At 72.3% G+C, this 115,343-nt stretch carries 92 protein-coding genes and 1 tRNA gene (3 of these 93 running past the window's edge); 33 read left to right on the top strand and 60 right to left on the bottom strand.

Going from position 1 to position 115,343, the window contains the following annotated elements:
- Window positions 1–742: the 5' portion of a tryptophan 2,3-dioxygenase gene (locus ACQEVZ_RS32165; RefSeq protein ID WP_344501599.1), read on the bottom strand. It extends 80 nt beyond the left edge of the window; the window shows 742 of its 822 coding nt (coding positions 1–742); it begins with the start codon at window positions 740–742; its stop codon lies beyond the left edge, outside the window.
- 26 nt (window positions 743–768) lie between these two features.
- Here ACQEVZ_RS32165 and ACQEVZ_RS32160 point away from each other — a divergent pair, with 26 nt between their 5' ends.
- The gene (locus tag ACQEVZ_RS32160) at window positions 769–2,367 is read left to right on the top strand and encodes a hypothetical protein (protein ID WP_344501600.1); all 1,599 of its coding nucleotides are present in this window, start codon (window positions 769–771) and stop codon (window positions 2,365–2,367) included.
- On the opposite strand, the gene pruA is transcribed toward ACQEVZ_RS32160, so the two are convergent.
- Entirely contained in the window at window positions 2,364–3,983 is a 1,620-nt protein-coding gene (gene pruA, locus ACQEVZ_RS32155) for an L-glutamate gamma-semialdehyde dehydrogenase (protein ID WP_344501601.1), read from the bottom strand. The genes ACQEVZ_RS32160 and pruA overlap by 4 nt on opposite strands.
- A 106-nt stretch (window positions 3,984–4,089) precedes the next feature.
- Between pruA and ACQEVZ_RS32150 the strand changes: the two genes are divergently transcribed.
- The gene (locus tag ACQEVZ_RS32150) at window positions 4,090–4,941 is read left to right on the top strand and encodes a hypothetical protein (RefSeq protein WP_433373424.1); all 852 of its coding nucleotides are present in this window, start codon (window positions 4,090–4,092) and stop codon (window positions 4,939–4,941) included.
- A gap of 19 nt (window positions 4,942–4,960) precedes the next feature.
- Here the strand turns inward: ACQEVZ_RS32150 and ACQEVZ_RS32145 are convergent, their stop codons facing one another.
- Window positions 4,961–5,467, bottom strand: a complete 507-nt coding sequence (locus tag ACQEVZ_RS32145) for a DUF6912 family protein (RefSeq protein WP_344501603.1) — start codon at window positions 5,465–5,467, stop codon at window positions 4,961–4,963.
- A gap of 115 nt (window positions 5,468–5,582) precedes the next feature.
- Here ACQEVZ_RS32145 and ACQEVZ_RS32140 point away from each other — a divergent pair, with 115 nt between their 5' ends.
- Window positions 5,583–5,816, top strand: coding sequence for a helix-turn-helix domain-containing protein (locus ACQEVZ_RS32140; protein WP_344501604.1), 234 nt, complete (start codon window positions 5,583–5,585; stop codon window positions 5,814–5,816).
- Window positions 5,817–5,980: 164 nt separating this feature from the next.
- Window positions 5,981–6,742 carry an Rv3235 family protein gene (locus tag ACQEVZ_RS32135; RefSeq protein ID WP_433373419.1) on the top strand — a complete coding sequence of 254 codons (762 nt, stop codon included), beginning with the start codon at window positions 5,981–5,983 and terminating at the stop codon, window positions 6,740–6,742.
- Window positions 6,743–7,860: 1,118 nt separating this feature from the next.
- Here the strand turns inward: ACQEVZ_RS32135 and secA are convergent.
- A complete protein-coding gene (gene secA / locus ACQEVZ_RS32130) occupies window positions 7,861–10,767 on the bottom strand; it encodes a preprotein translocase subunit SecA (protein ID WP_433373416.1) in 2,907 nt (968 codons plus the stop codon).
- A 172-nt stretch (window positions 10,768–10,939) separates the two neighbouring features.
- Here secA and ACQEVZ_RS32125 point away from each other — a divergent pair, with 172 nt between their 5' ends.
- Genes ACQEVZ_RS32125 through ACQEVZ_RS32115 form a run of 3 tightly spaced genes read left to right on the top strand, consistent with a single transcriptional unit; the run spans window position 10,940 to window position 14,263 of the window.
- Complete coding sequence (locus ACQEVZ_RS32125) at window positions 10,940–12,088, top strand: GNAT family N-acetyltransferase (RefSeq protein WP_354890932.1); 1,149 nt, start codon at window positions 10,940–10,942, stop codon at window positions 12,086–12,088.
- Window positions 12,085–13,137: a GNAT family N-acetyltransferase gene (locus ACQEVZ_RS32120; protein ID WP_433373412.1), complete on the top strand. Its 1,053-nt coding sequence runs from the start codon at window positions 12,085–12,087 to the stop codon at window positions 13,135–13,137. The genes ACQEVZ_RS32125 and ACQEVZ_RS32120 overlap by 4 nt, the downstream gene beginning before the upstream one ends.
- Window positions 13,138–13,177: 40 nt before the next feature.
- Entirely contained in the window at window positions 13,178–14,263 is a 1,086-nt protein-coding gene (locus ACQEVZ_RS32115) for a glycerophosphodiester phosphodiesterase (protein ID WP_344501609.1), read from the top strand.
- A gap of 48 nt (window positions 14,264–14,311) precedes the next feature.
- On the opposite strand, the gene hpf is transcribed toward ACQEVZ_RS32115, so the two are convergent.
- The 5 genes from hpf to mtrA all read right to left on the bottom strand — a co-directional run bounded on the left by hpf (window position 14,312) and on the right by mtrA (window position 20,192).
- Window positions 14,312–14,935: a ribosome hibernation-promoting factor, HPF/YfiA family gene (gene hpf / locus ACQEVZ_RS32110; protein WP_360559541.1), complete on the bottom strand. Its 624-nt coding sequence runs from the start codon at window positions 14,933–14,935 to the stop codon at window positions 14,312–14,314.
- A gap of 329 nt (window positions 14,936–15,264) precedes the next feature.
- Window positions 15,265–15,939 (bottom strand): ComF family protein, encoded by a 675-nt coding sequence (locus ACQEVZ_RS32105; protein WP_433373407.1) that lies wholly within the window; start codon window positions 15,937–15,939, stop codon window positions 15,265–15,267.
- An 8-nt stretch (window positions 15,940–15,947) separates the two neighbouring features.
- On the bottom strand, window positions 15,948–17,819 hold the full coding sequence (locus tag ACQEVZ_RS32100; RefSeq protein ID WP_433373404.1) for an LpqB family beta-propeller domain-containing protein: 1,872 nt from the start codon (window positions 17,817–17,819) through the stop codon (window positions 15,948–15,950).
- Entirely contained in the window at window positions 17,816–19,474 is a 1,659-nt protein-coding gene (gene mtrB / locus ACQEVZ_RS32095) for an MtrAB system histidine kinase MtrB (protein WP_433377115.1), read from the bottom strand. Before mtrB ends, ACQEVZ_RS32100 begins: the two co-directional genes overlap by 4 nt.
- 28 nt (window positions 19,475–19,502) lie before the next feature.
- Window positions 19,503–20,192, bottom strand: coding sequence for an MtrAB system response regulator MtrA (gene mtrA, locus ACQEVZ_RS32090; RefSeq protein WP_033364613.1), 690 nt, complete (start codon window positions 20,190–20,192; stop codon window positions 19,503–19,505).
- A 120-nt stretch (window positions 20,193–20,312) separates the two neighbouring features.
- On the opposite strand from mtrA, the gene ACQEVZ_RS32085 reads away from it, so the two are divergent.
- The 5 genes from ACQEVZ_RS32085 to ACQEVZ_RS32065 all read left to right on the top strand — a co-directional run bounded on the left by ACQEVZ_RS32085 (window position 20,313) and on the right by ACQEVZ_RS32065 (window position 25,496).
- Window positions 20,313–21,161: a hypothetical protein gene (locus ACQEVZ_RS32085; RefSeq protein WP_433373400.1), complete on the top strand. Its 849-nt coding sequence runs from the start codon at window positions 20,313–20,315 to the stop codon at window positions 21,159–21,161.
- Window positions 21,158–21,718, top strand: coding sequence for a DUF4129 domain-containing protein (locus tag ACQEVZ_RS32080; protein WP_344501614.1), 561 nt, complete (start codon window positions 21,158–21,160; stop codon window positions 21,716–21,718). The genes ACQEVZ_RS32085 and ACQEVZ_RS32080 overlap by 4 nt, the downstream gene beginning before the upstream one ends.
- Window positions 21,715–23,058: a DUF4350 domain-containing protein gene (locus ACQEVZ_RS32075; protein ID WP_433373397.1), complete on the top strand. Its 1,344-nt coding sequence runs from the start codon at window positions 21,715–21,717 to the stop codon at window positions 23,056–23,058. The genes ACQEVZ_RS32080 and ACQEVZ_RS32075 overlap by 4 nt, the downstream gene beginning before the upstream one ends.
- A 17-nt stretch (window positions 23,059–23,075) precedes the next feature.
- Window positions 23,076–24,071: an AAA family ATPase gene (locus ACQEVZ_RS32070; protein WP_433377112.1), complete on the top strand. Its 996-nt coding sequence runs from the start codon at window positions 23,076–23,078 to the stop codon at window positions 24,069–24,071.
- Between the two features lie 78 nt (window positions 24,072–24,149).
- Window positions 24,150–25,496: a DUF58 domain-containing protein gene (locus tag ACQEVZ_RS32065; RefSeq protein ID WP_433373394.1), complete on the top strand. Its 1,347-nt coding sequence runs from the start codon at window positions 24,150–24,152 to the stop codon at window positions 25,494–25,496.
- Here the strand turns inward: ACQEVZ_RS32065 and ACQEVZ_RS32060 are convergent.
- A complete protein-coding gene (locus tag ACQEVZ_RS32060; protein ID WP_433373391.1) occupies window positions 25,493–26,488 on the bottom strand; it encodes a stage II sporulation protein M in 996 nt (331 codons plus the stop codon). The genes ACQEVZ_RS32065 and ACQEVZ_RS32060 overlap by 4 nt on opposite strands.
- A 99-nt stretch (window positions 26,489–26,587) precedes the next feature.
- On the opposite strand from ACQEVZ_RS32060, the gene ACQEVZ_RS32055 reads away from it, so the two are divergent.
- Window positions 26,588–27,514: an RDD family protein gene (locus ACQEVZ_RS32055; protein WP_433373388.1), complete on the top strand. Its 927-nt coding sequence runs from the start codon at window positions 26,588–26,590 to the stop codon at window positions 27,512–27,514.
- 799 nt (window positions 27,515–28,313) lie between these two features.
- On the opposite strand, the gene ACQEVZ_RS32050 is transcribed toward ACQEVZ_RS32055, so the two are convergent.
- From ACQEVZ_RS32050 to ACQEVZ_RS31985, 14 genes are all read right to left on the bottom strand, one after another.
- The gene (locus tag ACQEVZ_RS32050) at window positions 28,314–29,354 is read right to left on the bottom strand and encodes an ABC transporter ATP-binding protein (protein WP_354890922.1); all 1,041 of its coding nucleotides are present in this window, start codon (window positions 29,352–29,354) and stop codon (window positions 28,314–28,316) included.
- Window positions 29,351–30,472, bottom strand: a complete 1,122-nt coding sequence (locus ACQEVZ_RS32045; protein WP_344501620.1) for an ABC transporter ATP-binding protein — start codon at window positions 30,470–30,472, stop codon at window positions 29,351–29,353. The genes ACQEVZ_RS32050 and ACQEVZ_RS32045 overlap by 4 nt, the downstream gene beginning before the upstream one ends.
- A complete protein-coding gene (locus tag ACQEVZ_RS32040; protein WP_344501621.1) occupies window positions 30,469–31,380 on the bottom strand; it encodes an ABC transporter permease in 912 nt (303 codons plus the stop codon). The genes ACQEVZ_RS32045 and ACQEVZ_RS32040 overlap by 4 nt, the downstream gene beginning before the upstream one ends.
- Window positions 31,373–32,359 carry an ABC transporter permease gene (locus ACQEVZ_RS32035; protein WP_433373383.1) on the bottom strand — a complete coding sequence of 329 codons (987 nt, stop codon included), beginning with the start codon at window positions 32,357–32,359 and terminating at the stop codon, window positions 31,373–31,375. Before ACQEVZ_RS32035 ends, ACQEVZ_RS32040 begins: the two co-directional genes overlap by 8 nt.
- Window positions 32,360–32,437: 78 nt before the next feature.
- Complete coding sequence (locus ACQEVZ_RS32030) at window positions 32,438–34,195, bottom strand: ABC transporter family substrate-binding protein (protein WP_433373380.1); 1,758 nt, start codon at window positions 34,193–34,195, stop codon at window positions 32,438–32,440.
- Window positions 34,196–34,480: 285 nt separating this feature from the next.
- Complete coding sequence (efeB, locus tag ACQEVZ_RS32025) at window positions 34,481–35,740, bottom strand: iron uptake transporter deferrochelatase/peroxidase subunit (RefSeq protein ID WP_344501624.1); 1,260 nt, start codon at window positions 35,738–35,740, stop codon at window positions 34,481–34,483.
- 46 nt (window positions 35,741–35,786) lie between these two features.
- Entirely contained in the window at window positions 35,787–36,929 is a 1,143-nt protein-coding gene (gene efeO / locus ACQEVZ_RS32020; RefSeq protein WP_344501625.1) for an iron uptake system protein EfeO, read from the bottom strand.
- A gap of 31 nt (window positions 36,930–36,960) precedes the next feature.
- Entirely contained in the window at window positions 36,961–37,803 is an 843-nt protein-coding gene (gene efeU / locus ACQEVZ_RS32015; RefSeq protein ID WP_433373375.1) for an iron uptake transporter permease EfeU, read from the bottom strand.
- A 164-nt stretch (window positions 37,804–37,967) separates the two neighbouring features.
- Window positions 37,968–39,458 carry an adenosylhomocysteinase gene (gene ahcY, locus ACQEVZ_RS32010; protein WP_344501627.1) on the bottom strand — a complete coding sequence of 497 codons (1,491 nt, stop codon included), beginning with the start codon at window positions 39,456–39,458 and terminating at the stop codon, window positions 37,968–37,970.
- A gap of 311 nt (window positions 39,459–39,769) precedes the next feature.
- Window positions 39,770–40,903: a mannose-6-phosphate isomerase, class I gene (gene manA, locus ACQEVZ_RS32005; protein WP_344501628.1), complete on the bottom strand. Its 1,134-nt coding sequence runs from the start codon at window positions 40,901–40,903 to the stop codon at window positions 39,770–39,772.
- 1 nt (window position 40,904) lies between these two features.
- Window positions 40,905–41,876: a cation diffusion facilitator family transporter gene (locus tag ACQEVZ_RS32000; protein WP_433373370.1), complete on the bottom strand. Its 972-nt coding sequence runs from the start codon at window positions 41,874–41,876 to the stop codon at window positions 40,905–40,907.
- Entirely contained in the window at window positions 41,873–43,072 is a 1,200-nt protein-coding gene (locus ACQEVZ_RS31995; protein WP_344501907.1) for an SIS domain-containing protein, read from the bottom strand. The genes ACQEVZ_RS32000 and ACQEVZ_RS31995 overlap by 4 nt, the downstream gene beginning before the upstream one ends.
- A 5-nt stretch (window positions 43,073–43,077) precedes the next feature.
- Window positions 43,078–43,332, bottom strand: a complete 255-nt coding sequence (locus ACQEVZ_RS31990) for a Trm112 family protein (RefSeq protein WP_425552171.1) — start codon at window positions 43,330–43,332, stop codon at window positions 43,078–43,080.
- Window positions 43,333–43,362: 30 nt separating this feature from the next.
- On the bottom strand, window positions 43,363–44,733 hold the full coding sequence (locus ACQEVZ_RS31985) for a phosphomannomutase/phosphoglucomutase (RefSeq protein ID WP_354890918.1): 1,371 nt from the start codon (window positions 44,731–44,733) through the stop codon (window positions 43,363–43,365).
- Between the two features lie 123 nt (window positions 44,734–44,856).
- Here ACQEVZ_RS31985 and ACQEVZ_RS31980 point away from each other — a divergent pair, with 123 nt between their 5' ends.
- Complete coding sequence (locus ACQEVZ_RS31980) at window positions 44,857–45,834, top strand: cation diffusion facilitator family transporter (protein ID WP_433373366.1); 978 nt, start codon at window positions 44,857–44,859, stop codon at window positions 45,832–45,834.
- Here ACQEVZ_RS31980 and ACQEVZ_RS31975 read toward each other — a convergent pair.
- Complete coding sequence (locus ACQEVZ_RS31975) at window positions 45,806–47,230, bottom strand: aldehyde dehydrogenase family protein (protein ID WP_433373363.1); 1,425 nt, start codon at window positions 47,228–47,230, stop codon at window positions 45,806–45,808. The genes ACQEVZ_RS31980 and ACQEVZ_RS31975 overlap by 29 nt on opposite strands.
- Window positions 47,231–47,334: 104 nt before the next feature.
- Between ACQEVZ_RS31975 and ACQEVZ_RS31970 the strand changes: the two genes are divergently transcribed.
- On the top strand, window positions 47,335–48,765 hold the full coding sequence (locus ACQEVZ_RS31970; RefSeq protein WP_425552172.1) for a gamma-aminobutyraldehyde dehydrogenase: 1,431 nt from the start codon (window positions 47,335–47,337) through the stop codon (window positions 48,763–48,765).
- Complete coding sequence (gene gabT / locus ACQEVZ_RS31965; protein WP_433373360.1) at window positions 48,765–50,045, top strand: 4-aminobutyrate--2-oxoglutarate transaminase; 1,281 nt, start codon at window positions 48,765–48,767, stop codon at window positions 50,043–50,045. Before ACQEVZ_RS31970 ends, gabT begins: the two co-directional genes overlap by 1 nt.
- Window positions 50,046–50,067: 22 nt before the next feature.
- Here gabT and ACQEVZ_RS31960 read toward each other — a convergent pair whose 3' ends face one another.
- From ACQEVZ_RS31960 to ACQEVZ_RS31930, 7 genes are all read right to left on the bottom strand, one after another.
- Window positions 50,068–50,622 carry a Uma2 family endonuclease gene (locus ACQEVZ_RS31960; RefSeq protein ID WP_433373358.1) on the bottom strand — a complete coding sequence of 185 codons (555 nt, stop codon included), beginning with the start codon at window positions 50,620–50,622 and terminating at the stop codon, window positions 50,068–50,070.
- A gap of 14 nt (window positions 50,623–50,636) precedes the next feature.
- Window positions 50,637–51,632 carry an agmatinase gene (gene speB, locus ACQEVZ_RS31955; protein ID WP_433373355.1) on the bottom strand — a complete coding sequence of 332 codons (996 nt, stop codon included), beginning with the start codon at window positions 51,630–51,632 and terminating at the stop codon, window positions 50,637–50,639.
- Window positions 51,629–52,825: a saccharopine dehydrogenase family protein gene (locus tag ACQEVZ_RS31950; protein ID WP_433373352.1), complete on the bottom strand. Its 1,197-nt coding sequence runs from the start codon at window positions 52,823–52,825 to the stop codon at window positions 51,629–51,631. The genes speB and ACQEVZ_RS31950 overlap by 4 nt, the downstream gene beginning before the upstream one ends.
- A gap of 3 nt (window positions 52,826–52,828) precedes the next feature.
- Complete coding sequence (locus ACQEVZ_RS31945) at window positions 52,829–53,641, bottom strand: ABC transporter permease (RefSeq protein ID WP_433373349.1); 813 nt, start codon at window positions 53,639–53,641, stop codon at window positions 52,829–52,831.
- Window positions 53,641–54,546, bottom strand: coding sequence for an ABC transporter permease (locus ACQEVZ_RS31940; RefSeq protein WP_433373346.1), 906 nt, complete (start codon window positions 54,544–54,546; stop codon window positions 53,641–53,643). The genes ACQEVZ_RS31945 and ACQEVZ_RS31940 overlap by 1 nt, the downstream gene beginning before the upstream one ends.
- A gap of 82 nt (window positions 54,547–54,628) precedes the next feature.
- Complete coding sequence (locus ACQEVZ_RS31935; RefSeq protein WP_433373343.1) at window positions 54,629–55,768, bottom strand: ABC transporter ATP-binding protein; 1,140 nt, start codon at window positions 55,766–55,768, stop codon at window positions 54,629–54,631.
- Window positions 55,769–55,771: 3 nt separating this feature from the next.
- Window positions 55,772–57,007: a polyamine ABC transporter substrate-binding protein gene (locus tag ACQEVZ_RS31930; RefSeq protein ID WP_344501640.1), complete on the bottom strand. Its 1,236-nt coding sequence runs from the start codon at window positions 57,005–57,007 to the stop codon at window positions 55,772–55,774.
- A gap of 230 nt (window positions 57,008–57,237) precedes the next feature.
- Between ACQEVZ_RS31930 and ACQEVZ_RS31925 the strand changes: the two genes are divergently transcribed.
- From ACQEVZ_RS31925 to ACQEVZ_RS31910, 4 genes are read left to right on the top strand one after another with little or no spacing between them, the layout of a single operon-like run.
- Entirely contained in the window at window positions 57,238–57,738 is a 501-nt protein-coding gene (locus tag ACQEVZ_RS31925; protein ID WP_203845385.1) for an Lrp/AsnC family transcriptional regulator, read from the top strand.
- On the top strand, window positions 57,735–59,114 hold the full coding sequence (locus tag ACQEVZ_RS31920; RefSeq protein WP_344501908.1) for an aspartate aminotransferase family protein: 1,380 nt from the start codon (window positions 57,735–57,737) through the stop codon (window positions 59,112–59,114). The genes ACQEVZ_RS31925 and ACQEVZ_RS31920 overlap by 4 nt, the downstream gene beginning before the upstream one ends.
- A 50-nt stretch (window positions 59,115–59,164) precedes the next feature.
- Window positions 59,165–59,695: a pyridoxamine 5'-phosphate oxidase family protein gene (locus tag ACQEVZ_RS31915; RefSeq protein ID WP_433373338.1), complete on the top strand. Its 531-nt coding sequence runs from the start codon at window positions 59,165–59,167 to the stop codon at window positions 59,693–59,695.
- Window positions 59,696–59,703: 8 nt separating this feature from the next.
- On the top strand, window positions 59,704–61,038 hold the full coding sequence (locus tag ACQEVZ_RS31910) for an NAD(P)/FAD-dependent oxidoreductase (protein WP_344501642.1): 1,335 nt from the start codon (window positions 59,704–59,706) through the stop codon (window positions 61,036–61,038).
- 4 nt (window positions 61,039–61,042) lie between these two features.
- Here ACQEVZ_RS31910 and ACQEVZ_RS31905 read toward each other — a convergent pair whose 3' ends face one another.
- Window positions 61,043–61,492, bottom strand: coding sequence for a metallopeptidase family protein (locus tag ACQEVZ_RS31905; protein ID WP_033364641.1), 450 nt, complete (start codon window positions 61,490–61,492; stop codon window positions 61,043–61,045).
- A 173-nt stretch (window positions 61,493–61,665) separates the two neighbouring features.
- On the opposite strand from ACQEVZ_RS31905, the gene ACQEVZ_RS31900 reads away from it, so the two are divergent.
- A complete protein-coding gene (locus ACQEVZ_RS31900; protein ID WP_033364642.1) occupies window positions 61,666–62,022 on the top strand; it encodes a DUF3499 domain-containing protein in 357 nt (118 codons plus the stop codon).
- Window positions 62,023–62,070: 48 nt separating this feature from the next.
- On the opposite strand, the gene ACQEVZ_RS31895 is transcribed toward ACQEVZ_RS31900, so the two are convergent.
- Window positions 62,071–62,328, bottom strand: a complete 258-nt coding sequence (locus ACQEVZ_RS31895; RefSeq protein ID WP_033364663.1) for a WhiB family transcriptional regulator — start codon at window positions 62,326–62,328, stop codon at window positions 62,071–62,073.
- A 315-nt stretch (window positions 62,329–62,643) separates the two neighbouring features.
- Here ACQEVZ_RS31895 and ACQEVZ_RS31890 point away from each other — a divergent pair, with 315 nt between their 5' ends.
- Complete coding sequence (locus ACQEVZ_RS31890; protein ID WP_433373333.1) at window positions 62,644–63,222, top strand: signal peptidase I; 579 nt, start codon at window positions 62,644–62,646, stop codon at window positions 63,220–63,222.
- On the opposite strand, the gene ACQEVZ_RS31885 is transcribed toward ACQEVZ_RS31890, so the two are convergent.
- Together ACQEVZ_RS31885 and ACQEVZ_RS31880 are read right to left on the bottom strand one after the other, a co-directional pair.
- On the bottom strand, window positions 63,219–65,699 hold the full coding sequence (locus tag ACQEVZ_RS31885) for a bifunctional FO biosynthesis protein CofGH (protein ID WP_433377107.1): 2,481 nt from the start codon (window positions 65,697–65,699) through the stop codon (window positions 63,219–63,221). The two genes, ACQEVZ_RS31890 and ACQEVZ_RS31885, sit on opposite strands and share 4 nt — an antisense overlap.
- Before the next feature lie 169 nt (window positions 65,700–65,868).
- Complete coding sequence (locus tag ACQEVZ_RS31880) at window positions 65,869–67,551, bottom strand: hypothetical protein (RefSeq protein ID WP_433373330.1); 1,683 nt, start codon at window positions 67,549–67,551, stop codon at window positions 65,869–65,871.
- A 133-nt stretch (window positions 67,552–67,684) separates the two neighbouring features.
- Between ACQEVZ_RS31880 and cofD the strand changes: the two genes are divergently transcribed.
- Genes cofD through ACQEVZ_RS31865 form a run of 3 tightly spaced genes read left to right on the top strand, consistent with a single transcriptional unit; the run spans window position 67,685 to window position 70,235 of the window.
- Window positions 67,685–68,641, top strand: coding sequence for a 2-phospho-L-lactate transferase (gene cofD / locus ACQEVZ_RS31875; protein WP_344501646.1), 957 nt, complete (start codon window positions 67,685–67,687; stop codon window positions 68,639–68,641).
- Window positions 68,638–69,690: a coenzyme F420-0:L-glutamate ligase gene (locus ACQEVZ_RS31870; RefSeq protein WP_344501647.1), complete on the top strand. Its 1,053-nt coding sequence runs from the start codon at window positions 68,638–68,640 to the stop codon at window positions 69,688–69,690. The genes cofD and ACQEVZ_RS31870 overlap by 4 nt, the downstream gene beginning before the upstream one ends.
- Window positions 69,687–70,235 (top strand): NUDIX hydrolase, encoded by a 549-nt coding sequence (locus tag ACQEVZ_RS31865; RefSeq protein WP_433373325.1) that lies wholly within the window; start codon window positions 69,687–69,689, stop codon window positions 70,233–70,235. The genes ACQEVZ_RS31870 and ACQEVZ_RS31865 overlap by 4 nt, the downstream gene beginning before the upstream one ends.
- Window positions 70,236–71,394: 1,159 nt before the next feature.
- Here the strand turns inward: ACQEVZ_RS31865 and ACQEVZ_RS31860 are convergent.
- The 3 genes from ACQEVZ_RS31860 to ACQEVZ_RS31850 form a co-directional block, all read right to left on the bottom strand.
- Window positions 71,395–72,492, bottom strand: coding sequence for a mannose-1-phosphate guanylyltransferase (locus ACQEVZ_RS31860; protein WP_344501649.1), 1,098 nt, complete (start codon window positions 72,490–72,492; stop codon window positions 71,395–71,397).
- A 101-nt stretch (window positions 72,493–72,593) separates the two neighbouring features.
- The gene (locus ACQEVZ_RS31855) at window positions 72,594–73,739 is read right to left on the bottom strand and encodes a glycosyltransferase family 4 protein (protein ID WP_433373321.1); all 1,146 of its coding nucleotides are present in this window, start codon (window positions 73,737–73,739) and stop codon (window positions 72,594–72,596) included.
- A gap of 128 nt (window positions 73,740–73,867) precedes the next feature.
- Window positions 73,868–75,880, bottom strand: coding sequence for an N-acetylmuramoyl-L-alanine amidase (locus ACQEVZ_RS31850; RefSeq protein WP_433373318.1), 2,013 nt, complete (start codon window positions 75,878–75,880; stop codon window positions 73,868–73,870).
- Between the two features lie 71 nt (window positions 75,881–75,951).
- On the opposite strand from ACQEVZ_RS31850, the gene ACQEVZ_RS31845 reads away from it, so the two are divergent.
- Window positions 75,952–76,692 carry a TIGR03089 family protein gene (locus ACQEVZ_RS31845; protein ID WP_433373315.1) on the top strand — a complete coding sequence of 247 codons (741 nt, stop codon included), beginning with the start codon at window positions 75,952–75,954 and terminating at the stop codon, window positions 76,690–76,692.
- Here ACQEVZ_RS31845 and ACQEVZ_RS31840 read toward each other — a convergent pair.
- The 4 genes from ACQEVZ_RS31840 to ACQEVZ_RS31825 all read right to left on the bottom strand — a co-directional run bounded on the left by ACQEVZ_RS31840 (window position 76,682) and on the right by ACQEVZ_RS31825 (window position 80,952).
- Window positions 76,682–78,616, bottom strand: coding sequence for an acetoacetate--CoA ligase (locus tag ACQEVZ_RS31840; protein ID WP_433373312.1), 1,935 nt, complete (start codon window positions 78,614–78,616; stop codon window positions 76,682–76,684). The two genes, ACQEVZ_RS31845 and ACQEVZ_RS31840, sit on opposite strands and share 11 nt — an antisense overlap.
- A 159-nt stretch (window positions 78,617–78,775) precedes the next feature.
- Window positions 78,776–79,882 carry a hypothetical protein gene (locus tag ACQEVZ_RS31835; protein WP_433373309.1) on the bottom strand — a complete coding sequence of 369 codons (1,107 nt, stop codon included), beginning with the start codon at window positions 79,880–79,882 and terminating at the stop codon, window positions 78,776–78,778.
- A complete protein-coding gene (locus tag ACQEVZ_RS31830) occupies window positions 79,879–80,385 on the bottom strand; it encodes an RNA polymerase sigma factor (protein ID WP_433373306.1) in 507 nt (168 codons plus the stop codon). Before ACQEVZ_RS31830 ends, ACQEVZ_RS31835 begins: the two co-directional genes overlap by 4 nt.
- A 57-nt stretch (window positions 80,386–80,442) precedes the next feature.
- On the bottom strand, window positions 80,443–80,952 hold the full coding sequence (locus ACQEVZ_RS31825; protein WP_344501657.1) for an acyl-CoA thioesterase: 510 nt from the start codon (window positions 80,950–80,952) through the stop codon (window positions 80,443–80,445).
- Window positions 80,953–80,976: 24 nt separating this feature from the next.
- Here ACQEVZ_RS31825 and ACQEVZ_RS31820 point away from each other — a divergent pair, with 24 nt between their 5' ends.
- Complete coding sequence (locus ACQEVZ_RS31820; RefSeq protein WP_433373303.1) at window positions 80,977–84,303, top strand: hypothetical protein; 3,327 nt, start codon at window positions 80,977–80,979, stop codon at window positions 84,301–84,303.
- 228 nt (window positions 84,304–84,531) lie between these two features.
- A complete protein-coding gene (locus tag ACQEVZ_RS31815; protein ID WP_433373300.1) occupies window positions 84,532–86,127 on the top strand; it encodes an ABC-F family ATP-binding cassette domain-containing protein in 1,596 nt (531 codons plus the stop codon).
- Here ACQEVZ_RS31815 and ACQEVZ_RS31810 read toward each other — a convergent pair.
- The 6 genes from ACQEVZ_RS31810 to ACQEVZ_RS31785 form a co-directional block, all read right to left on the bottom strand.
- Window positions 86,099–86,749, bottom strand: a complete 651-nt coding sequence (locus ACQEVZ_RS31810) for a hypothetical protein (protein ID WP_433373297.1) — start codon at window positions 86,747–86,749, stop codon at window positions 86,099–86,101. The two genes, ACQEVZ_RS31815 and ACQEVZ_RS31810, sit on opposite strands and share 29 nt — an antisense overlap.
- 292 nt (window positions 86,750–87,041) lie before the next feature.
- Entirely contained in the window at window positions 87,042–88,625 is a 1,584-nt protein-coding gene (locus tag ACQEVZ_RS31805) for a hypothetical protein (RefSeq protein ID WP_433373294.1), read from the bottom strand.
- Entirely contained in the window at window positions 88,622–89,512 is an 891-nt protein-coding gene (locus tag ACQEVZ_RS31800; protein WP_433373291.1) for an ABC transporter ATP-binding protein, read from the bottom strand. Before ACQEVZ_RS31800 ends, ACQEVZ_RS31805 begins: the two co-directional genes overlap by 4 nt.
- Complete coding sequence (locus ACQEVZ_RS31795) at window positions 89,509–90,318, bottom strand: hypothetical protein (RefSeq protein WP_433373288.1); 810 nt, start codon at window positions 90,316–90,318, stop codon at window positions 89,509–89,511. Before ACQEVZ_RS31795 ends, ACQEVZ_RS31800 begins: the two co-directional genes overlap by 4 nt.
- 290 nt (window positions 90,319–90,608) lie before the next feature.
- Window positions 90,609–91,157 carry an RNA polymerase sigma factor gene (locus ACQEVZ_RS31790; protein WP_344501664.1) on the bottom strand — a complete coding sequence of 183 codons (549 nt, stop codon included), beginning with the start codon at window positions 91,155–91,157 and terminating at the stop codon, window positions 90,609–90,611.
- A gap of 51 nt (window positions 91,158–91,208) precedes the next feature.
- Entirely contained in the window at window positions 91,209–92,591 is a 1,383-nt protein-coding gene (locus ACQEVZ_RS31785; RefSeq protein WP_433373284.1) for a glycoside hydrolase family 76 protein, read from the bottom strand.
- A gap of 191 nt (window positions 92,592–92,782) precedes the next feature.
- On the opposite strand from ACQEVZ_RS31785, the gene ACQEVZ_RS31780 reads away from it, so the two are divergent.
- The gene (locus ACQEVZ_RS31780; RefSeq protein WP_433373281.1) at window positions 92,783–94,447 is read left to right on the top strand and encodes a GDSL-type esterase/lipase family protein; all 1,665 of its coding nucleotides are present in this window, start codon (window positions 92,783–92,785) and stop codon (window positions 94,445–94,447) included.
- Window positions 94,448–94,454: 7 nt separating this feature from the next.
- Here the strand turns inward: ACQEVZ_RS31780 and ACQEVZ_RS31775 are convergent, their stop codons facing one another.
- The 3 genes from ACQEVZ_RS31775 to ACQEVZ_RS31765 all read right to left on the bottom strand — a co-directional run bounded on the left by ACQEVZ_RS31775 (window position 94,455) and on the right by ACQEVZ_RS31765 (window position 101,687).
- Complete coding sequence (locus ACQEVZ_RS31775; RefSeq protein ID WP_433373278.1) at window positions 94,455–94,838, bottom strand: hypothetical protein; 384 nt, start codon at window positions 94,836–94,838, stop codon at window positions 94,455–94,457.
- 27 nt (window positions 94,839–94,865) lie between these two features.
- On the bottom strand, window positions 94,866–100,130 hold the full coding sequence (locus tag ACQEVZ_RS31770; protein WP_433373275.1) for an SCO7613 C-terminal domain-containing membrane protein: 5,265 nt from the start codon (window positions 100,128–100,130) through the stop codon (window positions 94,866–94,868).
- 135 nt (window positions 100,131–100,265) lie between these two features.
- Window positions 100,266–101,687 (bottom strand): UDP-glucose dehydrogenase family protein, encoded by a 1,422-nt coding sequence (locus tag ACQEVZ_RS31765; RefSeq protein ID WP_344501669.1) that lies wholly within the window; start codon window positions 101,685–101,687, stop codon window positions 100,266–100,268.
- A gap of 200 nt (window positions 101,688–101,887) precedes the next feature.
- On the opposite strand from ACQEVZ_RS31765, the gene ACQEVZ_RS31760 reads away from it, so the two are divergent.
- Together ACQEVZ_RS31760 and ACQEVZ_RS31755 are read left to right on the top strand one after the other, a co-directional pair.
- Window positions 101,888–103,048, top strand: a complete 1,161-nt coding sequence (locus ACQEVZ_RS31760) for an acyl-CoA dehydrogenase family protein (protein ID WP_360573046.1) — start codon at window positions 101,888–101,890, stop codon at window positions 103,046–103,048.
- 135 nt (window positions 103,049–103,183) lie between these two features.
- Window positions 103,184–104,506, top strand: coding sequence for a helix-turn-helix domain-containing protein (locus ACQEVZ_RS31755; RefSeq protein ID WP_433373270.1), 1,323 nt, complete (start codon window positions 103,184–103,186; stop codon window positions 104,504–104,506).
- On the opposite strand, the gene ACQEVZ_RS31750 is transcribed toward ACQEVZ_RS31755, so the two are convergent.
- The 8 genes from ACQEVZ_RS31750 to ACQEVZ_RS31715 all read right to left on the bottom strand — a co-directional run bounded on the left by ACQEVZ_RS31750 (window position 104,503) and on the right by ACQEVZ_RS31715 (window position 114,756).
- Window positions 104,503–106,179, bottom strand: coding sequence for a hypothetical protein (locus ACQEVZ_RS31750; protein ID WP_433373267.1), 1,677 nt, complete (start codon window positions 106,177–106,179; stop codon window positions 104,503–104,505). The genes ACQEVZ_RS31755 and ACQEVZ_RS31750 overlap by 4 nt on opposite strands.
- A gap of 11 nt (window positions 106,180–106,190) precedes the next feature.
- The gene (locus tag ACQEVZ_RS31745; RefSeq protein WP_433373264.1) at window positions 106,191–107,102 is read right to left on the bottom strand and encodes a protein phosphatase 2C domain-containing protein; all 912 of its coding nucleotides are present in this window, start codon (window positions 107,100–107,102) and stop codon (window positions 106,191–106,193) included.
- Window positions 107,102–107,779 (bottom strand): vWA domain-containing protein, encoded by a 678-nt coding sequence (locus tag ACQEVZ_RS31740; protein ID WP_433373261.1) that lies wholly within the window; start codon window positions 107,777–107,779, stop codon window positions 107,102–107,104. The genes ACQEVZ_RS31745 and ACQEVZ_RS31740 overlap by 1 nt, the downstream gene beginning before the upstream one ends.
- Before the next feature lie 16 nt (window positions 107,780–107,795).
- Window positions 107,796–109,502 (bottom strand): hypothetical protein, encoded by a 1,707-nt coding sequence (locus tag ACQEVZ_RS31735; protein ID WP_433373258.1) that lies wholly within the window; start codon window positions 109,500–109,502, stop codon window positions 107,796–107,798.
- On the bottom strand, window positions 109,499–111,775 hold the full coding sequence (locus ACQEVZ_RS31730) for a hypothetical protein (protein WP_433373255.1): 2,277 nt from the start codon (window positions 111,773–111,775) through the stop codon (window positions 109,499–109,501). Before ACQEVZ_RS31730 ends, ACQEVZ_RS31735 begins: the two co-directional genes overlap by 4 nt.
- Window positions 111,775–112,944 (bottom strand): TIR domain-containing protein, encoded by a 1,170-nt coding sequence (locus ACQEVZ_RS31725; RefSeq protein WP_433373252.1) that lies wholly within the window; start codon window positions 112,942–112,944, stop codon window positions 111,775–111,777. The genes ACQEVZ_RS31730 and ACQEVZ_RS31725 overlap by 1 nt, the downstream gene beginning before the upstream one ends.
- A gap of 215 nt (window positions 112,945–113,159) precedes the next feature.
- Window positions 113,160–114,212, bottom strand: a complete 1,053-nt coding sequence (locus ACQEVZ_RS31720; RefSeq protein ID WP_433373249.1) for a hypothetical protein — start codon at window positions 114,210–114,212, stop codon at window positions 113,160–113,162.
- A gap of 470 nt (window positions 114,213–114,682) precedes the next feature.
- A tRNA-Met gene (locus ACQEVZ_RS31715) sits at window positions 114,683–114,756 on the bottom strand.
- A 101-nt stretch (window positions 114,757–114,857) separates the two neighbouring features.
- Here ACQEVZ_RS31715 and ACQEVZ_RS31710 point away from each other — a divergent pair.
- On the top strand, window positions 114,858–115,343 hold the 5' portion of the coding sequence (locus ACQEVZ_RS31710) for a SigE family RNA polymerase sigma factor (protein ID WP_433373246.1). 75 nt of this gene lie beyond the right edge of the window; the window shows 486 of its 561 coding nt (coding positions 1–486); its start codon is at window positions 114,858–114,860; the stop codon falls past the right edge of the window.
- A protein-coding gene (locus ACQEVZ_RS31705; protein WP_433373243.1) for a hypothetical protein crosses the window boundary here: on the top strand, window positions 115,334–115,343 show its 5' end (the start). 854 nt of this gene lie beyond the right edge of the window; only the first 10 of its 864 coding nucleotides appear in the window; its start codon is at window positions 115,334–115,336; its stop codon lies off the right edge, out of view. Before ACQEVZ_RS31710 ends, ACQEVZ_RS31705 begins: the two co-directional genes overlap by 85 nt.

Here is a 115,343-nt window from a genome sequence, read left to right as displayed (position 1 = left end):
TGCCGCCGGTGCCGGCCTTGGTGCCGATCTGCCGCTCGGCCATGAGGACGTGCCGCGCCCGCCACATGCCCCACGCCTGGTCGTGCGCGACCATCGTCTCGGCGAGGTCCCAGAACGGGCCGTGGTGCTCCCGGTCGCGGGAGATCGTGAGCAGCGACGCGATCCGGTCCTCCTTGGTGGCGACGGCGAAGCCCGCCTTCTCCAGGGTGGTGAGGAACGCCTCCCAGAGGCTCGGCTCCTCCAGGCGCCGGTTGAGCCGCGCCTGCTCGGCGTCGGACAGGCCGCGGAAGCGCTGCAGGTACGTCGGATCCTTCAACCCGGAGAGGAACTCGATCTCCCGGAACTGCGCCGACTGGAACCCCGAGGCCGGGGACAGCTTGTTGCGGAAGCGCAGGAAGTCCTGCGGGGTCATCGTGTCGATCACGTCCACCTGCCCGACCAGCACCCGCTGGATCGACAGGCAGCGCTCCAGGCGCACCCTCGGCAGATAGGTCTCGCCGGCGAGGAGGCGGTCGCGGGCGTCGGTGAGCTCGTGGAGGATGAGCTTGAACCACAGCTCGTACACCTGGTGGATGGTGATGAAGAGGAGCTCGTCGTGCGCGGCGGGGTCCGACTCGGGGACCTGCGCGTCGAGCAGGCCTGTCAGTTGCAGGTAGTCACCGTACGTGAGGCGGCCGCCCTGCTCCCCGAAATGCGCGTCCTGCCAGTTGCCGGCGACGTTGCCGGGCGATGGGTTGGTCACCTCCCAAACCTATAAGGTCACCAGTCGTGACGAGAGTTGCACTGGTCGGCTGGCTGGGTCGGTTGGCGGCGGACGAGCTGGGCGCGGTGCTGCGCCGCCGTCCCGACGCGCTCGGGGCGCCGCCGCCGGAGGACCTGGTGCAGCTGGCCGCGCGGCTGACCGCCCGGACCGGCGTCGACGAGGTGGTGGCGCGGCTGCCGCTGCCGGCCGTGCAGGTGCTGGAGGCGCTGGGCGGCGGACCGGATCCGGTGCCGCTGCCGGAGCTGGCGGACCGGCTCGGCGTCGCCGCCGACGACCCGGCGCTCGACGCGACCCTGCAGGTGCTGCTCCAGCGGGCGCTGGTGTGGCCGTCGGAGGACGACACCGCGCTGTTCACCACGGCGCAGCTGCCCGCCCCTTCCGGGCATGACGCGTTCGAGCCGGTGCCGCCGGCGCCGTCGCTGCGGCCCGCCGATCGGACCGAGGTGCGCGACGCGGCGGTACAGGCGGCGACACTGCTGCTGGAGCGGCTTCCGGTGCTCCTCGACGCGGCGGCGGCGCGCCCGCTGAGCCGGCAGCGCTCCGGCGAGGTCGCGGTGCGGGAGCGGCGCCGGCTCGCGTTCACGACCGGCCTCGACGAGCCGACGGTGGCGCTGCTGGCGGACCTCGCGGTCGCGGCGCGGCTGCTGGGGCCCGACGGGGTGCGCTTCGTGCCGACGCTCGCCTACGACGAGTGGGCCGACCGGGCGGCCGCGGACCGGCTCGCCAGGCTGCTGACGCAGTGGTGGTCGGGCGAGCCGCTGCGGCAGGTCGTGGTGCGGGCGCTGCACGAGCTGCCCCCGGACACGGCCGTCGCCGACGTGGAGTCGTTGGCGCCGCTCGTACGGTGGACCGCGCCGCTGCAGACGAGGGCCCTGGACGACCTCGGGTCCGTGGTGGCCGGCATCGTCGACGAGGCCACCCTGCTGGGCGTGTGCGCGGCCGGGGCGCTGAGCCCGCTCGGCCGGGCGCTCGCCGACGGGCGGGGCGTCGCGGAGGTCGCGGCGCGACTGCTGCCCGCGGGGCCGCCGGCGGACACCCTGCACGTGCGCGGGGTCGGCAGCGTGATCGTCAGCGAGGACACCGACCTGCTGGACTCGCTGGTCGCCGACGGCACGCTGGCGGCGCTGAAGCTGCGCCGGGTCGCGCCGACCGTCGCCGGGTCGGCGCTGTCACCCGTGGACACCCTCGCGGCGCTGCGGGCCGCCGGCTACCGTCCGGCCCGCGACGCCGGCCCGGGGCCGGTCCGGCTGCACCGCGCGCGGGTCGACCACGCGCGCCGCCCACCCGCGCGGGCCACCGTGGACCCGGGCGAGCTGGCGGCGCGGTTGCTCGTGCCGACGCAGCGGACGCCCGATCCGTTGGAGCTGATCCGGCAGCGGGCGCCGCAGCTGCGCGCCGACCAGGCCCAGCTCCTCGCGACCGCGGTGGAGGACGGCTCGCCGGTGTGGATCCGCTACGTCGACGCGCAGGGCCGCGCCTCCGAGCGGGTCATCGACAACGCGCACCTGTCCGGCTCCACCATCGACGCGTGGTGCCGGCTGCGCCGCGACGACCGTGCCTTCACCCTGGACAAGATCGTCGCGGTCGCACCAGCGCGGGTCTAGCCCATGTGCGGGTAGCGGTGGTCGGTCGGCGGCACGAACGTCTCCTTGATCGTCCGCGGCGACGTCCAGCGCAGCAGGTTGTGCCACGATCCGGCCTTGTCGTTGGTGCCGGAGGCGCGCCCGCCGCCGAACGGCTGCTGCCCGACGACCGCGCCGGTCGGCTTGTCGTTGACGTAGAAGTTGCCGGCGGCGAAGCGCAGCGCGTGCGTCGCCCGCTCGACGGCCTGCCGGTCGGTGGCGAAGATCGAGCCGGTGAGCGCGTAGGGCGCGACCGACTCGGCCTGCGTGACGACGGCGTCGTAGTCGGCGTCGGGGTAGACGTGCACGCCGAGGATCGGGCCGAAGTACTCGGTCGTGAAGACCTCGTGCGTGGGGTCCGTGGACTCGACGACCGTCGGCCGGACGAAGAAGCCCTCGCTGTCGTCGGTCGTGCCGCCTGCGACGACGGTGCACGACGGCGAGTTCTTGATCCGGTCGAGGGCCTGGGCGTGCCGGTCGAACGCCCGCCGGTCGATGACGGCGCCGCCGAAGTTGCTGAAGTCGGTGACGTCGCCGTAGGTCAGCTCGTCGGCGGTGCCGGTGAGCTGGTCCTTGATCTTCGCCCAGATGCTGGCCGGAACATACGCGCGGGACGCCGCCGAGCACTTCTGGCCCTGGTACTCGAACGCGCCGCGGATCAGCGCCGTCGTCAGCGCGGCCGGGTCGGCGGACGGGTGGGCGATCACGAAGTCCTTGCCGCCGGTCTCGCCGACGATCCGCGGGTAGGAGCGGTACTCCCGCTCGGCGACGGTCCGGTTGAGGGTGCGGAACACGGCGGTCGAGCCGGTGAAGTGGATGCCGGCCAGGTCGCGGTCGGCGAGGGCGACCTCGGACGTGGCGAGCCCGTCGCCGGTCACCAGGTTGATCACGCCGGCGGGCAGGCCGGCGGCCTCGAACAGCCGCATCGTCAGGTGCGCCGCCAGCTGCTGCGTCGGCGACGGCTTCCACACGACGGTGTTGCCCATGAGCGCGGGCGCGGACGGCAGGTTGCCGGCGATCGCGGTGAAGTTGAAGGGGGTGATCGCGTAGACGAACCCCTCCAGGGGCCGGTGGTCGAACCTGTTCCACACGCCCGGCGACGACTTCGGCTGCTCGGCGAGGATCTGCTGGGCGAAGTGGACGTTGAACCGCAGGAAGTCGATCAGCTCGCAGGCCGCGTCGATCTCGGCCTGGATCGCGGTCTTGCTCTGCCCGAGCATGGTCGCGGCGTTGAGCGTGTCGCGCCACGGGCCGGCGAGCAGGTCGGCGGCGCGCAGGAACACCGCGGCCCGCTCGCTGAACGGCAGGTCGCGCCAGCCGGCCGCGGCCCGCTTCGCCGCCTCGACGGCGTCGGCGGCGTCGGCGGTCGTCGCGTTGTGGGTGACGCCGAGCACGTGCCGGTGGTTGTGGGGCTGCACGACGTCGATCGGCTCGCCCGACGCCATGCGCTCCTTGCCGTCGATCGTCATCGTCAGCTCGAACCGCTCGCCCGCCAGGTCGGCCAGGCGGCGCTGCAGGCTCTCGCGCTCCGCCGACCCCGGCGCATAGCCGCGGACCGGCTCGTTGGTCGGGTCAGGCACGGCGAACAGGCCATCCATCACGGGACTCCAGATCTCTACTCGGCAACGTCGGCGAGGTTTCCTCTCATCTTCCCACGGTCCCCTGAACCGTCGTTCGGGTCGCTTCCGCGTACGCTGCTAGCTCGTGGCAACAAAGGTCGTCTCGTCTCAGGTGGAACGCCGGCCCTACACGGTGGTCGTCGTCGCGCTCATGCTGCTCGCGCTGACTCTCTGGTCGACCTACAGCGTCATCGCCAACGCCGCGAGTGAGTTCCTCGTCACCACCCTGGCCGCCCTGGTGCTGCCGAGCATCCTGCTCGCCACGGCCCTCGCCGGTGGCGCGGCCGGGGTGCTGGCCGCCGGCCTGCTGCCGTGGCGCCGGCTGTTCGCGGGCGCCGCCGGTGGTCTGGTCGTGGGGCTGCTCGCGACGGGCGGGATGCTGCTGGCGTACCACCATGGGCCGGCCGTGCCGTACGTCGCGGCGGTCGTGGCCGTGACGGGCGCGCTCGGCGGTGCGGCGGCCGCGTTCCGCTTCCTGGAGGCGGTCACGGCCGGGATCGCCGGCGGCGTGGCGGCCACCGCGCTGGGGCTGGTCGTCGCCTACTTCCAGAACGACCTCGTCGACCTCTTCGGCAACCAGGAGACCGTCGGCACGATGGCCGAGGCCGCGTCACGCCTGCAGCTGACCACGTCGATCCTCAGCGGCGTGCTGGCCGGTGTGGTCGCGTTCATCGCCCTGCGGCGCACCGGTGCCGCCCTGCCGTGGCCCGTGTACCCGGCGGCGGGCGCCACGGCCGGGGTCGTCACCCTGGTCGCGACGCTGCTGGGCTGGCTGGGGCGGCTGCCGCTGACCGCCGTCGTCGAGGACTACAGCGCCTTCGACGCGCAGATCATCTACAGCCGGCTGCCGGAGCAGATCAACCACGGGATGATCGTGCTCTTCGCGGGCGCCTTCACGGCGATGATCCTGGTCGGCCGGACGATCCGGCGCGCCTAGCTCTTCGCTGTCTTCGCTGTTACTGGATGAGCTGGTCCAGCTCGGACGGGTCGTACCACTCCAGCTCGTGATCCTCGGCGCCGTCGACGGTGAACTGCGCGTCGGGGTCGCCGGCCGCGGCCTCCTCCACCACCTCCGCGGCGGCCGACACCTCCGGCTCCGCGTCGCGGCCGTCGACGTGGATGGCGGCGACCGCCCGCAGCGGCACCTTGCCCGACACCTCGACCTGGCTCGACCCGAGGTCCAGCCCGGCCATCTTCAGCGCCTTCTCCGGCAGGTCCACGCAGAGCACGACCCTGCGCCGCGGCGCCTTGGGATCGTGGCGCAGCAGCCGCAGCGCGCTCTGCGCCGCCCGGGTGAACGCGACGTACTCCAGCTCCTCCTCGTCGCCTTCCGCGTACCACTCCCGCAGCGCGGGCGTGACGGCGTGCGCCTCGGACGGTGGGGGCAGCTCGCCGCTCTCCCGCAGGACGGCCAGCTGGGCGAGGGTCGCGGGCAGGTACACACGGGTGAGGTCACTCGTCACGCCACCTGTACTACACCCTCATCGCCGTTTTCGGTGCGGAAACGCCCATGTGTCCCTCAGCGCTCGTGGGGGGCCGTCCGGGGCTGTCGGGGCCTAACGGTGGCAAACTGAGGTCATGGAGCCGCGATTCCTGCTCATGGCCGACGTCGCCGAGCAGTTGAACGTGTCGACGTCGCAGGTCTACCACATGGTCCGCAGCGGCGAGCTGCCCGCGATCAAGGTCGGCGGCCGGGGCCAGTGGCGGATCGAGCGCTCCAAGCTGGAGGAATACATCGAGCGCAAGTACGCGGAGACGGCGGAATGGGTGCGTTCGAACCCGCTCACGGACCGCTTCGACGACGCGCTGTAGCCCCTGCCCACCCGCGCAAAGCGACGCTTACCCATTGTCCAGATTTATCATCTCTTTGCGGTCGAGTTGATCTTGCGTTTGCTTACGTTTGCCTTGACCGGGGTTCGGTACGGTCTTAGAAAGGAGGAGGCAAACGTAGGCAAACGCAAGGATCGGGGGAAGTCATGGCGCCCACCACGACGCCCACTCGCCCACGCCGCGCCCGCACGTCGGCGTCCCGCCCCGGCACCGCGGCCACCACCTCGCCGTCCCGCCGCGCAGCCCGCCCGCCCAGCGACGCGCCCACCCCATCGGCCTGCTCCCCCGCCGGCGCGACCGACCGCCCGGCGGCTCTGGCCGGTGGCGCCGCTGATCACTCGGCGGCAGTGGCCGGTGATGCGGCCGTCGTGGCCCGTCCCGCCCCGCCGCTCGACCCGCCGTGCGAGGAGGCCGTGGTCCGCCGGCCTTCACAACCCACCGGCGGCATGGACTTCCTGCCGGGTGACTGGGTGGCGTTCCCCACCAGGGCGGCCCCCGCCTCCGCCCGCCAGGCCCCGGCACCGCCCTCGGCCGGGACGCCCGCACTGTCACCGCCGCACCCGTCCGCCCAGCGGTTCGTCGGCATGTGCGTCGAGATCCTCAACGGCTACCGCCCGGCCTCCCACCTGCGCCAGGTCACCCACCCGAAGCACTGCACCGCCATCACCGACCAGCTGATCCGCCGGACCGTCCGCGTCCGCATGACCCCGTCGCACGCCGCCCGCCAGGGCCACCTCGTCCGCGTCAGGCGCATGCTCGTCACCGAACCCCTGCCCGGCATCGCCGAGCTGGTCGCCATCCTCGAGCAGGGCTCCGCCACCTGGGCGATGGCCGTCCGCCTGGAGCGCATGCCCCACCGGACCACGGGCCACCCCACCTGGCTGTGCACCCTGGTCCAGGTCGTCTGAAGCCCCGGTGCCGCCCGCCGAGGGAGGGCGGCAGGCGGCACCGGCCCAAGCCCCCGATCCCCCCGCCACACCGCCCGTCCCGGCACGGGGCAGGACGGGCCCCGACAGGGCAGCGGGAGCCCTCACCCGGTCAACCTCGCGGACCGGGTAAGGCTCCCGCTGCCCGGCACCCCACTCACCACCGAGACCCACCACCGAGGTCCGCACAGACCCCCGGTGCGCCCGCTGGAGGGGCGGCGGGCGCACTGGGACTCCACCCACCCCTCCACCCCAAGCCCCGGGTGCACCAAGCTTGAGCGACGGTAGGCGCCCCGGGGCACTCCACCCACCCGCCCAACTCCAGATCCCCCTGCGCCCGTCTTGAACAGCGGCCGGGCGCACCGGACTCCACCCACCCAGGCCCCGGGCACCTGCCTTGAGCAACGGCGAGCACACCAGGGCTCCCCCCTCAACCCCAAGTTCCCAGCGCGCCATCTTTGAGCAACAGGGGGCGCACCGGACTCTCCGCTCAACCCCATGCCCCGGCGCTCGCGGGAGGTCGGCGGGCACACTGGGACTCCATCCACCCCTCAACGCAGTCCCTGGGTGCACCCCAACCCGAGCAGCGGCAGGCGCAACGGGGCACTCCACCCGCCCGCCAACTCCAGATCCCCGGCGCCCGCCTTGAACAGCGGCGGAGCGCACCGAACGACCTCGCCCGCAACCCGGCCGCCCGCGGGAGGGGCGCTGAGCGCGCTGGGACTCCACCCACCCTCAATCCCAAGCCCCGGGCGCACCCAACCTGAGCAGCGGCGGGCGCCCCGAGACTTCACCCGCCCGCCAATCCCAGATCCCCGGCGCCCGCCTTGAACAGCGGCGGGGTGCATCGGACTCCGCCCACCCGCCAATCCCAAGTCCTGGCGCGCCCATCTTGAGCAGCAGCGGAGCGCACCAGACGCCACTCATCCGCCCAACCCAAGTCCCCGCCTTGGGCGGCGGCGGCGGGCGCACCGGGACTCTGCTCCCCTGTGCGCTCGTGAGGGGCGGTGGTTCAGGTGCGGACATGCGGACGCCCGCCGAGCTGCGACACGAAGGCAGCAGCGCGGCGGGCGTCCGGTGGGGCTGGCAGGCGGCGCGGGTCAGGCGCCGCCGGGGGCGCCGTGGCAGCGCTTGTACTTCTTGCCGGAGCCGCAGGGGCAGGGGGCGTTGCGGGAGGGGCCGTTGCCGGCGACCGCCTGGCCGGGGGAAGGCTTGCGGGCCGCCGACGGTGCCGCCGGGCCCGAGCGGCGCACGCCGGGAGACGGCGACGACGACGGGGCCGGGCGGGTGGTGCCGCTGCCCAGGCCGAGGGCGGGCGCCTCCTCCTGCTGCTCGATGTGCACGCCCGCCTCGCCGTCGATGGTCGGGGCGGAGTACTGCAGCGCACGCGGCATGCGGTTGCCGCCGAGGCCCTTGGCGCGGATCTCGACGTGCGGCTCGGGCAGCGGGACGTTGGCGCCGGTCGCGGCGGCCGCGGCCACGTCCAGCACCGGGGCCGGAGCCTCCTCGACCTGGACCTCCAGGTTGAAGAGGAAGCCGACGGCCTCTTCCTTGATGCCTTCCTGCATCTGCTGGAACATGTCGAAGCCTTCGCGCTGGTACTCGACCACGGGGTCGCGCTGCGCGTAGGCCCGCAGGGTGATGCCTTCCTGCAGGTAGTCCATCTCGTAGAGGTGCTCACGCCACTTGCGGTCGATGACGTTGAGCAGGACCTGGCGCTCCAGCTCGCGGACGGCCTCGGCGCCCAGCTCCTCCTCGCGGCGGTCGTAGGCGGCGTGGGCGTCGTCGATGAGCTGGTTCTTGAGGAACTCGGGGTCCAGCGAGCCGCCGGCCTCCTCCTCCAGGTCCTCGATGGTGACGCCGACCGGGTAGAGCTGCTTGAGGTTCGTCCACAGCTGCTCGAGGTCCCAGTCCTCGGCCGTCTCGCCGAGGGAGGTGGCGGAGGTGACGTAGTCGCCGACGACACCGTCGATCATGTTGCGGACCTGCTCGCTGAGGTCCTCGCCGTCCAGGACGCGCTTGCGCTCGGCGTAGATGACCTTGCGCTGCTTGTTGAGGACCTCGTCGTACTTGAGGACGTTCTTGCGGATCTCGGCGTTCTGCGCCTCGATCTGGGTCTGCGCGCTCTTGATCTGGCGGGTGACCATCTTGGACTCGATGGGCACGTCCTCGGGGATGTTGAAGCGGTCCATGACCGCCTCGACGGCGCTGGCCCGGAAGCGGCGCATCAGCTCGTCCTGCAGGGACAGGTAGAAGCGGGACTCGCCGGGGTCGCCCTGACGGCCGGAGCGGCCGCGGAGCTGGTTGTCGATGCGGCGGGACTCGTGCCGCTCGGTGCCCAGGACGTAGAGGCCGCCGGCGTCGGTGACCTCGTCGGACTCGTCCTCGACCATCTTCTCCCAGCGCGGGAGGGCGTCCTCGAAGGCGGCCGAGTACTCGTCCGGGCCCTCCACCTCGTCGAGGCCGCGCTGGCGCAGCTCGGCGGCGGCGAGGTACTCGGCGTTGCCGCCGAGGAGGATGTCGGTGCCACGACCGGCCATGTTGGTGGCGACGGTGACGGCGCCCTTGCGGCCGGCCTGCGCGATGATCTCGGCCTCTTTGGAGTGGAACTTCGCGTTGAGGACGGAGTGCGCGACGCCACGCTTACGCAGCAGCTGCGACAGCAGCTCGGACTTCTCGACGGAGACGGTGCCGACGAGGATCGGCTGGCCGAGGGCGTGCCGCTCGACGATGTCGTCGACGACGGCGTTGTACTTCGCCTTCTCCGTCTTGTAGATCACGTCGGGGTGGTCGACGCGGACCATGGAGCGGTGGGTCGGGATGGAGATGACGCCGACGCCGTAGACCTTGTTGAACTCGGCGGCCTCGGTCTGGGCGGTGCCCGTCATGCCCGACAGCTTCGAGTACAGGCGGAAGAAGTTCTGCAGGGTGATCGACGCGAGCGTCTGGTTCTCCTGCTTGATCTCGACGCCCTCTTTGGCCTCGATCGCCTGGTGCATGCCCTCGTTGTAGCGGCGGCCGTGCAGGATGCGGCCGGTGAACTCGTCGACGATGAGGACCTCGCCGTCGTTGACGACGTAGTCCTTGTCGCGCTTGTAGAGCTCCTTGGCCTTGATGGCGTTGTTCAGGTAGCCGACCAGCGGGGTGTTGACCGACTCGTAGAGGTTGTCGATGCCGAGCTGGTCCTCGACCTTGCCGACGCCGCGCTCGGTGACGGAGATCGTGCGCTTGGACTCGTCGACCTCGTAGTCGCCGTCGCCGTCCTTGCCGCGCTTCAGGCGGCCGACGACGCGGGCGAACTCCTGATACCACCGAGCGGACTGCTCGGCCGGGCCGGCGATGATCAGCGGGGTGCGGGCCTCGTCGATCAGGATCGAGTCGACCTCGTCGACGATCGCGAAGTTGTGGCCGCGCTGCACGAGCTCGTCACGCGACCACGCCATGTTGTCGCGCAGGTAGTCGAAGCCGAACTCGTTGTTGGTGCCATACGTGATGTCGCAGTCATACGCGGCCCGGTGCGCCGACGACGGCTGGTTGGGCAGCACGGTGCCGACGGTCAGGCCGAGGAACCGGTGCACGCGGCCCATCCACTCGGCGTCGCGCTGGGCGAGGTAGTCGTTGGTCGTGATGACGTGCACGCCCTTGCCCGAGAGCGCGTTGAGATATGCGGGGAGCACGCAGGTGAGGGTCTTGCCCTCACCGGTCTTCATCTCGGCGATGTTGCCGTAGTGCAGGGCGGCGCCGCCCATGACCTGCACGTCGTAGTGTCGCTGACCGAGCACCCGGGAGGCGGCCTCGCGGGCGACCGCGAACGCCTCAGGCAGGATGTCGTCCAGCGTCTGACCGTCGGCGAGCCGCTCCTTGAACTGGTTCGTCATGTCGGCCAGCTCTTCGTCGGAGAGGTCGGTGTACTCCTCCTCCAGCGAGTTGACGGCATCTGCGACAGCCTTCAACCGCCGCACCTGGCGACCTTCGCCGGCGCGGAGGATCTTCTCGAAAATCGACACGGGTCAGCGCTCCCTTAAACGTCTGCGACCCATCGTAGGCGGCTTCTTGCCCGAACTGCCGCCCCCGCCCACCCACTCTACGGACACTGATGGACAAAGCCGTACAAATCGCTTCGATGTACCGAAGAAATATCCGCCGACAGCGGGCACATTTGGGGCAGGATCGGCGGTCATGGAGCCGATCGAACTGACCACCGGCGACGGGCTCGTCCTGCGCGCCTGGCATGAGGACGACGCCGAGGACGTCTTCCTCGCCTGCCAGGATCCCCTGATTCAGCGCTGGACCATGGTGCCTGTGCCTTACCTGCGGGAACAGGCCGCCGCCTACGTGCGGGAGATGTCACGGGCCGCGTGGGTCACCGAGACGTCGGCGCCGCTCGGGGTGTTCGACGCCCGCACGGGTGAACTGCTCGCCTCCGCCGGCCTTGTCACCCTCGACCTGCGCAACCGGCAGGGCGAGCTCGGCACCTGGGTGGCGCCCTGGGCGCGCGGGCGGCGGGTCGCCGAGCGGGCCGGCCGGGCCGTCGCGCACTGGGCGTTCGAGGTGCTGGGGCTCACGAAGCTCGTCTGGCGCGCCGAGGTCGGCAACCACTCGTCGAAGCTCACCGCCGAGCGGATCGGCTTCACGTTCGACGGCGTGGTGCGGGCGCTGCTGCCGGCGAAGGAGGGCGGGTTCGTCGACGGCTGGCATGGGGTGATGCTGCCCGGCGAGGTCTGCGACACACCCCCGGCGTGGGTCGCTCCGGGCGGCCCGGGCGCGCTGCGCGCCCACACGTTCTGCACCCCGCCGGTCCGCCTGCCGGCCGGGCCGGGCACGCTGCGGCTGGCCCGCGACGGCGACCTGGACGACCTGGTGATGACGTTCCGCGACCCGGAGACCGTCCAGTGGACGTCGGTCCCCCTGGACTACGGCCCGGAGCATGCCATGGACTTCATCCACCACCGGTACCCGAACGGCTGGCTGCAGGGCACGGGGGTGGGGTTCGTGGTCGCGGACCCCGACGACCGGTTCGCCGGCACCATCGACCTGCGGATCAACCCGATGGACCCGGTCAGCGCGGAGCTGGGCTTCTCCTCCGCGCCGTGGATGCGGGGCAAGGGCTTCATGACCGAGGCGGCGCGCGCGATCTGCGGCTTCGGGTTCGACCGGCTCGGCCTGGGCCGGATCGTCTGGCGCGCGCACGTGGGCAACATCGGATCGAGGAGGGTGGCGGAGAAGGTGGGATTCGTGATCGAGGGCGTCCAGCGGGACAGCTGCGAGCAGCGCGGCACGCGGGTCGACGGCTGGGTGGCGACCCTGCTCAAGCGGGACCTGAAATGACCGTCGCGCTCAGGCCGTTCCGGGACGAGGACGCCGACGCGGTCGCCGAGGCGTGCGGCGACCCCGCCATCGCGCACTACCTGCCGTTCCTGCCCCAGCCGTACACCCGCGACGACGCCCTGGCGTTCTTCCGGCAGAAGCCCGGGGACCCGGCGATCGTCGACGCGGCGACGGACCGGGTGCTCGGCGCGATCGGGTCGACGCCACGCGGCACCGGCACCGTGGAGGTCGGCTACTGGGTCGCGCCGTGGGCCCGCCGGCAGGGGGTGGCGTCGGCGGCGCTGGAGCAGTTCAGCGCCGGGCTGTTCGCGCAGGGGCTGCAGCGGCTGTACCTGGTGACGGCGCTGACCAACGGCGCCAGCCAGCGGGTCGCCGTCGCCGGCGGGTACGTCCGGGAGGGCGTCGCCCGGGCCGCCTCGCAGGCCGCGGACGGCAGCTGGCAGGACATGGTCGTGTGGGCCAGGACCGCCGGCGACCCGCCCGGCCCCAGCGCCCGCGCCCTGCCGGACCTGCCCGGTGGCGTGCTGACCGACGGCGTCGTCGCGCTGCGCCCGATCGGCGAGGAGGACGGGCCCAGCACGTACCAGATGCGCAGCCGCCCGGACGTCAGCGGCAGGTCAGTCGTCGGCACCCCGATGGACCCGGCCGTCGTGACCCGTCAATGCGCCGAGTCGGTGTCGAAGTGGCTGGCCGGCCAGCGGGCGGAGATGACCATCCGGGACGCCGACGGCGGCACCTACCTCGGCGAGATCGCGTTGTTCTACTTCGAGCCGCTCCTGCGCGAGGCGATGATCGGCTACAGCCTCACCCCGGAGGCGCGCGGCAAGGGGTGCGCCTCCCGCGCCGCCCGGCTGGTCACCGCGTGGGGCTTCGAGATCGGGATGGCGAGGATGACCGCCGGCACCGCCCCGGACAACGTCGCGTCGCAGCGGGTCCTGGAGGCGGCCGGGTATCACCGCGAGGGCCTGCAGCGCAGCCGGCTGCCCGGCCCGGACGGCACCCGGATCGACAACATCCAGTTCGCCAAGCTGCGCCCGGCGGCAACCTAGGCGTCATGTGGCGTTGCCGTGTGCCCGAGACAGTCTGGGCATGCGTCGACGTGCAGTGATCTCCGGCATCTCGGTGGCCGCCGGGGCGGCGGTCCTTCCACAGGCCCTCGTCAGCCCCGCGGCCTCCGCCCACACCACGAAGCCGCGGCCGGCCCGGCCGCTCGTCATCGGGCACCGCGGGGCGAGCGGCCACCGGCCCGAGCACACCCTGGCGGCGTACCGCCTGGCGATCGCGATGGGCGCGGACTTCATCGAGCCCGACCTCGTGCCCACCAAGGACGGCCAGCTCGTCGCCCGGCACGAGAACGAGATCTCGGGGACCACCGACGTGGCGTCGAAGCCGCAGTTCGCGGGCCGGCGGACCACGAAGACCATCGACGGGGTCAGCGTCACCGGCTGGTTCACCGAGGACTTCACCCTCGCCGAGCTCAAGACGCTGCGCGCGGTCGAGCGGCTGCCCGCGGTCCGCCCGCACAACACGATCTACGACGGGCTCTTCGAGATCCCGACCCTGCAGGAGGTCATCGACCTCGCCCGCTCCGCCGGCGTGGGCATCTACCCGGAGACGAAGCACCCCACGTACTTCGCGTCCGTCGGGCTCGCGCTGGAGCCACTGCTCGCCCGGATCCTCAAGCGCAACGGGCTGGCCGGCCGCAACGCGAACGTCTTCCTGCAGTCCTTCGAGCCGACCAGCATCAAGAAGCTGCGCGGCCTGGTGGACACGCCGTCGGTGGTGCTGCTCGACGCGGTCGGCTCGCCCTTCGACTTCCGCAGCAGCGGCGACCCGCGGACGTGGGCGGACCTCGCCAAGCCGGCCGGCCTGGACTGGCTCAAGACCTTCACCAACGGCGTGGGCGCGACGAAGAACCTGGTCATCGCGCGGGACCCGGCCGGCAACCTGCTGCAGCCGACGGCGCTGATCGGTGACGCTCACGCGCGCGGCCTGAAGGTGCACTCCTGGACGTTCCGCAACGAGAACCAGTTCCTGCCGCTCAACCTGCGCAAGGGCACCGACCCCAACGCGTGGGGCGACGTGATCGGCGAGATCAGGACCTTCCTGGCGGCCGGGCTCGACGGCGTCTTCGCCGACTACCCCGACACCGCGGTCCTGGCCCGCGACCTGTGAGCGGACGGCGGGCCGGTTCACACCGGCCCGCCGTTCGGCGGCAACGGCTCAGGTGCCGAGGCTCATGACCCCGTAGTCGTACGCCTTGCGGCGGTAGACGACGCTGGGCCGGCCCGACTCCTTGTCGTTGAAAAGGTAGAAGTCGTGGCCGAGCAGCTCCATGTGGAACAGCGCGTCGTCCACGGTCATCGGCTCGCCCGGGTGTTCCTTCTCCCGGACGATGTGCCACGGCTGGTCGTCCTGCTCGTCGATCAGGTCGAAGGACTCGGCCTCGACGTCGGCGAGTGTGGCGACGCTCGCGCGCTCAGGTTGTGTGAACGCCAGCGACGCGGTCGCCGCGGCGACGGAGACCGGCGCGTGCCGCCCCCGGTGGACGCGCCGGCGGTCGGCGGCCCGGCTCAGCCTGCTGTCCAGCTTGGCGATGGCGGCGTCCAGCGCACTGTAGAAGTCGGCGGCGCAGGCCTCCGCCCGGATCACCGGCCCTCTGGAGACACACGTGATCTCCACACGCTGACAGTGATCGGATTGGCGCGGATTGCGCTCGTGAAACAACTCGACGTCGACGCGGATGAGCTTGTGGTCGTATCGCTCGACCTTCTGCAGCTTGTCTGCGACGTGCTGCCGGTAATGGTCGGGCACCTCGACGTTGCGGCCCTTGACGACGATGTCCACTCCTGGCCTCCCCCACGGGTCTAGCTAAAGAAACGGGTTTGGGTTCGGTTGTTGTCCGGACTGCTCGGCCGGATCGCGCCTCCCCAGAGGCTGAGCCTTCGCGGCACGCGACCGAAACGGACGGGGCAGGGTCCTCCCTTCCGAACCGGCGCTTCGCGAACGCCGGCAAGGTCTTCGGTCAGGTCGTCTCTCGACGTTAAACCGAGGACAGCCGCTAGTCACCCCTGGTTCACAAGAACTCTCCGATCAACTTCTGAATCCCTCCTCGCGGATTACCCCGAGTGGCGCACGAAGTAACGTTCCGCTCAAACCGGGACGAAGGGCGTTAGCTACGCGGCACGCTGCGTAGCGGCCAGAACGGCCACGCGGTGGACCCGGACGCCCGCGGCGGCGAGCCGCGCCGTGGATGCGGCGAGGGTCGACCCGGTGGTGATGATGTCGTCGACGAGGATCACGGCACCGCCGACCGGCCTGCCCCGTCCCCGCACCGCGAAGGCCTGCGCGGCCGCGCGGGCCCGCTCGGTGGCCGACAGCTCGGTGGAGTCCTCCCGCTTCGGCAGCGCCCGCAGGAGCCCTTCCACCCGCACCTCGGCGCCCCGCCGGCGCAGCGTCGCGGCCGCGGCGACCGCGAGCCGGTCGACGTGGTCGCCGAAGCGCCGCCTGGCCGCCGCGCTCGTGGCCGGCACCGGCACCAGCGTCACCGGCCCGGCACCGGCCGGCACGGACGCGGCGACGACCCTGGCGAGCAGCCCGCCGAGCACCGGCGCCAGCTCGTGACGGTTGCGCTCCTTGTACTGGATGAGCATCCGCCGCACGGAGCCGGCATACGCGGCGAGGGCGAAGACCGGCGGCAGCCCCGGCGGCTCGGGCACCGGCCGCGTGCGCCCCGGCCGGACGGCGGCGAGCGCCGCGCGGCACTGCTCGCACAGCGGCCCGGTCGCCGGCTCGTCGCACCCGGCGCAGGTGGCCGGCAGCACGAGGTCCAGCAGGTCGGCGAGCAGCATGACGCCCGTCAGTCCGCGTAGAACGGCGACTTGGCCACCAGCTTCGCCGGTGGGGAGGTCGACGGGCCGGGCGCCGCCCCGGGAAGCACGTCCTGCTTGAGCTCGTCGACGGAGCTGCCGAACACCCCGCGGCCCTGCTGCCCCCCGTCCTGGAACACGACGGACACCGCCTGCTCCGACTGCCTGCTGGTCGGGTCGTTGGTGCGCGCCGACAGCTCGGTGACCAGGACGGCGGGCGGGCTCGGGTTCAGCGGCAAGGGCCGCTCGCCGGTGCCGTCGATGCTGGTCCACGCCATCGAGTAGGTGCCGGCCGCCCTGTCGTTGAGCGGGTTCGGCCCGCCGCCGATCGCGAGCGTGGTCTCGGTGATCCAGCCGACGGCCTTGTTGCTGCTGAGCGTGTTGGGGACCGGGTGCCGCTCGCCGAGCGTCAGGTTGCCGTTCTCGAACCGCAGCGCCGCGATCATGGCCTTGCCGCCCACGATCAGGGCGATCCGCCGACCGTCGGGCGACACCGAGAAGGCCGAGACATTGGTCAGGCTCTCCCCGTTGGGACCGGGCACGACCACGGCCTGCGGCGGCTCGCCGCCGCTCCCCGGCGGCGTGACCGCCCACAGCTTGGCGCCGTCGGTGACCAGGAACCGCTGCGCCGGACGGTTGATCCACACCGGCCGGCTCAGGTTGGCGCCCATCTCGGGGGCGAGGACCTCGACGTACTTGGGCTCGCCCGTGCCGGAGTTGACGAAGAGCTGCTGCTTCGCGCCCACCTTGCGGACCAGCGCCGCCCTCGTGCGCGCCCGGTTGATCGTCGCCGACAAGACCGCCTTGTTCCACTCGCTCGGGCCGAACAGCGACGGGGGGTCGCGGGTGACGGTGAGCTGGCGGACCGACTCGTTGACGACGGCGAACTTCTCCAGGTCGGGCTCGCCCTGCACGGCGGCGTTGTCGTCGAGGTAGCCGTCGGAGACGTTCGTGGTGTCCTTGGCGTTCTCGAAGGAGAGCAGGACGACGGGGTGCCCGGGGAGCGACCACCGGATCTGGCTCGCCAGCCTGCGCAGGTCGTCGGCGCTCTTGCCGGCCGCCTTCGCGCTGAGGTTCACGTCCACGCTCTGGTCGTCCCTGAGCGTCGGGCTGCCCTTCGTCTCGATGTCGGACGGCCTGTCGACGACCGAGCTGAGCCACGACGACGGCCCGTCGACGAGCCACTGCACGACCTCGTTGACCTTCTTCGACGCCGGCAGCACGTTGGGCATGTAGCGCAGGTCGGGCACCAGCTTCGGCGCCTCGACGTCCTTCTCCCAGAAGTAGATGGGCTGGCGGGTGTACGACGACGCCAGCCCTTCGGTGCTCAGCAGCATGAACGGGGGCACCTTGGACAGCAGCAGCTGGCCGCCGACCTGCTCGCCCTCGAAGTCGAAGTTGAGGCCGCGCTCCCAGGTGGGGTCGTTCTGCCCGGCGCCGAGCCGGCCCTTGGGGTCGAGCTGGCCGACGCGCTCGAAGTGCGCCTTGACCACGATCCGGCCCTTTTCGTCCGGCGGCGAGGGTGTCAGGGTCGCATCGACCACGACCAGCTGCGCCGGCGGGCGCCAACCGGCCGCGGTCTCCTTGGTCATGAAGGTCTTCATCCGGGTCTGGGTCTCCGACCCCGCGTCAGACGGATCGGCGCTGGTGATGTTGCCGCCGACCGATGTCTTCAGGAAGCTGTTGACCAGTGCGATCAGGCTCGTGATGCCGTCGGGCTTGGGCGGCTCCTCCGCCCGGCCCTGGGCGCGGCTGGGCGCGGCGGCCGGGCCGACGTATTTCGGGTCGGTGCTGTCGGGCAGCCCACAGCCTCCTGCCGCCAGAGCGACCACGACCAGCACGGCCGTGAAGCGCCTCATCATGGCGTCTCCCCGATCAGGGCGGCCTCGTCGGCGCGGGCGTCGTCGGGCACCAGGCGCAGCGGCGAGGAGACGAGGCGGTCGCCGGAGCGCACCGGCAGCGTCAGGCGGAACTGGGCGCCCTTGCCGGGCGCGCCCCAGGCCTCCAGCCAGCCGCCGTGCAGCCGGGCGTCCTCCAGGCTGATCGACAGGCCGAGGCCGGTGCCGCCGGTCTGCCGCGCCCGGGACGGGTCGGCCCGCCAGAAGCGGTTGAACACGAGCTTCTCCTCGCCGGTCTTCAGCCCGACCCCGTGGTCGCGCACGGTCACCGCCACCGCCGACTCGTCGATGGCCAGGGTCACCACGACCGGCTTGCCCTCGCCGTGCTCGATGGCGTTGCCCAGCAGGTTGCGCAGGACGCGCTCGACGCGCCGCGGGTCGACCTCGGCGATCGCGCCGTCCTCCGGCGCCTCGACCCGCAACGGTACTTTGCAGCGCTCGGCGAGCGGCTCGAGCCGCTCCGCGACCCGGCGCACGATCGGCGCGAGGTCGGTCGGCTCGGCATCCAGCGCGGCGAACCCTGCGTCGAAGCGGCTGATCTCCAGCAGGTCGGTGAGCAGGTCCTCGAACCGGTCCAGCTCGGCCTGCAGCAGCTCCGCGCTGCGCGCGGCCGCCGGGTCGAACTCGTCGCGGTAGGCGAAGAGCAGGTCCGCCGCCATCCGCACGGTGGTCAGCGGGGTCCGCAGCTCGTGCGACACGTCGGACGTGAAGCGCCGCTGCAGGCGCGACATCTCCTCCAGCCGCACGATCTGCCGCTGCAGGTTGGCCGCCATCTGGTTGAACGCGGCGGCGAGCCGGGCCAGGTCGTCCTCGCCCTTGACCTGCATGCGCTGGTCGAGCAGGCCCGCGGAGAGCCGCTGCGCGGTGCGGGCCGCGACCCGGACGGGCTTCACCACGAGCCGGGTCATGGTCGCCGCGATCAGGGCGAGCAGCGCCACGAGCGCGACGCCGGTCGCCGTCACCACCAGCGCGACGAACTCGACCAGGTCGTTCTCGGCCTTCAGCGGCAGCAGGTAGTACAGCTCCAGCGGCTCGCCGCCGGTGACGATCGGGGTGCCCATGACCAGGAAGCGGGTCGGCCCCTGCCCGACGTCCAGGGTCTCGATCTGCTGCCACGTGCCGGGCTTGCGGCCGCCGACGACCGACTCGCGGAGCTGGCGCATCGAGCTCTGCTGCATCACCGAAGCCGCTTCGGTGTCCGGCGAGGCGGTCCCCGGCGTGCCCTGCCGCAGGATGACGACCTCGGAATCGGGGATGTCCATGGAGCTGGCCAGGTCCAACGCCACGCTCCGCATCTTCCCGGGCAGCCCCGGGTCGTCGGCCTGGGTGTAGCCCTCCAGCTGCCTGGCCGCCTCGCGGGCGCCGCGCAGGATCTGGTCCTCGGAGGTGTCGACCTGGGTGCGCAGCACGCCCTGGCTGATCAGGTAGGCGACCGTGTAGCCGAACGCCGACACCAGGATCGCCGAGAGCAGCAGCGTGATGCCGACGACGCGGAACTGCAGCGACCGGCGCCACTGCCTGCGGGCGGCGGCGTAGAAGCGGCGCAGCCGCCGGCTCGCGGCATGCGGGATCAGCCGCTTCGGCCGGAAGCGGCGGACCTGCACGATGATCGGGTCGATGCGTACCAAAGTGAAACCTGTCTGGAACTCAGCCCGTGCCGGCCTTGTAGCCCACGCCGCGCACGGTCAGGATGATCTCCGGCTTCTCCGGGTCGGGCTCGATCTTGGCCCGCAGCCGCTGGACGTGCACGTTGACCAGGCGGGTGTCGGCGGCGTGCCGGTAGCCCCAGACCTGCTCGAGCAGCACCTCGCGGGTGAACACCTGGCGCGGCTTGCGGGCCAGGGCCACCAGCAGGTCGAACTCGAGCGGCGTCAGCTTGACCTCCTCGCCGTCGCGCATGACGGTGTGCGCCGGCACGTCGATGGTGATCTGGTTGCCGGGTGGGCCGATGGTCAGCAGCTCGGGGGCGACGTCCTCGCCGCGACGCAGCCGGGCCCGCATGCGCGCGACCAGCTCCTTGGGCTTGAACGGCTTCATCACGTAGTCGTCGGCGCCCGACTCGAGCCCGAGCACCACGTCGACCGTGTCGCTCTTGGCGGTGAGCATCACGATCGGCACGCCGGACTCGGCGCGGATGGACCGGCATACGTCGATGCCGCTCATGCCCGGCAGCATCAGGTCGAGCAGGACGATGTCGGGCCGACTGTCCCGGAACGCGCCGAGTGCACGCTCCCCGTCCGCGACGAAGGACGGGAGGAAGCCTTCGCTGCGCAGGACGATGCCGAGCATCTCGGCAAGGGCGGGGTCGTCGTCGACCACCAGGACGCGGGCTCTCATGCGGTCCAATATTTCACCTCGACGCCCGAAGATGGGAACCCGATGCCCGATCTTGGTCAGTTTCCGGCCATCTGGTCAGGGCGGGCCGCCGGGTTCGCGCCTGCCGACTACGGTGTCCGCGTGGACCAGCACAGCCCGGTGATCCCACTGCGTCCGCTCACCTTCGGTGAGCTGCTCGACGCGGGGGTGCTGCTGCTGCGCGCCAATGCCCGGTTGTTCCTGGTCGCCGCGTTCGTGCTGGCGGTGTGCGAGCAGGCCGTGCTGTTTCCGCTGCGCTCCGTCGCCGGGGCGGACGGCACGACGGACGTCTTCGACGCCGACACCGGGATCTGGTGGCTGGTCTTCTGCTGCGGCCTGACCACGGAGGGCATCGTGCTGGCGCTGCTCGGCGGGCTGACCGGGGCGGCCGCCGGGCCGGCCCTGCTCGGGACCCCCGCACCGGCCCGCGACCTGCTGCGCGTGTGGGGGCGACGGGCGCCGGCGCTGATCGTCCTCGCCATCTCGGTCGGCCTGATCCTGCTGCCGAGCGCGGTCGTGGCGCTGCCGTGGTTCTACTTCTTCGGCGCGATCGGCCTGGCCGCGCCCGCGCTCGTGGTCGACCGGGTCGGGCCCGGGGCGGCGCTGGTGCGCTCCTTGAACCTGGCGCCGGTCGGGCTGCGCGGCGTGGCGATCCGGCTGGGCGGCTACGGCGGCTGGGCGGCGATCCGGGTGGCGATCGGCCTGGGCACCGCCGCGCTGCTGGACACCGTGCTGCCGAGCGACGCGCTGGTCTACGAGATCGTGACGGTGGCGGTGTGGGTGCTGGCCAACACCGTCGTGTATGCCGCGCTCGCCAGCGTCGACGCCGTCCTGTACCTGGAGAGCCGGATGCGGGTCGAGGGGCTCGACGTCGCGGTCGGCCGCTCCCGCCGGCTCGGCCGCCCCGTCGACCTGGCCCAGTCCGCCCTCTCCGGTGCGGTGCAGCGATGACCCGCGGCTGGGCCGAGTTCCTCGAGCGGCTGTCCGCGGCGATCGGGCTGCCGCTGCTGGTCTTCCTCCTGCTGCTGCTGTCGGTCGTCGGCGGCGTCCTGTACTACTTCTTCCCGCGCTGGGTCCCGAAGCGTTTCCCGCGCCTGCGCCGGAGGAAGCGGAAGAAGAAGGACGTCGAGGAGCCGGAGACGGCCGCGCCCGAGGAGGTCGAGGCCGAGGTCACCGAGCCGTCGAGCGGCGACACGCTGCCCGACCTGCCGGCCAAGGTGTTCCTGAGCCTCGCCGACCGGCTGGCCGCGGAGGGCCGCTACGCCGAGGCGGTCCGCGAGCGGCTCCGGGCGATCGTGCGGGGGCTCGCCGACAGGCGCGCCGTCGAGGTGCTGCCCGGCATGACCGTGACCGAGGTGGCCCACGCCGCCTCCGCCGTGGTGCCGGCCGCCGAGCCGGCGCTGCGCGGCGCGACCGGGATCTTCTCCGACATCTGGTACGGGCAGATCCCCGCCACCGAGGAGCACGACACCCTGATGCGGCGGTACGCGGCGGAGGTCGACGCATGAAGAAGGCGCGCTCCCGGCGGTGGCTGCGGGTCGTGGTCCCACCCGTCGCCGCCCTGCTGGTCGTGATCACCGGCCTGGTGCTGTACCAGTGGGAGCAGCCCGACGAGGACGACGCCGCCTACCTGTCGCCGGTCAGCACGGCGGCCATCGGCGCGAGCACCCTCGCCGACCGCGTCCGCGCGGCCGGGGTCACGATCGCCCGGGTCGGCAGCACCGCCGACGCGTTCCTGGCCGAGAACCGCGGCGACGTGACGATCCTGCTCACCACCCCGCAGTTCGTGCACCCCGAGTACCTGCGGCGGATGGCGCTGCTGCCGGGCTCGACCCGGGTCGTGCTCGTCGAGCCCAGCAAGCAGACCCTCCTGCGCGCGCAGATGCCGCTCACCACCGGCCGGCGGGCCCTCGCCGGATCGGTGAGCGCGCCGGGGTGCGACTACCGGCCCGCGGCCGACGCCGGCCCGGCGGGGATCCACCGGACCAGCTACGGCCCCGTCGACCCGGCCGCCGAGGAGGAGTTCGCCCGCTGCTACGACGACTCGCTCATCGTGTTCAGCCGGGGCTGGACCACCACGACGGTCGCCGGCTCCGCGGACCCGTTCCGCAACGACCGCATCGGCGAGGCCGGCAACGCGAGGCTCGCCACCAGCCTGCTGACCACCAGGCCGCGGCTCGTCTGGGTCGACCTGCACCGGCACGAGTCGCCGCCGGAGCCGGTGCGGGACCCCGCCCCTCCCGTGCCGACGGCGACGCGGACCCCCAGCGCCGAGCCGACCGCCACGCCGACCCGCGACCAGGACCTGCCCAGCTCCGGCCCCAGCCGGTCCAGGGGCGCACCGCCCAGCCCGGACCCCGGCGCGACGCAGGCCGGCAGCCGCGGCGAACCCGCCAACCCGCTGTGGGAAGCCTTCCCGGCGTGGGTCTACGTGGTCGCCGTGCTGCTCGTCGTCGCGCTCCTGCTGTACGCGCTGGCCAGGGCGCGCCGGATGGGCGGGCCGGTGGTGGAGCCGCTGCCGGTGGTCGTGCGCGCCGGCGAGACGGTCACCGGCCGGGGCCGGCTGTACCAGCGGGCCCGGGCGCGCGACGAGTCGCTGCGGACGCTGCGGGCGGCCGCCGTGGCCCGGATGGCGCGGCTGCTGCGGCTGGAGCCCGGCACCGATCGCGCGACACTCGTGGCCGCGGTCGCCGCGTGGAGCGGCTGGCCCCACGATGTCGTCGACGACACGCTGTTCGGCCTGCCGCCCGCGGACGACGAGGCGCTGGTCGCCGCGGCCGTCCGGCTGGAGATGCTCACCGAGGCCGTGACCAACGAACAACCCCACGCAGAAGGAGCACGACGGTGACCGACACCGCTATCCCGCTGGCACAGCCGGCGCCAGAGCCGACAGCGGGGCCGGTCGGGGACCCGCAGGAGGCCCGCGCCGCCCTCGGCCGGCTGCGCGCCGAGGTCGGCAAGGTCGTCGTCGGCCAGGACGCCGTCGTGTCCGGCATGGTGATCGCCCTGCTCGCCCGCGGGCACGTGCTGCTGGAAGGCGTGCCGGGCGTGGCGAAGACGCTGCTCGTGCGCACCATCGCCGCGGCGCTGGACCTGGACACCAAGCGGGTCCAGTTCACCCCCGACCTGATGCCCGGCGACGTCACCGGTTCGCTGATCTTCGACGCCCGCACCGCCGAGTTCGAGTTCCGGGAGGGGCCGGTCTTCACCAACCTGCTGCTCGCCGACGAGATCAACCGGACGCCGCCGAAGACCCAGGCGTCGCTGCTGGAGGTCATGGAGGAGCGGCAGGTGTCGGTGGAGGGCCGGGCCCGCCCGCTGCCGGACCCGTTCCTGGTCGCCGCGACGCAGAACCCGATCGAGTACGAGGGCACCTATCCGCTGCCGGAGGCGCAGCTCGACCGGTTCCTGCTGAAGCTGACCGTGCCGCTGCCGACCCGCGACGAGGAGCTCGGCGTGCTGCGCGCGCACCACCACGGCTTCGACCCGCGCCGGCTGCGCGACGCCGGGGTGACCGCCGTCGCGACCGCGGCCGACCTCGCCGCCGGGCGTGCCGCGGTGCAGCGGGTCGCGGTCGCCGACGGCGTCCTCGCGTATGTGGTCGACCTCTGCCGCGCGACCCGCGTGTCGCCGTCGCTGGAGCTCGGCGCCTCGCCGCGCGGCGCGACGGCGCTGCTCGCCGCGGCGAAGGCGTGGGCGTGGCTGACCGGCCGCGACTACGTCACCCCCGACGACGTGAAGGCCCTCGCCCGGCCGACGCTGCGGCACCGGGTGCGGCTGCGGGCCGAGGCGGAGCTGGAGGGCGTCACCGCCGACGCGGTGCTCGACTCGGTCCTCGCGACCGTGCCGGCCCCTCGATGAACGCGGTGTCCGCGTGACCGCCTGTCTTCCGTGCGGGAGCGGCTTCGTGACCGCCTGGCTTTGCGTGGGGGTGGATTCGTGATCACGTGGCGGCCGGCCGCGCTCGTCGCCGCCGGCACGCTCCTGCTCGCCCTGGCCGGCATCGCCGCCGGGGACGCGGTCGGCGGCGGCTGGCTGTGGCTCGGCGCCGCGGTCCTGCTCGCCGGCGTCGCCGCCGCGTGCGCCGTGGACTACTTCGCCGCCGTGCCGCCGCGCGCGCTGACCCTGTCCCGGTCCGGGCACCAGTCGCTGTGGCTCGGCGACACCGGCAGCGTCGAGCTGACCATCCGCAACGGCGCCGACCGGCCGTTCGTGGGGCGCGTCCGCGACGCGTGGGTGCCGTCCGCCGGCGCGTTCCCCGCCGAGCAGGAGGTCCGGATCGAGCCGGGGCGGGCCGTGAAGCTGACGACGTCGCTGACCCCGACCCGCCGCGGCGACCGGCCCGCCGTCCGGGTGACCCTGCGCTCCCATGGGCCGTTGCGGCTCATGTACCGCCAGACGACGCGCCGGACCGCGGACGCCATGACCCCGTCGTGGCGGGTCCGGGTCTACCCGGCGTTCGCGTCCCGGCGGTTCCTGCCGGAAAAGGTCGCCAGGCTGCGGGTCCTGGACGGGTCGGTGGTGACCCGCGGGCGGGGTCAGGGCACCGAGTTCGACACCCTCCGCGAGTACGTCGTCGGCGACGACGTCCGCTCGATCGACTGGCGCGGCAGCGCCCGCCGCTCCGACGTGGTGGTCCGCACCTGGCGGCCCGAGCGCGACCGGCGGCTCGTCTGCGTCCTGGACACCGGCCGGACGTCGGCGACCCGGATCGGCGACGAGCCCCGGCTCGACGCGGCGATGGACGCCGCGCTGCTGCTCGCCTCCGTCGCCGCCCGCGCCGACGACCGGGTCGACCTGCTCGCCGTCGACACCACGGTCCGCGCCTCGGTGACGAACGTCGACAAGAGCACGCTGCTGTGGCGCCTCGTCACCGCGATGGCCCCGCTCCAGCCGGCGCTCGTCGAGACCGACTTCGGCCTGGTCGCCGGCGAGGTGCTGCGGCGCGAACGGAAGCGGGCCCTCGTGGTGCTCTTCACCGCGCTGGAGCCGGGCGCGCTCGGCGACGGCCTGCTGCCGGTCCTGCCGCAGCTGGCCGCGAAGCACCGGGTCGTCGTCGCCGCGGTGCACGACCCGGAGCTGAGCCGCATGGCCCAGGTCCGGCCCGGCGCGACCCCGGCCGACGTCTACGCGGCCGCCGCCGCGCAGCGCACCCTCGCCGAGCGGGAGCGGGTCAGCGCCGCCCTGCGCCGCCACGGCGTGGAGGTGGTCGACGCCCCGGCCGACGTGTTCGCGTCCCGGGTCACCGACCACTACCTCGCCCTGAAGACCAGCGGCCGGCTCTAGGCCACCGGGACCGCGGCCTCGCTCAGTTCCTCCGGGAGGTCCGTCGACACGCCACGCAGTTCCGCGGCCCGGCCGAGGATCACGACGTACGCCAGGAACCCCAGCCACACGACGGCGCCGATCGCGTCCTTGACCAGCATCGGCAGCTCGGACGGCGTCAGGAAGCCCTCCAGGACGCCGCTGACCAGCAGCACCACCACGAGCCCGAGCGCGACCAGCATCCCCTCCCGGGCCGCCGCCACCAGCGCCCGGCCGCGGGTCCGTAGCGGGCCGGGCACGATCCACGCCCACCCGATCCGCAGCCCCACCCCGGCGCCGACGAAGACGGCGGTCAGCTCCAGCAGGCCGTGCGGCATGATCAGGCCGAAGAACACGTCACCGCGCCCGTACGTGATCATCACGCCGCCGGTCAGCCCGATGTTCAACGCGTTGTTGAACAGCACGATCAGCACCGGCAGGAGCAGCACGCCACCGGCGAGGCACTCCGCGGTCAGCACCGCGTTGTTGGTCCAGACGCGCAGCGTCGAGTTCTGCGCCTGGAACTCGCTGTAGTAGCCGACGAACTCGCTCTGGACCATCTTCGTGATCGTCGCGTCGTCCATGAACAGGTCGGCGACCTCGGGGTTGGCCACCACGTACGCCATGATCCCGAACGTGACCAGACTGAACACCGTCGCCACGGCCGACCACCACGGCCACGCCCGGTAGACCGCCAGCGGGAACGTCTCCGTGAAGAACCGCCCCACGGTCCGCCACGAGAACGCCGGCGCCCCCGTGATCGCGTTGCGGGCCGCCAGCACGAGGCGGGACAGGTGGGCGACGAGCGCCGGGTCGGGCGACCGGCTGCGCACGGCGGACAGGTGCGTCGCCGCCCGCTGGTAGAGCGCGACCAGCTCGTCGGCCTCGGCGGCACTCACCCGCCGCCGGCGCGCCAGCTCGTCCAGCCGCCGCCACTCGGCGGAGTGCTCGGCGACGTATGCGTCCAGATCCACGACGGCAGCGTAGACGGCGCCGGCACTCCCGGTGGTCCGGTCGCTCGGGGGTGCGCGCGGGGACGCACGGTGGTGCGGCCGTGTAGGACACTGTTGCGCATGCACATCGCCACGGCCCCCGAAAGTCCAGGAGACCGCCTGGTCAGCGGCGAGGCCGTGGAGCTGGACGTGCGGGTCGCCCGGATCGGCTCACGGGCCGTAGCGCTCATCATCGACGCCTTCGGCCAGGCCGTCCTGTTCATGCTCCTGTTCGTGGCGGCCTCGTTCCTGCGCCTCATGACCGACGCCGCCGGCCTCTTCGACGACGGCCTCGGCCAGGCCATCTTCACCGTCATCCTGGTCGTCACGGCCCTGGGCTACCCGGCCTTCTTCGAGACCGTCCTGCGCGGCCGCACCCCCGGCAAGGCCGCCATGGGCCTGCGCGTGGTCCGCGACGACGGCGGCCCGGTCCGCTTCCGCCACGCCTTCACCCGGGCGCTGCTCGGCCTGGCCCTGGAGTGGCCCGGCCTTCTCCTGCCGGTGGTCACCTGGGTCGCCAGCCTCGGCACCATGCTCATCGGCCGCAGCGGCAAGCGCCTCGGCGACTGGGCCGCCGGCACGATCGTCATCCACGAGCGCACCCCGGCGAGCTGGGGCTGGGTCCCGGCCATGCCGCCGCCGCTGCGCTCATGGGCGACCCGCCTGGACCTCACCGGCCTCGACGACAGCCTGGCCCTGGCCGTCCGCCACTTCCTGGCCCGCAACCGTGAGATCACCGAGCCCTCCCGCACCGCCCTCGGCCGCGCCCTGGCCCGCGAGGTCGCGCTCTGCACGACCCCACCCCCGCCCCGCGAGGCCCCGGGCTGGGCGTACCTGGCCGCCGTCATCGCCGAACGCAACCGCCGCGCCACCGCCCAGCTCGTCAAGGCCCGCGCCGCCTCGTCCAGCGTCTGGCCGGACCTCCACGCCGCCGCCGGCCCACACCTGGTCGGCCCGTTCGAGCCGGCCCCACCCCCGACCGCCCTCCGCCCCGCCGTCCCCCGCTGACCCCTCCCACCCATCGACCACAACCCCAACCCACCCACCGCCCCTTCCACGCCCCCTTCAACCGACGACGCCGCACCACCGCACCCGCCGGCCGCACAGCCGCCACCCCCAACCCTGCGGACACCGCTCACCGCACCACACCGTCGCAGGACTCCCCACTTCTGTGGACGCCGCATCCGCACCCCGCCGCCACGGAGCTCCCACTTCTGTGGACGCCATGCCCCCACCCTGTGCACGCCGCCTCCGCATTCCACCGCCACGGGGCTCTCACATTCCGCACTCCACTCCCCGCGCTCCGGGGCCGGGTCGACCTCCCTCCGCCCCACACTGCCTGGGACTCCCCGAACTTCCGCTGTGTTCTTCGCTGCCGGCCTCCGCACTCCCGCCCTCACGCCTCCCCTCGCCCGTTGCTCTCCGCTCGCCCGTTGCCCACTTCGCTTGCACTCCTCGCACGCCCGCACTTGTCGCACGCCTGTTCTCCTCGCCCGCCCCCTTCGCTTGCCGGGCTCCTGCTCGCAGGCTTCTCACCGCCATCCCCCTCCACACAGACATTGATCAATGCCCAAGAATGCGGCAATTGCTCCATAGACGTTTCGCTATCAGCCCACAAAAATATCTCTAAAATGAAGGTGGATCGCGCAACGTCTATTCCGAAATCAGGGCAATTCCGGGCATTGATCAATGTCTGTGCGAATAGAGGCACCGCGCGCTGCGGGACTCGAAACCGAGAACGAACGGCCCCGGCTGGAGCCTCGCGGGTGGGCGGGGTCCGGGCCGGGGCCGTGAGTGGAGCGTGTGCCTAGACCAGCTTGACGGCCTCGGCGTAGTGGCAGGCGCTGCGGTGGCCCTGGCCCCGGTCGGTGAGGGCCGGGACCTCGTCGGTGCAGAGCTTGCGTTCGGTGTCGGTGAGCTCGGTGGCGAACTTCGGGCACCGGGTGCGGAAACGGCAGCCGCTCGGCGGGTTGACCGGGCTCGGCACGTCGCCGGTGAGGAGGATGCGCTTGCGGACGCGTTCCTTGCGCGGGTCGGGCAGCGGGATCGCCGAGATCAGCGCCTGGGTGTAGGGGTGCGACGCCCTCGTGAACAGCTCCTCGACCGTCGCCGTCTCCACGATCCGGCCGAGGTACATCACCGCGACACGGTGGGCGATGTGCCTGACCACGGACAGGTCGTGGGAGACGAAGAGGTAGGACAGGCCCAGCTCGCTCTGCAGGTCCTCGAGCAGGTTGATGACGCCCGCCTGGATGGAGACGTCCAGCGCGGACACGGGCTCGTCCAGGACCAGGACCTTCGGGCGCAGCGCCAGGGCCCGGGCGATGCCGATGCGCTGGCGCTGGCCGCCGGAGAACTCGTGCGGGTAGCGGTTGCCGTGCTCGGCGTTGAGGCCGACCGTCGACATCAGCTCGCGGACCTTCGCCGGGCCGCCGTCGGAGAAGAGGCCGTGGATGCGCAGCGGCTCGGCGATGATCTCGAAGACGGTCATGCGCGGGTCGAGCGACGCGAACGGGTCCTGGAACACGATCTGCAGGTCGCGGCGCAACGGGCGCATCTGCGAGCGGGACAGCCCGGTGAGCTCCTTGCCCGCGTAGTGGATCTCGCCGCTGGTGGGGCGGATCAGGTTGAGCAGCAGGCGGGCCGTGGTCGACTTGCCGCAGCCGGACTCGCCGACCAGGCCCAGGGTCTCGGTGCCGCCGATCTCGAAGGAGACGTCGCAGACGGCGTGCACCTCGCCGACCCGCCGGCGCAGGATGCCGCGGGATCGGACCGGGAAGTGCTTGACCAGGTTCTTGGCGGAGATGACCGTGCCGGTGACGGCGGGTTTCGTGGTGTCGATGGTCATGAGGCGTCCTCGGGCGTGTCGGCGGCCAGGTCCGTGTCGGCCACCGCGACCTCTTCGGTGTCGACGTCGACGGAGGTCACCGCGAACACGTCGGTGGCCTGGGTGTCGACGAGCTGGGTGCTGAAGTGGCAGGCCGCGGCGTGCTGGCCGTCGAGGTCGACCGGGAGGAGGTCGGGCTCGACCTCCTCGCAGATGTCCTGGGCCATCGGGCAGCGGGGCCGGAAGGGGCAGCCGGGCGGCAGGTTGAGCAGCGACGGCGGCGTCCCGACGATCGGCGTGAGCCGGGCGTCGCGGCCCTCGTCGACGCGGGGCAGGCTGCCCAGCAGGCCGAGGGCGTAGGGCATCCGCGGGCGGTAGAAGATGTCGTCGACGGTGCCCGACTCGACCAGCTTGCCGGCGTACATGACGCACACCCGGTCGGCGTGACCGGCGATGACGCCGAGGTCGTGGGTGATCAGCACGAGCGCGGCGCCGATCTCCGTGCGGGCCGCCTCGAGGGCCTCCAGGACCTGCGCCTGGACGGTGACGTCGAGCGCGGTGGTCGGCTCGTCGGCGATCATGACCTCGGGGTTGTTCGCCATCGCGATGGCGATGACGACCCGCTGGCGCATGCCGCCCGACATCTCGTGCGGGTAGTTGTTGACCCGCTGCTCCGGGTACGGGATGCCGACGACCTTCAGCAGCTCGACCGCCCGGTCCCAGGCCGACCGCTTGCTGACGTCGTGGTGCACGAGCACGGCCTCGGCGATCTGCTTGCCGATGGTGTAGACCGGGTTGAGCGAGGTCAGCGGGTCCTGGAAGATCATCGCCAGGTTCTTGCCGCGGATCTTGCTCATCTCGCGGTCGTTCTTGCCCAGCAGCTCCTCACCGCGGAAGCGGGCCGAGCCGGTGATCTTCGCGGAGCCGGGCAGCAGGCCCATGAGCGCGAGCGACGTGACCGACTTGCCGGAGCCCGACTCGCCGACGATGCCGAGCGTCTCGCCGCGCCGCAAGGTGTACGACACCCCACGGACCGCCTTGACGAGGCCGTCCTCGGTGGGGAACGAGACGCTGAGGTTGTCGACCTCCAGGACGGTGTCCGTCGCGGTTGGGCGGGTGTTCAGTTCGATGGAGGTCATCGGCGCACCAGTGTCTGTCGGGGGTCGAACGCGTCGCGCAGGCCGTCACCGATGAAGTTGACCGTCAGCGCGATGAGGATGATGAACAGGCCGGGGAAGTAGAACAGCCACGGCTGGTCCTGCACGGAGAGCTTGGCGTCGTTGATGAGCAGGCCCAGCGAGGTGTCGGGCCGCTGCACGCCGAAGCCGATGAAGGACAGCGCGGTCTCGGCGAGGATCGTGGTCGCGATCGTGACGGTCGCGGCGACGATGATCGAGCCGAGCGCGTTGGGCAGCAGGTGCCGCACGATGATGCGCAGGTCGCTGGCGCCCATCGCCTTGGCCGCCTCGACGAACTCCTGCTCGCGCAGCGACAGCACGACGCCACGGACGACCCGGGAGATGCCGGCCCAGGCCAGGAACGACAGCACGAGGGCGAGGCCCCACCAGCTGGCGCCGCCCTGGAGGTTGACCGACAGGGTCACCGCGATCGCGATGCTGGGCAGCGTGAGCACCACGTCGGCGATGCGCATCAGCACGCCGTCGGCCCAGCTGCGGTAGAAGGCCGCGACGGCGCCCCACAGCGCGCCGAAGGTGGTGGCGATCAACGCGACCAGCAGCGAGATCTTCAGCGACTGCTGCGTGCCGCGCATGCTCTGGCCGAGCAGGTCGTGGCCGGCCTGGTCGGTGCCGAGCGGGTACTCCGCGGACGGCGGCGAGAAGCTCGGGCCGTCGATGTACGCGTAGTCGTACTTCCACACCAGCGGCCCGACGAACGCGAACAGGACGATGAGCAGGAAGAGCACGAGGCTGCCGACGGCGAGCTTGTGGCGCAGGAAGCGGCGGAGCACCAGCTCGGCCTGGGAGCGCTGACGCGTGGTCAGGACGGGGGTCGCCTCGGGGGCCTGGGTGGCCAGTGAGCTACTCATAACGGATCCTCGGGTCCAGCACGGCGTAGAGGAGGTCGGCGACGATGTTGAAGAGGATCACGACGACGCCGGAGACGAGCAGCCAGCCGAGCAGTGAGTTGACGTCCCGCCGGGTGACGGACTCCAGCAGGTAGGTGCCCATGCCGGACCAGTTGAAGACGGTCTCGGTGATCACCGCGCCGCCGAAGATGCCGCCGATGTCGACGGCGGTGATGGTGGCGAGCGGGATCAGGGCGGTGCGCAGGGCGTGGCGGACCATGACCTGCCGGCGGAGCAGCCCCTTGGACCGGGCCAGCCGGACGTAGTCGCTGTTGAGGACCTCCAGCATCGCGCTGCGCTGATATCGGCTCCAGGCCGCGTACGTGATGAGCGTCAGCGAGATGGTGGGCAGGACCATGTGCCCCGCGATATCGGTGATCTTGCCCCACGTGTCGAACGAGTCATGGTTGTAGTCCTGATCGCCCAGCGTGTAGAAGACCTGTGAGCCGGTGCTCTGGTTGTACGCGACGCCGGCCTCCTTGAGCAGCAGCGCGAGCCAGAACGACGGGATCGACAGCGCGAGGAAGCCGACGAAGGTGAAGCCGTAGTCGACCTTGCTGTACTGCTTGACCGCGCTCAGCACGCCGGAGACGACGGCGAGCAGGACGGCCAGCAGCATGGCGACGAAGACCAGCCGGAGCGTGACCCACAGCCGGTCGCCGAGCTGGTCGCCGATGTTCAGGGTCTTCTCGGTGGACTGGCCGAAGTCGCCGTGCAGGATGAGGTTGCCCAGCCAGTTGAAGTACCGCTCGTGGAGCGGCTTGTCGAGGCCGAGCCGGTGGGCCTCCAGCTGTCTGGTCTCGAGCGGGACCGGTGGGTTCCGCGCTTCCATGTCGTCAATGGGGTTGCCCGACAGTGAGGCGATGACGAACACGAATATCGAGGCGGCGATGAGCACCGGAATTCCGATCAGGAGCCGGCGCACCGCATAGGCGATCATGAGTTTCCTCCGCTTATTGGCAGGTGCGGGAGGACCCCGGACGCACGCGGCGTCCGGGGTCCCCGTCGATCCGGTGCGTCAGGCCGCTTTCTGGCCCCACTCCTGGATGTTGTACGTCGGGCTCCACTGCGTCGCGTTGTCCCGGATGTTGACGTAGTCCGAGTAGGTGAACGTCAGCGTGGGCTTCTGCGCGATCGGGAGGACATAGGCCTCCTTCGACAGGATCTCGTCGCCCTGGTTGATCAGCTCGGCGGCCTTCTTCGGGTCGAGCGAGCGGGCACCCTCGTTGGTCAGCTTGTCGACCTCGGCGTTGGAGTAGCTGCCGTAGTTGCCGCCGTTGCCGGTGACCCAGTTCTGCTCGGCCGCACCCTGGTACAGCGGGCTGCCGACCCAGGCGAAGATGATCATGTCGTAGTCGGCGCTGGAGAGGGTCTTGCCGAGCGTCTCGGTGACCTCGATCTTGATGTCCAGGCCGATGTTCTTCAGGGCCGCCTGGACCAGCTCACCGGTCGTGGCGCGCAGCTGGTTGCCCTTGGTGTGACGGAAGCGCAGCGGCGGCACGGCCTCGCCGGACTTCGTGATGAGCTTGCCGCCCTCGATCTTGTAGCCGGCGTCGGTCAGGATCTTCTTGGCCTTCTCGACGTCACCGGAGCCCTGACCCGTGGGGGACACGACGTCCTTGTAGTTCGGGTCGCCGGGGAAGAAGTTGTGGCTGCCGAGCGGCTTCGCGGCCTTGTCGAACACACCGTAGGTCTTGTCGATGACCGACTTGACGTTGATCGCGGTGAAGATCGCCTGGCGCAGCGCGAGGTCGGACAGGTACTTGTTCTTCAGGTTCAGGTCCAGGTGCTCCCACTGGTACCCGTGACCGATGCGGTAGATGACACCGGGCGTCTCGGCCGCGCCGTTCACCAGAGCCGCGTTCGGCTGCGGCGACATGCCGGTGATCTCCTTGTTCTTCAGGGCCGGGATGACGCTGCCCTGGTCGATCACGAACTTGAAGACGACCTTGTCCAGGGACGGCTTGACCTTGCCGTACCACTTGTCGTTCTTCTTGAGCACCAGCGACTGGTCCTTGTTGAACGTGTCGATGACCAGCGGGCCACCGGACCAGGTCGGCACGGTCTCGCTGAACCAGTTGGCGGCGCTGTTGACGCCCTCGGGCTTGTTCAGGTCGAAGCCCTGCTTGGTCGCGAGGTGGGCCGGGTAGAGGCCGTCGGTGGAGTAGAGGCCCTTCCAGTCGGCGTAGGTCTTGCCGTCGTCGAAGGTCACCGTCACGGTCTTGCCGTTGTCGGAGCCGACGATGCTCTTGATCAGGTCATAGCCGGAGGTGCTGGCGGGCGTGCACTCCGAGCAGTGCTCCTTCTTCCCGGAGTTCTGCTTCCAGCCGAAGATGAAGTCGTCGGCGCTGATCGCGGTGCCGTCGTTCCAGACCGCGTCGGCCTTGATCTTGTAGACCACGGTCTGCGGGTTCTGGTTGGTGAGCTCGGCCGAGGTCATGAGGTCGGCGTTGAGGGTGAGCTGGCCGCTCGGGTCGGACTTGTAGACCTGCGGGATGACACCCGACAGCGCCTGCGAGGCGACGAGCGTGTTGCCCTCTTCAGTGGTGATGTTCCAGCTGGTGAAGCTCTGCTCGAGGCCGAAGATGTATTCACCGCCCGGCTTGGTGTTGCCGCTGTTGCAGGTGTTCGGGCTCTTCTCGCAGTCGGCGAAGCCGGCGTTGGACGTCGGCGTCTCCTTCTTGGTGTCACTCCCGCCACCGCAGGCGGTCAACGTGAGCAGCGAAGCCGCCGCGACCGCGACGAGGCTGGTGAGCCCCTTCGATCTCGTGCGCATGGTCTCCTCCAGTCAGGAACGACAGCCCTGGCCACGATGAGTCCGCGGTCGCGGGCACGACCGTGGGCCAACCAGGCTGCGTTGTGGTGCCTAAAGGAAACGACGCGATGGGCAACCTGCATAGAGGATGTAGAGATTCGTAACTGTCCCGTTATGCGGACTGTTGGCCGACCATTTGCCCAACGAAATGGACGTTCTGAAGTGCGGTTGTTACAGATGGTGAAAGTAGATCTTGCTGACTTGCGCCCGAAATATCCGAGAAACATGCCTTCGAATCCGTCGAAACTACGCGAAGAGCGCCCGACCCCAGAAGTCGTCGGCGGCACGGATGCCAGGAGGGCAGGCGAACAAACCACTTGACACATGGCGGATGTACTCGTTGAGCGCGTCCTGCCGGGCGAGCCGGGTCTGCATCGGCACGAACTGCCGGCGCGGATCCCGCTGGTAGGCGATGAAGAACAGGCCTGCGTCGAGGCGGCCGAGCCCGTCCGATCCATCGACGAAGTTGTACCCGCGGCGCAGCAGCCGCGCACCCTCGTTGGCGTCGGGGTGCGCGAGCCGCACGTGCGCGTCGGCGGCGATGGCCGGCCCGCCGTCCGCGCCCTTCGCGTCGAACTTCGGCAGGTCGAACTCGGCCTTGCCGCCCAGCGGCGCGCCCTCGCCCTTGTCCCGGCCGATGATCGCCTCCTGCTCGCCGAGCGACGTGCGGTCCCACGTCTCGATGAGCATCCGGATCTTGCGGGTGACGACGTAGGACCCGCCGGTCATCCACTCGGCGCCGTCGCCCGGCTGCACCCACAGCTGCTCCTTGAGCAGCTGGGTGTCCTCGGCCTTCAGGTTGGCGGTGCCGTCCTTGAACCCGAACAGGTTGCGCGCGGTGACCTGGCCGCGGGAGGTCGACGAGGTGCGGCCGAAGCCCAGCTGCGTCCAGCGGACGCTGACCACCCCGAAGCCGATGCGGGCGAGGTTGCGCACGGCGTGCACCGCGACCTGCGGGTCGTGTGCGCACGCCTGGATGCAGATGTCGCCGCCGGAGATCTCCGGCTTCAGCGTGTCCTTGGCGAAGCGCGGCAGGTCGGCGAGGGCCGCCGGCCGCTTGTCGGCGATGCCGAAGCGGTCCTTGCCGTCGGCGGTGCGGAACAGCGTCGGCCCGAAGCCGATCGTGATCGTCAGGCCCGACGGCGGCAGGCCGATCGCCTCGCCCGTGTCGTCCGGGGCGGCCTCCGGGGCGCCGGCGACCGCGCCGATGCTGCCGGCGTCGCGGCCCGCGGTCATCCGCGCCGCTGCCATCGTCCACTTCTCCAGCAGCTCGACGAGGTCCGCCTTCTTGTCGGTGATGACGTCGAAGGCGACGAAGTGCAGGCGGTCCTGGGCCGGCGTGACGATGCCGGCCTGGTGCTCGCCGTAGAACGGGATCGCCGCACCCGCGTCGGAGGCCTGGGCCGGGTGGGTGGCGCCGTCGATCAGCGTCACCCCCGCCACGCCCCCTGCCGCGGCGCCCACGACACCCGCACCGGTGAGCCCGAGCATCTTGCGGCGATCCATCGATCTTCCTTTCGCGTTGGCTGCGTCGGTACGGCCTGCTGCCGTGCTACTTGGCGGCGACCAGCGGGGCGACCTTGCTGATCGGCTCGGCGAGGGCGTTGATCGCGTCGCCGAGCTGCTTGAGCTCGGTCTCGGACAGCTCGTTGTGCAGCTTCCAGCCGTCGCCCTTGCGGTGCTTGTCGAGCTCGGCCTGCGCCGCGGCGAACTTGTCCTCGAGCGTCTTGGCGAGGGCGGCGTCCTTCTCCTCGATCATCGGGCGGAGCGCGGCGATCGCGGCGCGGGAGCCTTCGAGGTTGGCGGCGAAGTCCCACAGGTCCGTGTGCGAGAAGATGTCCTCCTCGCCGGTGATCTTGCCGGTGGCGACCTCGTCGAGCAGCTCCTTGGCACCGTTGGCCAGGTTCAGCGGCGACAGCTGCACGCTGTTGGCCTTCTCCACGATCGTCTTGACGTCGGCGAGCAGCTTGTCGGCGGTCGGGCCGGACTTGCTGACGTCCTTAGTGACCCAGAGGTCCTTCTCGATCTTGTGGAAGCCGGTCCACTCCTGGCCGGCCTCCAGGTCCGCCTCGCGGGCGTCGATGGCCGGGTCGAGGTCGCCGAAGCTCTCCGCGACGGGCTCGATGCGCTCCCAGTACGTGCGGGCGATCGGGAAGAGCGCCTTGGCCTTCTCCATGTCGCCGGCCTTGACCGCGTCGACGAACTCGGTGGTCTTGTCGATCAGCGCGCCGGTCTGGCTCTTCACGTAGCGCTGGTAGTCCTGCGTCGCCTGAGCGAGCTTCGCGTCGTCGGTGAGCGGCTTGGCGTCGCCGGTGGCCTTGAAGCCGCCGCGGATGCCCTTGCCGGCCATGCCGGGCTTGCAGGCCGTCTCGTACGTGCCGGCGGGCAGCTCGACGATGAGCTCGCGGCTCAGACCGGGCGCCACGTTCTCGACCTCGCCCATGATCCGGTCGCCGGCGGCGAAGACGTAGAACTCGGTGACCTTGGCGCCCTTGTTGCTGACCGTGAACGTCACCGGCCCGGACGTGACCTCGGTCTTGGAGACCTTGCACTCAGTGTCGGTCGCGGTGACGGCGATCTTGCCGTTGCCGGCCTCGCCACCGGCCTTGGCGCCGTCCTTGCTGTCGCCGCAACCGGCGAGGCTCAGCGCCGCGGCAGTGCCCGCGCTCACCGCGATCAGGGCTGATTTACGCATGGTTCTCCTACGGAAGTGAGGGTGCGGGCGTTCAGACGGAGGTGGAGACCGGCGTCGGCGCCGGCTTCGGGGTCTTCTTCAGCAGCGGCAGCAGGAACAGGAAGAGGACCGGGATGCCATAGGCGAGCCAGGCGACCGTCTCCAGCACCGTCGGCTGCGGCGTGATGTTGAACATGCCGCGGAGCAGCTCGGCGTACCAGGCGTCGGGCGGCAGCGCGCCGGTCACGTCGTACGCGTGCGTGTTGATCCCCGGCAGGACACCGCTCTCCTGCAGGTCGTGCACCCCGTACTTGAAGATCCCGGCGGCGACGAGCACCAGCAGCGCGCCGGTCCAGGTGAAGAAGCGGGTCAGGTTGATGCGGACGGCGCTGACGTACAGCAGCCAGCCGAGCACGACCGAGGTGAGCAGGCCGAGGCTGATGCCGATCAGCGGCTCGGCGGAATCCTGCGTGCCCTGGGCGGCGGCGTAGAACAGGATCGAGGTCTCCAGGCCCTCACGGACCACCGCGAGGAAGGCCATGCCGGCGATCGCCCACGCGCCGACCTGGATCGCCTCCTCGAGCCGCCCGCGCAGCTCGGCGGCCATCCTGCGGGCCATCCGGCGCATCCAGAAGATCATCCAGGTCACGAAGACCACGGCGGCGAACGACGCGCACGCCTCGAACAGCTCCTGCTGCTCGAAGCTCAGGGTCGCCGCGCCCGCCTCGAGAAGGGCGGCGAAGCCGATGGAGAGCAGCGCGGCGGCGGCCACCCCGGCCCACACGAACTTCAGCAGGGGCTTGCGCTCGCTCTTGACCAGGAAGGCGACGAGAATGGAGACCACCAGGGTGATCTCAAGCCCTTCACGCAGGCCGATCAGGTAGATGGCGGTCATTCGGGGCTCCGCAGGTTAGCCGAACCTTACTTAGGTCAGCGTTACCTTACCGGCGGGGCCCGGGTTCTACAAGTTGTAGAAGCGCGAGGGCCCGGCCGTGTGAACGGCCGGGCCCTCTGGTGCTTTGGCGCCTGCTTCGCGGTGCTAGCGGCTCAGTAGGCGGCTCAGTAGCGGTAGTGCTCGGGCTTGTAGGGGCCCTCGACCGGGATACCGAGGTACTCGGCCTGCTTCTTGGACAGCTCGGTGAGCTTGACGCCGAGGGCGTCCAGGTGCAGCCGGGCGACCTTCTCGTCGAGGTGCTTGGGCAGCGTGTAGACGCCGACCGGGTAGTCCTCGAGCTTGGTGAACAGCTCGATCTGCGCGATGACCTGGTTGGTGAAGCTGTTGGACATCACGAAGCTCGGGTGGCCGGTCGCGTTGCCCAGGTTGAGCAGGCGGCCCTCCGACAGCACGATGATCGAGTGGCCGTCGTCGAACTTCCACTCGTCGACCTGCGGCTTGATGTTGATCCGCTTGACGTCGGAGCGCTTGGTCAGGCCGGCCATGTCGATCTCGTTGTCGAAGTGGCCGATGTTGCCGACGATCGCCTGGTGCTTCATCTGCGCCATGTGGTCGGCGGTCAGCACGTCGAGGCAGCCGGTCGCGGTGATGAAGATGTCGGCGGTGGAGACGACGTCCTCGATGGTGGCGACCTGGTAGCCGTCCATGGCGGCCTGCAGCGCGCAGATCGGGTCGACCTCGGTGACGATGACGCGGGCACCCTGGCCGCGCAGCGACTCCGCGCAGCCCTTGCCGACGTCGCCGTAGCCGAACACGACCGCGACCTTGCCGCCGATCAGCACGTCGGTGGCCCGGTTGATGCCGTCGATGAGCGAGTGGCGGCAGCCGTACTTGTTGTCGAACTTCGACTTGGTGACCGAGTCGTTGACGTTGATCGCCGGGAAGAGCAGCTTGCCCTGCTGGTGCATCTCGTAGAGCCGGTGCACGCCGGTGGTGGTCTCCTCGGTCACGCCCTTGATGCCGGCGGCGACCTTGGACCAGCGGCCCTTGTCCTCGCTCAGCGAGGTGTGCAGCAGCTGGAGGATGACCGCGTACTCCTCCGAGTCGGCGGTGTCGACCGCCGGGACCGCGCCGATGCCCTCGAACTCGGCACCCTTGTGCACGAGCAGCGTGGCGTCACCGCCGTCGTCGAGGATCATGTTGGGCGCCTCGCCGTCCGGCCACAGCAGGACCTGCTCGGTGCACCACCAGTACTCCTCCAGGGTCTCGCCCTTCCAGGCATAGACCGGGATGCCGGCCGGGTTCTCCGGCGTGCCCTCCGGGCCGACCGCGATCGCGGCGGCGGCGTGGTCCTGCGTCGAGAAGATGTTGCAGCTGGCCCAGCGCACCTGCGCGCCGAGCGCGGCGAGGGTCTCGATCAGCACCGCGGTCTGGATCGTCATGTGCAGCGAACCGGTGATCCGCGCGCCCCGCAGCGGCTGCGACGCGGCGAACTCACGGCGGATCGCCATCAGGCCGGGCATCTCGTGCTCGGCGAGCTGGATCTCCTTGCGCCCGAAGGCCGCGAGGGAGAGGTCGGCAACCTTGAAGTCACCCTCGGCCACGGTCTTCGGGCGGTCGCCCTGGGCGATCCGCGGCGGCAGCGTGCTGGTCATGCAGTCTCCTGGTCTGTGGGCCGGATCTGGATCTGGGCCCGAATGCGAGCCGCGCTGATCGACCAGTCGCGGCCAGGCCCAAAGCGGCGCGACTCTTACGGTACGCGGCATGGCACTAGTGATGACCACCGGCCTTTGGACAGCGCACGGGGCGGTGAGATCACTCTCACCGCCCCGTGCTTCCCCCCGGTTTGGCTCTCCCGCGTGAGGCTCAGACTCAACGTCGAACCCTGCGTAGTCAGAACACTACCCTGTGCAGTCGTAATGTCAAGGCAAATACGGACAAGATGCCGCGTTTTGGGTTGCGGCTTCTACGGGGTGGCGGCCTGGAAGACGTCGCCCTCGCCGCTGATCGCCAGCTCCCCCCGGGACGCGGGGGCGAAGGCCGCCTGCCCGGCCTCGAGGGTGACCGGCACCACGCCGTCGTCGACCCGGACGCCACCGCGCACGCACAGCACGATCCGCGGGCCGCCACCGGGCAGCCGGACCGCCGGGGTCCCGGCGTCCAGGACCGCCCGGTGCAGGGTGAAGTCGTCGACCGGCACCGGCCAGGTCACGAGACCCGGCCCGACCTGCGTGGGACGGGTGACGGGGTCGTCGAGCACCTCGAAGCGCAGCACCCGCAGCAGCTCCTCGACGTCGACGTGCTTCGGGGTCAGGCCGCCCCGCAGCACGTTGTCGGAGGCGGCCATGATCTCCACACCGACGCCCCGCAGGTAGGCGTGCAGGTTGCCCGCGGGCATCCAGACCGCCTCGCCGGGGTGCAGCCGGACCCGGTTGAGCAGCATCGCGACGATGACGCCGGCGTCTCCCGGGTACTGCTCGGCGAGCTCCACGGCCAGGGCGTAGGCCCCGCCGCGGCCGGCGCACGCCGCCACGACCTCGTCCACCAGCGCCGCGTCGGGCTTGGCCAGCAGGCCGCGCACCGCGTCGTGCAGGGCGGCGGCCTTGTCGTCCTGGCGCAGCGCGCCGACGGTCTCCTCCAGCCCCGCGACGCCGAGCGCGGCCAGGTCGGCCGCGGTGACCGCCGGGTCCCGGAAGCCGCACAGCGCGTCGAACTCGGTGAGCGCGACCAGCATCTCCGGCTTGTGCCACGCGTCCACGTAGGACGGGTGGCCCGCCGCGTGCGCCTCCCGGGCCTGGGCGAGCGTCGGGTGCGCCTGAAGCGACAGCGGCTGGGCCGCCGCGAGGATCTTCAGCAGGAACGGCAGCCGGGCCCCGAAGCGCTCGACCCCGGCCGCCCCGAGCAGGCCGGCCGGGTCCGCGGCGATCGCGTCGGTGAGGGTCGTGCCGCTCACCGCGAGGCGGGACGGGCTCGCGGGGTGCGCGCCCATCCACAGCTCCGCCTCCGGCTCTGCCGTCGGCGCGGGGCGCCCCTGCAGCGTGGCGATCGCGGTCTGCGACCCCCACGCGTACTTGCGGATCGGACTGTCGAGCAGCTCCACGCTAGTGCGCCTCCGCGGTGTCCGGCAGGTCCGTCGCGCTCGGCCCAGAGGCCGGCTTACCTGCCTGGTAGATGTCGGGCTCCAGGTAGATCATCCGAGCGATCGGGACCGCCGCCCGGATCCGGGCCTCGGCCGCGTCGATGCCACGGGCGACCTCGCCCGCGGTCTCGTCGTGCCGCACCGCGATCTTCGCCGCGACCAGCAGCTCGTCGGGGCCCAGGTGGACGGTGCGCATGTGGATCAGCGACTCGACCTCGGGACCGGCGACGATCGCCGCCCTGATCTGCGCGATCTGCTCCGGGGTCGCGGCCTCGCCGACGAGCAGCCCCTTCATCTCGACCGCGAGGATGGCGGCGACCACGATCAGCAGGACGCCGATGGCGGCCGTGCCGATGCCGTCCCAGATGCCGTCACCGGTGATCAGGGTCAGCCCGACGCCGAACAGCGCGAGGACCAGGCCGACGAGGGCGGCGAGGTCCTCGAGCAGGATGACCGGCAGCTCCGGCTGCTTCGCCCGGCGGATGAACTGCCACCAGGTGGCGTCACCCTTGATCTTCTGGGTCTCCTGGATGGCGGTGCGGAAGGACAGGCTCTCCATGACGATCGCGGCGACCAGCACGGCGACCGGGACCCACTGCCACTTGTCGATCGGCTCCGGGTGGCCGATCTTGTGCCAGGCCTCGTACAGCGCGAAGATGCCGCCGACGAAGAACAGCACGACCGCGACGACGAACGCGTAGACATAGCGCTCGCGGCCGTAGCCGAACGGGTGCTCGGCGTCGGCCCGCCGCTTGGACTGCCGGCCACCGAAGAGCAGCAGCCCCTGGTTGCCGGAGTCGGCGACGGAGTGGATCGACTCGGCGAGCATCGACGACGAGCCGGTGAGCAGGAACGCCACGAACTTGGTGACAGCGATGCCGAGGTTCGCGAACAGGGCCGCGACAACGGCCTTCGTCCCACCCTCTGTGCTCATGGACTGACCAGCTCCTTCATCTCCGAGACCGCGGGCACGGCCATCGGGTCGAAGCCGTGCGCGAGTCCAAGATAGATCGAAGCGAAGTCGGGCACCGCGACGAGAGACGCAAGTCGCTCCAGGGCCGAGCCGCCCTCGGCGGTGATCAGGCTCACCCGCACGCCACGGCGCTCCGCGAGCTGCTGGACCGCGTCGGCGCGCTTCTCCTCGACGGCCGAGGGCTCGCCGTCGGCCTCCTCCTCGTCCGCCGAGAGGCCGCCGTCGCGCAGCAGCACCAGCCGCAGCCGGGTCACCGACTCGTCCTCGTCGGACGGGTCGGCGAAGATGTCGCGGCCCGCCTCGGCCAGCCCGCCGTAGACGCCGTCGAGCAGGCCGACCCTGCCGCGGCCCGCCTCGCCGAGGGCGCCGGCGACTGCCGGGTAGCGGGCGTTGGCGGCGAGGGTGTCGCCGAAGCGCCGGGCCGCGACGTTCGCCAGCGGCGAGGAGCCCCACACGATCGGCACGGACCGGGCCAGGTCGAGCGCGAGGCTCTTGCCGGGGTTGACGAACGACTCGAGGGTCATCCGGCACCGGTCGGCGTCGGCGTCGAGCCGGGCGGCGGTCTCCGCGAAGTCCGCCTCGTTGACCTTGACCAGGCCGAGCTGCCGGCCGGCGAGCAGCACCGGCACGGCCAGGCCCCACAGGCTGGCGCGGGCCGGGGCGCGGCGCGGCACCGGGATGAACGGCGCCCGGAACCGGTCGGCGAGCGCGTGCAGCTGCGTGTCGGGGGCGCCGATCGCGACGAGCCGGGCGCCGCGGCGGCCGGCGGCCTCGGCGGCCGCGAGGGCCTCCGGGGAGCGACCCGACGCGGACACGGCGATGACGACGTCGGCGGCGCCGACCCAGCCGGGGATGCCGGCGCTGCGGTGCGCGAGGACCGGCACCGGGCAGCGGGGGCCCGCGACCGTCTCCAGGATGTCGCCGGTGCGGGCGGCGGTGCCGACCCCGGCGACGACGACCGCCCGGGGGCGACCCTCGTCGGCCAGGGCGCTCAGGTCGGTCTCCGCGGCGAGCGCCGCCGACTCGCGGACCTGGGCGCCGGCCGACGCGGTGGCGCGCAGCATGCCGCCCGGGTCGTTGCGCTCCAGCGCGGCAGCGTCGTCGAGCAGCGACAGGTCGATCTCGCGATGGCCGCGGACGCCCGCGGTGCCCTCCAGCGGGTTCACGCGGCGCCACCTTCGGTGAGCGGGGACTCGCCGCCGGCGACGGGAGCGCTGTCGCCGGTGACGGGAGCGCTGCCGCCGCCCTCGGGGAGCCGGGCCTCGTCGAGCAGGAGGACGGGGATGCCGTCCCGGATCTCGAAGATCCGGCCGCAGGACGTGCAGGTCAGCGTCTGCGCCTCCGCGTCGAGCGTGAGCTCGGCGTGGTGCTCGTCGGGGCAGCGCAGGATGGACAGCAGGGCGGGGTCGACGGACACGTCTGATCCAACTCCTTCTAGCAGCGTTCGTCAGCGGCGGATGACAGCCAGCATTTCATCGCGCAGGGCTGCCATCCGCTCGGCGGTCGGCGCCTCAACGTTAAGCCGCAGGAGAGGCTCCGTGTTGGACGGGCGCACGCTGACCCAGCTGCCGTCGGGGAAGTCCAGCGTGATCCCGTCGAGGTGGTCGACCGGGACCGGATACGCGGCCTGGATCTCGGCGAGCTTCGCGGCCGGGTCGGCGACCGTGGAGTTGATCTCCCCGGAGTCCGCGTAGCGGACGTAGTCCTTGGTCAGCGCCGACAGCGGGGCGGCCTGCCCGCCGAGCATCGCGAGCGTGTGCATCGCGGCGAGCATGCCGGTGTCGGCGCCCCAGAAGTCGCGGAAGTAGTAGTGCGCGGAGTGCTCGCCGCCGAACACGGCGCCGGTCGTGGCCATCTCGGCCTTGATGAACGAGTGCCCGACGCGGGTGCGCACCGGGGTGCCGCCGTGCTCGCGCACGATCTCCGGCACGGCCCGGGAGGTGATGAGATTGTGGATGATCGTGGCGCCGGGGGTCTTCGCCAGCTCGCGCACCGCCACCATCGACGTGATCGTCGAGGGCGAGACGGCCTCGCCGCGCTCGTCGACGACGAAGCAGCGGTCGGCGTCGCCGTCGAAGGCCAGGCCCAGGTCGGCGCCGGTCTCGCGGACCTTCGCCTGCAGGTCCACCAGGTTGGCCGGCTCCAGCGGGTTGGCCTCATGGTTGGGGAACGAGCCGTCCAGCTCGAAGTACAGCGGGATGATCGTCAGCGGCAGGCCGTCGCCGAGCACCGCCGGCACCGTGTAGCCGCCCATGCCGTTGCCCGCGTCGACGACGACGGTCAGCGGGCGGATGCCGCTCAGGTCGACCAGGCCGCGCAGGTACGCCGCGTAGGCGGTCAGCATGCCGCGCTGCTCGATCCCGCCCTCGCGCCCGCCGGCCGGCGGTTCCCCGCGGCCTTCCAGGATCGCCTGGGCCCGCTCGCGGATCTCGGCGAGGCCCGAGTCCTGCCCGACGGGCTTCGCCCCCTGCTTGCACAGCTTGATGCCGTTGTACTGGGCGGGATTGTGACTCGCCGTGAACATGGCACCGGGGAGGTCGAGCGTGCCGGAGGCGAAGTACAGCAGGTCCGTGGAGCCCAGACCCGACTCGACGACGTCGGCGCCCTCCGCCCGTACACCCGCCGCGAACGCCGACGCGAGCGCCGGACCCGACTCGCGCATGTCGTGCGCCGTCACGACGCGCTCCGCGAACTCTCCCCGGCTGCGCAGCGTCTGGACGAACGCGCGGCCGAGGGCCTCCGCGACCGGCTCGTCGAGCTGGTCGGGCACCGTCCCCCGCACGTCGTAGGCCTTGACGATCCGGCTCAGGTCGATCACAGTCCGTGCTCCTGTCGTGGGCGCTGGTCCTACCGCGAAGCCTAGTGCCGCGAGGTTCCGCACACGTGTCAGTCCGGGGTTGCCGGTGTTAGTTCATGTCGCCGGTGTGGTACAGGGGGAAACGTGGCCGAGGAAGGTAACTCCATCAGGGCGATCATCGCCGCGTTCGCCGCCAACCTCGGCATCGCCGTCAGCAAGTTCGCCGCGTTCCTCTTCACGGGGTCCTCGGCGATGCTGGCCGAGGCCGTGCACTCGGTGGCGGACACCACCAACCAGTTGCTGCTGCTCATCGGCGGCCGCCGCGCCAAGCGGGAGGCCTCGCCGCTGCACCCGTTCGGCTACCAGCGGTTCCGCTACTTCTACGGGTTCCTGGTGACGCTCGTCATCTTCCTGGTCGGCGGCGTCTTCGCGCTGTTCGAGGGGTACGAGAAGCTGCACTCCCCCGAGCCGGTCGAGTCGCCGGTGTGGGCGTTCGCCGTGCTCGGCGTGTCGGTCGCGCTGGAGTCCTTCTCGCTGCGGACGGCGGTGCACGAGGCCCAGCCCGAACGGCGTGGGCTGCCGTGGCTGCGGTTCATCCGGACCACCCGCTCGCCGGAGCTGCCGGTGGTGCTCGCCGAGGACTTCGGCGCGCTGACCGGCCTGTTCTTCGCCGCGGTCGGCATCACCCTCGCCGTCGTCACCGGCGACGGCCGGTGGGACGCGGTCGGGACGATCGCGATCGGCATCCTGCTGGTCATCATCTCGATCACCCTGTCGATGCGGATGCGCAGCCTGCTGATCGGCGAGTCCGCCGACCAGGAGACGCTGCGGCGCATCGAGGCGGCCGTCGAGCCCTTCGTCGATCGGCTGATCCACCTGCGCACCATGCATCTCGGCCCCGACCAGCTGCTGATCGCCGCCAAGGTCGCGTTCAGACCCGACGAGACGGTGGCGCACGCCGCGGAGGCGATCAACCGGGCCGAGGCGCGCATCCGCGAGGACCTCGACGACGAGTGCTTCATCTTCCTGGAGCCCGACGTCTGGGACCAGCGCCTGCACGAGACGGATGCCAAGCCGCCGGGCTCCGCGGCTCCTACAGCTGCAGACCCGTCAGCACCATGACGCGGTCCTCGGTGTAGTCGGTCATGGCGCTGGCGAGGCCCTCGCGCCCGACGCCGCTGGCCTTGGCACCGCCGTAGGGCATCTGGTCGGCGCGGTAGCTGGGGACGTCGCCGACGACGATGCCGCCGACGTCGAGGACCCGGTGGGCCTCGAAGGCGCGGTCGAGACGGCGGGTGAAGACGCCGGCCTGCAGCCCGTACTGCGAGTCGTTGACGGCGGCGAGCCCGGCCTCGTCGGACTCGACCCGCTCCAGCACGAGGACGGGGCCGAAGACCTCCTCGCAGGCGACCTTCGCGTCGCGGGGCACGCCGGTCAGGACCGTCGGGGCGTAGTTGGCGCCGTCGCGGGTGCCGCCGGTGAGCAGCTTCGCGCCCGCCGCGACGGCCTCGCCGACCCAGGACTCCACCCGCTCGGCGGCGGCCTCGCTGATCAGCGGGCCGACGTCGGTGGCGTCCTCCCACGGCGAGCCGGTCACCTGCGCCTCGACCGCCGCGACCAGGCGCTCGGTGAGCACGTCGAAGTGCCGGTCGTGGACATACACCCGCTGGACCGCGATGCAGCTCTGCCCGGCCTGGTAGTTGGAGAACGTCGCGACGCGGGTCGCGGCCCAGTCGAGGTCGTCCCAGTCCTCGCAGACCAGGACCGCGGCGTTGCCGCCGAGCTCGAGCGTGACGTGCTTGCGGGGCACGGCCTCGCGGATCTGCCAGCCGACCGGGCCGGAGCCGGTGAAGGACACCACCGGCAGGCGCGGGTCGGCGACCAGGGCCGGCGCCCGGTCGTTGGGGATCGGCAGGATCGACCACATGCCCTCGGGCAGTTCGGTCTCGGCGAGGATCTCGCCGAGCAGCAGCGCGCTGAGCGGGGTCGCCGGCGCCGGCTTCAGCACGATCGGCGCGCCGACCGCGATCGCCGGGGCGACCTTGTGCGCGACCAGGTTGAGCGGGAAGTTGAACGGGGCGATGCCGAGCACCGGCCCCTTCGGCACGCGCTTGACCAGGGCGATCCGGCCGGTCGCGGCGGGGTCGGTGTCGAGGCGCTGCACGGCGCCGGAGAAGCGGCGGGCCTCCTCGGCGGCCCAGCGGAACGTGGACACCGCCCGGCCCACCTCGCCCCGGGACCACTTCAGGGGTTTGCCGTTCTCCCCCGTGATCAGCCGGGCGACCTCCTCGGCGCGCTCCTTCAGCCGGGCGCTCACGTGGTCCAGCGCCGCGGCCCGGACGCTCGCCGGGAGGGCGGCGGCCTTCGCACGGACCGCGTCGGCCGCGGCGACGGCCTCCTCGACCTGCGCCGGGGTGGCGTTGGCGGTGCTGCCGACCACCCGGCCGTCGAACGGGTGACGGATCTCGACGGCGTCGTCGCTGGTCGCCGGTCGGCCGGCGATGAAGAACGGGGTCACACTGAAAGCCTACGCCGCTTCACAGCATGGAAACAGTTGCTCAAGGGGTTGTGCACTGCGGAATCGGTGGAAGGATGTGGCTGCCGACACTCAAAGGAGTGGACATGACCAAGCAACTGCAGAACTTCATCGACGGCGCCCACGTGGAGCCCGCCGACGGCCGTTATTCGGACCTGATCGACCCCTCGACCGGTGAGGTGTTCGCCTCCGCGCCGGTCTCGGGCGAGGCCGACGTCGACCGCGCGGTGAAGGCGGCCAGCAAGGCGTTCGAGACGTGGCGGGACGCCACGCCCGCGGAGCGGCAGCGGGCGCTGCTGAAGCTCGCCGACGCGATGGAGGACCGCGCGGCCGAGCTCATCGACGCCGAGTGCCAGAACACGGGCAAGCCGCGGGCGCTGACCACCAGCGACGAGCTGCCCCCGGCCGTGGACCAGGTCCGGTTCTTCGCCGGTGCCGCCCGGGTCCTGGAGGGCAAGTCCGCCGGGGAGTACATGAAGGGCCACACCAGCTACGTGCGCCGCGAGCCGATCGGCGTCTGCGCGCAGGTCACCCCGTGGAACTACCCGCTGATGATGGCGATCTGGAAGATCGCGCCGGCGCTCGCCGCGGGCAACACCGTCGTGCTCAAGCCGTCGGACACCACCCCGGTGTCGACGCTGCTGCTGGCCGAGCTGGCCGCGGAGTTCCTGCCGCCGGGCGTGCTCAACGTGGTCACCGGCGACCGGGACACCGGCCGGGCCCTCGTGTCGCACCCGGTGCCGCAGTTCGTGTCGATCACCGGCTCGGTCCGCGCGGGCCGCGAGGTGGCGGGCTCCGCCGCGCCCATGCTCAAGCGCACCCATCTGGAGCTCGGCGGCAAGGCGCCGGTCGTGGTGTTCGACGACGCCGACCTGGAGGCGGCGGCCGAGGCGATCGCGGTCGCCGGCTACTTCAACGCCGGCCAGGACTGCACCGCCGCGACCCGCGTGCTCGCCGGCCCCGGCATCTACGACGACTTCGTGGCCGCGATCGCCGAGCAGGCCGCCGCGACGAAGACCGGCGCGCCCGACGACGAGGACGTGCTCTACGGCCCGCTCAACAACGCCAACCAGCTGGCCCGGGTCGCCGGCTTCGTCGACCGGCTGCCCGACCACGCGAAGCTCGACGCGGGCGGCGCCCGGGTCGGCGACCGGGGCTACTTCTACTCCCCCACCGTCGTCTCCGGCCTGCGCCAGGACGACGAGATCATCCAGGACGAGGTCTTCGGCCCCGTCATCACCGTGCAGCGCTTCACCGACGAGGACGAGGCGGTCCGCTGGGCCAACGGCGTCGAGTACGGGCTGTCGTCGTCGGTGTGGACGAGGGACCACGGCCGGGCGATGCGGATGACCCGCCGGCTCGACTTCGGCTGCGTGTGGGTGAACGCCCACATCCCGATCGTCGCGGAGATGCCGCACGGCGGTTTCAAGTCCTCTGGTTACGGTAAGGACCTGTCCATGTACGGGCTGGAGGACTACACCCGCATCAAGCACGTCATGCACAACATCGAGCTGTGATGACGGCGTCCGGGGAGCTCCACAAGCGCCGCGGCGCCGCGGTCGCCCGCGGCGTCAGCAGCATGATCTCGTCCTATGTGGACCACGCGGCGGGCGGCACGCTGTCCGACGTGGACGGTCGCGAGTGGATCGACATGGCCGCCGGCATCGCCGTCACCAACGTGGGCAACAGCTCGCCGAAGGTCGTCGAGGCGGTGCGGCGCCAGGTCGAGCGCTTCACCCACACCTGCTTCATGATCGCGCCGTACGAGGGCTACGTCGCGGTCTGCGAGCAGCTCAACGCGCTGACCCCGGGCACGTTCGAGAAGCGCTCGGCGCTGTTCAACTCCGGCGCCGAGGCGGTGGAGAACGCGGTGAAGATCGCCCGGCACGCGACCGGGCGGCAGGCGGTCGTGGTGTTCGACCACGCGTACCACGGCCGCACCAACCTGACGATGGCCCTGACCGCCAAGGCGATGCCCTACAAGCACGGCTTCGGCCCGTTCGCCGGCGAGATCTACCGCGTGCCGATGTCCTACCCGTTCCGCGACGGCCTCTCCGGCCCCGACGCGGCCGCGCTGGCCACCGGCATGATCGAGAAGCAGGTCGGCGCCGACCAGGTCGCCGCCGTGCTCATCGAGCCGGTCCAGGGTGAGGGCGGCTTCATCGTGCCCGCGCCCGGCTTCCTGCCGGCGGTCGCCGCGTGGGCCCGGTCCGCCGGGGCGCTCTTCGTCGCCGACGAGATCCAGACCGGCTTCTGCCGCACCGGCGAGTGGTTCGCCTCGACCCACGAAGGCCTGGAGCCCGACCTGGTCACCACCGCGAAGGGCATCGCCGGCGGGCTGCCGCTCGCCGCGGTGACCGGCCGGGCCGAGGTGATGGACGCCGTGCACCCCGGCGGTCTCGGCGGCACGTACGGCGGCAACCCCGTCGCCTGCGCGGCCGCCCTGGCCTCGATCGAGACCATGATGGAGCTGGACCTGGCGGCCGCGGCCCGGCGGATCGAGTCGGTCATGCGCCCGCGCCTGGAGTCCCTGGCCGCCGCCCACCCGTGCGTCGGCGAGGTCCGCGGCCGGGGCGCCATGCTCGCCCTGGAGATCGTCGTGCCGGACGCCTCCGGCCCGGCGGGCCCGACCCCGGACCCGGCGAAGACCGCGGCGATCCAGAAGGCGGCCCACGAGGCGGGCCTGCTCCTGCTCACCTGCGGCACCTACGGCAACGTGATCCGCTTCCTGCCACCCCTGGTCATGGACGACGCCACCCTCGGCCGCGCCCTGGACATCCTGGAAGCGGCCCTGTAACCCAGCCCGGCCGGGCCCGACGTCAGACGAGGTCGTGCTCGGCCGGCTTGGTGTTGAGCACCCACGCAAGCGGCATCATCGTCCGGACCTCATAGCGGTCCTCGGTCAGGCGGTGCATGGTGACGGTCTGCGTTGCGTCCTGGCCGACCACCCAGTACTGCGGGATGCCAGCGGCGGCGTACTCGGCACGCTTGGTAACGGTGTCCATGTCCTTCGACCCGGGCGAGACGATCTCGACGACAAGAAGTGCATCGTCGACCGACACCCAGACGCCGGCTGATGGCGTCCGGCTCCAGACAACCAGATCTGGAATTCGTCCACCGATGCCGCCGTCGCGGCCGGGGATCCGAAGTCCGATCGTCTGATGAACCCGATTGGCCGGCATACCCGCCGCAGCGAGCCAGAACATGATCTGAGAGGCGATCGTCGCGTGCTCGGTGCCGGGCGGCGGCATGACCGAGAGAACCCCTTCCGGGCTGATCTCGTATCGATGAAACTCGTCCGCTGCCATCATGGCGGTGAGGTCGTCGAGCGTCAAAACCGGCGGCATGCGCCAGCCAATCGTCTCCGCACTCATGCCGCCATGGTACGTCAGCGGCCGTCGAGGAGGGGCTGGCGCGGGTTCCAGGGGTCGCCGCGGCGGCGTCTGGCGATGGCGGACAGCGCTTCGAGGACGACGCGGTTGGCGAGGTATGCGGTGATCTCGGCGTGGTCGTACGGCGGGGAGACCTCGACGACGTCGATGCCGGCGATCGGGAGCTCGTAGCAGCAGCGGCGGACGGCGTCGAGGAGCTGGCGGGAGGTGAGGCCGCCGGGTTCGGGGGTGCCGGTGCCGGGGGCCATGCCGGGGTCGACCACGTCGACGTCGACGGACAGGAAGACGCCGTCGCAGTCGTCGGTGGCGATCGTGAACGCCTCGGTGAGGCAGTCGTCGAGGCCGCGGGCCACGATCTCCGTCATCTCGTAGGAGCGCATGCGCTGGGCCGCCATCCAGTCCAGCGTGGCCGGGCCCGGCCAGTAGCCGCGCAGGCCCAGCTGCAGGAAGCGGTCGCCGCGGACCGCGCCGGACTCGATGAGGCGGCGCATCGGCTGGCCGTGGCCGACGAGGGAGCCGAACTCGGTGTCGCCGGTGTCGGCGTGCGCGTCGAAGTGCACGAGGGAGACCCGGCCGTAGCCGAGCTGCCGGGCCACGCCGGTGGCGTCGGGCCAGGCGATCGTGTGGTCGCCGCCCAGGACCACCGGGATCGCGCCCGTGGCCGCGACCGTGTGGACCGCGTCCTCCAGCCTTGCGATCGCGCCGGCCGCGTCGCCGGAGAACATCTCGACGTCGCCCGCGTCGTACACCCGCAGATCCCGCAACGGGTCGACACGCAGCGCGAGGGACGGGCGGGAGCCGTCGTGGGCGAGGTAACAGGCCTGGCGGATCGCGCCCGGGCCGAAGCGGGTCCCGGGCCGGTGCGAGGTGCCGCCGTCGAAGGGCGCGCCGACGATGACCACGTCCGCGTCCGGCGGCAGCGCGTCGAGGTCGCAGGGCGGCACCCCGAGGAACGTGATGTCAGGTCCGTACATAGGACCGTATCGCGTCATTTTTCCTGCATACCCCACGGCGAGCCGTACTCGGTGAGCAACTCCAGGAACGGCTTCGGCGGCAGCGCCTCCGGCCCGAGCACGCCACGGCCTTCCCAGGCCCCGGATGCCAGGAGCTCCAGGGCCACCACCGGGTTGATCGCCGTCTGCCAGACGACGGCCTGCGAGCCGTACTCGGCCATCGACCAGGCGTTGTCGACCACGTGGTACAGGTAGGTGCTGCGCGGCGCGCCCGACTTGTCCAGGCCGGTGACGAGCGTCCCCGCGCAGGTCTTGCCGCGCATGCGGTCGCCGAGGCCGGCCGGGTCGGGCAGGCAGGCCGCGACCACGTCCCGCGGTGCCACCTCGACGCCGCCGACCCGGACCTTGCGGGTCGAGTCGAGGCCGAGCTTGTGCAGGGTCTTGAGCACGTCGATGAACTCGTCGCCGAGGCCGTACTTGAACGTGACCCGGCGGCAGTCGACCCAGCGCGGGATGAGCAGGACCTCTTCGTGCTCGACGTTGACGCACTCGACCGGGCCGATGCCCTCCGGGAAGTCGAAGACCTCCGGCTCGGAGAAGGGCGCCGTGGTGAACCAGCCGCGGTCGCGTTCCCAGACGACCGGCGGGTTCAGGCACTCCTCGATCGTGGTCCAGATGGAGAACGAGGGTGCGAAGTCGTAGCCGTCGACGACGAGGTTCGCGCCGTCCCGGACGCCGACCTCGTGGACCTCGGAGAAGAGCTCGTCGGCTGCGTACCGGGCGAAGACGTCGGACAGGCCGGGCTCGACGCCGATGCCGACGAGCGCGAGCCGGTCGGCGGCCTCCCACGTCGCGGCGGCGGCGAACTGCTCGTCGCCGAGCTTCACCCCGGTCTCCGCGTACGGCGCGGTGGGGTGCGGTGAGGACAGCGACATCGCCATGTCGAGGTAGTGCGCGCCGGCGGCGAATGCGCCCTCGAAGATCGGCATGACGAACCGCGGGTCGACCGCGTTGAGCACGTGCGTGATCTGATGAGCCCGGCACAGCTCCTCGACAGCTGCCGCCGATGAGGCGTCGATCTGGGCCGCCGTGAAGCGGTCGTCGATCACCGCCGCCTGCGCGCGGGGCAGCGAATAGTCGGCGACGACACAGGTCTCGAAGAACGAGCGGCGGCCGAGAATACGCACGGCGGCGGAGCCGACGCCACCGGCGCCGACGATGAGCAGGCGCATCGGTCAGCCCTTCTGACGGGAGCGGCGCATGTTGGGGACCTGGCCGATGAGCACGACCAGGAAGGAGATGACGAACATGGCGGTGCCGATCACGTTGATCTGCGGCGGGATGCCCCGCTGCGAGGCGCCCCAGACGAACATCGGGAACGTGACGGTGCTGCCGGAGTTGAAGTTGGTGACGATGAAGTCGTCGAAGGACAGCGAGAAGGACAGCAGCGCCGCCGCGACGATGCCGGGCATGACCAGCGGCAGCGTGACCCGCAGGAAGGTAGAAGCCTCGTTGGCGTAGAGGTCCATCGCGGCCTCCTGCAGCCGCGGGTCGAGGCCGGCGAGTCGGGCCTTGACGGTGACGACCACGAACGACAGGCAGAACATGATGTGGGCGATGACGATCGTCCAGAAGCCGAGCTGCACGCCGGAGGCGACGAACAGCGCCAGCAGCGACGAGCCCATGACGATCTCGGGCGTCGCCATCGGCAGGAAGATCAGGGTGTTGGTGGCGGCGCGGCCGCGGAACGTGTGGCGGGCCAGGGCGAAGGACATCAGCGTGCCGAGGATGACCGCGCCGAGCGTGGCGATCGCCGCGATGACGATGCTGAGCAGGAAGGCGTCGCCGATGCCGGCGGTGCCGAAGGGGTCGGCCCAGTGCGCCCAGGTGAACTTGTAGTTCTCCAGCGAGTAGGGCGCGTTGCGGCCGGCGTCGCGGAACGACATCGCGGCGACGACGCCGATCGGCACGAACAGGTACAGCAGGACGAGCAGGCCGATCGCCATGACCCAGTGGTCGGCGACGGAGCGGCGTAGGCGATGCAGCATCAGAGCACCTCATCCGTCCCGGCGCGCCGGACGTAGACGAAGACCAGGACCAGGATCGCCGCCATCAGCGTGAAGGACAGCGCGGCGGCGCTCGGGTAGTCGCCGACCTTCAGGAACTTCGACTGGATGACGTTGCCGATCATGTACTGCCGGTTGGTGCCCAGCAGCTGCGCGTTGATGTAGTCGCCGGCGGCGGGGATGAACGTGAGCAGCGTGCCGGCGACGACGCCCGGCATCGACAGCGGCAGCGCGACCCTGGTGAAGCGGGCGACGGGCCGGGCGTAGAGGTCGCCGGCGGCCTCGAGCAGCCGCGGGTCGAGCTTCTCCAGGCTGGCGTACAGCGGCAGCACCATGAACGGCAGGAAGTTGTAGACGAGTCCGGCGATGACGGCGGGGGTGGTGGCGAGGAGCCGGCCGTCGGGCAGCGGCACGTGCAGCGCGTTGAGGGTCGTCACCAGCCAGCCGTTGTCCGACAGGATGACCTTCCACGTGAGGGTGCGGATCAGGAAGCTGGTGAAGAACGGCGCGATCACGCAGATCAGCAGCAGGTTCTTCCACCGGCCGCCCTTGAGCGCGATCGCGTACGCGAGGGGGTAGCCGAGCAGCAGGCAGATGGCGGTGGTCAGCGCCGCGTAGCCGAGCGAGCGCATGAAGTGCGGGAGGTATTCGCTCGCGGCGTCGACGTAGTTGCTGAACTGCCACGTCATCGCGTAGCCCTCTTCGAGGGATCCGCTCGGGTCGTAGAGGCTGGTCGCGAAGAGCTGGATCGAGGGCACGGCGAAGAACAGGATCAGCCACAGGCCGCCGGGGAGCAGCAGCAGATACGGCAGCCAGCGCTTCCTCGGTTTTTCGAGGTTCGCCGGTGTACCGGTGGTGCCGGCCCCGACATGCCCCAACGCGCTCACGCCGCCACCTCCGCTGCGCTCCGGCGTCGGCCTGAGCTCAACCTGTCACACGATGAGCGGCCCGAGACGCTTCGCTGGCCGCTCATGCGAGGGCCTCGGCGTCTACCACCGGTGCCACCGTCTGCCCTTCGGGACGGGGAAGCAGGAACGCGTGGTCGGGCCGCCAGTGCACGGTCACCTCGCTCGCCACGGCGAGCGGCGCGGCCACGCCGGAGTTCGGCACGAACACCGTCAGCTCGTCGCCCCACGGGGCGCGCACCAGGTACTGGGTGCTGACGCCCACATAGGACGAGTCGGTGATGATGCCCGTGACGGACTGGTGCCCGGCCGGCACCTTGTCCAGGCCGCCACCCGACAGGTGCATCTTCTCGGGCCGCACCCCGAGCCACACGGAGCCCTCGCCGGCCCTGGCGCGGACCGCCGGCAGCGAGTAGCGGGCGCCGTGCGCCTCGACGAGGACGTCGTCGCCGTTGCGGCCGGTGACGGTGCCGGCGAGGAGGTTCGACTGGCCGAGGAAGTTGGCGACGAAGGCGGTGCCGGGGAAGTCGTACATCTCCACGGGGCTGCCGAGCTGCTCGATCCTGCCGGCGTTCATGACCGCGACGGTGTCGGCCATGGTCATGGCCTCCTCCTGGTCGTGGGTCACGTGGACGAAGGTGATGCCGACCTCGGTCTGGATCCGCTTGAGCTCGACCTGCATCTGCCGGCGCAGCTTGAGGTCCAGGGCGCCGAGCGGCTCGTCGAGCAGCAGCACCCGCGGGTGGTTGATCAGGGCCCGGGCGAGGGCGACGCGCTGCTGCTGGCCGCCGGAGAGCTGCGCGGGCCTGCGCTTGCCGAAGCCCTCCAGGTCGACCAGGTGGAGCATCCGCTCCACCTGGTCGGCGACGCCCTTGACGCCGCGGCGGCGCAGGCCGAACGCGACGTTGTCGGCGATGTTGAGGTGCGGGAAGAGCGCGTAGCTCTGGAACACGGTGTTGACGGGCCGCTTGTACGGCCGCAGCCGCGTCACGTCCTCGTCGCCGAGCAGGATGCGGCCGGTCGTCGGCTCCTCAAGACCGGCGATCATGCGCAGGGTCGTGGTCTTGCCGCAGCCGGAGGCGCCGAGGAGGGCGAAGAACGACCCCGCGGGCACCGTCAGGCTGAGGTCGTCGACGGCCGTGAAGGCGCCGAACGACTTCGTCACGCCGACCAGGTTGAGGTCGGCACCGCTCTGCTCGGCCATCTATCAAGCTCCCGAGATCGCTTCGAACTTCGCCGAGTACTTCTTGTCCTCGTCCTCGGTGAGAGCCTTGAAGCTCTTGGTCTTGGCGAGGGTGGCGGCGTCCGGGAAGATCAGCGGGTTGCTTGCCAGGTCCGGGTCGATCTGCTGCATCGCGTCCTGCGCGCCCTGGACGGGGCAGATGTAGTTGACGTACGCCGCCAGCTCCGCCGCGACCTTCGGGTCGTAGTAGTAGTCGATGAGCTGCTCGACGTTGCCCTTGTGGGTCGCCGTCGACGGGATGAGGATGTTGTCCGACCACAGCACCAGGCCCGACTCGGGCGTGACGAACTTGACGTCCTCGTTCTCGGCGCTGAGCTGGATCACGTCGCCGGACCAGGCGATGCACGCGGCGAGGTCGCCCTTGTTCAGGTCTTCCTTGTAGTCGTTGCCGGTGAACTTGCGGATCTGCCCGGAGTCGACGGCCTTCTTCAGCTTCTCCAGCGCGGCGTCGAACTCGGCGTCGGTGACGGTGCCGGGGTCCTTGCCCTGCGACATGAGGATCAGGCCGACGGTGTCGCGCATCTCCGACAGCACCGCGACCTTGCCCTTGAGGTCGGCGCGGGTGAGCAGCTCGTCGATGGTGCGGACCTCTTTGGTCGCCTTGGCGTTGTAGGCGATGCCGGTGAGCCCGGACTGCCACGGCGCGGCGAACTTCATGTCCTTGTCCCACGCCCGGTTCTTCAGCGTGCCGAGGACGTTCTTGGTGAAGTTCGGGGTCTTGGCGTTGTCGAACGCCTGCACCCAGCCGAGGCCGACGACACGGGAGGCCATCCAGTCGGTGAGGACCATGATGTCGCGGTCGATCGACTGGCACGCCTGCAGCTGGTTGCGGACCTTGCCGAAGAACTCGTTGTTGTCGTTGATGTCTTCGTTGTACGTGACGGCGATGCCGGTCTTCGCGGCGAAGGCGTCGAGGCTGGGCCGCTTCTTCTCGTCCTTCTCGTCGACGTCGACGTACAGGGGCCAGTTGGAGAAGGTGATCTTCTTCTCGGTCGCGGAGACGTCGGTGGCGGTGCACGCCGCCTTCTCCGCCTCGGTCTTCTTCGCGGGCTTCGTGCCGCACGCGGCGAGGGCGCCGCCCGTCGCGATGAACGCTCCACCGGCGAACAGGCCTCGCATCAGGGTCCGGCGCGACAGGCCGGTGGCGTTGAGGACGGCGGCCGCTTCGGGCGAGAGCGGCGGGCGAGAGGGGTTTCGCACGAGGGCTCCTACGGATCTCGGGCCGGAACCTCGGGGGGTGGTATCCGACGACCGATCCTGACACGAGGTGCCATCACTGACAAGGGATTCCGTCGTTACGATCGGGCCGCACAACGAAAAGCGCCACTTGGTCAGATTGAGGTTACCGTCGTGACCCGGCGGAAATATAGTCCCGAACGACGATCGATTCCTGACGGATCACGAATCCGCAGATCCCTAGTTATCCAGCTATGGAATTAGTTGCCAACAGCGGGGTCTTGGGCAAGAATCCACACGTGACCGAGCCCGTCCTTGACGACGTCAACAAGCGGATCATCGAGCAGCTGCAGCGCGATGGTCGCATGTCCTACGCCGCCCTCGCCAAGGTCGTCGGCCTGTCGGAGGCGGCGGTCCGCCAGCGTGTGCAACGCCTGCTGGACACCGGCGTCATGCAGATCGTGGCGGTGACCGATCCCCTGACCCTCGGCTTCGCCCGCCAGGTGATGATCGGCCTGAAGGTCGAGGGCGACCTGCGGCCGGTGGCCAAGGCCCTCGCCGCGGTGCCGGAGATCGACTACGTGGTGATCTGCGCCGGCGGCTACGACCTGCTCGTCGAGCTCGTCTGTACCGACGACGAGCACCTGCTGAACCTTCTCAACGACACGATCCGGAGCATCCCTGGCGTCACCGCCACGGAGACCTTCGTCTACCTCAAGCTCGCCAAGCAGACCTATGCGTGGGGGACACGATGACCGACCAGCAGCCCGACGCCGAGCGACTCGACCAGGCCGCCCGAGACCACCTCTGGATGCACTTCACCCGCCTGTCGGCGTACGCCGACGCGCCGGTGCCGGTGATCGTCCGTGGCGACGGCCCCTACATCTACGACAGCAACGGCAAGCGCTACCTCGACGGCCTCGCCGGCCTGTTCGTGGTGCAGACCGGGCACGGCCGGCACGAGCTCGCCGACGCCGCCGCCAAGCAGGCCTCCGAGCTGGCGTACTTCCCGCTGTGGTCCTACGGGCACCCGAAGGCGATCGAGCTCGCCGACCGGCTCGCGGACCTCACCCCCGGCGACCTGAACCGGGTCTTCTTCACCACCGGCGGCTCCGAGGCCGTCGAGAGCGCGTGGAAGCTGGCCCGCTCGTACTTCAAGCGCACCGGCAAGCCGATGAAGACGAAGGTGCTGTCCCGCTCGATCGCCTACCACGGCACGTCGATGGGCGCTCTGTCGATCACCGGCATCCCCGTGCTCAAGCAGGAGTTCGAGCCGCTGGTGCCGGGCGCGTTCCGGGTGCCGAACACCAACTTCTACCGCCGGCCCGACCAGTCGATGACCGAGGAGCAGTTCGGCGTCTGGGCCGCGGACCGCATCGCCGAGGCGATCGAGTTCGAGGGCCCGGAGACCGTCGCGGCCGTCTACCTGGAGCCGGTGCAGAACGCGGGCGGCTGCTTCCCGCCCCCGGCCGGCTACTTCCAGCGGGTCCGCGAGATCTGCGACCGGTATGACGTGCTGCTCGTCTCCGACGAGGTCATCTGCGCGTTCGGGCGGCTCGGCGAGTACTTCGGCGCCAAGCGCTTCGGCTACCAGCCCGACATCATCACCGTCGCGAAGGGCCTCACCTCCGGCTACGTGCCGCTCGGCGCGATGCTCGCCTCCGAGCGGCTCGCGGAGCCGTTCCTCGACGGGGCCAACTGGTTCGCCCACGGCATCACCTACGGCGGGCACCCCGTCGGCTCCGCGGTCGCGCTGGCGAACCTCGACATCTTCGAGCGCGAGGACCTCAACGGGCACGTCCGGACCAACTCGCCGCTCTTCCGGTCCTACCTGGAGCGCCTGTACGACCTGCCGATCGTCGGCGACGTCCGCGGCGACGGCTACTTCTTCGGCATCGAGCTGGTGAAGGACAAGGCGACGAAGGAGACCTTCAACGACGAGGAGTCCGAGGCGCTGCTGCGCGGCTTCCTGTCCAAGGCCCTCTTCGACGCCGGCCTCTACTGCCGCGCCGACGACCGCGGCGACCCGGTGATCCAGCTGGCGCCGCCGCTGATCTGCGACGAGAGCCACTTCATCGAGATCGAGCAGATCCTGCGTTCGGTGCTGACCGAGGCATGGGCGCGCCTCTGAGCCGGACGCGGGTCCGTCGGCTTCCCGAGCTCCAGGTCGACGATCCCGCCGTGCTGCACGGCATTCTCGACGCGGGGACGATCGGCCATCTCTCGATCGTCCACGATGGACAGCCGTACGCGATCCCCGTCGCGTACGGCCGGTCCGGCTCCTCGGTGCTCTTCCACGGCTCCACCGGCAGCCGCCTGTTCCGCGTCCTCGCGGAGGGCGCGCCCTGCTGCTTCACGGTGACGCTGCTCGACGGCCTGGTCCTGGCCCGCAGCGCCTTCGAGACCTCGATGCACTACCGGTCGGTGATGGCGCTCGGCGCGTGCACGGTCGTCGAGGACAAGCTCCCGGCCCTGGAGACCATCAGCGAACACGTCACGCCCGGGCGATGGGCGGTCGTCCGCCCGCCCTCACGCAAGGAGCTGGCCGCCACCCTGGTCCTCGCCTTGGCCCTGGACGAAGTGTCAGTGAAGGTGAGCGCCGGGCCGCCGAGCACTTCCCCCGAGGACGCGGGGTTCGACCCGTGGGTGGGGGTAGTGCCCCTTCGCGTCGAACGCGGCGAACCGATCGAGTGCGAGGAGGAGCTGCCTTGAGTTTCTGGATGTCCGTGCTCCCCTCGGTACCGCCGCGTTCGGCGCTGACCGGCGACACCGACGCCGACGTGGCGATCGTCGGCGCCGGGTACACCGGGCTGTGGACCGCGTACTACCTCGCCAAGGCCGACCCGGCGCTGCGGATCGTGGTGCTGGAGGCCGAGACCGCGGGGTTCGGGGCGAGCGGCCGCAACGGCGGCTGGTGCTCGGCGCTGTTCCCGAAGTCGGTGCCGGCCCTGGCCCGCGCGCACGGGCTGCCGGCGGCGCTCGCGCTCAACGCCGCGATGGAGTCCACTGTGGACGAGGTCGGGCGGGTCGCGGCGCTCGAGGGCATCGACTGCGACTACGCCAAGGGCGGGACCGTCGTCCTGGCGCGTTCGGCGGTACAGCTGGACCGGGCGCGACACGAGGTCGCCGAGGCGCAGGGACTCGGCGTCGACCTGCGGCTGCTGTCCTCCGAGGAGGCGTTCGAGCGGGTCGGCGCGACGAACGTGCTCGGCGGCACGTACACGCCGCACTGTGCGGCGATCCAGCCGGCGAAGCTCGTGCGGGGGCTGGCGTCCACGGTGGAGCGGCTCGGGGTGCGGCTGTTCGAGCAGACCCCGGTCACGGCCATCACCGCGGGCCGGGCCGACACTCCACACGGGACGGTGCGGGCGCCGATCGTGGTGCGGGCCACCGAGGGCTTCACGCCGCGGCTGCCGGGGCTGCGCCGGGCGATCGCGCCGGTCTACTCGCTGATGATCGCGACCGAGCCGCTGCCCGCGTCGTTCTGGGCGTCCGCCGGCCTGGCACGGCGGGAGACGTTCTCCGATCACCGGCACCTCATCATCTACGGCCAGCGCACCGCCGACGACCGGCTCGCGTTCGGGGGGCGGGGCGCGCCGTACCACTTCGGCTCGGCGGTCGCGCCGGCGTTCGACGCGTCGCCGCGGGTGTTCGCGGAGCTGCGCCGGGTCCTGGTCGACCTCTTCCCGGCGCTCGAGGACGCCGGCGTCGCCCACTCGTGGGGCGGGCCGCTCGGGATCGCGCGGGACTGGATGGCGTCGGTCGGGCTCGACCCGACCACCGGGCTGGCCTGGGCGGGCGGCTACGTGGGGGACGGGGTCGGCACGTCGAACCTCGCCGGCCGTACCCTCGCGGACCTCATCCGCAAGGAGGACTCTCCGCTGGTCGGACTGCCCTGGGTGGGGCACCGCTCGCCGCGGTGGGAGCCCGAGCCGCTGCGGTGGCTCGGGGTGAACACCAGCCTGCGGGTGATGACCGGCGCCGACGCGGCGGAGTCGCGGACGGGCCGGCCGTCGCGCCGGGCCGCACTGCTGGCGCGGGTGCTCGGTGGCTGAGGTGTTACGGCTCCAGGTCCTCGGGCGCGACGCCCAGCAGGTTGGCGACCTGCTCCAGGATCACGTCGTGGACCAGATCGGCGAGGTCGTCGTGGTCCGCGGCCCGGAACTCCAGGGGGCGGCGGTACAGCACGATCCGCGGCGGGACGCCGTGGCGGCCGGGGCGGCCCGGCAGCAGCCGCGCGAGGGGCACCTCGCCGTCCTCGAGCACGTCGGAGTCGTAGACGTTGAGGTCCGGCGGGACGTCCTCGACGGCGAACTCGACGCCGGCCAGCTCGTTGGCGAAGCGCTGCTCCAGCTGCTCGACGGAGTCCAGCACCAGGTCGTCGAACATCTCCGCGCGGGTGCGGGACATCGGCAGCGAGGCGGGCACCAGCCTGCCGCGCAGCCCCCGGCCGTGCCGGTCGCGGCCGCGCCGTCCCGGTCCGCTGCGTCGTCGATCGGGGCTCGCCACGCTGCCAGCGTAGCGCCACCGTCGACGCGACAGTGGCACGGCGCCACGTCGAGATCGTCCATGCCACTTCGGAGGGGGGCCGGTCAACCGGACGGGCGTGTCGGCGTGGTCACCACGGCGTGTCGTGAGGCTTCGGGGTTGGGCGCGGGCCCACGGAGCGATACGGTTCGGCCGTGAGGACCCCACGTCGATGCTCGCGCAACGGATGCCCCCGACAGCCCGTTGCGACGTTGACGTACATTTATGCCGAATCGACCGCAGTTGTCGGTCCGCTCGCGGCGTTCGCCGAGCCGCACTCCTATGACCTGTGCGAATCGCACGCCCGCGGGCTGACCGCGCCCCGGGGATGGGACCTGGTCCGGCACGAGGGTGAGTACGGTCCGCCGCCGCCGTCCAACGACGACCTGGTCGCCCTCGCCGAGGCGGTCCGCGAGGCGGCGCGCCCCGCGCCGCACAAGGAGGACCCCGGCAACCATCCGCACCAGCAGGGCCGCCGCGGTCACCTGCGGGTCATCCCACCAGACGCGTGAGGGGTCCCAGCCGTCGCGCCGGAACCCCTCACTCAAACCTACGACCTGCTAGGCAGCGCGTCGCTTGAGCTTGCGACGCTCCCGTTCCGAGAGCCCACCCCAAATTCCGAAGCGCTCGTCGTGCCCCAGCGCGTATTCAAGGCAGTCCGCCCGCACCTCGCAGCGCGAGCAGATGCGCTTGGCCTCGCGGGTGGACCCACCCTTCTCCGGAAAGAATGCCTCCGGGTCGGTCTGCGAGCACAAAGCGCGTTCTTGCCACTCCGGAGCGTTACCCAGCAGGTCGGCCACGACTGGTCGGCCGTCCATCAGCGTGCCTCCTTCTTGCGCGCCGGCGACGATGCCGGCGCAACCCCCCACGCGGAAGGCGCATGTCCTACAAGGTTGCTGTTCCTCGGCGCGGTGTTCTTTATGTCCGAAAGATGACCCGCTTTCGGTCATCCCCCCGAACATCCCCCGTGAAATTACACGCGTGTAATGCGTGCGTCGTCAAGCCGAACCTGATAAATAGGCCCGCTCGGGCGACCGCTTGCACCCCGTGCCGTACCCATACCGAGCAACCCCCTCCGGAGGTAACGGGCGACACGCCGAACGCGCCGGAAGACTCTCGGCGAGTTTGCTCAGGTGCCCGGATCCGCGGCCGAATTGCGCCGATGTGCGGGGAAACCACGAGTTCTGCGCGTGTCCTGGGATACCGTCGTGATCAGGCGGCTGCTGCTCGGCGCCGCGGTGACCACCGTGCTTTTCACGGTCGGAATCATCGGGCTGGGCTGGAAGCCCTACGTGGTCATGTCCGATTCGATGGCGCCGGCCATGCACGCCGGTGATGTCATTCTCGTCGATCCTCAGGCGACATCCCTCGCCGTCTACGAGATCGTCACCTACAGCGATCCGCGTGGGCTCGTCACGCACCGGGTCGTGGCGCAGGCGGAGGACGGCACGTTCACGGTGAAAGGCGACGCGAACCAGCAGCCGGACACCCGTCCGGTCGAGCGAAGACAGGTGATCGGGCCGGTCCGGCTGATCCTCCCCAGCGTGGGCTGGCCCGTCGTCCAGGTCCGCACCCACCCGTTCAAGGTCGCCGGGGTGGCGCTGATCCTGGCGGTCGTCTGGCCACGCCGGCGGCTGCTCGGGGTCGCGCTGCTCGGCGGCCTTGTCGCCGCTCTGGCCTTGGTGCCCACCACCGGGGCGCTGCCGCTTTAGCTCCGTGCCTCCACCCGGCCGTAGGTGGTGGTGCGCTGGCGGACGGGGCGGCCGGCGGCCTTGCCGATCGCCTCCAGCTCCTCCCGGGTGCGGGCGGAGCCGTGCTCGGAGCCCGCCATCCTGGAGATGGTCTCCTCCATCAGCGTGCCGCCGATGTCGTTGGCACCGCCGTTGAGCATCGCCACCGTGCCCTCGTCGCCGAGCTTCACCCAGGAGCACTGGATGTTGTCGATCCTGCCGTGCAGCAGGATCCTGGCCATCGCGTGCACGGCCCGGTTGTCGCGCCACGTCGGGCCCGGCCGGGCGATGCCGGCGAGGTAGATCGGCGCGCTGTGGTGCACGAACGGCAGCGCCACGAACTCGGTGAACCCGCCCGTGCGGTCCTGGATGCCGGCGAGGACCCGGAAGTGGCTGAGCCAGTGACCCGGGTGGTCGACGTGGCCGTACATCATCGTCGAGCTCGACCGGATGCCGAGCTCGTGCGCCGTGGTCACCACCTCCACCCACGCGGACGTCGGCAGCTTGCCCTTCGTGAGCACCCACCGGACCTCGTCGTCGAGGATCTCCGCGGCGGTGCCGGGGATCGTGTCGAGGCCCGCCTCCTTCAGCTGGGCCAGCCAGTCGCGGATCGACACGCCCGCCTTCGAGGCGGCGGTCACGACCTCCATCGGGCTGAACGCGTGGACGTGCATGCCCGGGACGCGGGTCTTGATCGCGCGGACGAGCTCGGCGTACGCGCCGACCGGGAGCTTCGGGTCGATGCCGCCCTGCATGCAGATCTCGCCGGCGCCGGCCAGCCAGGCCTCCTCGGCGCGGTCGGCGACCTCCTCGTAGGAGAGGCGGTAGGCGTCGGCGTCGCGCTCGCGCTGGGCGAACGCGCAGAACCGGCAGCCGACGTAGCAGACGTTGGAGAAGTTGATGTTCCGGTTGATCACGTAGGTGATGTCGTCGCCGACGGCCGCCTTCCGGAGATCGTCGGCGATCCGTGTGAGCGCCTCCAGGCCGTCGCCGTCCACATTGAACAGTGCGAGGGCTTCGTGCTCGTACTGTGGCAGCAGCAGGCTTCCGGGGTCGGTCGAGGCCCTCGCGAGTCCACTTCGGACGTCACCGTCCAATGTGTGCTGTGGCTTTGTGCTGACGCGCGCTGCCACCTCCTGCCAGTCGCCGTAGACCGAGTCGAAGTCGCCGCGGCGGTCGTCGGTGCGACCCTCCGTGTCGATGGCCTCGTGCAGGTCGGTGCGGCCGGTGCTCTGGATGCCCCCGTCGGGCTCCTGCCATTTTCTGCCGGCCGGTTCGGCGCCTTCCTGGGCCAGGCCGGTCTCGGTGTCCATGAGTGCCTCGACGTGCCCGGCAAGCCTCGGGTCCAGCCAGGGCGCGCCCTTTTTCGCGTACTCGGGGTAGATGGTGAGGCGTTCCTTGAGCTGGAAGCCGTGCTGCGCGGACTTCTCGGACAGATCCTGGATCGCCGGCCAGGGGCGCTCCGGGTTGACGTGGTCCGGCGTGACCGGGGAGACGCCGCCCCAGTCGTCGATGCCGGCCCGCAGCAGCAGGCCGTGCTCGTCGTCGATGAGGTTCGGCGGGGCCTGGATCCTGGCCTTCGGGCCGAGGACGAGCCGCGCGACCGCGACCGTGGCCGCCAGCTCGTGCAGCTCCGCGTCGGGCATGCCGCGCATCGCCGTGTCGGGCTTCGCGCGGAAGTTCTGGACGATGACCTCCTGGATGTGGCCGAACTCGCGCATCGTCCTGCGGATCGCGAACAGCGCCTCGGCGCGCTCCTCGATCGTCTCGCCGATGCCGATGAGGATGCCGGTCGTGAACGGCACCCCGACCCGGCCCGCGTCGTCCAGCACCCGCAGCCGCACCGCGGGCTCCTTGTCCGGTGAGCCGTAGTGCGCGCCGCCCGGCTCCGACCACAGCCTGGTCGCCGTCGTCTCGAGCATCATGCCCATGCTGGGGGCGACCGGCTTGAGCCGCTGGAGCTCCGCCCACGACAGCACGCCGGGGTTGAGGTGCGGCAGCAGGCCCGTCTCCTCCAGCACCGCGATCGCGCAGGCGCGCAGGTAGTCCAGCGTGGAGTCGTAGCCGCGCTCGTCGAGCCAGCGCTTCGCCTGGTCCCAGCGGTCCTCGGGGCGGTCGCCGAGCGTGAACAGGGCCTCCTTGCAGCCCTGCTGCGCGCCTTCCCGGGCGATCGCGAGGACCTCGTCGATCTCCAGGTATTCGCTCGGCAGCCGGTGCGGCACCGTCGCGAACGTGCAGTAGTGGCACCGGTCCCGGCACAGCCTGGTCAGCGGGATGAAGACCTTGCGCGAGTACGTGACGACGCCGGGCCTGCCGGCGTCGGCGAGCCCCGCGTCGCGCACCGCGCCGGCGACCGCGAGCAGGTCGTCGAGGGCCTGGTCGCGGGCGGTGAGCAGGACGGCGGCCTCGGTCACGTCGAGAGCACGGCCGTCGGCCGCACGGCGCAGCGCCCGGCGCATGGCGTTGCCTTCGGTACCTCTGACTACAGACGTCACAGCTTGCAGCCTAGGCCGCCGCCGGGCCGATCGGCCCTCACACCGGATGTGACTGTTCTCCTTCGCTTCTTCCCCTGTTACGACGCGGGCGCCCGTCGTGTGACGGGCGCCCGGGTCGGGTGTGCTCCGGTGCTCAGTCCTTCGGGGGGATCACCTGGGTGCGCTGGGTCTCGTCGTCGTCGCCCTGGTCGGTCGCCGGCTTCTCCTGGCCCGCGGGCCGGAACACCTCGGTGGCGTCCGGGTCGTTCGCCGGGGTGTTCGTCTGGGTCACGTCGCCGGTGGTCTCGGCCGGGGCGGCGCTGACCGGCGCGTACGCTGCGGTCGCGTCCGGGTCGGCGTCGGCCTTGGCGATGCTGACCGGGGCGGCCGACTGGGTCTCCGGCTCGCCGACGGTGCCGTGGGCCGCCGTGGTCTCCCCCGCGGACCAGATCTGGGCGGTGGGCTCCTGTCCGGCCGGGACCGTGGGCTCGGCCGCCGGGGCCGCCGCGGTCTCGGCCGTCGGGAACGCGCCCGTCTTGCCGAACGGTGAGGCGGCGCCGTCGCTGGTGTCCTCCGCCGGCTGCTGCGCCGCGGGCGCGCCGGTGGCCGCGCCCGAGGTCGGGTGGGTCGAGGCCCCACCGGGCCAGCCGGCCGCCGCGAACCCGCCCGAAGGCGTCGCGCCGCTGTCGGCGGGCGGGGAGGACACCGGCGGGGTGACCGGCGGCGCCGACACCGGCTGGGCGGCGGGCGCCGTGTACGCCGCGAACGGCGAGCTCAGCGGCGGCGTCGAGGCGGGCGCCGCGGACACCGGCTCGGCCGCCGCGGGCTGCGGGGCGAACGCCGGGGCGCCGGCCGCCTGCGGGTGCTGCACGGGGGCGGGCTGGGCGTTGAACGCGGGCGCGCCCGTCGACTGCGGGTTGTACCCCTGGGCCGCCGGCTGGGGGTAGGCCGGGGCACCCGACGCCGGGCCCACGGCCGGAGCGCCCGAGGCCTGCGCGGCCGGGTAGGCCCCGGGCTGCGCCGCGTACGGCTGCGCGGCGGGGACGACCTGACCCGAGCCGGTCGTCGCGGGGTTGGTCCAGCTGCCGGTCGGCTGCTGGTGCTGGGCGGGCTGCTGCTGGTACGGCTGCTGCGGGACCGAACCGGTCTGCTGCTGGTAGCCGTACTGCTGCTGCGGGTACTGGTAGCCCGGCTGCTGCCCGTACGGGTACGCGGGCTGGCCGTACACACCGGGGGGCGGCTTCGGAGGTGCGTAGGCTCCGAGGTACACCCTGATCACCAGGAACAGGACGAGACCCAGCAGCGCGAGACCGCCGAGACGGGTCAGGAAGATCGTGAGCGCCGAGGTCGCCCGCAGGCCCGACTCGCTGTCCATGTCGCCGATGAGGCTGGCGAGCAGCAGGATCAGGCCGAAGAGCGCCACGATCCCGTATTCGACGAGGCCGACGAGGACGATGACCTTCGCCTTCGGCACCACGGGGTCGACGTGGGTCGCGACCAGCACCGCCAGGATCGGCAGCAGGATCGTCTGCAGGTTGACGAACGTGCCGAACGTGCCGCCCGCGCTCAGCAGGAAGTTGCCGTCCAGCGAGGTCAGCAGCGAGATGAACCCGGCGAGCAGGAACGCCGCGGTCGCGCCGAGCAGCACGAACGCCGCCAGCTCGCGAAACGGCAGCGTGAGCGAACGGGCCTTCTTGGCGTCGACCGTCGCCTGCACGCTCTGGCCGGGCTGCTGCGCCGGCGGCACCTGGGGCACGAAGGACGAGGTGGCCGGACCGGCGGCGTAAGCCGCATGCGGCGCCGCCGAGGAGGTCGGGTCGGGTGGCTGGGTGCTCACTGGCTCTCCCCAAGATCTAGCGGACACGCGACAGGTCGCTCGCAGCCTAGCCGTCGAACGGAAAATCCGCGTGCGTGGCCGGACCGGCCGCCTCGCACGGGAAGTGTCATACCCGTGGGGCAGGATGAAGGGCATGCGGATCGTGGTTCTGGCAGGTGGCATCGGCGGCGCTCGCTTCCTCCTCGGGGTGCGCGCGGTGGGGCAGGAGCTGGGGGCGGAGGTCACCGCGGTGGTCAACGTCGGCGACGACGTGACCCTGCACGGCCTGCGGATCTGCCCCGACCTCGACAGCGTGATGTACACGCTCGGTGGCGGCGCCGATCCCGAGCGCGGCTGGGGACGCGTCGGCGAGACGTGGACCGTCAAGGAGGAGCTCGCCGCCTATGGGGCGGAGCCGACCTGGTTCGGCCTCGGCGACAAGGACATCGCCACCCATCTGGTGCGCACCAGGATGCTCGACGCGGGCTATCCGCTGTCCGCCGTGACCGAGGCGCTCTGTGACCGCTGGCAGCCCGGCATCCGCATGCTTCCCGCCAGCGACGACCGGGTCGAGACGCACGCGGTGGTCGAGGTCGACGGCGCCTCCCGCGCGATCCACTTCCAGGAGTGGTGGATCCGGCACCGGGCGGAGATCCCGACGTCGCGGTTCGTCTTCGTCGGCGCCGAGTCGGCCAAACCGGCCGCGGGGGTGCTGGACGCGCTCGCCGCCGCGGATGTCGTGCTGGTGGCGCCGAGCAACCCGATCGTCTCCATCGCGCCGATCCTGGCCGTCCCCGCGGTCCGTGAGGCGGTCGCCACCGGCCGGGCCCCGGTCGTGGGCGTGTCCCCGATCATCGGCACCGCCCCGGTCCGGGGCATGGCCGACAAGTGCCTCGCCGTGATGGGCGTCGAGTGCACCCCCGCCGGCGTGGGCGGCCTGTTCGGCGCCCGCTCGGCCGGCGGCGTCCTGGACGGCTGGCTCGTCGACGACACCGACGCGGGCGTCGAGGTGCCCGGCCTGACCGTCCGCGCCCGCCCGCTGTGGATGACCGACGTGCCGGCGACCGCGGCGATCGTCCGGGAGGCGCTGTCCGTGGCGGGTGTGGCATGAGCGTGCCGCCCGCGGGGTTCGAGGTGCTGCCGGTCGACGGCATCGGCGAGGTGCGTCCCGGTGACGACCTGGCCGCGCTGATCACGACCGCCGCGCCGTGGCTCGTCGACGGCGACATCCTCGTCGTCACCAGCAAGATCGTCAGCAAGGCCGAGGGGCAGCTGGTCGACGTGCCGCTGGAGGAGCCCGCCCGCGAGGCCGCCCGCGAGGCGGTGCTGCGGGCCGAGACGTCCCGGGTCGTCGCCCGCCGGGGCGCGACGCAGATCGTGCAGACGCACCACGGGTTCGTGCTCGCGTCGGCCGGCATCGACGCGTCCAATGTGGAGCCGACCCGGCTCGTCCTGCTGCCCAAGGACCCGGACGCCTCGGCCCGCTGGCTGCGCGACGAGCTGCGGGAGCGCTTCGGCCTGCACGTGGCGGTCATCGTCACCGACACCATGGGCCGGCCCTGGCGGATGGGCCTCACCGACGTCGCCATCGGCGCCGCCGGCATCGACGCGCTGACGGACTACCGTGGGGTGCTCGACGTGCACGGCAACGAGCTCCAGCTGACCCAGATGGCCGTGGTCGACGAGCTCGCCGCCGCCGCCGACCTGGTCAAGGGCAAGACCGGCCAGGTCCCGGTCGCCGTCGTCCGCGGCCTGCCGATCCGCCCCGACGGACACGGCCAGGGCGCCGCCCCGCTGATCCGCGGCGCCGACGCCGACCTGTTCTCGCTCGGCACCGCCGAGGCCGTCGCCAAGGGGCTCCGCACCGCCGCCGCCATCCGCGACACCCCACCGCTCACGTTTCCCGAGCTTCCCGCGCCGGTCGCCGCTGCTGAGAGGGCCGAGCGGTTGCTGCTGGTCTGGGCCCCTGCCGGCGACCTGCGGCGGGCCATGGAGGCGGGCATGGAGGTGCAGCGGATCAGGGCCGGGCTCGCCGCCGACGGCGTCGCGTCCGAGTGGCTGGAGGCGGACCAGGTCGACCTCTCCGGGGTCGACATCCCTGAAGGCGGCATGCCACTCGGCGTGCTCGCCGTCGGTCGCGGTAGCCTGCCGTCACTATGACGACGTTGCACGATGATGCCCTCGCGGTGCTGACCCAGTGGACGCCCCCGAGCGACGAGGCGGAGCAGACGCGGCGGCGGTTCATCGAGTTCGTCCTCCGCGACCCGTCGACGGTGTGGCGCGAGCACCCGGGGGCTCACGTCACGGCGAGCGCCCTCGTCGTCGACTCCACCGCCGAGCGCGTCCTGCTGTGCCTGCACGGCAGGATCAAGCGCTGGGTCCAGCTCGGCGGCCACTGCGAGCCCGGCGACGCGACCGTGGCGGCCGCGGCGCTCCGCGAGGCGACCGAGGAGTCGGGCATCGCCGGCCTGCGGATCAGCGAGGCTCCCATCGGCCTCGACGTCCACCACGTCCAGTGCGCCGGCGGCCCCGCCCTGCACTATGACGTCAGGTATGCCGCCATCGCCCCCGCCGGCGCCGTCGAGACCGTCAGCGCCGAGTCGTCCGCGCTGGGCTGGTTCGCCCCTGGCGACCTGCCCACCCCGCTCGCCGACGCCACCGAGGTCCTGGTCGCCCCCGCCCTCGCCTGGGCCCGCCGAGCCTGACCCCGCACCCCGCCCCACACTCCGGCACACCGGGTCGAGGCTGGTCCCGCGCAACGGCAAGACCGACGCCCAGCCCACCGCCCGCACCACGACCCAGCACACCACATCGAAGCAGCCCGCACCACGACCCCGGCTGCGCTCCGCGTCGAGGCCGCCCCGCGCGACAGCAAGACCGACAACCGACCCCGGCGCTCGCGTCCAGCACACCACGTCCAAGCAGCCCGCATGACGGCGAGGCCGACGACCAGCGATCGCCCGCCGCCCGCACCACGACCCGGGCACGCTCCGCGTCGAGGCTGCCCCGCGCGACAGCAAGGCCAACAACCCGCCCGCCGCTCGCGTCCACGCTCCAGCACCCCACGTCGAACCAGCCCCGCGCAGCGGCAAGACCGACAACCAGCCCCGGCGCTCGCGTCCAGCACACCACGTCGAAGCAGCCCCGCATGACGGCGAGGCCAGCCACCTGCGATCAACCCACCACCCGCACCACGACCCGGCGCACACCGCATCAAGGCAGTCCCGCACGACAGCAAGGCCGGCAAGCAACCGCCACCCGCGCCCACACCACACCGCAGCAGCCCTGCATGGCGGCAAGACCAGCCACCTGCGACCAGCCCACCGCGCACCACGACCCGGCGCACACCACGTCGAGGCAGCCCCGCGTGGCGACAAGACTGACGACCAGCGATCGCCTCGCAGCCCTGCGCCCACACGTTGGCGAACACCACGTCGAAGCAGCCCCGCATGACGGCGAGGCCAGCTACCTGCGACCAGCCCGCCGCTCGCACCACGACCCGGGCCGCACCGCGTCGAGACAGTCCGGCGCGGCGGCGAGGCCGACGACCAGCCCGCACTGCCCGCGTTCACGGTCCAGCGCACACCACGTCGAAGCAGTTCCGCACGGCGGCGAGGGCGGCGACCAGCGGTTGGCCGCCGTCCGCGCCTCACTGGGCCGTCGCGGCGTGCTGTCTCCGTTGATGTCCTGCTCGAAGCGGTGCGGGTGAGGGCGTGTCCGTCTGACTGACCGACACGCCCCGCTTTCGCAGGTGGGCGAGTCACCGCCTTGCGCAGATCGAAGTACTCGATCAGCCTCGCCGGCGTCCCGGACCCGCTCGCAGATGGGACATGACCGAGCTGCGGGCTTCGATCGGGCGGGAGGCTACAGGAGTTCGACGGAGCCGCGTTCCTTCAGGTTGTCGACGAGCTTCTTCACGTCCTGGGCGCGGGAGCGGGGGCAGACCAGGAGGGCGTCGGGCGTGTCGACGACGATGAGGTCGTTGACGCCCACGACGGCGACCAGGCGGCCTGACTGGGGGACGACGACGACGCGCTCGGCGTCCTGCATGATGACGCCGGTCGGGGCGGCGGGGTCGAGGTTGACGACCACGTTGCCGGCGGTGTCGGTCTCGAGGAGCTCGCCGAGGGTGTGGAAGTCGCCGACGTCGTTCCAGCCGAAGTCGCCGGGGACGGTGCCGACGAGGCCGGCCACGCCGGCGCCTTCCATGACGCCGAAGTCGACGGAGATCTTGGTGAGGTCGGGCCAGAGGTCGGCGAGGACCTCTTCGCGGTCGTGGGTGTCCCAGGCCTCGGCGATGCGGCGCAGGCCGTCGTGGAGGACGGGCTGCTGGCGGGCGAGCTCGTCCAGGAAGACGTCGACGCGCCAGACGAACATGCCGGCGTTCCACAGGTACTCGCCGGAGTCGACGTACGCCTGGGCGAGGGGCAGGGCCGGCTTCTCCTCGAAGGAGGCGACCTTGCAGACGTCCCCGGTGCCGGTGGGCTCGCCTACGTGGAGGTAGCCGTAGCCGGTCTCGGGGTGGGTCGGGGTGATGCCGATGGTCATCAGGAGGCCGTCCTCGGCACCGGCGATGGCCTTGCGCAGGACGGACGTGAAGGCCGGGACGTCGCGGACCAGCTGGTCGGCGGCGAAGGCGCCCATGACGGCGTGCGGGTCGCGCCGGGCGATGACCGCCGCGGCCAGCCCGATGGCGGCGCACGAGTCGCGCGGCGTGGGCTCGACCAGGATGTTGCCTTCGGGAAGGCCCGGGAGCTGCCGCGCCACCGCCGCCGCGTGGGCCACACCGGTGACCACGAACGTGGTCTCGGGGGTCGCGAGGTCGGCCAGGCGCCCGTACGTCGCCTGGAGCAGCGACAACGGCGTGCCTGTGAGGGCGTGCAGAAACTTGGGATGACCGGCTCGCGACAACGGCCAGAGCCGCGTGCCACTGCCCCCTGCTGGGATGACCGCGTAGAACACAGGCCCATCATGCCCAGCCAAGGGCGCGTTCCAACAACTCGAAGGTGTCATGTCCACTACGAATATCGCCTGATCTGGTTTCAGAGGGTGACGCGGGAGGACTAACTGCGCGGATTGGCCGCTCTCGACCAGGCGGCGAGGTGCACCTCGGCGCTCGACTCCCAGGTGAACTCCTTGGCGCGCGCGGCACCGGCCTTGGCGAGCGCGTTGCGGCGCTCGTGGTCGTCGAGCAGCGCGGCGAGGTCGCGGGCGATCTCGTCGGTGCCGGGTCCGGTGTAGGCGACAGCGTCTCCGCCGACCTCGGGCAGCGAGAGCCGGGGCGTGGTCAGGACGGGGGCGCCGCAGGCCATGGCCTCCAGGATCGGCAGGCCGAAGCCTTCGCCGAAGGAGGGGTAGGCGGCGACGACGGCGCCGCCGAGGAAGCCCGGCAGGTCCGCGTAGCGCAGGTAGCCGGGGCGCAGCAGGCGCAGGTGGCTGGGCACCTCGCCGAGCGCGCCGTCGATCTCGTCGTCGTGGCCCTGGCCGCCGGCGATGACGAGCGCGGGCGGGTTGGGCCGGTCGCGGACGGCGGAGATCCAGCCGCGGATGAGGCTCGGCACGTTCTTGCGGGGCTCCTTGGCGCCGAGGAACGCGACGTACTCCGTCGTGCCGAGACCGAGGCGGGCCCGGACGCGGGCCTTCTCGTCGTCGGTGGGCGCGTGGAACGCGTCGGGGTCGACGCCGTGGTAGGCGACGTCGATGCGGGTCGGGTCGGCGTCCAGCAGGCGGATCAGCTCGTCGCGGGTGGCCTTGCTGGGGACGATGACCCGGCCGGCACGGCGCAGTGACGTCTTGATCGCGGAGCGGAAGAAGGTGCGGCGGGACTTGTCGTAGTGCTCCGGTTCGGTGAAGAACGTGGCGTCGTGGACCGTGACGGTGACGGGGCAGCCGGCCCGCAGCGGGCACGTGTAGAAGGGCGAGTGCAGCACCTGGGCGCCGACCTGCTGGGCGAGCATCGGCAGGCCGGTCTGCTCCCAGGCGAGGCGGGCGGGGCGGTGGGCCGCAGCGGCCGGCGCGGCCATGATCCGCGCACCGGACAGTAACCGTCCGTAACGTTCGGCGTCGGTGCGCTGACAGACCACGGCGAGGTCGGCGTCGAGCGCGGCCAGGGCGCCGAGCAGGCCGTCAACATAGCGCCCGACACCGCCTCGGTCGGCTGGGACACTCGTGGCGTCGACGAGCACACGGGGCGGACGGCCGGGGGTCACTGGGCGTCTCCTTCGAACACGGCATGCCACGCGTAACGAACGTCACGCGATACGTCAGGCAAAGCCTACGCCCGATCCCCCGGTGATCGATGTCCACGACGCGACTCGCGATCGAGGAAACCCAGGATTCAGCTCAACGGCATCGGAATGTCGCCCGGCGCACCCACGTCGTAACCGCCCGCACCGCGGATCTCGTACCGGCCGTCGTGGTACACCGCCGGATCCGCGCGGCCGTCCCCGTCGTACTGCGCGGACACCGGCGTACCGGAGGCGCCGAACTTCACGGCGGCCTGGCCTTCGATGGCGAACTGCTGGGTGACCGGGTTCCAGGTCGCGGCGTCGACGGTGCCGTTGCCGTCGTAGTCGGCGGGCGCGGCGAGCTGGCCGGGCGCGCCGACCTTGAACTCGCGCAGCGCGTAGATCGCCCACAGTCCGGTCGACGGGCGCCAGATGGCCGCCTCGGCGCGGCCGTCGCCGGTGTAGTCGGCCGGCACGGGCACGTCGCCGGGCACCCCGAGCTGCAGCTCGCCGATGCCCTTGATGTACCAGACACCGGTCGCTGGACGGAAAACCGCCAGCTCAGCAGCGCCGTCGCCGTCGAAGTCGGCGGGTGCCGGCACGTCGCCCGGCAGACCCCACTGGACGGTCCTGCGGCCCTCGCCGGTGAGCAGCATGCTCCAGTTGCCGGTCGTCGGCGACCAGGTCGCGACGTCGTCCTTGCCGTCGCCGTTGTAGTCCGCGGCGACCGGGATCTCGTTGGGCCCGCTGGTGAAGATCGGATCGGGGATGCCCTGGAGGCGGACGGTGCCGTCGGTGGGTCGGTACGCGGCCAGCAGCGTCCGCACGATCTCGGGTTTGACCAGGTCGCCGAGGATCGCGCCGGCGCGGTCGCGGATCCAGGGCAGCGCGGCGAGGCCTTTCGCGCCGGGGCACTCGGTCGGGTTGGTCTGCTGGTGCGGGAAGACGCGAGGCACCGTCACGGTCGTGCCGACCGGGTAGCGCGACGTCGACCCGCCGCCGGTGAGGCTGACGGTGCCGCGCGGATCGATCGCCTGATGCAGTGAAAGTTTCCACGCGGTGTACTGCGCGGCGGCCTCCTGGACCGGCTGCGGCACGCTCGTGTACCGGTAGTCGCCGATCATCGCGATGCCCGCGGTGCCCGTGTTGAACCCGCCGGCCTGGGCGCCGACGACGGGGCGGGACAGCCCGCCGGAGCGGCCCTCCCAGAGCCTGCCGAAGCGGTCGACCAGCACGTTGTAGCCGATGTCGCCCCAGCCGCGACTGACCGTCTGGTACTGGTAGATCGACCGGAGGATCTTCGGCACCTCCTCCGGGCTGTAGTCGTTGCCGGTGGCGGTGTGGTGCAGGGCGACGGCCTTCACGTAGGTGGCGTACTGCGGGCGCCAGTCCATCAGCTGCTCGTTGGCGCCCCAGGCGGCGCGGCGCAGGATGGCGGGCATGAACGGGCGCAGCCCGACGGGCTGACTCTCCGCGACCGGGGTGGCGGGGGCCGGCGCGATGTCGCCGGGCGCGTCGGTGGGGTCGATGAGGTCGGCGGCGATGTCGTGCGGCGTCGCCCCGCCGGTCGTGGTCACCGCCAGCTGCACACCGTCCGCCTTGCCGGTCCAGACGAGGTCCGCGCCGCCGCGCTGGCCGGGCTGGGGGGCGTCGGGCGTGACGTCGCGGTCGGCCTCGGCGGTGTCGACGGTCCGCCAGGCGCTCCAGGCGCCGCCGGGGGTGTGGTGCCGGACGGCGACGCTGACGTCGCCGATCTTCCCGGTCTCGCGCCAGGTGACGCCGACGGCGCTGAAGGGGGCCACGCCCTCACGGGTGACGGTGAGTGTCCGCGCTTTCACGCCGCGCCGGTACCGCTCGCCGAGGCCCGCCGGCGCGCCGGCCTGCGCGGCGACGCCGTCGGCCGGCTTCTCGAAGCTGCCCAGCGGGATGCGCGTGACGTTGGGGGTGACGCCGGTGGGGCCGGGCTGCTTGGCGACGGGGTTGGCCCACTGGATCGGCGCGGCGAGGTCAGGCGCCGGCGGCAGGAACGGGATGCGCGGGTCGGCGGTGGCACCGCCGGCGCTGAGCAGTGCGATGGCGACGCCGCCCACGGCGACGAGTTCGAGCCGCCGGTATCGTCGCATTGCCCATACCCCCATCGCACACCACCTAGCTAGACCCGATTGGAGATGCTATGGGAGGATTTTCCGGACATATGGGGAATACAGTTCCTTCACTCTTTGCGGCAATTGTCGGAAGGGACCCGTCACTTCCGCTGCTGACGTTCTACGACGACGCCACCGGGGAGCGGGCCGAGCTGTCCGGCGCGACGCTCGGCAACTGGGTCTCGAAGACCGCGAACCTGCTGGTCGACGGCTGCGGGCTGGGCCCCGGCGACACGGCCGGCGTCTGGCTGCCGCCGCACTGGCAGACCGCCGCGGTGCTGCTCGGTGCCTGGTCCGCCGGGGTCACCGTCGCTTACGGCGAGCCGACCGCCGCCGGCATCGACGTCGAGTTCGCGTCGGCGCAGGCGGTCGAGGCGGGCGTGCCGGCGGGCCCGCCGGACCGGTTCGTCCTCGGGCTGGCCCCGATGGGCATGCCGATGCGCACCCCACCGGCCGGCTGGGCCGACTACGTGACCTCGGCCCGCCAGCACGGCGACCACTTTCCCGGCGCCCCCGTCGCCGCGGACACCGGCGCGCTCGTCGAGACCGACGGCTCGCTCGACGGGCACGGCCCGCTCCTGGACCGCGCCCGGGCCCGCGCCGCCGAGCTGGGCATCTCGGGCGGCCGGGTGCTCATCGACGCCGACGCGTACCCGTACCCCCTCGACTGGCTGCTGGCGCCGCTCGCCGCCGGGGCGAGCATGGTGCTCAGCGTGCGCACCGACCTGTCGAAGCTGCCCGCGCGGGGCACCTCCGAGCAGGTCGACCACACCGTCGGCCCTACTGTCTAGCCGCCCGGACCGCTTCGAAGTACCGCAGCGACTCCGGGTTCGCCAGGGCGCCCTTCGCGGCGGCCTGATCGACGGGCGTGCCGGTGAGGATCCGCTTCACCGGCACCTCCAGCTTCTTGCCTGACAGCGTCCGCGGCACCGCCTCCACCGCGAACACCTGGTCGGGCACGTGCCGCGGGGACAGGGCCGTGCGCAGCTCCCGCGCGATCGTGGCGCGCAGCGCGTCGTCGAGGGTCACGCCGGGCCGCAGCACGACGAACAGCAGCAGCTCCCCCGCCCCGCCCTCGGGGTCCTCCAGGTGCACGACGACCGAGTCGGTCACGTCGTCGAGGCCCTCGACGACCGAGTAGAACTCGCTGGTGCCGAGCCGGACGCCGCCACGGTTGAGGGTGGCGTCGGAGCGGCCGGTGATCACGCAGGCGCCACCCTCGTCGATGGTGATCCAGTCGCCGTGCCGCCACACGCCCGGGTACGTGCCGAAGTAGGCGTCGGCGTAGCGGGATCCGTCGGTGTCGCCCCAGAAACCGACCGGCATGCTCGGCATCGGCGCGGTGATGACGAGCTCGCCGAGCTCACCGATGACCGGGGTGCCGTCGGCGGCGTAGGCCTCGACCCGCGCGCCGAGGGCCCGGCAGGCGATCTCGCCCGCGTGGACGGGCAGCAGCGGCACGCCGCCCACGAACGCCGTGCACACGTCGGTGCCGCCGGACGCCGAGGCCAGCAGGACGTCGGCGGAGACCGCGTCGTACACCCACTCGAAACCCTCGGGTGGCAGCGGCGCGCCGGTCGAGCCCACGCCGCGCAGCGCCGACAGGTCGGCCTGCTCCTTCGGGACGAGGCCGGCCTTGCGGCACGACAGCAGGAACGGCGCGGACGTGCCGAAGTACGTGGTGCCGGACTCGGCCGCGACCCGCCACAGCCAGCCGAGGTCGGGGTGCGCGGGGTTGCCGTCGACGAGGACGATCGCGGCGCCGACCGCCGGGCCGGACACCAGGTAGTTCCACATCATCCAGCCGGTGGTGGTGAACCAGAAGAACCGGTCGCCGGGGCCGAGGTCGTGGTGCAGCGCGAGCATCTTGAGGTGCTCGAGGAGGATGCCGCCGTGGCCGTGCACGATCGGCTTCGGCAGGCCCGTGGTGCCGGAGGAGTACAGCACGTAGAGCGGGTGGCTGAACGGTACCGCCGCGAACTCCAACGCGTCGGACGTCTCGTCCCAGACCGGGTCGCCGCCGCGGAGATACGGGATCTCGATGAACGCCTCGACCGACGGCAGCGCCTCGCGGATCGCCGCCACCTCGGCGCTGCGGTCGACGGCCTTGTCGCCGTAGCGGTAGCCGTCCACGGCGACGAGCACCTTCGGCTCGATCTGCTGCCACCGGTCGACGACCGAGCGGGTGCCGAACTCGGGCGCGCAGCTGGAGAAGATGGCGCCGAGGCCGGCGGTGGCGAGCATGAGGACGAACGTCTCGGGGATGTTCGGCGCGTACACCGCGACCCGGTCGCCCTGCGTGACGCCGAGCCGCCGCAGCGTCGCCTGCGCCCGGCGGACCTGCTCGCGCAACTGCGCGGCGGTCAGCGTGACCGGCTCGCGGGTCTGCGAGTAGGCGAGCACGACCGGCTCGTCGTCGGCGACGCCGGGCATCCGCAGCACGTGCTCGGCGTAGTTGAGGCGGGCGCCGGGGAACCAGTCGGCGCCGGGCATCCGCGCGTCGGGCAGCGCCGCGGTGGCCGGCTCGTGCGTGATGACCTCGAAGTGCTCCCAGATCGCCTGCCAGAACTCGGCCGGGTGGTCGACCGACCACTGCCACAGTTGCCCGTAGTCCTCGAACTCCAGGCCCTGCTCGCTCGACAGCCATCGCAGGAAGGCACCGATACGGGTGCGTTCGCGGACGTCTGCAGGGGGTCGCCACAGCTCCTTCGCCATCCGACCATCTTCCTGCACGCCCGAACGATCGCTCAGTGTGGGCCACCGACATCCGCACCCGGGTTTCCGTGTGGTGGCCGCGGGTAATCGATGCGGGTATGACGCTCTCGTTGCCGCACCACCACCGCCCGCAGTGGGTCGTCACGTTCGCCACCGCGCTCAACGCTTCGGTGTGGTGGATGAACCGCTAGCCCCGGGCTTCTCCTGCGTGAGGTCCCGGGTGGCGCCCGGCACCGGCCGCGGCTGTGTGGCAAAGTCCACGAACTCGAAGTTCCCGGCGGTCACCTTCAGGTCCGCGCCCGTCCAGGCGCCGCCGGCGAACCGGCCCGTCGCCGCGTCGACCAGCAGGCAGTCGGCCTTCTGCGCGTCCGCCATGCAGATCACGTCGTACTGCCGGCCGCCGATGCTCGCCGTGGTGGCCTCGACCCCCAGGTCCGCGAGCGCCTGGTAGAGCGCGGCCCGCTGCTGCGCGTCGAGCAGCGGCTCGACGTAGTGGAACACCTCGTGCAGGTACTTGAAGATCATGCCGTCGGCGTTGCGGCCCGGATACGCCTCCGCGGCCCACGCCCGCCACGCCGCCGACAGCTCGTGCGCCTTCGCGGCCCCCCGCGGGAACGCGGCGACGTACTCGGCCTTCATGTTGTCCAGGCCCGGCGCCCCGAGGTGCGCGCGCGCCGTTTCCAGTGCGATCTCGTCATCGGACAGGCTGTGGTCGATGCTCTTGGGCCCGTCGTCGGAGCGACGGATGCGCAGCGCCACGCCGGTCCCAGGGTCCTGCCACACCTCGTGGATGTAGCTGCCCGTGCCGTCGATCAGGTTGTACGTCTTCACGTACAGCACCTGACCGGCCCCGATCGGCAGCGGCCCGCCGCGCTGCTGCCCGGCGATCCTGGTCAGCGCCGCGACCGCGGCGGCGTGGTCACCGCCGGCCTTCCCCGCGACCGGCGGGCGCATCGGCGCCTTCGTGCCGTGCGTGACCGGCAGGTCCACCCCCGCCGGCTGGGTCTGCGCCGGCGCGCTCTGTCCGGGTGTCTGAGCCTGCTCCTGTCGTGGCTGCGTCGTCGGTACCGCGGCCGCGGCGCCGACCACGGCGGCCACCGCCACGGCTGCCCCGGCCGTCGCCAGGATCCAGGTCCTGCGAGGTGCCGTCCGCTCCGGGATTGCGGCGCCGGCCACCTTCCAGCGCCCCTCGGCCAGGGCGCCCTCGCGGGGCTCGTCGAGGTCGGCGCGGAACTCGCGCACGGCGGCCAGATCGTCAGTGTTCATCGGTCCTCGTCCTCCAACGCCTTGCGCATCTTGGTGCGGGCCCGGTGCAGCGCCGACTGGACCGTGCCGACCGGCAGGTCCAGCGCCTCGGCGATCTCCGCGTAGGACAGTTCGGCGACCGCGAACAACAGCAGGACGTCGCGCTGGCGCCGGGGCAGCTTCGCCAGCACCCGGGCGACCTTCCGCGACCGGCGCTGCGCGTCGGTGCGCTCCTCCGCCTGGGTCGCGTGGCTCTCCTGCACGGGGTCGACCCCCGTCCTCGCGAGGGCGCGGTAGCCGCGCACCTCGTCGCGGCGGTGCCGGTTGAGCACGTTCGTGGCGATGCCGAACAACCACGGCAGCGGTGGCTGGTCCTGCGCGAAGGTGTGGCGGCGTTCGTACGCGATGAGGAACGTCTGCGCGACGACGTCCTCGGCCAGATCCGGACCGACCCGGCGGGCGCAGTAGCGGTACAGCGTCCGCGCGTGCCGGTCGTAGATGGCCGTGAATCCGTCCGCGATCAAGAGGTTGCCTTCCGGGTCCACACCCCTTCTTGTCCGCACGCGCCTGTCATGTTCCCGCTACTTCTGTTCTTCCTGACGGTGCCGCTGGATCGCCTCCCGGCGCGACAGGCGGTGCTCGCGGCGGATCTCGGCCTCGCGCCACCGGCCCTCGTTCTCGGGCGAATCGGGCACGACCGGCGGCACCGCCCGGGGCTTGCCGTCGGCGTCGACCGCGACGAACACCAGATATGCGGTCGCCACCACGACCGGCTCGGCGACCTCGTCCCACCGCTGCGCGACCAGCCGCACGCCGATCTCCATGGACGTCGTCCCGGTCCAGTTGACCTGCGCGTACGCGTGCACGAGGTCCCCGACCCGCAGCGGCTCCAGGAACAGGATCTCGTCGATCGACGCCGTCACCGCCGTGCCGCCCGAGTGCCGCGCCGCCGCCGCGCCCGCCACGTCGTCGACGAACTTCATGATCACACCGCCGTGGACCGTGCCGTAGAGATTGACGTCGACGGCGGTCATGATGCGACTCAGCGTCACCCGCGAATACGCGGTCGGTCGGCCAGTGTGCTCCTGCATTCCCCAGACGGTACGGTGCGAACCATGCGACACGTGGGAAGCCTGATCGCGGGGATGTTGATCGCCCCGATCGCGTGGCTGCTGATCGCCCTCGGCCAGCAGAAATCCACTGAAACGGTGACGAAGTGGGTGGAGCGCGGCGCCTTCGACAGCGTCGACCTCATCGTGCCCGCCGCATACCTCCTGGGCGCCGGCCTGGTCCTGGGCCTCATCGCCACTCTGCGCATCTCCCCCGTCGGCCCGATCGTCGCCGGCCTGGCGCTGCTCGGCACCTACGTGAGCCTCTTCATCGACCCGCTCGGCGCCCTGGACGGCCTGCCCGCCGACTACAAGCTCGCCGGCCTGACGATCAACCTGCAGCTGCCCATCCTCAACGGCACGACCGCCGTCCTGGGCATGGCCCTGCTGGTCGCCGCCGCGAGCGTCAAACGCTGGCGCGCGTGGCCCTTGACCGCCCCGGTCGTCGCCACCGGCGGCGAACCCCTCGACCCGCACGAGTTCCCCCTGGGCCAGGGCCCGACCGCGGCGCACCCCGGCTCCCGCACCACCGAGTTCCCGTCCGCCGCCGGTGCCACGTCGGTGCTGCCGCCGTATGGCGCGCAGGCCTCCTCCGGTGGCGGCAGCGGCTCTGGTACGCCGAGCTCCGGCGCCACCTCCGTCCTGCCCACCTATGGGGCCACTCCGGCCGGTTCGCCGGGCCTGCCTTCCGACGCGACGCAGCCCGTGCCGCCGGTGGGCCGCCCCGCCGCCGGCCACCCTCCGGTGTCGCACTTCGCCGCTCCGGTGTCCGGCGCTGGGTCGTACCCGCCTCCGGTGACCTCCGCGCCCCCGGTGTCGTCCGCCCCGCCGTTCTCTGCCTCGCCGTCCTCTGCCCCACCGGCGTCTGTTCCGCCGGTGCTTTCGAAGCCGGCCGCGCCTGGCTTCGGCGCGCAGCCCCCCGCGGCGGGCGGGGCGCCGGCTCCTGGGTTCGCCGCGCAGCCCCCCGCCGGTGGGCACCCCGGCCAGCAGGGCGGCCCGGCCCCGGTCTCGGCGCCCGGCAGCAGCACCGGCCCGTCGTGGCTCACCCCGGACTCGATCGCCGCCCAGCCCTCTTCTCCCCAGCCGTCCTCCGCCCCGCCGGCCGCTGGGCAGCCCTACTCGGCGCCGCCGGCCCCTGGTCAGCCTTCCTCCGCCCCGCCGGCCCCCGCGCACCCCCATTCGGCGCCGCCGGCCGCTGGGCAGCCGTACCCCGCGCAGCCCTTCTCGTCTCCGCCGGCCCCTGCACAGCCCCATTCAGCACCGCCGGCCCCTGGGCAGTCGTATCCCGCGCAGCCTTTTTCCGCCCCGCCGGCCCCTGGGCAGCCTCACTCGGCACCCCCGGCCCCTGGGCAGCCTTACGCGGCCCCGCTCGCCGGGCAGCCCCCGCTGACGCAGCCGTCCTCCACCGCAGCGCCGGTCGCGCAGCCGCCGGCCGCCGCTCACGGCGCCGGGACCCCGGGTGGGCAGGCCGCGCCGGCCACCCCGCCCGGCCCGTTCCCGCCGTCGCTCGGTGGCCGGGGTGGACCGCCGGCTCCGGCCGCCCCGCAGGGTTCGCCGCCGCCTGGGCCGTTCCCGCCCGGGGGCGCGCCCGCCCCGGGCTCCGCGACCCAGTTCCGCCCGGCCGCCGGCCAGGGTGCGCAGACGCCGCCGTTCGCTCCCCCGGGCGCGCCCCGTCCTGCCTCGGCACCGCCCGCGCCCCAGTTCGGCCAGCCCGCATCCGCCCCGCCGGCGCCGTTCGCACCTCCCACGTCCGGCCCCGCGTCCGCACCGCCCGCACCCGGCCAGGCGTCCGCACCACCGGCCCAGTTCGGCCAGCCGGCCGGCCCCGCGCCCGCGCAGTTCGGACAGCCCGCGTCCGCACCGCCCACGCACTCCGGGCAGCCCTCCGCCGGTCCCGCGTCCGCGCCACCCGCGCCGTTCGCACCACCGACGGCCGGCCCCGCCTCGGCACCGCCCGCGCAGTTCGGGCAGCCCGCATCCGCACCGCCTGCACCGTTCGGGCAGCCTTCCGCCGGGCCCGCAGCCGCACCGCCCGCGCCGTACGCACCACCGACGGCCGGTCCCGCATCAGCACCGCCCGCACCGTTCGGGCAGTCCCCCGCCGGGCCCGCATCAGCACCGCCCGCGCCGTTCGCTCCTCCGGCTTCGGGACCCGCGTCGGCTCCGCCCGCGTCTGGGCCCTCGTCCGCGCCGCAGGCTTCGCCGTTCGGGCAGGCCGGGTCCGGTCCCGCGGCGTCGCCGGCGGCACCGCAGTTCTCCGCACCCGCGTCCGCACCGTCCGCGCCACAGTTCGGGCAGCCCGCGGCCGGGTCCGCATCCGCACCGCAGTTCTCCGGGCCGGCGTCCGCGCCTCCTGCGGCCGGGCCTGCTTCCGCACCGCCTGCGCCGCAGTTCGGGCACACCGTGGCCGGGCCCGCGTCAGCACCGCCGTCGGCCGGTCCCGCCTCAGCGCCACCCGCGACTGGGCCGGCATCCGCACCGCCCGCAGCGCAGTTCGGGCACACCGCTGGTCCCGCGTCGGCACCGCCCGCGGCCGGGCCTGCATCCGCGCCGCCCGCGGCCGGGGGCACGCCTTGGGCCGGGGCGCCCGGCGGGCTGGCGGAGGACGGCGACGAGTTGCCGACCCGGCCGTTGGGCGCGCCTGTCACGCCGCACGAGGGTGGGGGGCCGTTGCGTCCTGCGTCCGAGTCGGTGGCTCCATCGCCGGAGGTGCCGCAGACCAGGTACGGGCGGCCCAGCGCGAGCGAGCCGGCCACCGAGCCGTTCGGCATCACGCAGCAGACGCCGGCCGCCGGCAGTGGTGAGGCGTTGCCGTCGCGGGCGGCGCGGCCCGACGTGGTGCGGGAGACGTCGATCCTGGCGGGGCCGTCGTTCGACGGGTTCAGCGCCGGGCGGCGGGGCGTCCGCGAGGAGGAGACCGAAGCGCTCCACCCCAACCGCCCGTCCCGGCCGCGGCACGCCGCGCAGAACGAGACCGGTGAGCACCCGACCGTCGGCGGGAGCGTCGACGAGGGCGCGACGACCCGGTTCATGCCGATGCGGGCCACCGACCCCGTCCAGGAGCCGGCGACCGGGACGGACGCGGACCAGGACCAGCAGGCGACGACCCGCATCGGACCCGTCGACCCGGACGTGACCACCAGGCTCGGCGCGCCGAGCGCGGCGGAGCAGGCGGAGCGGCGGGCGGCGTTCGCACGGGGCGAGGCGGAGCGGCGGGCCAACGCGCAGGCCGAGCTCGAGCGGCTCACCGCCGAGCGGGCCGCCGCTTCCGAACACGGCGACGACGAGCCGCCGACGTCTCCGTGGGCCGCACCACCCCGCGACCGCACCTGAGCAGACCGCACCTGAGCAGCAGGCGCACCGAGGGCCGTCACCTTTCGAGGAGGCGGCCCTCGGTCGTAATTCGGTGGCGGTGCCGGGACGAGATGCGCGACGATGCATCCGTGTGATTCGCAGGACGTGCTGACCGCCTGACCTGGACCCCGCGCAGGGGACGGGCCGGGTGACGTTCCCGTCCGCTCACACTCCCGCTGCGAGGCCACCTTGCTACGCGCTGTTTCTTTGTCCAAGCATTACGACGCCGAGCTGCTGTTCGAAGGCGTCGACTTCACCCTGAACGCCGGTGACCGGCTCGGGCTCGTCGGGCCCAACGGCGCCGGGAAGACCACGCTGCTGCGGTTGCTGACCGGGGCCGAGAAGCCGACGAGCGGGCACGTCAGCCTCGCACCGCGGCGCCGCATCGGGTACTTCGCCCAGCAGGTCCCGGATCCGGATATCTCCGTTCTCTCCTTCCTGAGCGACGGCGAAGCCGACCACCTCGCGCGCCGGATGCGGGCGCTCGAGACACGCATAGCGGACGACGCCGCGGTCCTCGAGGAGTACGGGCAGGTCCAGGAGCGCTGGCTGGCCCTGGAAGGCTGGTCGGCACCGCAGCGCCGGGCCGAGGTGCGCGAGCGGCTCGACATCGCACACCTGCCCGACGACCTGCCGGTCGGCGAGGTCAGCGGCGGCGAGCAGGCCCGGCTGATGCTCGCCCGCGTCCTGCTCGCGACGCCTGACGTGCTGATTCTCGACGAGCCGACGAACCACCTCGACGCCGCCGGCACCGCGTGGCTCGGCGGCTTCCTCGCGGCGTTCCGCGGCGCGGTCCTGGTCGTCACGCACGACCGGGCGTTCCTCGACCGCACGGTGACCCGGATCGTCGAGCTCGACGGCATCCACACCACCCCGCAGTGGTACGAGGGCGGCTACACCGACTACCGCGCCGAGAAGACCCGCCGCTGGCAGAAGCTCCTGCTCGACCACGAGGCGCAGGAGAAGTTCCGCCGCCGGCTCGAGGCCGACATCGCGAGCACCAAGGACCAGGCCCGCGGCGTCGAGGAGTCGGTACGGTCGGGGCTCGGGTCCGACAAGATCCGCCGGTACGCGAAGAAGGTCGCCAAGAAGGCCAAGGCCCGCGAACGCCGCCTGACCCGGCAACTCACCTCCGCGCGCTGGATCGCCGAGCCGTCCACCCGCCCACCGCTCACCCTCGCGTTCCCTGTGGCTCCGGAGCCCCCAGAAGCCGCGGAGTCCGTGGTGAGCGCCCGCGGGCTCACGGTCAAGCTCGGCGCGCGGCGCGTCCTGGACGACGTCTCGCTCGACGTCCACGGCCGCGTCCTGGTCACCGGCCCCAACGGCGCCGGCAAGACCACCCTGCTGCGCGCCCTGTCCGGCCGGCTCCCCACCGACGCGGGCACGGTCACCACCGCCGCCGACGTCGCCGTCCTCCCCCAGACCCATGACGACCTGCGCCGCGATGACCGCACGGTGCTGGGATTCTTCCGTTCGAGGGTGCCGGTGTACGTCGATGAGGCCGAATCCCTCCTCGATGCCCACCTCTTCGGCCCCGACGAGTGGGACCGCCGCCTGCGCGACCTCAGTGCCGGTGAGCTGCGCCGGCTGCTCCTCGCCGTCATCGTCAACACCGGCGCGCAGGTCCTCTTCCTCGACGAACCCACCAACTTCCTCGACTTCGAGGCCATCGACGTCGTCGAGGAGGCGTTGCGCGCCTACCAGGGCACCCTCGTCATAATCACCCATGACGAGTACTTCGCCCGCAACGTCGGCTTCGACCACCGCTGGCACGTCACCGACGGCCACGTCCGCGCCGCATAGGTGCGGCCGGCCGATCGGATGCCCGCGTGGCCCCGGACCCCGACCAGGTGAAGGAGCGGCGGGGCAGGAACGGCACCGCGGCGACGACCGTGGTGAGGCAGGCGGCGGCGAGCACGGCGGCCAGGCGCTGGTGGGCGCCGGTCCAGTCGGGCCCGTCGACGCTGACGAAGAACGCCGCCGAGCGCGGGGCGAAGGCCAGCGCGGCGAGGGCGACCAGGACGGCGGGTGCCGCGGTGGGGCTGGCCACGCCGCGCGGCGCCAGCCGCCAGGCGAGGACGGCGGCGGCCGGGCCGAGGGCGCCGATCGCCGCCGCCTCCAGGGTCAGGGCCCGCAGCGGAAGAAGGTCACCGGTGCCGTCCTGGGCGCCGGCGAGCGTGACGGCGAGCGCCGCCGCCCACCACGCGGCCAGGACGGCACTGCCGATGGCGGTGCGGATCGCGACCCCGTGCCAGGCGGGAGCCGGCGCGGTGGCGGTGGTGGGCTTGGCGGGGTCGTCGTAGAGGAACGCCAGACCGACGGCGGCACAGGCGGTGGCCAGGCGCAGCAGGGCGGCCAGGTTGTCGGCCGTGAGGGTCACCGTCATCGCCGCGGGAACGCTGACGATCGCGAGACCGGCCGCCATCGCACCGAGCACCGGACTCCAGCGGATCGCCCGGAGGGTCGGCCGGACAAGAGCGGGCCACCTCATGCCGGACCCGCCACGCGCCCCACGACCACACCACCACGGCAAGCCGCAACCACACCACCGCAGGAAGCCGCAACCGTGTCACTGCGGGAAGCCGCGACTGCACCGCCGCGGGAAGGGGCGACCACATCACCGCGGGAAGTGGCGACCGTGCCGCCGCGGGGAGTGCGGACGATCGGATCGACCCGGCGGCGGTCGGTGGCCGGAGGGCGGCGTGGCCCGGCGGCGGTCAGGCGGTGCATACGGTGCGCTCCTCCTCGGGTTGCTCCGGGGCGATCGGCACGCCCATGAGCGCGGCGAAGCGGTCCGCCGGGGTGGCGGGGTCGGTCAGCTCGGTCCAGTGCGCGGTGACCAGGGCACCGACCTCGGCTGGGGGACGCCGCAGGGCGCTGAGGCCCGGCGCGGCGTCGCGGTCGGGGACGACCATGCCCATGAGGGTCGTGTCGTCCACGAAGGCGAGGCCGCCGGAGCTGGCGGCGTCCAGCTTCCGCAGCCCTCGGGCGGTCGCGGGGGTCGACTGGCCGACGAGCCACACGAGCAGCGCGCCGCGGGCGCCGCAGACCATGCTGGAGGGGGTGAACGCGCTGCCGGTCATGAGGCGGTGCGCGGCGGCGGCGGCGAAGACTGCCTCGGAGGTGTCGTCGCCCCAGCGGGTGCCGACCGGGATCACCGCCGGGGTGCCGGCGGCCTCCGAGACGCGCTCCCAGGCGGTGTTGCGGCCGGTCTCGTCGGCGGAGCTGCTGGTGGAGCCGCCGGTCGGGTAGCCGTGGGCCCAGACGCGCTGGCGGACGGCGAGGGGTGGGCCGGTGACGGCGGGGACGGCGCGGCGGACGCCCTGCAGCACCGCCTCCCAGCCGGGGATCCAGGCCGTGAAGTCGGCGAAGACGCAGTACGTGACGCCGCCGCGGCGGTGGCAGGTCTGCTGGGCGGCGGGGTTGTCGGTGGCGGTGACGGCGGCGCGGCGCAGGGCGTCGTCGGTGTGGAACTGGGCGGCGCCGGCAGCGGCGGCGACGAGCGAGACGAGCACCGCGGCCACGGTCACCGGGCGGCCGCGGGCGCCGGAGCGGAACAGGGCGGCGACGGCGACGAGACCGGCGAGGCCCGCCACGTATCCGAGGTGTCGCAGCGACGGCCGGTCGACCAGGTCGGCCGGCAGGGCGAAGGGCAGGTCGCCGAACATGACCGGCTGGAGCAGGCGCAGGGCCGCGTTGCCCCTGGCGGCGGCGACCAGGACGGTGAACGCGGCCACGGCGAAGGCGAACATCGCCAGGGGCGCCACGACGGCGGAGCGGACCAGCTTGGCGAGCAGCACGCCGGTCGCGGCGAGGAGCGCGACGAGGACCGGGATCAGGGCGAGCTCGGCCGGGTCGGGGCGGCCGGCGGCGCCGGGCAGCAGCGCGAGGGCGCCGATCCGCGCGGCGGCCAGCAGGGTGACGCCGGCCGCGTAGGGCAGCGGGGCGAGCAGGAACGCCGCGGTGCGCCACGGGTCCGGCAGGACGAGCACCGAATAGAGGGCGTCGGTGCGGTGGCGGTGGGCGCGCAGCGCGTTGAGGTTGGCGACGACGAGGGCGCCGCCGCCGAGGATGAACAGCCCCGACAGCTGCAGGCCGACGACCTTGTCGTGGAGCACCGGATAGCGGTCGGTGGAGCCGGTGACGAGGTCGTACACCCACGGGGACACGAACAGCAGCACGGCGACGAGGGTCAGCGGGTGCCGGGCGAAGCGGACCGCCTCGATCCGGGCCAGGGCCAGCATCGCCCGGCGCCACGGCACCCGCACCACGCCCTCGACAGGTGCGAGCACGGCCGTCATGACGCACCGCCGACGTCGACGAGCATGAGATATCCGTCCTCGATCGTGGGTGGGAGCAGCTCGGCGCCGGGCGGCGGGTCGCCGACGTGACGGTGCAGGCCGGTGCCGGTGCGCCAGGAGGCGAGGGCGCCGGGCTCGCGGGTGGCGCTGGTCCACACCCGGCCGTCGGCGAGGGCGGCGAGGGCGGCGGGCGTGCCGGAGAAGCGGACGGTGCCACGGTCGATGACGACGACCTCGCGGCACAGGGACATGACGTCCTCGGTCTGGTGCGTCGACAGCAGCACGGCCCGGTCCTCGCCGAGGTCGGCGAAGAGCTCGCGGAAGCGCATCCGCTGCTGCGGGTCGAGCCCGACGGTCGGCTCGTCGAGGATGAGCAGGTCGGGGTCGCCGACGAGGGCGGCGGCGAGCGCGACCCGCTGGCGCATGCCGCCGGACAGCGCCTTGATGCGGGTGCGGCGCTGGTCGTCGAGGCCGACGGCGGCGAGGACCCGGCGGACCTCGGCGTGGCGGTCGCCGCGGTGGGTCAGCTCCTTGAGGATCGCGACGTAGTCGACGAACTCGAATGCGGTGAAGCCCGGGTGGAAGCCGGGGTCCTGGGGCAGATACCCGAGGCGGCGCCGCACGGCGAGCCGCCCCGGCCCGGTGAGCGGGTCGTGGCCGAGGACGCGCAGCGAGCCCTCGTCGGGGTCGAGCGCGGTGGCGACGATCCGCAGGAGGGTGGTCTTGCCGGCGCCGTTGGGGCCGAGCAGCCCGGTGACGCCGGTGCCGAGGGTGAGCGTGACGCCGTCGAGGGCGGTCTTGCGCCCATACCGCAGGGTCAGGCCTTCGGCCCGCACGGCGCCGGCGGTGCCGTCGGGGCGGCGTGTTCTGGCCGCGTCGATGCTCATCGGAGCCTCCTGGAGTCGGTGTCGAAGGTCGCCGCCCGCCGGGCGAGGAGCCCGACGGCGAGGGCGACGGCGAGTGCGGTGCCGGCCTGGCCGGCGGCGGTGAAGAGGACGCCCGCCGCGGCGGCGACGAGGCCGCCCCAGCCGACGCCGGCGACGACGGCCGCGGTGACCGTGCCGAGGCGCGGGGCGAGCAGGAGCGTGAGCACCGTCAGCGCGAGCGACGGCAGGAACCAGCCGGCCGCGCCGGGGCCGGCGCCGGGCACCGCCAGGCTCGCGAGGGCGCACAGCACGGTGGTGACGGAGACGACGGCGGCGCAGCGCAGCAGGAGCAGCCGGAACGACTGCATCGGCGCGACGAGGGCCACCTCATACGTGGGGTCGATGCCGGGCCCGAACGACACGGCCACGCCGAGCAGCGGCAGCAGCGGCGCGCCGGCGAGGAACACGAGCGGGTCGGCGAGCCGGGCGACCGTGGCCGTCATCGCCAGGGTCAGGGTGATCGCGACGAGCCACGACAGCCGCAGCGCCGGGGTCGCGGCGAGCAGCCTGGCGGTGTGGTCGGGCACGCGGAGCAGCAGCAGGAGCCGCTCGACCGGCCCGGGCACGGGCGCGTCGAGGGAGGCGTCGAGGCGGGCCCAGCCGTCGTCGACGAGCCGCGGATCCGCGACGGCGGTGAGCCGCGAGCGGCACGCCGCGCACGCGCCGAGGTGCGCCTCCACCGACCAGAGCAGCGGCCCGGCGAGCCCGCCGCCGGCATACGCCCGCACGTCGGAGTCCTGCAGATGCCAGACATCGGAACGACCCATGCCGCCACCCCCACTCCGCTCCAAAGGCCCGCTCATGCCGTCACCTCCGCTGCGCTCCGGCGCCAGCCTGAGCCAACCTGCCATCCCGATGAACGGGCCGAGCCGCTCCGCTGCCCGCTCACGCCGCCACCTCCGCCGCGCTCCGGCGCCAGCCTGAGCCAACCTGCCATCCCGATGAGCGGGCCGAGCCGCTCCGCTGCCCGCTCATGCCGTCACCCCCGCTGCGCTCCGGCGCCAGCCTGAGCCAACCTGCCATCCCGATGAACGGGCCGAGCCGCTCCGCTGCCCGCTCATGCCAGCTCCTGCCGTAGTTGCCGGCGGGCCCGCATCGCCCGCGTCTTGACCGTGCCGGGCGGGATGCCGAGCAGCACGGCGGCCTCGGCGGTGGTGAGCCCGTCCAGGACCGTGGCCTGGACGACGGCGCGCAGCTCCGGGGAGAGCCGCGAAAGGGCGCCGGCGAGGTCACCGTGCTCGACGCCTCGCAGCACCTGCTCCTCGGCCGAAGGCTCCGCGGGCTCCTCACCGCCGCGGAACCTGGCGAGGAGCCGGCCGAGCCGATGCCGGGCACTGGTGCGGCGCAGCGCGTCGACCAGGCGCCGCGAGCCGATCCGCCACAGCCAGCCGGCGACGTCGCCCTGCTCGCGGTAGCGGGCGGCGCCGCCGTGCCACAGCTCGAGGAACGTCTCCTGGACGACGTCGTCGATCAAAGTCTCGTCGGCACACCGGTACCGCAGCCGCAACGTCAACCAGACGGCGTGCCGCCGATAGAACTCCTCGAACGCCGCCCTGTCCCCGGCGGCGGCCAAGGCGAGCAGATCGGCGTCAGACTGAACCCTCACACCTCATCATCGGATCGACCCCGCCGACCGGTTCACGACCACGAGAGAAAACTACGGAGCGGCGTTGAGCAGATCCACCGCGCTGTGCTGGCAGCTGTGGTTGGAAGCGGTCCGCGGCCCGGCCCAGTGACTGCCGTAAGCGTCCAACGTGTCCCGATCGTTCGCATAGGCGCTGTCCGCGTTGCGCTGCAGATAGGCGTTGTAGGCCCCGCCGGCGGCCGCGTTCAACACGCCCAGGCCGCGCACGGCGGCGCCCTTGAACGAGACCCCGTCCCCGGCGCAGGTGCTGCTCTCGTTCGGCTCACGCAGGATGCCGCCCGGCGACAGATACGTGCTCGCGACCAGCGCGTCCCCGATCCGCCGCGCCGTGGCCAGGGCGGCGGCGTCGCCCGTGAGGCGGTTGAGCTGCACCAGCGCGTTCATCAGCACGCCCTGGTTGTAGGTCCACGTGACGGACCCGTTATTGCGGCAGGTGCTGAGGCTGATCCCGTCGTTGACGAGGTTCGACCCGTTGACCATCCCGGTGCTCTGGAACCACGTCCAGCCCGCCTGCGCCCGCCCGCGGTAGACCGTGTCGCCCGGGATGCGCAGCGACAGCGCCGCGTTGAGCTGGATGTAGAGGCTGTTCTCGATGGCATTCTTGACCAGCCGGTCCGTCTTCCACCAGACCCCGCCGCCGCAGCGGGTGTCCCAGTAGGCGTACATGTGGTCGGCGCCGGCCCGGGCGGTGTTCAGGTAGCGGCTGTCGCCGGTCGCGTCGTAGGCGGCCACCCACGCCAGGGCCCACCAGCCCGTGTCGTCGAGGTACTCGTTGCGGAACTGGCCGAGCTTGGCGTTGACCTGCTTGTCGTAGGTGTTGGCGATGGCGTACCGGTAGCTGCCCATCCCCGACCGGCGGCTGTTGTCGATGACGGCCGTGAGCGCGTTCGCCGAGGTCCACCAGTCGTTGTTGCCGAACAACCCCGTCGGGAGGTTGTACTGCATCATGAGGGCGGTGGCGGCCGCGGTACGCCGGTCCCACGCGTTCCAGGTGCTGCGGGTCCACGCCGTGCAGGTCAGTTCGGGGCGGTCACCGGCCTTGCCGCAGGCGCGCAGCGCGCCGACCCCGTTCGCCGCCCAGTTGTCGACGTTGAACTGCGCGGTCCGCCGCGCGGTGGCGCCGGCGGGCACGGTGGCGTAGCCGATGCGGCTGTCGACCCAGGTGCGGCCGCCGTCGAAGGACCGGTCCATCCAGACCTCGTCGCCGGCCTTGCCGTTGTCGAGGCTCGCCCAGGCCATCGCGTCGGTGTCGTTGAGATGCATGGTGAAGCGCCGCCCGTACAGGGTGCTGCCCACCGTCTGCCGGTCCGAAGGGGCGAGCGCGGCGTCGCGCCCGTCGCAGTAACGGTTGCAGACGACGGTCGCGGCCTCGGCGGTCGAGGGAACGGCCACCACGGCGGCAAAGACCAACGCAACAGCAACAAGCACACGCACGGCGGCCTCCGAACCTGGCAAAGGGCCCGGACCGCCATCCGGTTTTCATCGACGATCCTCCACGCATGCAGTTCTGTCAACTCTTGACACAACCGGATCACGCGGAGAGACTCGCCACAGCCGTCAATGCCCGAACCCCCGGGAGCCCCCGCATGCGCCGGATCCTCGTGCTCGCCGCCGTCCTGGTGAGCTGCATCGCCGCGATCGCCGCACCTGTACAGGCCGCGGTGACCACCCGGCCGGTCAAGGTCATGCCGCTCGGCGACTCGATCACCTGGGGCGAGGGCAGCCCGACCACGTCCAGCTACCGGGCACCGCTGTACAACCGCCTCGTCGCCAACGCGGGCTACAACATCGACTTCGTCGGCTCGCAGCGGTCCGGCTCCCTGCCGGACACCGACAACGAGGGGCACTCGGGCTGGCGCATCGACCAGATCGCCGCGAGCGCCAACGGCTGGCTCGCCACCTACCAGCCCGACGTGGTCCTGCTGCACATCGGCACCAACGACATGAACCAGAACTACCAGGTGGCCACGGCGCCGCAGCGGCTCGGCTCGCTCATCGACCAGATCCTCGCCGCGCGCCCCACCGCCACCGTGCTGGTCGCGAAGATCGTGCCCGCGCTCGACGCCACCATCCAGGCCCGGATCAACACGTTCAACGCCGCCGTCCCCGGTGTCGTGAGCGCCCGCGGCGCGAGGGCCAGGCTGGTCGACCTGTCGACGCTCGCGGCGTCCGACCTCAACGACACGCTGCACCCCAACGACTCCGGCTACGCCAAGATGGCCACGCGCTGGTACACGGCCCTGGAGCCGGTGCTCGGCGACGGCCGCGACTGGCCGCTGCTGCGGGCCCCGTTCGAGCCGAGCGACCCCGCGCCGACCTGGCTGGACAGCGCCGGCGCGGCCATCGGCGTCGGCGGCTACTGCTGCGCCCTGACCGCGATGGAGTCCTCCCCGCGCGCCGAGCTGGCCCGCAGCGGCAGCGCCGCGCTGATGTACTCCGGCGCCGACAACTCCGCCACCCAGTCCTACTCCTACCAGCGGATCTTCGCCACGGACCTGCCGGTCGGCGCGACCACGACGCTGTCCTACTGGATCTACCCGCAGCAGGCCACCGGCACGTTCGTCGCGGTCGACCTGCAGTTCAGCGACGGCTCCGCGTTGCGTGACTCCGGCGCCGTCGACCAGTACGGCGTCCGCGCCCACCCGCAGTTCCAGGGCGAGGGCGGCCACCTCGTGGTCAACCAGTGGAACCTGGTGCGGGTCAGCCTCGGCGGGCTCGCCGGCCGCACGATCACCCGCGTCGACGTCGGCTTCGACCGCCCGACCGGCACCGGACCGTTCCGCGGCTACGTCGACGACATCGCGATCACCGACGAGGGCGGCGCCGACCCGGGCGTGAACCTGGCCCGCGGCGCCACTGTCACCGGCAGCGCCGCCTGCGTCGCGGCGGAGGCCCCGGCGAAGGCCGCCGACGGCGTGATCACCGGCAACAGCAAGTGGTGCAGCGGCGCCGCCGGCGCCACCCTGCAGGCCGACCTCGGCGCCGCCAGGACCGTGCGCCGGTTCGTGGTCCGGCACGCCTCCTCCGGCGGCGAGCCGCAGGCGCTGAACACCCGCGCGTTCACCATCCAGGTGAGCACCGACGGCGCGACGTGGACGACCGCGGTGACCGTCACCGCCAACACCGACGGCGTCACCAGCCACCGGGTCGGCCCGCTGACCGCCCGCTACGTGCGCCTGGTCGTCACCACCCCGACCCAGACCACCGACCCGGCGACCCGCATCTACGAGTTCGAGGTCGAAGGCGCCTGACCGGCGGTCAGGCGCCGCCGTAGCCGGAGGCGGTGTCCTCCTCGTCGTCGATGACGAACGAAGGGCCGAGCCGGTCGGCGAGCACCCGCGGGTCGAGCAGCGCCCAGCGGGTGCCGCCGACCGAGCGCAGGTAGGCGAAGTCCGCGCCCCACCAGCCCGGCTCGTACGCCACGACATCCACCCGCTCGCCGACGAAGCGCAGCCGGACCTGGTCCGCGACAACCCCCGACTCGTCCGCCAGATTGGAGCCGCGGACGGTCAGCACGGCCAGCAGGCCGCCGTCGTCCTCGCGCCAGGCTCTCAGCCGGCCGGCGCGACGCATCTCGCCGCAGCCTGCCACGTGCACCGTGTAGGCGAAGTCATGCTGGTCACACACCAACATCACACTCACAAACATCGATGCTACACGCCGCGGCGCCTAGCGCATGCCGCGATAGACGCCACGGAGCCGGTCGAGGCGCTGGCGCTGCTCGTAGGTCGCGCCGAGGGTGATGAGCAGCAGGCCGGTGCCGCCGAAGAGCAGCAGCAGCATCCAGACGGGCAGCCCGATGCGCAGCAGCTCGTTGACGGTGGCGATGATCGTCACCGCTGACCCGACCGCGACCGGCGCCTTCTGCTGCCGGACCGCGCCGATCGCGACGGTGATGACGCCGGCGAGGATCAGAAGGACGCGGCGCAGCTCCGGGGAGTTCTCGTTGGCGATCGCGAGCGCGAGGCTCGGCGCGAAGCCCGCGACGAGGGCCGGCCCGTAGGCGAGCCAGCTGCCCAGCTCCGGGCGGCGGCGGATCTCCAGGAGCCCGGTGATGAGCGCGAGCACCGCGAAGGGCAGCGTGTACGCCTCGATCAGGGCCACCTTGACCGTGATGAGCAGCAGCCAGATCGCGATCAGCTCGGCGACGGACGCGGCGATGATGAGGATGACCCGCTGCTGGCCGCTGCGCCCCTTGCGGGCCGCTGACAGGCCGAGGACCGCGCCGAGGGCGGTGAGGGCGGCCGCGGTGTGCGCGGCCGAGCCGAGGGTGAGCAGGACCGCGACGACCGCGCCGGCGTAGCCGGCCGCCTCGATCGTCATCGCCTCCCGGTTGATGCTGTTGCCCGGCCGCAGCCGCGGCAGCGCGGCACCCAGCACGAGCAGCATCGTCGCGACGATCAGCAGCGGAAACGCGCACTGCCGCAGCGGCAGGCCGGCGGCGAGCCCGGCCGCGAGGGCGAAGCCCTGCGCGGTCGACGCCGCGACGTGCCAGCCGAGCATCCGGCCGTTGGGCGTGCGCCCCCAGATGCCGGCGACCGAGCCGACGACGATCGAGCCGGCCAGCCACGTCAGCGTCTGCTGCTTGGTGGCGAGGCTGCCCGCGCCGCCCGCCCCGGCGGCGAGCACGGCGATGACGAAGACGAGCCGGCGGGCGATGATGAGCATCCGGCCGTCGGAGCTGTCGGCCTCCGGCGGGATCGTCAGGGCCAGGCCGAGCCCGGCGATCGTGGCGACCAGCAGCGCCGCCGTCGGCTGCCACGGCCACGGCGCGTGCAGCGCCGCCGGCGCGATCAGCATGGTCAGCGCGGCGCTGGGCACGACGATCGCGACGGCGCGACCGGCGACGGCCTGCCCCGAGCCGCCGAGACCGACCGCCATGAGCGCGCCGGCGATGGTGAGCAGCGCCGCGGCGAGCACGTGGGTGCCGTTGCCCGCGAAGCGGCCGAGCTCGCCGAGGTCGGACGCGGTCTGCGCGGTGCCCGTCCAGGGGCGCTGGATCCACTTGTACGGTCCGGCCAGCGCCGCGTACACCGCCGGCGCCACGAACACGACGACGATGAGCGCGGGCAGGCCGGCCGCCGCGGCGACGCCGACGGTGTACCCGCGGGGTGCCCGGACCTGCCGCCACCGGCCGGGCGTGCCGGCGTTGTCCGGGCGGAAGCCGGACATCGGCACCCACGCGACGCCCGGCTGCCAGGTGACCCGCAGCAGCTCGGCGAGGACCCCGAGCAGCGCCGCGGCGGCCGCGTAGACGACGGCGCCGTCGCGCTCGACGATCAGCGCCGCCACGGCCGTGGTGGTCGCGCCGCCCGCGACGCCGACGGTCACGTACGGCAGGTACCCCGGTGCCTGCTGGGCCCCGGTCGCGGCGGCGGCGAGACCGACGGCGGAGGTCGCGAGCGCGGCGATGAGCACGGTGCTGGCCTGGCCCGGGTGCAGCCCGCCCGCGGCCGCGGCGGCGGCACCCGCGAAGGCGAAGAGGGCCGCGGCGACACCGCACCCGCCGACGAACGTGAGCGGGCCGTCGGACGGGTCGCCCCGGCGGATCGCGGTGGCCCGGGCGAACCAGGCGATGGCCACGCCGCTGACCGCGAGCGCGACGAGCGTGCCCGCGGTCGCGCCGGGCCGCACGAGGCTCGCGCCGGCGGCGAACATGCCGGCCACCAGCGCGGCGCCGAGCCGCGTGTAGGCGCCGCGCCAGCCCTTCGCGGTGGCGGCCCAGGCCGCGATCCCGGTCGCGGCGATCCAGCCGATGACCATCGGGGACTGCCAGCCGAGGCCGAGCCCGACGGGGGCACCGATGGCCGCGAGGGCGGCAGCCGAGGCGGCCGTGTCGTCGCCGTACGGCTGCGGCAGTGCGATCGCGGCCGCGCCGGCGAGCAGCAGCAGCGCGATGGGGACCTGCCACCCGTACGTCGCGAGCTGCTGGGCGTTGGCCAGCCATCGGTCGTCGAGGACGGCGCGCCACGGCGGGTCCGCGGCCCGGATCACCCCGACCGCCCCGATGACGGCCAGGCTGCCGGCGAACAGGCCCGTGCAGACGCCGACGGTGGTGGCGCCGGCGACCGGGCCGCGGCGCCACTCGTCGGGCAGGGTCCGGGCGGCGACCGCGACCGCGAACACGAGCAGCGCGAGGGTCACGACCTCGATGCCGTCGGACGCGAGCGACACGGCCCTGGCCACGGCGCCGATCCCGGCGATCGTCACGGCGGCCGCCGCAGCGTCGGCGCCGGTGAATTCGGCGCCGAACGTCTGCCGGTCGTCCATCCGGGGCGCCATCCACAGCATCGCCACGGCGATCACCATGAGCAGGCCGATGACCAGGTCGATCGTGGTGGCGCCGTCCGCGCGCAGGACCGCGATCGCGACCGCGACGGTGCCGGCGGTCGCGCCGATCAGCAGCGGCGGGCTCTGCGCGCCGCGGGCGACCTGCGTGATCGCGGCGTACCCGAGCGTCACCGCGAGCGCGAGGAAGCTCATCACCAGCACGACGGTCGCGCCGCCGGGCAGGTCGCCGAAGGCGATCGCGGCACCGGCCGCGGCGGCGCCCGGCAGCGCGAAGAGGGCACCGCCGGCGCCCGCGTCGGCCACCCTGCGGGTGACGTACTCCCCCTCGGCGTCGGTGCGGTGCGGCCGGGGCAGCAGCGCGATGCCCGCGCCGGCGACGGAGATGGCGAGCAGGATCAGGGCGGTCGACGCCGGCCGGGCCAGGCCGGCCGCAGCCGCGTACAGGCCGAGGACCAGCGCGGCGCCGAGGCAGACCCACGCGGTGTGCGCCTCCCGGACCCGCATGGCGAGCGCCCCGGCGACGATCGCGCCGGCGACGGTGAGGGCGGGGATCGCCAGCCAGCTCAGGCCGAACGCGGCGGGCGCGATGAGCAGGATCAGGGCGGCGCCGACGACGGCGACGTCGGGGCGGAAGCGCTCCGGCGGGGGGACGGTGACGAAGGCGACGTCCCTGGCCCTGGTCGCCGGTGCCGCGCCGGCCCGGGGAGCGGCCGGCGACCCGGGCCGCGGGTCGTCCCAGACGCCGGTGCGCGGGCCGCTCTCCGCCCCGCCCAGCGGCCCCGGCCACAGCCCCGGCGGCGGGGCCGGCTGGGGGCGGACCTCGACCCGGCGGTGGAACATCGAGCCGATCCGTCCGGCGGGTCCGGCGGCCGAGCCGAGCGGCACGTCGACCGGCTCGGTGCGGCCGCTGAGCATGAGCACGCCCGCGGCGGTCAGCAGCAGCACCGCGAGGACGTACTGCCAGCCGTCGGCGCCGACGGCCATGTCGACCTCCGCGCGGTACGCCGTGAGGTCCGCGTCCCACACCGGCCACGCCGCCCGCAGCGGCGCGGCGAGCGCCGGCAGCACGGTGACGACGAGCAGCGCGGTGGTGGCGGCGGCCGCGACGGAGACCGCGTAGCGGGGCCCCCGGCGGGCGTCGCCAGGCAGGAACGGCACGCCGGCCGCGGCGAGCGCCACCGCGAGCGCGAGGAACAGCTGCGTGGAGCCGGGGAACGCGACGGCGCCGACCCGCGCGAACGCGGCGATGACCGCGACGGTGGCGATGCCGGCCGCGATGTCGGGCAGGACGCCGCGCCGCCAGGACAGGGAGCCGGCGACGCCGATCGCGGCGGCGACGAGGGTGACGGCGGCGGCGCGGACGGTCTCGCCGAGGGCCTCGGTGGTGGCGAGGGCGGCGGCGGCGCACAGCAGGGCCGCGCCGAACGTGACCGCGAACAGCACCCAGGCCGCGTCGCGCATCAGCGCGTCGGCGAACCGGTCGGTCTGCACGGTGTGCGGCTCGTGCTGCTCGGCGTCCTCGGCCGGGGCGGTCCCGGTGCCGTCGTCGCCGCTGCGCTCGGCCTCGATCTGCCGGATGCGGCGCTGGACCGACCGGCCGAGGGCGACGCCGAACGCCAGGTCGATGAGCGCCACGCCGGACAGGGCGAGGGACCAGCCGGCGGGGCCACGGATGGAGTCGTAGGCGAGCAGCGGCAGCACCGGCTGGAGCGCGATGAGGGTGGCGTACCGCGAGGCGATGAGGTGGCTCTGCATGCTGTACGCGGCGGCGATGCCGGCGGTGGCGGCGCAGACCAGGCCGGTGTATAGGCTGCCCTCGACCTTGTCCGCGCCCAGCAGCCCCTCGGAGCGCAGGACGTAGCCGTCGAGCAGGACGAGCAGCAGCGCGACCGACGCGACCGTCTCGGCGGTGGCGGTGAGGCCGCGCCGGACCAGCATCAGCGGCAGGGCGAGGGCGCCGGCGGTGATCAGGGCGAGCAGCAGCACCCGGCCGGCGGTGCCGATGGTGCCGAACGCGTCGGTGGTGAGGACGATCGCGGCGCCGGCGAGGAGCAGGCCGCCGAGCGCGAGGACCGACGCCTGCATGCTGGAGGTGGTCGCCTCGGGCTCGTCGGCCGGGCCGTGCGGGCCGTCGCCGCCGGGTGGGCGGCGCATCTGCGGCAGCGCCGCGAGCCGGGTCCGGGGCGGTGCCGTCCGCGTCGCGCCGACCGGTCTGCGCTCCTCGGTCTCGCTCCGGGTCTCGCCCGGGGCCAGCGGGGCCCGCGGCGAGTACACCTCCTGCCCCGGCGGCACCGTCGGGCCCTGGACCTGCCGCGCGACCGGCGGCGTGCTCTCGATCTTCGCGCCGCCGGCCCTCGCGCTGCGCCCCAGCCGGGGGCGGCGGCCGCGGCCGGTCTGCTCCTGGTCGATGGACTGCCGGACCTTGCGGCGCAGGGAGTCGCGCTGCGCGGAGGCGTGCGCGAGCTGGCGACGCAGCTTCTGGGTGTCGTCGGTCAGGTCGCGCTTCTTCTGCTCCAGCGACGCCACGGTGCGCTGGAACAGGGCGAGCGCGGCGGCGTCGGGGTCGTGCGGGCGGCCGCAATCGCGGCAACCGGCGCCCTCACTGGCCGGGCCACCGCACGCCGGGCACGGATACGTCTCCACGCGACTCCTCCCCCCGGGCCGCAGCCGGGGGCGGCCGCGCGTGCGGCCACCCCCGGCTGTTCACGCCCTACTGGGAAGAATGCCTTGTTTCGACGTGTCGCGAAAGCGATGCGCCCGTTCGGGAGATTCCGGCGCTTAAGCGACTGCCGGCTTACCCATGCCGCGGTACTCCCAGCCGGCCGCGACCCAGACGGACTGGTCGAGACAGTTCCGGCCGTCGATCACCCGGCGGGCCGCGACGAGCTCGTTGAGCGAGTTGGGGTCCGCGTTGCGGAACTCCTCCCACTCCGTCAGCACGCAGATCAGGTCGGCACCGGTGACGGCGTCGGTGAGGGTCTTGGAGTACGTCACGTCGGCGACGTCGTTGCGGGCGTTGTCCATGCCCTCCGGGTCGTACACGGTGACCTCGGCGCCGGAGCGGGCCAGCTTGCGGACCACCGACAGGGCCGGCGAGTCGCGCACGTCGTCGGAGTTGGGCTTGAAGGTGGCGCCGAGCACGGTGATCCGGGTGCCGGCCAGGTCCGGGCCGGCCGGGCCGTAGCCGCGGCCGAGCAGCTCCGCGGACAGCTGGACGATCTTCTGCCGGCGGCGCTGGTTGATCAGGTCGACCTCGTGCAGGAAGCGCAGCGCCTCGCCGACGCCGAGCTCCTGGGCGCGGGCCTGGAACGCGCGGATGTCCTTGGGCAGACAGCCGCCGCCGAAGCCGACGCCGGCCCGGAGGAACTTGTTGCCGATGCGGGCGTCGTACCCGATCGAACGGGCGAGCTGCGTCACATCGGCGCCGGCGGCCTCGCAGACCTCGGCCATCGCGTTGATGAACGAGATCTTGGTGGCGAGGAACGCGTTGGCGGCGACCTTGACCAGCTCGGCGGTCGCGAAGTCGGTGACCACGACGGGGACCTCGCGGTCCTCGGTGAGCGCCAGGTCGAACACGCCCTTGTGGGCGGCGTAGAGCATGCCGGTCGCCCAGTCGCTCTTCACGCCGAAGATGATCCGGTTGGGGCGCAGCACGTCCTCGACGGCGACGCCCTCCTGCAGGAACTCGGGGCTCCAGGCGACCTCGACGCCGAGCTCGGCCGGGGTGTGGCGGCGCACGAGCTGCTCGATCCACTCGGCGGTGCCGACCGGGACGGTCGACTTGCCGGCGATCAGCGCCTTGCGCTTGAGCAGCGGCGCGAGGTTGGTGACGGCGCTCTCGACGTGGGACAGGTCGGCGGCCATGCCGTCGGGGCGCTGGGGCGTGCCGACGCAGATGAAGTGGACGTCACCGAACTCGGCGACCTCCTCCCACGACGTCGTGAACCGCAGCCGGCCGGCGGAGAGGTTCTTGCGGAGCAGCTCGTCCAGGCCGGGCTCGTGGATCGGCACGTCGCCGCCGGACAGCTTTGAGATCTTCGCCTCGTCGACGTCGAAGCCGAGCACCTCATAGCCCAGTTCGGCGAAGCAGATGGCATAGGTCGCGCCAAGGTAGCCGGTGCCGAGGAAGGTCAGCCGCGGGCGTGGTGCGCCGGAAGGCGCGGCTACTACGGGTGGGGTGCTCGGGTACGCGATGGTCACGCCTATGTCTCCACTCTTTCCCGTTCCGCAAATACCCGCATTGCGGACATCTGTGGCGTATAGGGCTTGGTACTGCCGACGTTGCTCCGGCGAGAGTAGTCCCTCACCGGCGACCGCGCCTCCGGCTCCTTGGTTACTCATCGGTATGCTCACACTCGGATGAGCCTGAACGGTGGTTCAGGACAAGGATTTTCGGGTCTTTGGGGGATGCCGTGTTCGAGGTGTACCAGTTGCCGGAGGAGCACGCCGCGGTCCGTGAAGCGGTGCGTGCGGTGTGTGACGGCAAGGTGGCGCCCAACGCCGCCGCCGCCGACGAGACCGGCGAGTTCCCCCAGGCGTCCTACGACGCGCTGCGTGCCGCCGACTTCCACGCCCCGCACATCCCCGAGGAGTACGGCGGCGCCGGCGCCGACGCCCTCGCGACCGCCATCGTCATCGAGGAGGTCGCCCGCGCCTGTGCGTCCTCGTCGCTGATCCCCGCCGTCAACAAGCTCGGCACCATGCCCCTGCTGCTGTCCGCGTCGCCGGAGCTGAAGCAGCGCTACCTGCCCTCGGTCGCCGCCGGCGACGCCATGTTCTCCTACTGCCTCTCCGAGCCCGACGCGGGCAGCGACGCCGCCGGCATGAAGACCCGCGCCGTCCTCGACGGCGACACCTGGGTCCTCAACGGCGTCAAGCGCTGGATCACCAACGCCGGCGTCAGCGAGTACTACACGGTCTTCGCCGTCACCGACCCCGCCGCCCGCTCCCGCGGCATCTCCGCCTTCGTCGTGGAGAAGTCCGACGAGGGGGTCAGCTTCGGCGCGCCGGAGCGGAAGCTCGGCATCAAGGGCTCCCCCACCCGCGAGGTGTACCTCGACAACGTCCGCATCCCCGCGGACCGCATCATCGGCGCGCCGGGCACCGGCTTCGCCACCGCCATGCAGACCCTCGACCACACCCGGGTCACCATCGCCGCCCAGGCCCTCGGCATCGCCCAGGGCGCCCTGGACTTCGCCCTCGGCTACGTCCAGGAGCGCAAGCAGTTCGGCAAGCCCATCGCCGACTTCCAGGGCATCCAGTTCATGCTCGCCGACATGGGCATGAAGCTGGAGGCCGCCCGCCAGCTCACCTACGCCGCCGCCGCGAAGTCCGAACGCGGCGACAAGGACCTCACGTACTTCGGCGCCGCCGCGAAGTGCTTCGCCTCCGACGCCGCCATGCAGATCACCACCGACGCCGTCCAACTCCTCGGCGGCTACGGCTACACCAAGGACTTCCCCCTCGAGCGCATGATGCGCGACGCCAAGATCACCCAGATCTACGAGGGCACGAACCAGGTCCAGCGCATCGTCATGGCCCGCCAGCTGCTCAACGGCTAGGTGTACACGTTTCCGTAGGTCGACGGGGTGTCACCGTCGCCACCCAAGGCCCGGACCCGGCCGTTGATGGTGTTGTCGTGCCGTTTGTCCGACAGTTCGGTTCGGGACGCGCATTCGGCGTGATGGATTCTTCGGATGGAGGCGATGGGCTCGCTGAACCCCCGATTCGGCGCCGAGCTGCGCCGGCGGCGCGAGGATGCCGGCTGGTCACTCAGCCGGTTCGCGGCGAAAGTGCACTACACCAAGGGGTACCTCAGCAAGGTCGAGACCGGGCAGCGGCCCGTCAACGTCGAGTTCGCCCGGCGCTGCGACGCGGCGCTCGAGTGTGAGGGTGAGCTCGCCGCGCTGGTCGAGCCGGTGGTCGCCGGTGCGCCCGCGCCGCCGGCGGCCGAGGGTGACGGCGTGTGGGTCCTGACCATGGACGCGCTCGGCGGCGGCGGGTTCGCGGTGGCGAGCCGTCGTGGGCTGCTGCGCTGGGCGGCGTCCGCGATGTTGCCGCCGGGGCTCCGGCGCATCGTCGCCCCGGAGCCCGGGCCGGCGCACGGCGCGGACCGGTCGGCGCTGGAAGGCTTCCGGGCGATGTTCGAGCAGGTGCGCGCGCTGGGGCAGCACGCCGACTCCGAGATCCTGCTGCCGATCCTCGTGGCGCAGACCAACGCGCTGCGGGTGCTCGGCGTTCGTCTGTCCGGACGGGAGCGCGACGATGCCTGGCTCCTCGGGTCCCGCTACGCGGAGTACCTCGGCTGGATGGCGCAGGAGAGCGGGCGCGACCAGGAGGCGGCATGGTGGACCGGCCAGGCGGTCGAATTCGCCCGCAACGGCAACGATCGCGAGATGGCCGCGTACGCCCAGGTGCGCCGAGCCCTGATCACGATGTACCAGGGAGACGCGGCCGCGACGATCGCGCTGGCCCGGCAGGCGCGCGAGACGCCGTGCCGGCCGAGGATTCGAGGGCTGGCGGCCCAACGGGAGGCCCAGGGCCACGCCCTCGCCGGGGACCACCGGGCCTGCCTGCACGCCCTGGACGCGGCGCGCGAGCTGCTCGCGTCCGACCCCGGCGATGACGGGCCGGTGCTCGGCAGCAGCAACGTGCCCGATGTCGTGGCCATGTCGACCGGCTGGGCGCTGCTGGACCTCGGCCGCCCGGGGCCCGCGGCGGAGACCATCCGCGGCCAGTTGGCCCTCGTCCCGCCGGGTGCGCGGCGGACGCGCGCCCGGTACGGCACCCGGCTGGCCCGGGCCCTGGCCGTGTCGGGCCAGCTCGACGAGGCCTGTGTCGTGGCCGGCCAGGCCCTCGACGACTACGACCGGCTCGGCTCGGCGACGATCCGCGCCGACCTGCGCGAGCTGGCCCGGACGCTGCGCCGCTGGCCCAGCCACCGGGACGCCCGCGTGGTGAGCCGTCGGCTCACCACGGCGCTGTGGTCTCCGGACGGATCGGCGCCGGGCGCGGCCTAGCCCGACGGGCAGGGGGCATGGGTGCCTTTCGTCTTCTTGTAAATGCGGTAGCCCGTCGCATCGCCGCTCAGCGAGTAGGTGTTGTCCCAGCGCAGGCACGTCTCATTTTCGCTGCCCTTTGGACCGAAGCCGGCGTTCTGCCGGCTCCGGAAGGTGATCCGCGCCAGCACGCCCGCCCCGCCGGGCTGGACGCTCCACAGGACGACATCATCGTCGGTCGTCGTCGTCATGCCGTCGATGAACGACGATCGCTCCTTGAGGTTGTCTGCGTGCACGATGCCGCCGGCCGGGTCGTAGGCCGCGAGCGCGGCGTCCCAGTCGCGGTTGTTGATGCCGGTGAAGTACTGGTCGAACATGCGCCCCACGGCGACGGCGGTCCCGTCTGCCCGGGCGGGCAGCGTGACGATGCCGACGGCGGAGGGCGCGACGGGCACCGCCGGCGCGGTGGTCGTCTGCGTCCGCGTCGGATAGGCCGTCGGCTCGTCCTCGCCCGCGCCGCTGTCGAACGGCGCGGAGCCGGACGAGGTGCCGCTGCGGTCCGCGGGCCGCTCGTGATCCTTGTTGGCGACGAACCCGATGATGCAGATCACGACGACCAGCACCAGGGCGAACACGGCCCACTGCCGCATCGTCAGCGGTCGTGGAGCGCCGCCCGGCCGGACCGGCGGGGCGGGTGTGAGAGGGACGGCCGGCGGCGGCACGGGCGCGGTGACCGGTGCCGGCGGCGCGGTGGCCGGTGCCGGCGGCGCGGTGGCCGGGGCCGGCGGCGCGGTGGCCGGGGCCGGCGGCGCGGTGGCCGGGGCCGGCGGCGCGGGCATCACCACCGCTGTCGAGGCGCCCGGCTTCGCCGCCTCGATGGCGTCGATCCACTCGTCCCAGCCAGGGCGTTCGTCCGGGGCCAGCTGAGCCTGCCGGGCCAGGTCGGCCAGGGCCGGGAACCCGGGGCGCAGCTCCTCGGGATCGCGCAACGACTGGTCCGAACACAGCACCCGGATCACCATGAGCCCGAACTTGAACCGGTCGCCGGCCTTCGTCCCCACCGGCTCGCCGGACGGCAACTGCCAGTCCGGGGTCTCTACCGGCGGCAGAGGCGAGCGGCCACGCACGGTCATCGCATCGCAGTCGAGCAGGAAGCAGCGCCAGTGGAACGCGGTGAACAGGAAGTTCCGCGGCGAGAGGTCACCCACGACGACGTCGTCGGCGTGCAGCGCGAGCAGCATCCTGGCCGCGTCCAGCAGCAGGTTCAGCCGCAGGCTGGGCGATGTCAGCAGGTTGATCCGGTTGGTGTACTCGGGCGGGTTGAGCAGGTAGTCCAGCCGGACCGGCGTCAGCGTGCCGGCGCTGTTGGGCAGGTGGAGGTTGCCCCAGAACACCTCGGGCGCCTGCGGCATCAGGAAGCCACACACTGTGTCGTGCTCGTCGCGCACGAGTGCGACGGGCCACGCCAGCTGCGTCTCCAGCAACGCCCGGAAGCCGGGTCCGGCGTGACCCGGATGCGCGATCATGTCTGCCAGCACATCGTGCTCAAGCTCGCGCAGCACGCCGGGCTCGTACCGTTTGAACGCCATCGGCCCGGGAAACGCGCCCGGCACCCGGACCTGCGTGACCACGCCCTGGCCGCCGTCGCCGAGGAGGCCGACCGGCTCCAGGTCGGCCAGCCGCACGGACGTCACGGCCGAGCTGCTCATCGCGGCCGCCCGGGCCGCGACCAGACTGCGACCAGCGTCCGGTCGTCGTCGAAGGTCTCCCGTGAGAAGCCGGCGACGTGCGCGAAGCCGAGCATCGGCGGCGGCTCGGCCAGGGTGTGCGCCAGCAGCGAGCCGACCAGCCCGGTGCCGTCACCGAGCGGGTCGCCGATGCCGTCGGTGCCGACCAGCAGCACACCCGACGGCGGCAGCGGCACCTCCTCGGCGCGCAGCGTAACGGGCACCCTCGGCAGCGGCTCGACCGCGGAGCTCAGCGGCCCGCCGCCGCCGTGCTTGACCCGCAGGATCGGCCGGAAGACGCCGTCCTGCAGCAACCAGGCCCCCGAATCGCCGACCTGCACCACGCTGACCACCGGGCCGGCGGGGCCGGGCCGGACGCCGCCGGCGACCAGCGTGGTCGCGAGCCGCCGCTCCACATCGGCCGGCGTCTCGCCGGCACGCAGCCCGTGATCGCGGTCGCGCAGCATCGCGCGGGCGGCGGCCGCGACCACCCCGGCCCAGTCGACGGTCCCGGACTCGTCGAGCATCCGCCACGCCGCGGACAGCGCGCATGACGCGGCGATTCTCGCCCCGATGTCCGCGAGCGGCGCCGACGAGACGCCGTCCGCCACCGCGAACAACACCGTGCCGGTCGGTGGGTGCAGCGTGATCTCGGCGTGGTCCTGCCGCGGCCGGCCGGCGTGGCGGTGGGCGTCGCCTCTGATGCTGGCCAGGCGCACCGTGAAGTCCGGGGTCGACCAGCCGTCGCAGATGGTGTCCGGGGGGACGCGCCCCACACTGGGCCGGGGTTCGAACACCATCGAGCCGCGGTCGACCACGATCGGGTCCCACTGCCCGCGCCGCGGGGGGTTGTGCACCCGCGGCTCGTCGATCTCCTGCGGGGTCGTCATCACACCACGTCGATCACGAGGCGGAAGCCCTCCGGCGGGTTCATGACCAGCTCGGGCGAGTCCGTGGCCAGCGTCCGGCCGGACTTCACCACGCTCTTGGTGAGCTCCACGCAGAACTTCGCGACCGATGCCCCGACGTCGGTGCTGGAGGCGGCGATGAAGGCATACCGCGGCTCGGTCGCGACGGACAGGATGGTCTCCGCGTCGGCGTCGCCGATGCCGCAGGCGATGATGTTCGGCGCGGCGGGGGTGCGGGCGCGGTCGACGAGCCGGGCATGGATCGGCTCCCAGGCCCGGCCGTCGGTGGGTTCGCCGTCGCTGAGGAAGTAGACGGCCGGCCGGTGCACCTGGTAGCCGCCTCGCTTGAGCTTCTTGACGTCGTCCGGGATCCGCCGCTCCAGCTCCGCGAAGGCGGCGGCATAGCTGGTCCGGCCGCGCTTGGCCAGCCGTGGTAGGTCCGTCAGCGTACGGATGTCGGCGAGGTCCAGCCGCAGCACCGCGTCGTCGGAGAAGCCGATGACCGACAGCCGTACCTTCGCCGCCGCCATCGGTTCCGCCAGCAGCGCCGCGTGCAGTGCGTTGAGGCCGGCCTCCAGCTCGGCGATGTTGGAGCCCATCGACATGGACTCGTCGACGAGCAGGTAGATGGGCAGCAGTTGGCCCCGGATGTCCGGCATGGAGTGATAAGCCTCTCTACCTCGGATCGAGATCGGGTTCGGTGGCGGGCACGAAGCCCGCGGGACCGCGGAAGTTCGCGGCCTGGTCGCCGTCGAGCACGGCCTGCCCGTACCGGAGGATGTGGTCGCGGGCGAAGGCAAAGAAGTAGTTGACCGCGGCCGTCGCGCTGCCCGCCGGCGCCACGAACGCCAGCTCCGGGCGGGTCGCCAGCCGGCGCATCGTCGGGGCGGCGGCGGCACCCAGGCCGCAGGCGACGACGTCGGGCGCGAACCGCTGCACGGCGCGGTCGACCAGCGCTCGGTGCGCGTCCGGCCAGAACGTCGGATCGGCGGGCTCGCTCAGGCTCAGCAGCAGCACCTGCGGCCGCCGCGTGCTCGGGGTCTCCTGCTTCAGCGCGAGCATGTCAGTGTCGAGATGCTCGGTCAGCCAGGTGAAGGCCGGGGCCAGCCGGGACCGGCCGGCCGCCGCGGCGATACGCGGCAGCATCGCGCCCGGCCGCCGGCGGCTGAGGGGCGACACCAGGGCGAGGCCGTCGCCGCACCCGAGCAGCCCGAGCCGGACCACCGCGGCGATCCGCGGGTCCGCGGCGACGGCCTCGCTGAGGTCCGCGAGCCCGTCCCTGATCAGCGACAGCGAGCCGTTGGCACCGAACGGGACGTCGACGAGGACGTACACCGGAATGACGCCGGGCAGCGCAGGCTCGTCCGGCGGACGCGGCGACGGGACGCCTGACACGGCGGCCGACGGCGGAAGCGGCTCGTCCCAATCGTCGTCGGCCGGTGCCGGCGCGAGCGACGCGACCGGCTGCATGACCGGTGTAAGGGCCTCGCGGCGCATCTTCTCGACGTCCACGGCCTGCAGGAGCTTCTGCTCGACCATGAACCGGAGGCGCTCCTCGGCGCGGGCCCGCTCGGCGTCGTCCCGCTCGATCTGCGCGGCCTGCAGCTCGGCCAGCATCTTGAGGGTCTCGAGCGTGTCGCCCGGGTTGCGCTCGAGATGCAGCATGACCATGTCCTGGATGTTCATCGGCCGTCCCTGCAGGGCGATCCGCTCGCGCTCGTTCCGGTCGAGCTCATGCATCTGCCGCACGACGTCCAGCTCGTTGGTGCGGTTGGTCGTGTCCCGGTCGGTGTCGTGGCGGGCCGCGCCGAGGGTGTTCTCCCGCCGGGCCGTCTCGATCGCCCGCAGGTGTTCCTGCGCGGCCTGATCGGGCGCGAGCCGGGCCCGGCACAGGAACAGGTCGATGCAGCCGCCGATCTTGGTGACCCCGCGGAACTGCTTGTTGACGGCCTCCTGGGCCGCCTGCGCCTTCTCGATCGGGAATCGCTCGGTGATATCCGCCACGGCGTGGATGAGGAAGGTCGACACCACCCCGAGCCCGTCGCGGATGTCGTTCAGGACCACGTCCTTGACGCGGCTGGGGTCGACCCGGAACCCGATCGTGAGCGCCGCCTGGAAGTAGTAGACGCCGCCCTGGGCCGGTGGCGGCATGGTGCGCAGCTCGATGTTGTGGGTGTGGCTGCTCAGGTCGACCTCATAGCGGGTCCGGACACGCCCGTTGAGGTTGTTCGGGCGGCGCCCGGGGCCGGCGGCATGGGGCACATAGAGGTTGCCGTCAGCCAGGCCGTACACGACGGCGACGTTCGGCGTGACGGCGCGCTGCAGGCTCTGCAGCCGTCCGACCGGCTCGGCGCTGAGCAGCAGCGGAACTTGGTTGGTCATGCGACGGCCCTTCCGGGATAGACGGGTGCGGTGAGTGCCCCGATCGCGCTCGCGATCTGCGGTAGCGGCACAAGTTCGTCCTCGCTGTTCCACTGCCACGCGAGACGCTGGATGATCCTGCCGGCCCGGGCGTCGTGCTTGAGCACCGAACGCGCCAGCTTGGTGAGCGCGTCGCGGAGCGACGGGTTGCTCTCGGCCATCGCGGCCCAGCTGCGCAGCACGCGGTGTGCGAACTCGGACCGGGGACCACCGGCGGTCAGGACCCAGACCAGCATCTGCACCAGGCGCCGGCGCAGCTCCCCGGACGAGCCGGCCAGCCGCAGCAGCGTGGGCCACGCCGAGACACCCTCGCCGTCGGGGACGTCGTTCTGCAGATCGCTGGCCACGAAGACGAACATCCACTGGCCGGCCTCCGCGCGCCGCTCGTCGTTGGCGCAGCGCTCGATCATGGCGTACAGCCGGGGCATCAGCTGCTCCTGGTAGTCGTCCTCCTCGGCCAGCAGCCAGGTCACGCCGCGCGCGATCATGAGCCGGACCCAGAGGTCGTCGACCATCGCGAGGCGATACAGCATGTCGAACGCCACCGTGGGGTCGGCAGCACCGAGGCCGGTGCCGTGGGCCAGCGCCGCGGTCGACTGCAGGAGCGGCTTCTCGCGGTTGCCGTACCAGCCCGCCACGAGGGCTGTGACGTGCGGCCGCAGCGTCTCCTGGCGCGCGGCGACGCCCAGCGCGGCCGCCACGGCCTCCCGGTAGCGGAAGTTGTCGTGGCCGGCCCAGGTGTTGAACACGTGCCGGCACAGGTAGTCGAACGAGAGCACCGCCAGGTGCCCGAGCGCCTGGCTGGCGAAGACCCGGACCGTGTCGCTCCCGGTGGCCACGAGACCGTCGAGCCAGCTGATCAGATCGTTCTGGATCTGGTACCCGTGCCAAGCCCGCTCCAGTACCCGCTGCGCGTAGGTGCGGTCGATGAACTCGACCGCCATCGTCGGCACGCTCCCCGGCACCTCCTCGACGATCCGGGCCTGCAGCCGCTTCAGCAGCTGCGCGCGGCCGAAGCGGAACACGTCGCGCCGGTGCACCTGCTGGATGTCCGCGTTTCCGGAGTGGATGACCGTGTCGCCTTTGACCAGCAGGTCGCGTAGGTCGTGGGCGGCGGCGGACATCTCGTCGTACGACAGTCCGTGCAGCACGGCGAGCGCGATGGCGAACGAGCGCAGCTCGACGTCGCGCAGGTTCTCGAACCAGCCGTCGAACTCGTCGACCCGGCTCTGCAGCACCCGGGCCCGGACGCGGTCCACGTCGATCCGGCCGTCCTCGTCCTGGCAGCGGCTGAGGTGCAGCGCCAGGGTGGCGGCCGTCTCGCAGGTGGCGGTCTCGGTGAGCTGCTCCGCCACGAGGGCCCGGATGTCGGCAGACCCGAGAATCTCCGCGGCCCGGGTTTCGTCGAGCCGGTACTCCAGGTGCCTGAGCAGCACGTGGTGGCGTTCGGGGGCGGCGGGCAGCGTCACCTGGTACCGCAGCAGGTCACCCTTCGGCAGAGCGGCATCGGTCTCGACGGTGACGACCAGACGCGCGTCGGCCTCCTGGAGCGCTGCCTCAAGGCTCAGAAAGGCGTGTTCGTGCAGGCTGGCCAGGTCGTCGGGGTCGGTGAGCAGGAACGCCGAGCCCGGCGGGATCCGCTGGCCGGTGATCCGGTCGGCGAGCCGGGTCAGGTCGACCTGCGGCCGCAGCAGGTAGATGCCGGTGGCGCGGACGGTCTGCAGCAGCCGGATCGCCATGGTGGTGCGACCGTGCCCCCGGGTGCCCCGCAGCAGGGCCGTTCGCGTGTCACGGAACTCGAGGCGGAGGGTCTCCCACTCGGCGGGCGGAACGAACGCGTACTGCGCGAAATCCACCTCCGTCGGCGACATCGGCTGCAGGGTCACAGTCGTCTCGCTGCCGGTGAGATTGATGATGATCTTGTCACCCGCGACCCGGTCCCCGCCGTAGATCTCGCGGGCCCGCCGGACATAGCCATTACGTTTGGTGGCCAGGCCGGGCTGGGCGGTGGCGCCCGACTCCGCCGCCGGGTCCGGCGCCGCCTCCCCGTCGGCGCCGGACCCGCCCCCTGGTTTGGCATCGGGGTCGCCGGACTGTTTGGCCGCGTCGCCGCCCTTGTTCGCCGGCGCCGCGCCGGCGTTGTCGGGCGGCGCCGAAGGTGCGGCGGCATCGGCCGCCGGAGCCGGCGCGGCGTCAGCCGCCGGAGTGGCCGCGGCCGGGGCCGGCGCATCCATCAGCGACTCCCGTAGTGATGGTGGACGCCGCCCTCGATCCGGTCGCCCCCGTACTGGTCGCCGACCTTGCTGTCGCGAATGTTGAACACCACCGAGCGTGACGTGGCCGCGGCGGATGCCACCGGTCGCGCGTCTTCGGCCGGGGCCGGCGGTTTCCGGAGTCCGGGCGGCGCCGGGTAACCAGGAAGGTGAACCCAGCACCGGCCGTCGTCGGCGGGCAGATACGTCGACGAGTCGATCCACTTCGGGTTGTCCAGGACCATGGCGGCATGACCGGCCGGCGACAGCACGACGGCGACGCGGGCCTTGGTCGCCTGGTCGAGGATCGAGTCCAGCACGGGCTGGGACAGCAGCCGGACGGCGGCGTCGGCAGCGTCCGGGCCGGGGCCACCGAGCCGCCCGCACTCCACGGCCAGCCTGACCCGGTGCACGCCACCGTGGTCGAGCATCGTCCGCAGGTTGTCCGCGAAGCGGGTGATCACGCGCACCGGAGACGTCGTGGCGGGGACGAACACCCGTGCGCCGCCCAGCTGGTCCTCGATGACGCAGCCGTCGAGCCGGGCGTCCAGTGCCGCCCGCTCCACGGCCGTCCGCACCTCGGCGACCGCCGCGGCGCGCTGGTCGTCCGTGGTGGTCCGGTCGAAACGGTCGATGCCGACCAGCGCCACCGTGCCGTCGCGCCCCACCGGCTCCGGCCGGGCTTCCACCCCGAGCAGGGTGAGCACCTTGTCGACCACGCGCTGGACGTCGTACTCGCCGCGGCGGCTGGAGATCCGGTCGTACTGACGATCGGCCAGCCCCGCGATGTCCGGCGGCAGATGGTCGGCCCGCAGGAGCGGCCGCTCCGTTTTGTCGCCGACGAGCACGGGCACGACGGTGATGTTCCGGCCGAGGCAGAACGCGATCTCCTGGCGCACGAAATCGTCGGGGTTGTCGTAGGGTCGCTGTCCGTCCGGTCCCGGCGCATCCCATTTCGGTCCGATGATGGCGAGCAATACCTCACACCGGGACAGGCTGCCCCACAATTCGGTTTGCCACTCGCGGCCGATTTCGATCGACCGGGTGTCGCGAAACACCGCCGATTCGCCGAGTTGTTCACACAGGAGCCGATCGATCAGTTGAGCGACGAACGGCTCGTCCCTGGTCTGGTAATTCACGAAAACGCGCATGATGATTCGTCACATCCGAGCCAGGCGTGGGAGAAGCGGTGACCTGCGATGAGTGAGGCCAGCCTGCCAGCAACTCAGATCCGGGAACAAGTGGATATGCGTGCCGAACATCAATAGACAACAGGAAACACCTGGCCCGGTTTTGCCCGAGCCGGCCGACCGATCAGCGGCACCCGCCAACTGATCGGCTTCACTCGATCGAGTGAAGCCGGATGCTACGGCCCGGCCGGCGGCAGGGCTGAGGTATTGACGACGTCGCGGTCGCGCAGCTTGCGGTACACCGACTCGGAGGTGAATCCGCCGATGAAGCCGACCGCCAGGACGAAGAAGGTCAGGCTGCGGGTGCCGGGCGCGGTGAACAGGCTTGGGTTCGTGGCCAGCTGGGCCGCGATGAACAGCAGGAACGCCACGGTCCCGGCCGCCGAGCCCAGGGCGGCGGCGCGCAGCCACTGCATCGCCCCGTCGTAGACGTTGCGCACGACGGCACCCCACGTCGAGGCCAGCAGCGGCGCGGCGACCAGCACGGCGACGTTCTGCCAGGTGCCGGCCGGAACGGCGTAGGCGACCGGGATCGTCAGCAGCGTGAGCACCAGCAGCGCCATGGCGGCGGTGAGGCCCACGGCGGTGCGGCGGCTCGCGGCCCGGCGATCGTGCTCGAGCGCGGCCGCCCGCCCCCGGGTCTGCCGGTGCTGCCCGAGGAGAACCGCGACGACCTCGGCTGCCCGATGCTCGGCCGGGCCGGCGGCCAGGACCGCGATGTCCTCCTCGGCCGCGACGCCGGTTGCCGCGAGACGCCGCCAGACGCGTTCGGCGGCCCCACCGAACGTCGCCACAGGCGCGACGGCGATGCCGCGCGACAGCGCGATCAGCCCGGCGGTGAAGGTGGAACGACCGCCCCCGACGAGCAGGACGGCATCGACCTCCAGCAGGGTCCGGCAGAACGCGACCTCCCAATCTCCGGTCGGATCGGGTGCCGCCAGGAACACCTGTGGATGAGCGTTCCGCTCTGGAAACGCGCCATCCGAGCCGAAGCGCCCACGAACCAGAATCGAGTGTTTCCCGGCACTTCCGGATTCGACATAACCAGCGACGACGGCACCTTCGATATAGCCCGGATCACTGGAGAACACGGCGATTCGGCATCCCGCGGCCGCCAGTTCCCGCCCCATGGCCCGGGCCGCCTGCAACACGGCTTCACGATTGCGCACCTCCGGCTCGTACGAGCGGCTCGCATCTGCACTTCCCACGATCGCCACCACCGGCTGCATTCGCCAAATATACGGGCATCAAGCAAATACTGGAGCAGCCGAATCGTTCAACTCCCCGAGCAGGCGCGAGAAGCGACTTCCGCTCGGCGGTGCTGTCCACGGCCAGTGCAATTGGCGCCGATCGTGGGTTTGCAGAGGGCGAAGCTCCCCCTGTCCTGCAGTCCGCAAGCGAAGCGACGCGGACAACCCGACGACCACCCCGACGTGTCCGCAAGTAGTGCAACCACCGACGGTGTTGAGGGGGCGAGGGTGGAGCGAAGCTCCCCCTGTCCTGCAGCCCGCAAGCGAAGCGACGCGGACAACCCGACGACCACCCCGACGTGTCCGCAAGTAGTGCAACCACCGACGGTGTTGAGGGGGCGAGGGTGGAGCGAAGCTCCCCCTGTGGGGAGCGAGCTCCGCTCGCGCGGGGAATGCGGAAACCTGAACGGCAAGCGGCCCCCGCCGCGAAGCAGGGGCCGCCAAGGTTGTAGCGGGGACAGGATTTGAACCTGCGACCTCTGGGTTATGAGCCCAGCGAGCTACCGAGCTGCTCCACCCCGCGTCGGTTTCTCAACCTTACCTGAGGGGTGCGACGGGATTTTCAGCGGGGCGGCTCAACCTTCCGGGGGCGGGGTCGTCATGACCGCGACGAAAGGAGAGCCTGTGTTCTGGAGACGCGGCTTCGACGGGCTGGACGCCCTCGTCGCGGAGCGTGGCGGTGCCTTGCTCGCCACGGCGGTGCTGCTCACGGGCAGCAGGGTGGCGGGCGAGGACCTGCTGCAGGGGGCGCTGGAGCGGTTGATGCGCTCGTGGGGACGGGTGCGTGAGGACCCCGAACGGTATCTACGGCGCACGATGTACCACCTGGCCGTCGACCAGTGGCGGGTGCGGCGGCGGCCGGAGGTGGCGCTGGTCGCGGAGCCGCCGGGGGAGCCGGACGGTGCGGACGCCGTGGCGCTGCGGCAGGCGTTGATGCAGGCGCTCGCCCAGTTGCCGCCGCGGCAGCGGGCCGTGCTGGTGCTGCGGTACTGGGAGCAGCTCAGCGAGGCCGAGGCCGCCGACGTGCTCGGCTGTTCGGTCGGCACGGTCAAGTCCACCGCCTCGCGGGGTCTGTCCCGCCTGCGCAGCTCGCGGCCGGTATGCGGGCGC

The sequence above is a fragment of the Dactylosporangium sp. CA-152071 genome (genome assembly GCF_050936335.1).
Classification (GTDB): Bacteria; Actinomycetota; Actinomycetes; order Mycobacteriales; family Micromonosporaceae; genus Dactylosporangium; species Dactylosporangium maewongense.
This window is presented reverse-complemented; position numbering and strand designations above follow the sequence as displayed.

Excerpts from the sequence above, each read along its gene's own strand:
- pruA (WP_344501601.1), bottom strand. The coding sequence starts at position 3,983 with ATGGATGGCCTGTTCGCCGTGCCTGACCCGACCAACGAGCCGGTCCGC.
- ACQEVZ_RS32140 (WP_344501604.1), top strand. The coding sequence starts at position 5,583 with ATGGAGCCGCGATTCCTGCTCATGGCCGACGTCGCCGAGCAGTTGAAC.
- ACQEVZ_RS32135 (WP_433373419.1), top strand. The coding sequence starts at position 5,981 with ATGGCGCCCACCACGACGCCCACTCGCCCACGCCGCGCCCGCACGTCG.
- ACQEVZ_RS32125 (WP_354890932.1), top strand. The coding sequence starts at position 10,940 with ATGGAGCCGATCGAACTGACCACCGGCGACGGGCTCGTCCTGCGCGCC.
- ACQEVZ_RS32120 (WP_433373412.1), top strand. The coding sequence starts at position 12,085 with ATGACCGTCGCGCTCAGGCCGTTCCGGGACGAGGACGCCGACGCGGTC.
- ACQEVZ_RS32115 (WP_344501609.1), top strand. The coding sequence starts at position 13,178 with ATGCGTCGACGTGCAGTGATCTCCGGCATCTCGGTGGCCGCCGGGGCG.
- ACQEVZ_RS32105 (WP_433373407.1), bottom strand. The coding sequence starts at position 15,939 with ATGCTGCTCGCCGACCTGCTGGACCTCGTGCTGCCGGCCACCTGCGCC.
- ACQEVZ_RS32100 (WP_433373404.1), bottom strand. The coding sequence starts at position 17,819 with ATGATGAGGCGCTTCACGGCCGTGCTGGTCGTGGTCGCTCTGGCGGCA.
- mtrA (WP_033364613.1), bottom strand. The coding sequence starts at position 20,192 with ATGAGAGCCCGCGTCCTGGTGGTCGACGACGACCCCGCCCTTGCCGAG.
- ACQEVZ_RS32080 (WP_344501614.1), top strand. The coding sequence starts at position 21,158 with ATGACCCGCGGCTGGGCCGAGTTCCTCGAGCGGCTGTCCGCGGCGATC.
- ACQEVZ_RS32075 (WP_433373397.1), top strand. The coding sequence starts at position 21,715 with ATGAAGAAGGCGCGCTCCCGGCGGTGGCTGCGGGTCGTGGTCCCACCC.
- ACQEVZ_RS32055 (WP_433373388.1), top strand. The coding sequence starts at position 26,588 with ATGCACATCGCCACGGCCCCCGAAAGTCCAGGAGACCGCCTGGTCAGC.
- ACQEVZ_RS32050 (WP_354890922.1), bottom strand. The coding sequence starts at position 29,354 with ATGACCATCGACACCACGAAACCCGCCGTCACCGGCACGGTCATCTCC.
- ACQEVZ_RS32045 (WP_344501620.1), bottom strand. The coding sequence starts at position 30,472 with ATGACCTCCATCGAACTGAACACCCGCCCAACCGCGACGGACACCGTC.
- ACQEVZ_RS32040 (WP_344501621.1), bottom strand. The coding sequence starts at position 31,380 with ATGAGTAGCTCACTGGCCACCCAGGCCCCCGAGGCGACCCCCGTCCTG.
- ACQEVZ_RS32035 (WP_433373383.1), bottom strand. The coding sequence starts at position 32,359 with ATGATCGCCTATGCGGTGCGCCGGCTCCTGATCGGAATTCCGGTGCTC.
- ACQEVZ_RS32030 (WP_433373380.1), bottom strand. The coding sequence starts at position 34,195 with ATGCGCACGAGATCGAAGGGGCTCACCAGCCTCGTCGCGGTCGCGGCG.
- efeB (WP_344501624.1), bottom strand. The coding sequence starts at position 35,740 with ATGGATCGCCGCAAGATGCTCGGGCTCACCGGTGCGGGTGTCGTGGGC.
- efeO (WP_344501625.1), bottom strand. The coding sequence starts at position 36,929 with ATGCGTAAATCAGCCCTGATCGCGGTGAGCGCGGGCACTGCCGCGGCG.
- efeU (WP_433373375.1), bottom strand. The coding sequence starts at position 37,803 with ATGACCGCCATCTACCTGATCGGCCTGCGTGAAGGGCTTGAGATCACC.
- ahcY (WP_344501627.1), bottom strand. The coding sequence starts at position 39,458 with ATGACCAGCACGCTGCCGCCGCGGATCGCCCAGGGCGACCGCCCGAAG.
- ACQEVZ_RS32000 (WP_433373370.1), bottom strand. The coding sequence starts at position 41,876 with ATGAGCACAGAGGGTGGGACGAAGGCCGTTGTCGCGGCCCTGTTCGCG.
- ACQEVZ_RS31970 (WP_425552172.1), top strand. The coding sequence starts at position 47,335 with ATGACCAAGCAACTGCAGAACTTCATCGACGGCGCCCACGTGGAGCCC.
- gabT (WP_433373360.1), top strand. The coding sequence starts at position 48,765 with ATGACGGCGTCCGGGGAGCTCCACAAGCGCCGCGGCGCCGCGGTCGCC.
- ACQEVZ_RS31960 (WP_433373358.1), bottom strand. The coding sequence starts at position 50,622 with ATGAGTGCGGAGACGATTGGCTGGCGCATGCCGCCGGTTTTGACGCTC.
- speB (WP_433373355.1), bottom strand. The coding sequence starts at position 51,632 with ATGACGCGATACGGTCCTATGTACGGACCTGACATCACGTTCCTCGGG.
- ACQEVZ_RS31950 (WP_433373352.1), bottom strand. The coding sequence starts at position 52,825 with ATGCGCCTGCTCATCGTCGGCGCCGGTGGCGTCGGCTCCGCCGCCGTG.
- ACQEVZ_RS31945 (WP_433373349.1), bottom strand. The coding sequence starts at position 53,641 with ATGCTGCATCGCCTACGCCGCTCCGTCGCCGACCACTGGGTCATGGCG.
- ACQEVZ_RS31935 (WP_433373343.1), bottom strand. The coding sequence starts at position 55,768 with ATGGCCGAGCAGAGCGGTGCCGACCTCAACCTGGTCGGCGTGACGAAG.
- ACQEVZ_RS31925 (WP_203845385.1), top strand. The coding sequence starts at position 57,238 with ATGGAATTAGTTGCCAACAGCGGGGTCTTGGGCAAGAATCCACACGTG.
- ACQEVZ_RS31920 (WP_344501908.1), top strand. The coding sequence starts at position 57,735 with ATGACCGACCAGCAGCCCGACGCCGAGCGACTCGACCAGGCCGCCCGA.
- ACQEVZ_RS31910 (WP_344501642.1), top strand. The coding sequence starts at position 59,704 with ATGTCCGTGCTCCCCTCGGTACCGCCGCGTTCGGCGCTGACCGGCGAC.
- ACQEVZ_RS31895 (WP_033364663.1), bottom strand. The coding sequence starts at position 62,328 with ATGGACGGCCGACCAGTCGTGGCCGACCTGCTGGGTAACGCTCCGGAG.
- ACQEVZ_RS31885 (WP_433377107.1), bottom strand. The coding sequence starts at position 65,699 with ATGCGCCGGGCGCTGCGCCGTGCGGCCGACGGCCGTGCTCTCGACGTG.
- cofD (WP_344501646.1), top strand. The coding sequence starts at position 67,685 with ATGCGGATCGTGGTTCTGGCAGGTGGCATCGGCGGCGCTCGCTTCCTC.
- ACQEVZ_RS31870 (WP_344501647.1), top strand. The coding sequence starts at position 68,638 with ATGAGCGTGCCGCCCGCGGGGTTCGAGGTGCTGCCGGTCGACGGCATC.
- ACQEVZ_RS31865 (WP_433373325.1), top strand. The coding sequence starts at position 69,687 with ATGACGACGTTGCACGATGATGCCCTCGCGGTGCTGACCCAGTGGACG.
- ACQEVZ_RS31850 (WP_433373318.1), bottom strand. The coding sequence starts at position 75,880 with ATGCGACGATACCGGCGGCTCGAACTCGTCGCCGTGGGCGGCGTCGCC.
- ACQEVZ_RS31845 (WP_433373315.1), top strand. The coding sequence starts at position 75,952 with ATGGGGAATACAGTTCCTTCACTCTTTGCGGCAATTGTCGGAAGGGAC.
- ACQEVZ_RS31840 (WP_433373312.1), bottom strand. The coding sequence starts at position 78,616 with ATGGCGAAGGAGCTGTGGCGACCCCCTGCAGACGTCCGCGAACGCACC.
- ACQEVZ_RS31835 (WP_433373309.1), bottom strand. The coding sequence starts at position 79,882 with ATGAACACTGACGATCTGGCCGCCGTGCGCGAGTTCCGCGCCGACCTC.
- ACQEVZ_RS31825 (WP_344501657.1), bottom strand. The coding sequence starts at position 80,952 with ATGCAGGAGCACACTGGCCGACCGACCGCGTATTCGCGGGTGACGCTG.
- ACQEVZ_RS31820 (WP_433373303.1), top strand. The coding sequence starts at position 80,977 with ATGCGACACGTGGGAAGCCTGATCGCGGGGATGTTGATCGCCCCGATC.
- ACQEVZ_RS31810 (WP_433373297.1), bottom strand. The coding sequence starts at position 86,749 with ATGGCGGCCGGTCTCGCGATCGTCAGCGTTCCCGCGGCGATGACGGTG.
- ACQEVZ_RS31805 (WP_433373294.1), bottom strand. The coding sequence starts at position 88,625 with ATGACGGCCGTGCTCGCACCTGTCGAGGGCGTGGTGCGGGTGCCGTGG.
- ACQEVZ_RS31800 (WP_433373291.1), bottom strand. The coding sequence starts at position 89,512 with ATGAGCATCGACGCGGCCAGAACACGCCGCCCCGACGGCACCGCCGGC.
- ACQEVZ_RS31795 (WP_433373288.1), bottom strand. The coding sequence starts at position 90,318 with ATGGGTCGTTCCGATGTCTGGCATCTGCAGGACTCCGACGTGCGGGCG.
- ACQEVZ_RS31780 (WP_433373281.1), top strand. The coding sequence starts at position 92,783 with ATGCGCCGGATCCTCGTGCTCGCCGCCGTCCTGGTGAGCTGCATCGCC.
- ACQEVZ_RS31755 (WP_433373270.1), top strand. The coding sequence starts at position 103,184 with ATGGAGGCGATGGGCTCGCTGAACCCCCGATTCGGCGCCGAGCTGCGC.
- ACQEVZ_RS31745 (WP_433373264.1), bottom strand. The coding sequence starts at position 107,102 with ATGACGACCCCGCAGGAGATCGACGAGCCGCGGGTGCACAACCCCCCG.
- ACQEVZ_RS31740 (WP_433373261.1), bottom strand. The coding sequence starts at position 107,779 with ATGCCGGACATCCGGGGCCAACTGCTGCCCATCTACCTGCTCGTCGAC.
- ACQEVZ_RS31735 (WP_433373258.1), bottom strand. The coding sequence starts at position 109,502 with ATGACCAACCAAGTTCCGCTGCTGCTCAGCGCCGAGCCGGTCGGACGG.
- ACQEVZ_RS31730 (WP_433373255.1), bottom strand. The coding sequence starts at position 111,775 with ATGGATGCGCCGGCCCCGGCCGCGGCCACTCCGGCGGCTGACGCCGCG.
- ACQEVZ_RS31725 (WP_433373252.1), bottom strand. The coding sequence starts at position 112,944 with ATGCGCGTTTTCGTGAATTACCAGACCAGGGACGAGCCGTTCGTCGCT.
- ACQEVZ_RS31720 (WP_433373249.1), bottom strand. The coding sequence starts at position 114,212 with ATGCAGCCGGTGGTGGCGATCGTGGGAAGTGCAGATGCGAGCCGCTCG.